This is a genomic window from Parasedimentitalea maritima, assembly GCF_005771405.1.
GTDB lineage: Bacteria > Pseudomonadota > Alphaproteobacteria > Rhodobacterales > Rhodobacteraceae > Parasedimentitalea > Parasedimentitalea maritima.
The window spans coordinates 168,100-282,159 of the sequence record NZ_VAUA01000003.1 but is presented as its reverse complement, the minus strand read 5'-3'; the positions used below and the strand labels follow the sequence as shown (position 1 = coordinate 282,159).

The 114,060-nt window shown below is 53.6% G+C and carries 113 protein-coding genes, 1 pseudogene and 1 riboswitch (2 of these 115 cut by a window edge); of the genes and pseudogenes, 73 read left to right on the top strand and 41 right to left on the bottom strand.

The genetic code is table 11. From position 1 onward, the window contains the following. Positions 1-752, bottom strand: partial view of a CTP synthase gene (locus FEE96_RS07625; protein ID WP_138162423.1) — the beginning only. Its footprint begins 892 nt before the window's first position; the window shows 752 of its 1,644 coding nt (coding positions 1-752); it begins with the start codon at positions 750-752; its stop codon lies beyond the left edge, outside the window. 172 nt (positions 753-924) lie between these two features. After that, positions 925-1,290, bottom strand: a complete 366-nt coding sequence (gene secG / locus FEE96_RS07620; protein ID WP_138162422.1) for a preprotein translocase subunit SecG — start codon at positions 1,288-1,290, stop codon at positions 925-927. 174 nt (positions 1,291-1,464) lie between these two features. Here secG and nthA point away from each other — a divergent pair, with 174 nt between their 5' ends. From nthA to FEE96_RS07595, 5 genes are all read left to right on the top strand, one after another. Next, positions 1,465-2,079, top strand: a complete 615-nt coding sequence (gene nthA / locus FEE96_RS07615) for a nitrile hydratase subunit alpha (RefSeq protein ID WP_138162421.1) — start codon at positions 1,465-1,467, stop codon at positions 2,077-2,079. After that, a complete protein-coding gene (gene nthB, locus FEE96_RS07610; protein ID WP_138162420.1) occupies positions 2,076-2,753 on the top strand; it encodes a nitrile hydratase subunit beta in 678 nt (225 codons plus the stop codon). The genes nthA and nthB overlap by 4 nt, the downstream gene beginning before the upstream one ends. Beyond that, a complete protein-coding gene (locus FEE96_RS07605) occupies positions 2,750-3,094 on the top strand; it encodes a nitrile hydratase accessory protein (protein ID WP_138162419.1) in 345 nt (114 codons plus the stop codon). Before nthB ends, FEE96_RS07605 begins: the two co-directional genes overlap by 4 nt. 144 nt (positions 3,095-3,238) lie before the next feature. After that, positions 3,239-4,534: an adenylosuccinate synthase gene (locus tag FEE96_RS07600; protein ID WP_138162418.1), complete on the top strand. Its 1,296-nt coding sequence runs from the start codon at positions 3,239-3,241 to the stop codon at positions 4,532-4,534. After that, positions 4,534-4,773: a DUF2842 domain-containing protein gene (locus FEE96_RS07595; protein ID WP_138162417.1), complete on the top strand. Its 240-nt coding sequence runs from the start codon at positions 4,534-4,536 to the stop codon at positions 4,771-4,773. The genes FEE96_RS07600 and FEE96_RS07595 overlap by 1 nt, the downstream gene beginning before the upstream one ends. A 66-nt stretch (positions 4,774-4,839) precedes the next feature. Here the strand turns inward: FEE96_RS07595 and FEE96_RS07590 are convergent, their stop codons facing one another. Further along, positions 4,840-6,960: a chemotaxis protein CheA gene (locus FEE96_RS07590; protein WP_138162416.1), complete on the bottom strand. Its 2,121-nt coding sequence runs from the start codon at positions 6,958-6,960 to the stop codon at positions 4,840-4,842. A 146-nt stretch (positions 6,961-7,106) separates the two neighbouring features. Here FEE96_RS07590 and FEE96_RS07585 point away from each other — a divergent pair, with 146 nt between their 5' ends. Beyond that, positions 7,107-7,790 (top strand): thiamine diphosphokinase, encoded by a 684-nt coding sequence (locus FEE96_RS07585; RefSeq protein WP_138162415.1) that lies wholly within the window; start codon positions 7,107-7,109, stop codon positions 7,788-7,790. Here FEE96_RS07585 and FEE96_RS07580 read toward each other — a convergent pair. The 3 genes from FEE96_RS07580 to FEE96_RS07570 all read right to left on the bottom strand — a co-directional run bounded on the left by FEE96_RS07580 (position 7,735) and on the right by FEE96_RS07570 (position 10,811). Further along, positions 7,735-8,667, bottom strand: a complete 933-nt coding sequence (locus FEE96_RS07580; protein ID WP_138162414.1) for a DMT family transporter — start codon at positions 8,665-8,667, stop codon at positions 7,735-7,737. The two genes, FEE96_RS07585 and FEE96_RS07580, sit on opposite strands and share 56 nt — an antisense overlap. A gap of 63 nt (positions 8,668-8,730) precedes the next feature. Then, positions 8,731-10,104, bottom strand: coding sequence for an L-serine ammonia-lyase (locus FEE96_RS07575; RefSeq protein WP_138162413.1), 1,374 nt, complete (start codon positions 10,102-10,104; stop codon positions 8,731-8,733). Further along, positions 10,104-10,811: a glutathione S-transferase family protein gene (locus FEE96_RS07570; protein ID WP_138162412.1), complete on the bottom strand. Its 708-nt coding sequence runs from the start codon at positions 10,809-10,811 to the stop codon at positions 10,104-10,106. Before FEE96_RS07570 ends, FEE96_RS07575 begins: the two co-directional genes overlap by 1 nt. 198 nt (positions 10,812-11,009) lie before the next feature. Between FEE96_RS07570 and rpiA the strand changes: the two genes are divergently transcribed. The 6 genes from rpiA to FEE96_RS07540 all read left to right on the top strand — a co-directional run bounded on the left by rpiA (position 11,010) and on the right by FEE96_RS07540 (position 17,228). Continuing rightward, positions 11,010-11,798, top strand: coding sequence for a ribose-5-phosphate isomerase RpiA (rpiA, locus tag FEE96_RS07565; RefSeq protein ID WP_138162411.1), 789 nt, complete (start codon positions 11,010-11,012; stop codon positions 11,796-11,798). Positions 11,799-11,811: 13 nt separating this feature from the next. Next, on the top strand, positions 11,812-13,170 hold the full coding sequence (gene gor, locus FEE96_RS07560) for a glutathione-disulfide reductase (protein WP_138162410.1): 1,359 nt from the start codon (positions 11,812-11,814) through the stop codon (positions 13,168-13,170). Positions 13,171-13,238: 68 nt separating this feature from the next. Beyond that, entirely contained in the window at positions 13,239-14,390 is a 1,152-nt protein-coding gene (hflK, locus tag FEE96_RS07555; protein WP_138162409.1) for an FtsH protease activity modulator HflK, read from the top strand. After that, positions 14,390-15,268, top strand: a complete 879-nt coding sequence (hflC, locus tag FEE96_RS07550; protein ID WP_138162408.1) for a protease modulator HflC — start codon at positions 14,390-14,392, stop codon at positions 15,266-15,268. The genes hflK and hflC overlap by 1 nt, the downstream gene beginning before the upstream one ends. Continuing rightward, the gene (locus FEE96_RS07545; RefSeq protein WP_138162407.1) at positions 15,268-15,462 is read left to right on the top strand and encodes a DUF2065 domain-containing protein; all 195 of its coding nucleotides are present in this window, start codon (positions 15,268-15,270) and stop codon (positions 15,460-15,462) included. Before hflC ends, FEE96_RS07545 begins: the two co-directional genes overlap by 1 nt. Positions 15,463-15,695: 233 nt before the next feature. Next, positions 15,696-17,228 (top strand): Do family serine endopeptidase, encoded by a 1,533-nt coding sequence (locus tag FEE96_RS07540; protein ID WP_138162406.1) that lies wholly within the window; start codon positions 15,696-15,698, stop codon positions 17,226-17,228. Positions 17,229-17,548: 320 nt separating this feature from the next. Here FEE96_RS07540 and FEE96_RS07535 read toward each other — a convergent pair whose 3' ends face one another. Continuing rightward, entirely contained in the window at positions 17,549-18,217 is a 669-nt protein-coding gene (locus FEE96_RS07535; protein WP_138162405.1) for a Crp/Fnr family transcriptional regulator, read from the bottom strand. 28 nt (positions 18,218-18,245) lie between these two features. Continuing rightward, the gene (locus tag FEE96_RS07530) at positions 18,246-18,761 is read right to left on the bottom strand and encodes a peptidoglycan-binding domain-containing protein (RefSeq protein WP_138162404.1); all 516 of its coding nucleotides are present in this window, start codon (positions 18,759-18,761) and stop codon (positions 18,246-18,248) included. A 24-nt stretch (positions 18,762-18,785) separates the two neighbouring features. Here FEE96_RS07530 and FEE96_RS23435 point away from each other — a divergent pair, with 24 nt between their 5' ends. The 3 genes from FEE96_RS23435 to FEE96_RS07520 all read left to right on the top strand — a co-directional run bounded on the left by FEE96_RS23435 (position 18,786) and on the right by FEE96_RS07520 (position 20,167). Continuing rightward, positions 18,786-18,929, top strand: a complete 144-nt coding sequence (locus FEE96_RS23435; RefSeq protein ID WP_171021645.1) for a hypothetical protein — start codon at positions 18,786-18,788, stop codon at positions 18,927-18,929. A gap of 117 nt (positions 18,930-19,046) precedes the next feature. Further along, entirely contained in the window at positions 19,047-19,370 is a 324-nt protein-coding gene (locus FEE96_RS07525) for a 2Fe-2S iron-sulfur cluster-binding protein (RefSeq protein WP_138162403.1), read from the top strand. A gap of 32 nt (positions 19,371-19,402) precedes the next feature. Further along, positions 19,403-20,167, top strand: coding sequence for a VCBS repeat-containing protein (locus FEE96_RS07520; protein WP_246079345.1), 765 nt, complete (start codon positions 19,403-19,405; stop codon positions 20,165-20,167). A 726-nt stretch (positions 20,168-20,893) separates the two neighbouring features. Here the strand turns inward: FEE96_RS07520 and purD are convergent. Continuing rightward, positions 20,894-22,159 (bottom strand): phosphoribosylamine--glycine ligase, encoded by a 1,266-nt coding sequence (gene purD, locus FEE96_RS07515; protein ID WP_138162401.1) that lies wholly within the window; start codon positions 22,157-22,159, stop codon positions 20,894-20,896. Positions 22,160-22,323: 164 nt separating this feature from the next. Here purD and FEE96_RS07510 point away from each other — a divergent pair, with 164 nt between their 5' ends. Continuing rightward, the gene (locus FEE96_RS07510) at positions 22,324-22,731 is read left to right on the top strand and encodes a glycine-rich domain-containing protein (protein WP_138162400.1); all 408 of its coding nucleotides are present in this window, start codon (positions 22,324-22,326) and stop codon (positions 22,729-22,731) included. A 216-nt stretch (positions 22,732-22,947) separates the two neighbouring features. Then, positions 22,948-24,381, top strand: a complete 1,434-nt coding sequence (gene xseA / locus FEE96_RS07505; RefSeq protein WP_138162612.1) for an exodeoxyribonuclease VII large subunit — start codon at positions 22,948-22,950, stop codon at positions 24,379-24,381. 53 nt (positions 24,382-24,434) lie between these two features. Here the strand turns inward: xseA and FEE96_RS07500 are convergent, their stop codons facing one another. Then, complete coding sequence (locus tag FEE96_RS07500; protein ID WP_425467302.1) at positions 24,435-24,812, bottom strand: hypothetical protein; 378 nt, start codon at positions 24,810-24,812, stop codon at positions 24,435-24,437. Positions 24,813-24,866: 54 nt separating this feature from the next. After that, entirely contained in the window at positions 24,867-25,883 is a 1,017-nt protein-coding gene (locus FEE96_RS07495) for an alkane 1-monooxygenase (protein WP_138162398.1), read from the bottom strand. A gap of 308 nt (positions 25,884-26,191) precedes the next feature. Here FEE96_RS07495 and ftsY point away from each other — a divergent pair, with 308 nt between their 5' ends. From ftsY to FEE96_RS07480, 3 genes are all read left to right on the top strand, one after another. Then, positions 26,192-27,256, top strand: a complete 1,065-nt coding sequence (gene ftsY / locus FEE96_RS07490) for a signal recognition particle-docking protein FtsY (protein ID WP_138162397.1) — start codon at positions 26,192-26,194, stop codon at positions 27,254-27,256. A 91-nt stretch (positions 27,257-27,347) separates the two neighbouring features. Then, complete coding sequence (locus FEE96_RS07485; protein WP_138162396.1) at positions 27,348-28,250, top strand: EamA family transporter; 903 nt, start codon at positions 27,348-27,350, stop codon at positions 28,248-28,250. 38 nt (positions 28,251-28,288) lie between these two features. Next, positions 28,289-28,906, top strand: coding sequence for an inner membrane-spanning protein YciB (locus FEE96_RS07480; protein ID WP_138162395.1), 618 nt, complete (start codon positions 28,289-28,291; stop codon positions 28,904-28,906). Positions 28,907-28,997: 91 nt separating this feature from the next. Here FEE96_RS07480 and FEE96_RS07475 read toward each other — a convergent pair whose 3' ends face one another. After that, positions 28,998-29,696: a glutathione S-transferase N-terminal domain-containing protein gene (locus FEE96_RS07475; RefSeq protein ID WP_138162394.1), complete on the bottom strand. Its 699-nt coding sequence runs from the start codon at positions 29,694-29,696 to the stop codon at positions 28,998-29,000. Positions 29,697-29,877: 181 nt separating this feature from the next. Further along, a riboswitch (SAM riboswitch) is annotated at positions 29,878-29,956 on the top strand. 61 nt (positions 29,957-30,017) lie between these two features. Here FEE96_RS07475 and metZ point away from each other — a divergent pair. The 3 genes from metZ (at position 30,018) to FEE96_RS07460 (ending at position 34,114) form a co-directional block, all read left to right on the top strand. Next, complete coding sequence (metZ, locus tag FEE96_RS07470; protein WP_138162393.1) at positions 30,018-31,208, top strand: O-succinylhomoserine sulfhydrylase; 1,191 nt, start codon at positions 30,018-30,020, stop codon at positions 31,206-31,208. A gap of 261 nt (positions 31,209-31,469) precedes the next feature. After that, positions 31,470-32,573: a GTP cyclohydrolase FolE2 gene (folE2, locus tag FEE96_RS07465; protein ID WP_138162392.1), complete on the top strand. Its 1,104-nt coding sequence runs from the start codon at positions 31,470-31,472 to the stop codon at positions 32,571-32,573. 92 nt (positions 32,574-32,665) lie between these two features. After that, positions 32,666-34,114, top strand: coding sequence for a TrkH family potassium uptake protein (locus FEE96_RS07460; protein WP_138162391.1), 1,449 nt, complete (start codon positions 32,666-32,668; stop codon positions 34,112-34,114). 93 nt (positions 34,115-34,207) lie between these two features. On the opposite strand, the gene FEE96_RS07455 is transcribed toward FEE96_RS07460, so the two are convergent. Then, complete coding sequence (locus FEE96_RS07455; RefSeq protein WP_138162390.1) at positions 34,208-34,570, bottom strand: hypothetical protein; 363 nt, start codon at positions 34,568-34,570, stop codon at positions 34,208-34,210. Between the two features lie 188 nt (positions 34,571-34,758). Between FEE96_RS07455 and FEE96_RS07450 the strand changes: the two genes are divergently transcribed. From FEE96_RS07450 to FEE96_RS07410, 9 genes are all read left to right on the top strand, one after another. After that, positions 34,759-35,997, top strand: coding sequence for an aspartate kinase (locus FEE96_RS07450; RefSeq protein WP_138162389.1), 1,239 nt, complete (start codon positions 34,759-34,761; stop codon positions 35,995-35,997). Between the two features lie 44 nt (positions 35,998-36,041). After that, complete coding sequence (gene ptsP / locus FEE96_RS07445; protein ID WP_138162388.1) at positions 36,042-38,282, top strand: phosphoenolpyruvate--protein phosphotransferase; 2,241 nt, start codon at positions 36,042-36,044, stop codon at positions 38,280-38,282. Positions 38,283-39,134: 852 nt separating this feature from the next. Further along, positions 39,135-41,429 carry a bifunctional salicylyl-CoA 5-hydroxylase/oxidoreductase gene (locus tag FEE96_RS07440; protein ID WP_138162387.1) on the top strand — a complete coding sequence of 765 codons (2,295 nt, stop codon included), beginning with the start codon at positions 39,135-39,137 and terminating at the stop codon, positions 41,427-41,429. Beyond that, entirely contained in the window at positions 41,426-42,181 is a 756-nt protein-coding gene (locus FEE96_RS07435; RefSeq protein ID WP_138162386.1) for an SDR family NAD(P)-dependent oxidoreductase, read from the top strand. Before FEE96_RS07440 ends, FEE96_RS07435 begins: the two co-directional genes overlap by 4 nt. Continuing rightward, positions 42,178-42,651, top strand: coding sequence for a MarR family winged helix-turn-helix transcriptional regulator (locus FEE96_RS07430; RefSeq protein WP_245227080.1), 474 nt, complete (start codon positions 42,178-42,180; stop codon positions 42,649-42,651). Before FEE96_RS07435 ends, FEE96_RS07430 begins: the two co-directional genes overlap by 4 nt. Continuing rightward, on the top strand, positions 42,648-43,451 hold the full coding sequence (locus FEE96_RS07425) for an enoyl-CoA hydratase family protein (RefSeq protein WP_138162385.1): 804 nt from the start codon (positions 42,648-42,650) through the stop codon (positions 43,449-43,451). Before FEE96_RS07430 ends, FEE96_RS07425 begins: the two co-directional genes overlap by 4 nt. 117 nt (positions 43,452-43,568) lie before the next feature. Continuing rightward, complete coding sequence (locus FEE96_RS07420; protein WP_138162384.1) at positions 43,569-44,729, top strand: acyl-CoA dehydrogenase family protein; 1,161 nt, start codon at positions 43,569-43,571, stop codon at positions 44,727-44,729. Next, complete coding sequence (locus FEE96_RS07415) at positions 44,729-46,348, top strand: AMP-binding protein (RefSeq protein ID WP_138162383.1); 1,620 nt, start codon at positions 44,729-44,731, stop codon at positions 46,346-46,348. Before FEE96_RS07420 ends, FEE96_RS07415 begins: the two co-directional genes overlap by 1 nt. 209 nt (positions 46,349-46,557) lie before the next feature. Next, on the top strand, positions 46,558-47,544 hold the full coding sequence (locus tag FEE96_RS07410; RefSeq protein WP_138162382.1) for a pyridoxal-phosphate dependent enzyme: 987 nt from the start codon (positions 46,558-46,560) through the stop codon (positions 47,542-47,544). Positions 47,545-47,709: 165 nt separating this feature from the next. Here the strand turns inward: FEE96_RS07410 and FEE96_RS07405 are convergent, their stop codons facing one another. From FEE96_RS07405 to FEE96_RS07395, 3 genes are all read right to left on the bottom strand, one after another. Further along, positions 47,710-48,321 carry a pyridoxamine 5'-phosphate oxidase family protein gene (locus FEE96_RS07405; protein ID WP_138162381.1) on the bottom strand — a complete coding sequence of 204 codons (612 nt, stop codon included), beginning with the start codon at positions 48,319-48,321 and terminating at the stop codon, positions 47,710-47,712. Between the two features lie 22 nt (positions 48,322-48,343). Continuing rightward, positions 48,344-48,808 carry a nuclear transport factor 2 family protein gene (locus FEE96_RS07400; protein WP_138162380.1) on the bottom strand — a complete coding sequence of 155 codons (465 nt, stop codon included), beginning with the start codon at positions 48,806-48,808 and terminating at the stop codon, positions 48,344-48,346. Between the two features lie 419 nt (positions 48,809-49,227). Further along, positions 49,228-50,163, bottom strand: a complete 936-nt coding sequence (locus tag FEE96_RS07395) for a MurR/RpiR family transcriptional regulator (RefSeq protein ID WP_138162379.1) — start codon at positions 50,161-50,163, stop codon at positions 49,228-49,230. Positions 50,164-50,350: 187 nt separating this feature from the next. Between FEE96_RS07395 and FEE96_RS07390 the strand changes: the two genes are divergently transcribed. The 12 genes from FEE96_RS07390 (at position 50,351) to FEE96_RS07335 (ending at position 62,072) form a co-directional block, all read left to right on the top strand. After that, positions 50,351-50,872 (top strand): TRAP transporter small permease, encoded by a 522-nt coding sequence (locus tag FEE96_RS07390; protein ID WP_246079343.1) that lies wholly within the window; start codon positions 50,351-50,353, stop codon positions 50,870-50,872. Beyond that, complete coding sequence (locus FEE96_RS07385) at positions 50,869-52,152, top strand: TRAP transporter large permease (protein ID WP_138162378.1); 1,284 nt, start codon at positions 50,869-50,871, stop codon at positions 52,150-52,152. Before FEE96_RS07390 ends, FEE96_RS07385 begins: the two co-directional genes overlap by 4 nt. 41 nt (positions 52,153-52,193) lie before the next feature. After that, positions 52,194-53,234 carry a TRAP transporter substrate-binding protein gene (locus tag FEE96_RS07380; RefSeq protein WP_138162377.1) on the top strand — a complete coding sequence of 347 codons (1,041 nt, stop codon included), beginning with the start codon at positions 52,194-52,196 and terminating at the stop codon, positions 53,232-53,234. Between the two features lie 92 nt (positions 53,235-53,326). Beyond that, positions 53,327-54,793: a M81 family metallopeptidase gene (locus FEE96_RS07375; RefSeq protein WP_138162376.1), complete on the top strand. Its 1,467-nt coding sequence runs from the start codon at positions 53,327-53,329 to the stop codon at positions 54,791-54,793. Next, positions 54,790-55,845 carry a D-TA family PLP-dependent enzyme gene (locus FEE96_RS07370; RefSeq protein ID WP_138162375.1) on the top strand — a complete coding sequence of 352 codons (1,056 nt, stop codon included), beginning with the start codon at positions 54,790-54,792 and terminating at the stop codon, positions 55,843-55,845. The genes FEE96_RS07375 and FEE96_RS07370 overlap by 4 nt, the downstream gene beginning before the upstream one ends. Positions 55,846-55,849: 4 nt before the next feature. Beyond that, on the top strand, positions 55,850-56,740 hold the full coding sequence (locus FEE96_RS07365) for a sugar kinase (RefSeq protein WP_138162374.1): 891 nt from the start codon (positions 55,850-55,852) through the stop codon (positions 56,738-56,740). A 21-nt stretch (positions 56,741-56,761) separates the two neighbouring features. Further along, a complete protein-coding gene (locus FEE96_RS07360; RefSeq protein WP_138162373.1) occupies positions 56,762-57,160 on the top strand; it encodes a RidA family protein in 399 nt (132 codons plus the stop codon). A gap of 173 nt (positions 57,161-57,333) precedes the next feature. Further along, positions 57,334-58,488, top strand: a complete 1,155-nt coding sequence (locus FEE96_RS07355) for an ABC transporter substrate-binding protein (RefSeq protein ID WP_138162372.1) — start codon at positions 57,334-57,336, stop codon at positions 58,486-58,488. Between the two features lie 62 nt (positions 58,489-58,550). Next, positions 58,551-59,612: a FecCD family ABC transporter permease gene (locus FEE96_RS07350; RefSeq protein ID WP_138162371.1), complete on the top strand. Its 1,062-nt coding sequence runs from the start codon at positions 58,551-58,553 to the stop codon at positions 59,610-59,612. Beyond that, positions 59,609-60,382, top strand: coding sequence for an ABC transporter ATP-binding protein (locus FEE96_RS07345; protein WP_138162370.1), 774 nt, complete (start codon positions 59,609-59,611; stop codon positions 60,380-60,382). Before FEE96_RS07350 ends, FEE96_RS07345 begins: the two co-directional genes overlap by 4 nt. Continuing rightward, positions 60,382-61,170: a class I SAM-dependent methyltransferase gene (locus tag FEE96_RS07340; RefSeq protein WP_246079361.1), complete on the top strand. Its 789-nt coding sequence runs from the start codon at positions 60,382-60,384 to the stop codon at positions 61,168-61,170. Before FEE96_RS07345 ends, FEE96_RS07340 begins: the two co-directional genes overlap by 1 nt. Before the next feature lie 191 nt (positions 61,171-61,361). Then, complete coding sequence (locus FEE96_RS07335; protein ID WP_138162368.1) at positions 61,362-62,072, top strand: copper homeostasis protein CutC; 711 nt, start codon at positions 61,362-61,364, stop codon at positions 62,070-62,072. 112 nt (positions 62,073-62,184) lie between these two features. Here FEE96_RS07335 and FEE96_RS07330 read toward each other — a convergent pair whose 3' ends face one another. Continuing rightward, complete coding sequence (locus tag FEE96_RS07330; RefSeq protein WP_171021643.1) at positions 62,185-64,128, bottom strand: hybrid sensor histidine kinase/response regulator; 1,944 nt, start codon at positions 64,126-64,128, stop codon at positions 62,185-62,187. Positions 64,129-64,421: 293 nt separating this feature from the next. On the opposite strand from FEE96_RS07330, the gene nadA reads away from it, so the two are divergent. Genes nadA through nadC form a run of 3 tightly spaced genes read left to right on the top strand, consistent with a single transcriptional unit; the run spans position 64,422 to position 67,898 of the window. Beyond that, positions 64,422-65,471, top strand: a complete 1,050-nt coding sequence (gene nadA, locus FEE96_RS07325) for a quinolinate synthase NadA (RefSeq protein WP_246079341.1) — start codon at positions 64,422-64,424, stop codon at positions 65,469-65,471. A gap of 7 nt (positions 65,472-65,478) precedes the next feature. Then, positions 65,479-67,044, top strand: a complete 1,566-nt coding sequence (locus FEE96_RS07320; RefSeq protein WP_138162365.1) for an L-aspartate oxidase — start codon at positions 65,479-65,481, stop codon at positions 67,042-67,044. Further along, entirely contained in the window at positions 67,041-67,898 is an 858-nt protein-coding gene (nadC, locus tag FEE96_RS07315) for a carboxylating nicotinate-nucleotide diphosphorylase (protein ID WP_138162364.1), read from the top strand. The genes FEE96_RS07320 and nadC overlap by 4 nt, the downstream gene beginning before the upstream one ends. A gap of 40 nt (positions 67,899-67,938) precedes the next feature. Here the strand turns inward: nadC and FEE96_RS07310 are convergent, their stop codons facing one another. After that, on the bottom strand, positions 67,939-68,601 hold the full coding sequence (locus FEE96_RS07310) for a helix-turn-helix transcriptional regulator (RefSeq protein WP_138162363.1): 663 nt from the start codon (positions 68,599-68,601) through the stop codon (positions 67,939-67,941). 115 nt (positions 68,602-68,716) lie between these two features. Here FEE96_RS07310 and FEE96_RS07305 point away from each other — a divergent pair, with 115 nt between their 5' ends. Then, positions 68,717-69,169 carry a YqfO family protein gene (locus FEE96_RS07305; RefSeq protein ID WP_212744751.1) on the top strand — a complete coding sequence of 151 codons (453 nt, stop codon included), beginning with the start codon at positions 68,717-68,719 and terminating at the stop codon, positions 69,167-69,169. Next, positions 69,141-70,046, top strand: a complete 906-nt coding sequence (locus tag FEE96_RS07300) for a DMT family transporter (RefSeq protein WP_171021642.1) — start codon at positions 69,141-69,143, stop codon at positions 70,044-70,046. Before FEE96_RS07305 ends, FEE96_RS07300 begins: the two co-directional genes overlap by 29 nt. A gap of 90 nt (positions 70,047-70,136) precedes the next feature. On the opposite strand, the gene FEE96_RS07295 is transcribed toward FEE96_RS07300, so the two are convergent. The 4 genes from FEE96_RS07295 to FEE96_RS07280 form a co-directional block, all read right to left on the bottom strand. After that, entirely contained in the window at positions 70,137-72,833 is a 2,697-nt protein-coding gene (locus FEE96_RS07295) for a hybrid sensor histidine kinase/response regulator (RefSeq protein ID WP_212744750.1), read from the bottom strand. Positions 72,834-72,852: 19 nt separating this feature from the next. Then, the gene (locus FEE96_RS07290; RefSeq protein WP_138162360.1) at positions 72,853-73,602 is read right to left on the bottom strand and encodes a substrate-binding periplasmic protein; all 750 of its coding nucleotides are present in this window, start codon (positions 73,600-73,602) and stop codon (positions 72,853-72,855) included. A gap of 220 nt (positions 73,603-73,822) precedes the next feature. Continuing rightward, positions 73,823-74,461, bottom strand: a complete 639-nt coding sequence (locus FEE96_RS07285) for a class I SAM-dependent methyltransferase (protein WP_138162359.1) — start codon at positions 74,459-74,461, stop codon at positions 73,823-73,825. Positions 74,462-74,726: 265 nt separating this feature from the next. Continuing rightward, positions 74,727-75,668, bottom strand: coding sequence for a LysR family transcriptional regulator (locus FEE96_RS07280; RefSeq protein WP_138162358.1), 942 nt, complete (start codon positions 75,666-75,668; stop codon positions 74,727-74,729). A gap of 48 nt (positions 75,669-75,716) precedes the next feature. Here FEE96_RS07280 and FEE96_RS07275 point away from each other — a divergent pair, with 48 nt between their 5' ends. Together FEE96_RS07275 and FEE96_RS07270 are read left to right on the top strand one after the other, a co-directional pair. Then, positions 75,717-76,100: a VOC family protein gene (locus FEE96_RS07275; RefSeq protein ID WP_138162357.1), complete on the top strand. Its 384-nt coding sequence runs from the start codon at positions 75,717-75,719 to the stop codon at positions 76,098-76,100. After that, the gene (locus FEE96_RS07270) at positions 76,100-76,771 is read left to right on the top strand and encodes a glutathione S-transferase family protein (protein ID WP_138162356.1); all 672 of its coding nucleotides are present in this window, start codon (positions 76,100-76,102) and stop codon (positions 76,769-76,771) included. Before FEE96_RS07275 ends, FEE96_RS07270 begins: the two co-directional genes overlap by 1 nt. A 152-nt stretch (positions 76,772-76,923) precedes the next feature. Here FEE96_RS07270 and FEE96_RS07265 read toward each other — a convergent pair whose 3' ends face one another. Continuing rightward, on the bottom strand, positions 76,924-78,969 hold the full coding sequence (locus FEE96_RS07265; RefSeq protein ID WP_138162355.1) for an NADH:flavin oxidoreductase: 2,046 nt from the start codon (positions 78,967-78,969) through the stop codon (positions 76,924-76,926). 101 nt (positions 78,970-79,070) lie between these two features. Between FEE96_RS07265 and FEE96_RS07260 the strand changes: the two genes are divergently transcribed. From FEE96_RS07260 to FEE96_RS24085, 3 genes are read left to right on the top strand one after another with little or no spacing between them, the layout of a single operon-like run. Next, positions 79,071-79,700, top strand: a complete 630-nt coding sequence (locus FEE96_RS07260) for a TetR/AcrR family transcriptional regulator (RefSeq protein WP_138162354.1) — start codon at positions 79,071-79,073, stop codon at positions 79,698-79,700. Positions 79,701-79,716: 16 nt separating this feature from the next. Further along, positions 79,717-80,136, top strand: coding sequence for a type 1 periplasmic-binding domain-containing protein (locus FEE96_RS07255; protein ID WP_171021640.1), 420 nt, complete (start codon positions 79,717-79,719; stop codon positions 80,134-80,136). Beyond that, positions 80,102-80,257, top strand: a complete 156-nt coding sequence (locus FEE96_RS24085) for a helix-turn-helix domain-containing protein (RefSeq protein WP_138162352.1) — start codon at positions 80,102-80,104, stop codon at positions 80,255-80,257. The genes FEE96_RS07255 and FEE96_RS24085 overlap by 35 nt, the downstream gene beginning before the upstream one ends. Positions 80,258-80,307: 50 nt before the next feature. Here FEE96_RS24085 and FEE96_RS07245 read toward each other — a convergent pair whose 3' ends face one another. Beyond that, the gene (locus tag FEE96_RS07245; protein WP_281278355.1) at positions 80,308-81,183 is read right to left on the bottom strand and encodes a LysR family transcriptional regulator; all 876 of its coding nucleotides are present in this window, start codon (positions 81,181-81,183) and stop codon (positions 80,308-80,310) included. A gap of 131 nt (positions 81,184-81,314) precedes the next feature. On the opposite strand from FEE96_RS07245, the pseudogene FEE96_RS24205 reads away from it, so the two are divergent. Continuing rightward, positions 81,315-82,226 (top strand): annotated as a pseudogene (locus FEE96_RS24205) (NmrA family NAD(P)-binding protein). A 193-nt stretch (positions 82,227-82,419) separates the two neighbouring features. On the opposite strand, the gene FEE96_RS07230 reads toward FEE96_RS24205, so the two are convergent. Next, positions 82,420-82,869: an RrF2 family transcriptional regulator gene (locus FEE96_RS07230; protein ID WP_138162348.1), complete on the bottom strand. Its 450-nt coding sequence runs from the start codon at positions 82,867-82,869 to the stop codon at positions 82,420-82,422. Between the two features lie 108 nt (positions 82,870-82,977). Between FEE96_RS07230 and FEE96_RS07225 the strand changes: the two genes are divergently transcribed. Genes FEE96_RS07225 through FEE96_RS07205 form a run of 5 tightly spaced genes read left to right on the top strand, consistent with a single transcriptional unit; the run spans position 82,978 to position 86,839 of the window. Next, on the top strand, positions 82,978-83,481 hold the full coding sequence (locus tag FEE96_RS07225) for a cupredoxin domain-containing protein (protein ID WP_138162347.1): 504 nt from the start codon (positions 82,978-82,980) through the stop codon (positions 83,479-83,481). After that, entirely contained in the window at positions 83,481-84,935 is a 1,455-nt protein-coding gene (locus FEE96_RS07220; protein WP_246079339.1) for a cbb3-type cytochrome c oxidase subunit I, read from the top strand. Before FEE96_RS07225 ends, FEE96_RS07220 begins: the two co-directional genes overlap by 1 nt. After that, complete coding sequence (locus tag FEE96_RS07215) at positions 84,932-85,522, top strand: SCO family protein (protein ID WP_171021638.1); 591 nt, start codon at positions 84,932-84,934, stop codon at positions 85,520-85,522. The genes FEE96_RS07220 and FEE96_RS07215 overlap by 4 nt, the downstream gene beginning before the upstream one ends. After that, positions 85,519-86,094: a hypothetical protein gene (locus tag FEE96_RS07210; protein ID WP_212744749.1), complete on the top strand. Its 576-nt coding sequence runs from the start codon at positions 85,519-85,521 to the stop codon at positions 86,092-86,094. Before FEE96_RS07215 ends, FEE96_RS07210 begins: the two co-directional genes overlap by 4 nt. Beyond that, on the top strand, positions 86,060-86,839 hold the full coding sequence (locus tag FEE96_RS07205) for a formate/nitrite transporter family protein (protein ID WP_138162345.1): 780 nt from the start codon (positions 86,060-86,062) through the stop codon (positions 86,837-86,839). Before FEE96_RS07210 ends, FEE96_RS07205 begins: the two co-directional genes overlap by 35 nt. On the opposite strand, the gene ccoS is transcribed toward FEE96_RS07205, so the two are convergent. From ccoS to FEE96_RS07150, 12 genes are all read right to left on the bottom strand, one after another. Continuing rightward, positions 86,836-87,015 (bottom strand): cbb3-type cytochrome oxidase assembly protein CcoS, encoded by a 180-nt coding sequence (ccoS, locus tag FEE96_RS07200; protein WP_138162344.1) that lies wholly within the window; start codon positions 87,013-87,015, stop codon positions 86,836-86,838. The two genes, FEE96_RS07205 and ccoS, sit on opposite strands and share 4 nt — an antisense overlap. After that, positions 87,012-89,102, bottom strand: coding sequence for a heavy metal translocating P-type ATPase (locus FEE96_RS07195; RefSeq protein ID WP_138162343.1), 2,091 nt, complete (start codon positions 89,100-89,102; stop codon positions 87,012-87,014). The genes ccoS and FEE96_RS07195 overlap by 4 nt, the downstream gene beginning before the upstream one ends. After that, positions 89,099-89,263: a hypothetical protein gene (locus tag FEE96_RS23430; protein ID WP_171021637.1), complete on the bottom strand. Its 165-nt coding sequence runs from the start codon at positions 89,261-89,263 to the stop codon at positions 89,099-89,101. Before FEE96_RS23430 ends, FEE96_RS07195 begins: the two co-directional genes overlap by 4 nt. Then, on the bottom strand, positions 89,250-90,122 hold the full coding sequence (gene ccoP / locus FEE96_RS07190) for a cytochrome-c oxidase, cbb3-type subunit III (protein ID WP_138162342.1): 873 nt from the start codon (positions 90,120-90,122) through the stop codon (positions 89,250-89,252). Before ccoP ends, FEE96_RS23430 begins: the two co-directional genes overlap by 14 nt. Continuing rightward, complete coding sequence (locus tag FEE96_RS07185) at positions 90,119-90,292, bottom strand: cbb3-type cytochrome c oxidase subunit 3 (protein WP_138162341.1); 174 nt, start codon at positions 90,290-90,292, stop codon at positions 90,119-90,121. Before FEE96_RS07185 ends, ccoP begins: the two co-directional genes overlap by 4 nt. Continuing rightward, positions 90,289-91,020, bottom strand: a complete 732-nt coding sequence (gene ccoO / locus FEE96_RS07180) for a cytochrome-c oxidase, cbb3-type subunit II (RefSeq protein ID WP_138162340.1) — start codon at positions 91,018-91,020, stop codon at positions 90,289-90,291. The genes FEE96_RS07185 and ccoO overlap by 4 nt, the downstream gene beginning before the upstream one ends. A 5-nt stretch (positions 91,021-91,025) precedes the next feature. Continuing rightward, on the bottom strand, positions 91,026-92,642 hold the full coding sequence (ccoN, locus tag FEE96_RS07175) for a cytochrome-c oxidase, cbb3-type subunit I (RefSeq protein ID WP_138162339.1): 1,617 nt from the start codon (positions 92,640-92,642) through the stop codon (positions 91,026-91,028). Further along, a complete protein-coding gene (locus FEE96_RS07170) occupies positions 92,639-92,938 on the bottom strand; it encodes a TehB family protein (RefSeq protein WP_138162338.1) in 300 nt (99 codons plus the stop codon). The genes ccoN and FEE96_RS07170 overlap by 4 nt, the downstream gene beginning before the upstream one ends. A 4-nt stretch (positions 92,939-92,942) precedes the next feature. Next, on the bottom strand, positions 92,943-93,704 hold the full coding sequence (locus FEE96_RS07165) for a DUF2189 domain-containing protein (protein ID WP_138162337.1): 762 nt from the start codon (positions 93,702-93,704) through the stop codon (positions 92,943-92,945). A gap of 75 nt (positions 93,705-93,779) precedes the next feature. Continuing rightward, positions 93,780-94,184 (bottom strand): group III truncated hemoglobin, encoded by a 405-nt coding sequence (locus FEE96_RS07160; RefSeq protein ID WP_138162336.1) that lies wholly within the window; start codon positions 94,182-94,184, stop codon positions 93,780-93,782. Beyond that, positions 94,171-94,662 (bottom strand): hypothetical protein, encoded by a 492-nt coding sequence (locus FEE96_RS07155; protein ID WP_138162335.1) that lies wholly within the window; start codon positions 94,660-94,662, stop codon positions 94,171-94,173. Before FEE96_RS07155 ends, FEE96_RS07160 begins: the two co-directional genes overlap by 14 nt. Continuing rightward, positions 94,659-95,114: a group III truncated hemoglobin gene (locus FEE96_RS07150; protein ID WP_138162334.1), complete on the bottom strand. Its 456-nt coding sequence runs from the start codon at positions 95,112-95,114 to the stop codon at positions 94,659-94,661. Before FEE96_RS07150 ends, FEE96_RS07155 begins: the two co-directional genes overlap by 4 nt. 113 nt (positions 95,115-95,227) lie before the next feature. Here FEE96_RS07150 and FEE96_RS07145 point away from each other — a divergent pair, with 113 nt between their 5' ends. The 5 genes from FEE96_RS07145 (at position 95,228) to FEE96_RS07125 (ending at position 102,598) form a co-directional block, all read left to right on the top strand. Beyond that, complete coding sequence (locus tag FEE96_RS07145) at positions 95,228-95,674, top strand: pseudoazurin (protein WP_138162333.1); 447 nt, start codon at positions 95,228-95,230, stop codon at positions 95,672-95,674. A 303-nt stretch (positions 95,675-95,977) separates the two neighbouring features. Further along, complete coding sequence (locus FEE96_RS07140) at positions 95,978-97,462, top strand: hypothetical protein (RefSeq protein WP_138162332.1); 1,485 nt, start codon at positions 95,978-95,980, stop codon at positions 97,460-97,462. Positions 97,463-98,044: 582 nt separating this feature from the next. Further along, entirely contained in the window at positions 98,045-99,730 is a 1,686-nt protein-coding gene (locus FEE96_RS07135; RefSeq protein ID WP_138162331.1) for a tryptophan halogenase family protein, read from the top strand. A 1,197-nt stretch (positions 99,731-100,927) separates the two neighbouring features. Then, the gene (locus FEE96_RS07130) at positions 100,928-101,437 is read left to right on the top strand and encodes a hypothetical protein (RefSeq protein ID WP_138162330.1); all 510 of its coding nucleotides are present in this window, start codon (positions 100,928-100,930) and stop codon (positions 101,435-101,437) included. Positions 101,438-101,761: 324 nt separating this feature from the next. After that, entirely contained in the window at positions 101,762-102,598 is an 837-nt protein-coding gene (locus FEE96_RS07125) for a hypothetical protein (RefSeq protein ID WP_138162329.1), read from the top strand. A gap of 220 nt (positions 102,599-102,818) precedes the next feature. On the opposite strand, the gene FEE96_RS07120 is transcribed toward FEE96_RS07125, so the two are convergent. Further along, positions 102,819-104,585 (bottom strand): hypothetical protein, encoded by a 1,767-nt coding sequence (locus FEE96_RS07120; RefSeq protein WP_138162328.1) that lies wholly within the window; start codon positions 104,583-104,585, stop codon positions 102,819-102,821. A gap of 559 nt (positions 104,586-105,144) precedes the next feature. Here FEE96_RS07120 and FEE96_RS07115 point away from each other — a divergent pair. Then, positions 105,145-106,107 (top strand): HNH endonuclease, encoded by a 963-nt coding sequence (locus tag FEE96_RS07115; RefSeq protein WP_138162327.1) that lies wholly within the window; start codon positions 105,145-105,147, stop codon positions 106,105-106,107. Positions 106,108-106,126: 19 nt separating this feature from the next. Here FEE96_RS07115 and FEE96_RS07110 read toward each other — a convergent pair whose 3' ends face one another. From FEE96_RS07110 to FEE96_RS07100, 3 genes are all read right to left on the bottom strand, one after another. After that, positions 106,127-107,107 carry a tyrosine-type recombinase/integrase gene (locus FEE96_RS07110; protein WP_138162326.1) on the bottom strand — a complete coding sequence of 327 codons (981 nt, stop codon included), beginning with the start codon at positions 107,105-107,107 and terminating at the stop codon, positions 106,127-106,129. Between the two features lie 313 nt (positions 107,108-107,420). Then, the gene (locus tag FEE96_RS07105; protein WP_138162325.1) at positions 107,421-107,702 is read right to left on the bottom strand and encodes a hypothetical protein; all 282 of its coding nucleotides are present in this window, start codon (positions 107,700-107,702) and stop codon (positions 107,421-107,423) included. A gap of 235 nt (positions 107,703-107,937) precedes the next feature. Continuing rightward, positions 107,938-108,234, bottom strand: coding sequence for a helix-turn-helix domain-containing protein (locus FEE96_RS07100; protein WP_138162324.1), 297 nt, complete (start codon positions 108,232-108,234; stop codon positions 107,938-107,940). Between the two features lie 87 nt (positions 108,235-108,321). Here FEE96_RS07100 and FEE96_RS24080 point away from each other — a divergent pair, with 87 nt between their 5' ends. The 7 genes from FEE96_RS24080 to FEE96_RS07065 form a co-directional block, all read left to right on the top strand. Further along, positions 108,322-108,555, top strand: coding sequence for a carph-isopro domain-containing protein (locus FEE96_RS24080; RefSeq protein WP_425467301.1), 234 nt, complete (start codon positions 108,322-108,324; stop codon positions 108,553-108,555). Then, entirely contained in the window at positions 108,552-108,875 is a 324-nt protein-coding gene (locus FEE96_RS07095; RefSeq protein ID WP_138162323.1) for a hypothetical protein, read from the top strand. The genes FEE96_RS24080 and FEE96_RS07095 overlap by 4 nt, the downstream gene beginning before the upstream one ends. Further along, positions 108,872-109,747, top strand: a complete 876-nt coding sequence (locus tag FEE96_RS07090) for a helix-turn-helix domain-containing protein (protein WP_138162322.1) — start codon at positions 108,872-108,874, stop codon at positions 109,745-109,747. The genes FEE96_RS07095 and FEE96_RS07090 overlap by 4 nt, the downstream gene beginning before the upstream one ends. Before the next feature lie 277 nt (positions 109,748-110,024). Beyond that, the gene (locus FEE96_RS07080) at positions 110,025-110,435 is read left to right on the top strand and encodes a DUF1064 domain-containing protein (protein WP_138162320.1); all 411 of its coding nucleotides are present in this window, start codon (positions 110,025-110,027) and stop codon (positions 110,433-110,435) included. 4 nt (positions 110,436-110,439) lie between these two features. Continuing rightward, on the top strand, positions 110,440-111,006 hold the full coding sequence (locus tag FEE96_RS07075; protein WP_138162319.1) for a hypothetical protein: 567 nt from the start codon (positions 110,440-110,442) through the stop codon (positions 111,004-111,006). A gap of 375 nt (positions 111,007-111,381) precedes the next feature. Then, positions 111,382-113,019, top strand: a complete 1,638-nt coding sequence (locus FEE96_RS07070; protein ID WP_138162318.1) for a site-specific DNA-methyltransferase — start codon at positions 111,382-111,384, stop codon at positions 113,017-113,019. Between the two features lies 1 nt (position 113,020). Then, positions 113,021-114,060 carry the beginning of a DEAD/DEAH box helicase gene (locus FEE96_RS07065; RefSeq protein ID WP_138162317.1) on the top strand. 1,618 nt of this gene lie beyond the right edge of the window, so the window shows 1,040 of its 2,658 coding nt (coding positions 1-1,040); its start codon is at positions 113,021-113,023; the stop codon falls past the right edge of the window.

The following is a 114,060-nucleotide window of genomic DNA, read 5'->3' as shown; positions in this document are numbered from 1 at the left end:
TGATAGGCCAGTGGCGCTTCGTAGATCGATTTCAGATCCTGAGCTGCAATCACGCTGTCAGGGCGTACGTTACAGAACAGCGCTAGTTTTTCGCGCTCTTTCTTGGGGATAGGTCCTTCAGAACGGCACACCAGAATATCCGGTGCCAGCCCGATTGAACGGAGTTCTTTCACCGAGTGCTGGGTTGGCTTTGTCTTCAGCTCGCCAGAGGCTTTGATGTAGGGCAGCAACGTCAGGTGCATGTAGATGCACTGGCCACGCGGTTTGTCCTGGCCATACTGGCGGATCGCTTCAAAGAACGGCAGGCCTTCGATGTCACCAACAGTACCACCGATTTCACACAACATGAAATCGACCTCATCAGCGCCAATATCAAGGAAGGTTTTGATCTCGTTGGTGACATGCGGGATCACCTGAATGGTTTTACCCAAATAATCGCCCCGGCGTTCCTTTTCCAAAACGTTGGAATAGACCCGGCCGGATGAAATCGAGTCGGTCTTGCGGGCCGCAACACCAGTAAACCGCTCATAGTGGCCCAGATCGAGGTCCGTCTCGGCACCATCATCGGTGACAAAGACTTCGCCGTGTTCATAGGGGCTCATGGTGCCCGGATCAACGTTCAGATAGGGATCCAGTTTGCGCAGACGTACCGAGTAGCCACGTGCTTGCAGCAGCGCGCCCAGAGCCGCTGATGCCAGACCTTTGCCAAGGGAGGAAACCACCCCACCAGTAATGAAGATATAACGCGCCATGAGTGTCGGCTGCTCCCGTGAGAAGTCATGAAGAAATCAGAATTCAGGTGCCCTGAAAGGTTCCGAAAAACCAAAGCATCACGGGACTTCACTAATAGAGGATTCGTGTCTTCAACGCAAGGGAGCCGCAAGATGCTGTTGCGGCTCAAAATCCCCGTCTAGGTATGGTAGTTCAATCGGCGCTTGGAACCAGTGGCGCATTGTCACCGGCGCTTGGTGGCAGCAGATCGCTACCAACTGGCGCTACCGGAGTATTTGCGTCACCTTCAGTTGCAACCGGCCCGTCGGTCCGGTCCAGAACTGAGGATCCCGCAGATTTCTGTGCGGCCAGAATAGTCAACGTGATCGAGGTCACGATGAAAGCAATGGCAAGGATCCAAGTGACCTTGCTCAGCGCTGTTGCGGCTGAGCGGCCGGACATGGCACCGCCACCGCCTCCGCTCATGCCAAGGCCGCCGCCTTCGGACCGTTGTAGGAGAACGACAGCGATCAGGCCAAGGGCCAGAAAAAGGTGGATGATAAGAACGACGTTTTCCATGGGCCCCTGCGGCAATTGGCTGAGTATCGAGCGGTATGTAGGCAAGTTTGCGGGGAGGGGCAAGACCCGAGTTCGCCCTTGTTGATCATGAATCTGTTCTGCTCCCAATTGTCAGCGCCATTAAGGCCGACAATTGGACTGGACAGGGCCGCAGCAAATTCGCAGTCTGGTTGTATGCCTCATGATCATCACGACCACCCGCATGCGCTATTACCGCCCGAACCTGCTTTGCGGGTCAAGGCGTTGGAAACGATTCTGACTCGCAAAGGGTTGATTGACCCCGGCGCTCTGGATCAGATTATTGACACCTATCAAAACAAGATTGGCCCCAAAAATGGTGCGCAGGTTGTTGCACGGGCCTGGAGTGATCCGGGTTTTCGGGACGCTTTGATGCAGGATGCCACTGCGGTGGTAGCAGATCTGGGCTATTTTGGCCGTCAGGGTGAACATATGGTGGCGGTAGAGAATACCCCGGACCTGCATAATATGGTCGTTTGTACCCTGTGCAGTTGTTACCCTTGGCCGTTGCTTGGAATACCGCCTGCTTGGTATAAATCTGACGCCTACCGAGCCCGAGTGGTGCGAGAGCCGCGTGCGGTTCTTGCTGACTTTGGTGTGACTTTGCCTAAAGAAACCGCGGTGAGAGTTTGGGATTCAACGGCCGAGATGCGCTATTTGGTGATACCAATGCGCCCGGAAGGCAGTGAGGGGCTGAGTGTCGACGAACTCGCGGCGCTAGTCAGCCGAGATAGTATGATTGGTACCGGGCTGGCCAAGGTGGCCAAATGACCCGCATTCATGACATGGGGGGGCGCTTTGGCGATGGCCCTGTGGTGCCAGATGCGCCAGATGCCCCTGTGTTCGCCACAGACTGGCATGCTCAGGCTCTGGCTGTGACGCTGGCCTGTGGAGCCCTGGGGCAGTGGAATATCGACATCTCGCGTCATGCCCGGGAACGCTTGTCGCCGCAGGACTACACGGGATTTTCCTACTACGAAATCTGGATTTCTGCGCTGACAGACTTGTTGGTGGAACGTGGCGTTCTGACATTAGACGATCTCAGGGGGCAGGGGGATGATACCTCTCACCCTCTGGCCTCGCGGATGCTCAAAGCCGATGCTGTGGCCGCGATGCTGGCAAAGGGAGGACCTGCGGACCGAGCGAGCGAAATCGCGCCAAAATTTTCCCCCGGACAGGCGGTTCGTTGTCGTCATCCGGGTGATAGCTGCCTAGTCGATGGCGGGCACACGCGTCTGCCTGCCTATGCTGCGGGCGCGCGCGGGTATGTCCTGCGGTTGCATGGCACCCATGTTTTGCCGGACAGCAACGCTCATGATCTGGGCGAAGCGCCGGAACCGCTCTATGCGGTGCGTTTTGCCGCAAGTGAGCTCTGGGCCAATCCCGAAAATGCCGATGATCAGGTGATCATTGACCTGTGGCAAAGCTATTTGGAGCCCCTATGACGGCCTGTCTTCCCGATTCCGCACCCGAGCCGGTTTTTCTGCACCCCTGGCACGCCCAGGTCTTTGCGCTCACGGTGTCACTGAATGAGGCTGGCCATTTCAGTTGGCCCAACTGGGTGGCACAGTTCTCGCAGGTGCTGGCACGCCATGGTCTGGATAAGGATCTGGATGGTGGCGACGATTATTTTACCGCCTGGCTGGAGACGCTAGAGATGATTCTGGCCAAGGACGGCGCTGCATCCGCACCTGATGTCGAACGCCTACGTGGCGACTGGGAACGCGCCTACCTGGAGACGCCACATGGTGATGTTGTTCGGCTTGCAGCCTCGCAAAATGCGTAGGGTGCGTGCTTGCACGCACCGCTAACGGCCCCGGTTACCGACGAATGTCGCTCTCCTAGCTCGCCTGCGACGAATTTGTGGTTCCACAATGCCCTCTGCACCGCTATAGGAGGGCCGGTTTCAGATAAATACAAAGGACCAGATATGGCCAATGTCGTCGTAGTCGGCGCCCAATGGGGTGACGAGGGAAAAGGCAAGATCGTAGACTGGCTCAGCGAGCGCGCCGATGTCATCGCGCGCTTTCAGGGTGGTCATAACGCAGGCCACACGCTGGTTATCGACGGCGAGGTGTTCAAGCTTGCCGCATTGCCATCGGGTATCGTGCGCGGCGGTAAGTTGAGTGTGATCGGCAATGGCGTCGTGCTGGATCCTTGGCATCTGGTCAAAGAGATCGAAAGCATCCGTTCGCAGGGTGTTACCGTCGACGCAGAATCGCTGATGATCGCCGAGAATACGCCGCTGATTCTGCCCATTCACGGCGAGCTGGATCGCGCCCGTGAAGAAGCTGCCAGCAAAGGCACCAAGATCGGGACCACTGGTCGCGGCATTGGCCCGGCCTATGAAGACAAGGTTGGCCGTCGCTCTATTCGGGTGGCCGACCTGGCCGATGATACGACCTTGGAAGCACGCGTTGACCGAGCCTTGCAGCACCATGATCCTTTGCGCAAAGGACTGGGGATTGCGCCTATCGACCGCGATGCTTTGATTGCACAACTCAAAGAAATTGCACCAAAAATCCTGCAATATGCTGCGCCTGTCTGGAAAGTCCTGAACGACAAACGCAAAGCCGGTAAACGGATCCTGTTCGAAGGCGCCCAAGGCGCGTTGCTGGATATCGATTTCGGTACCTATCCCTTTGTGACGTCGTCCAACGTGATTGCGGGGCAGGCCGCAACCGGTACTGGCATGGGGCCGGGCGCTATCGATTTTGTGTTGGGCATCGTCAAAGCCTATACCACACGCGTTGGCGAAGGTCCGTTCCCAGCAGAACTGAACGACGCCGACGGCCAACGTCTGGGTGAGCGCGGCCATGAGTTTGGCACCAATACCGGACGCCAGCGGCGCTGCGGCTGGTTTGATGCGGTTCTGGTGCGCCAGACCTGTGCCACCAGCGGCGTCAATGGTATTGCCTTCACCAAACTGGACGTGTTGGACGGGTTCGAAACCCTGAAGATCTGCACCGGCTACGAGCTGGACGGCAAACCACTGGACTATCTGCCCACAGCTGCTGATCAGCAGGCGCGGTGCACTCCTGTCTACGAAGAGATGCCAGGTTGGAGCGAATCGACCGAAGGTGCGCGCAGCTGGGCCGATCTGCCAGCCAATGCGATCAAATACGTGCGTCGTGTCGAAGAACTGATCGGTTGTCCGGTTGCGATGTTGTCGACCAGCCCGGAGCGGGAGGACACCATTCTGGTGACTGACCCGTTTGAAGACTGATGGCTGACAAAAAAGGTCTCAGCTACAAGGCCCGGCGTCGCTGGGCCCTGGTGGTTCTGCTGATTGGGCTGCCATTGTACATTATGGTGGCAACGACACTGGCAGGACGACTCTCCGAGTATTCTGTGCTGTTGCAACTTGTGGTTTTTGTTGTCCTTGGAATTATCTGGATTGTCCCGTTCAAACCGCTGTTTCGTGGTATTGGGCAGCCCGACCCAGACGCACCCAAAGATCAATAAAGGGTACTGATTAAACGCAAAAGGCAGGTCGAAAGACCTGCCTTTTTGCTAGAAAAACTATGACGTTTAGCCAGCGACACGCTCGTCTGGGCGAAACCCGATCTGACCAGAGGCGGTAAAGTGACCGCTGTTGGTTTTTTCAATCTTACCTTCGCGGAGCAACTGCCCAAAGGATCGCAACCCGTCTTCGCGATTGAACTCAGCGCTGTCCAGCAGCTTGACCTTGTTCATCAACTGCGGACGCGAGAAATGCTCCCGGCCTTCGACAAAACTCATGTAAGAGGCGGCGGCTTCAAGTAGTTCATACAATTCCACCGCGCCACTTTCCAAAGCATAGGCCGCAAATCCGCCTTCGTGCCCTTTGTCCGCAAAAGCTGCATCATCGGCCTGGGCCGACGCAACCCGACGCGGACGAACCGGTCCGTTTGATTTCTCCGGGGCCTCGTCGATGCGTTGCTCGGCCACCAGTTTAAGGGGGGCTGGACGTTGGGCCGGAGCCGGGCGTGGTGCGCCTCCCTTTGCAGCAGTTGGACGGCGTGGGCGAACCACGCTGGCCAGATCATTGCGGTAATCTTCATCACTATTGGTGACGCCAGTACTGCCGCCTGCGGCGCGGTCGGCCAAAGCTGCGGCCATGGCTGCGCGCAGGTGGTCGTAGGTTTCACGCGATGACGAAAGCTCGGGATCTTCCAATTTTTCATCCGCTGCATCCATCAACCGCGAGACATCGCTGTCCGGAGTTTCCGCCACAGGGGAGGGCGCAGGGGCCGGTGCAGGGTCTTCTGCAACCTCCTGCTTGGTCTCATCAATTGGTTCCGGGGTGTCATCATTGGCCAGCAGTTCCGCTTCGACAGCGGCCAGTTCCTGCAGCAATTCAGCCTCGTCAGCGTCGGACAAGGAGGTCTCAGGTGCTGGCTGAACGGGCTCTTCCGCAACTTCTTCCAATGTCCCAGATTTGACGGCATCGTCGATCACTGCACGCTTTACGCGCACGATTCTGGCGCGCCTTGGACGCTTTTGCGCAGGAGTTTCTGCTGCGGTTTCCGCCGGTTCGACGTGCTTGGACACTTCAGCGAGGATATTGGCGTCCTCGCTTTGGCTGTCAGATGTGCTGTCTTGCTTTTCAACGCCCTCAAACAGGCTGTTGTCCTCTTCGACGTCGGTTTCGGCTTCGACAGCTGACGTTGTGGCTGCGGCAATGTCGACTTCGGGTTCTGGATCGGTTTTGACCTCTGCAGCCTGTTCAATCTCTTCCGAGACTTCAGGCTCCACCGGGGATTCAAGATCCGGAGCAGGCTTGGTTTCCGCTTCGATCTTCGTCTCGACTTCAGCCGTGGGCTGATCTTCGCTGCTGTCTGCCTGGCGTTGATCAATCAGGTCCAATGCTTGAGCGATTTCAACCTGATCCTGACTTGCCTCATCAGCGGCAAGTTCGGCTTCGTCGTCCAGACGCATTGCAGCAGCGATATCCACGGCGGATTCTTGGATGAAATTCTCGGCGTGTTGATCTTCTGAGAATTCTTCGTCCCGTGGGGCCTGCGCAACGACGGCGCGAATGCGCTGCAGTTTGGCCGCGATGCTGTCTGCTGCTGGCGAAGAGTCTTCGCTTGCATCAGGTTGTTCTACTTCAGGTTCATCCGCAACCAAATCCTCAGCGGTAGGCAGACCTGCAGCTTCTGGGGCCGCAACTGCAGCAGCTACGGCTGTTAGATCTACCGGATCTTCAACAGCGGTTTCATCTTCGGATTTGGTGGCAACAGAATCTTCAGCTGGGGCCTCTTCGATGACCACTTCGGCAGTAGCCTTTGGTGCGGTCACTTCAGGGGTAGCCTCTGCAGGTTTTTCCGGTGCCTCAGCCGCCTGAGGCGCCGGTTCGACTGGTTCAACAGCAGGTGTCACTGGTGCAGTAGCTGGCTTGACAGGTTCCGTGGATTCGGCCGCCCGCAGGTGGATGGCTCCATCACTTGTACGGGCTTCAACCTGGCGGGAAACTTCGCGTTGAGCGATGCGCGTCAACATCTCGGCATCCGGCTGAGGGGGTTCGGCGCCAAAATAGCGATCGTCGGACGCAAGATCGCGGAAATATTCAGCGATTGCCTTCATGGTATCAAACGAATCTTCGAACCCTTCCAGCGTGCAGGAGAAAGTTCCATAAGAAACGGTTAAAACTTTGTTATTCTGTACCATAGGAATCTTGTCCTCGCCAAAGCTATTGCCGTTTACATAATGGGCGCAGAGCGTCAAATTCTGTCCGAATTCGTGCAATTGATCGTATCTTTTTGTGACCAGATTATGGCTTGTTTCGAAACTGACGCAAATTCCGGGGAAAAACGTTGATTGTAGAGCAAAACGAACCAGTAACTTTGATCGGAGGCGGTGCAGTTGCCGCCGGGGACCTGGATCTCGCCTTATCTCTGGCTCCCTTTCTGGTTGCTGCTGATGGAGGCGCCGACCTGGCCCTAAGTGAGGGGCGCATTCCTCAAGCAGTGATTGGAGACTTGGACTCTCTTTCAAATATAGTACGCAAGCAATTGGCGCCAAATACAATTTACGAAATTGCTGAACAGTCCAGTACGGACTTTCATAAGGCGTTGCGCCACATCAAAGCGCCAGTGGTGCTGGCGGTTGGTTTTTTGGGGGCACGAGTGGACCATCAACTGGCCTCTTTTAATACACTGGTTCAGGTATTGAGCAGCCCTTGCATACTATTGGGAGAGCATGAATTGGTCTTTCATGTTCCCCGTGAAATATCCCTGGCAACTGAAGCAGGGGAAACCGTGTCATTGTTTCCAATGGGCCCTGTCACGGCGGAATCAACTGGGCTGCAATGGCCATTGAGTGGCTTGAAGATGTCCCCAATGGGAAACATCGGAACCTCAAATCGAGCGGTAGGGCCAATGTCACTGACAATGGAGGGGCCAGGTTTGTTGGGGATTATCCCACGCCGTCATCTGCCACAGCTTATGCAGCAGATCGCTCAGGCTCCGCCTTGGTCGTCGAAAGTTGCTTTGCGGTAATTCTTTCTCGCAGAATTACATAAAGTCCTGCTGAGATTGTTAGTGCAATTCCAACCGACGCCAGGGTGTTGGGCAATTGATCAAAAATCATCCAGCCGAACAGGGTTGCCACTGGAATTTCAAGATACTGCATAGAGGCCAGAGTTGCGGCTGGCGCATACCGCAGGCTCCAGGTCATCAGAAGGTGCGCCACTGTGCCAAGCCCACCAATAGCAGCCAGCAACAGCCATGCCTGGCCATCCGGAGATTGTAACATCAGGGCAGGGACTTCCATTTGATTGCCGATGAGCAGCAGTGGCGTCAGCAGTGCGCAGGCCATTACCCCCGACACAGCTTGCAGGCTGACCGGGTCAGTTTCTTTGGCAATCTGTCTTGTCACCAGCATGAAAAGGGCAAAAATCACAGCCACAAGAAGTGGCCATAAAGCAGGCCAGCCGACCGCAACAAAGCTGGGTTGAACCACCAGCAAAGTGCCGCCAAAACCAACGATACATGCGCCGAGGCGGCGTATGCCGATCTCTTCGCCAAGCACGTATTTTCCCAGTAGCAACATGATGAAGGGCATTACAAATGCGATGGCAATGGCATCTGCCAGTGGCAGGTGTTTCAGCGCCGTGAACATGGCGCCAATGCCTATGATGTGCAGCAGGGTGCGTAGAAAAGTGAGTTGTAGCACACGGCCCTGCATACGCCATTGACGTCTGTTGACCCAGATCAGTGGCGTCAGAAGCACGACCTGTACCGCAAACCGTACAAACAACAGCATACCCAGTGATACGGTTTCGCCCAACAGCTTAGCGACGGCGTCACCCAGTGGGGCGACAACGCAAAATCCCAGCATCAGTAGGATTCCAAGAGTGGGATGGTCCCGTGTCATGGGTTCACACTAAATTTGGAGCGGTGAAAATGCAAGCTTTGGTTGAATTTTGCCAAGGGCGATTCAACAATTGGGCACATTAACCGCAAGACCGCCAAGTGATGTTTCCTTGTATTTCTCATGCATATCCTGGCCAGTCTGTCGCATAGTTTCGATCACCGAGTCCAGCGGTACAAAGTGCTGGCCGTCACCACGTAACGCCAGCGAAGCTGCGGACACGGCTTTGATCGCACCCAGTCCGTTGCGCTCGATACAGGGCACCTGTACCAGCCCCTTTACCGGATCGCAGGTCATACCAAGGTGATGCTCCAAGGCGATTTCCGCCGCGTTTTCAACCTGCTCTGGAGTGCCGCCCATGACAGCGCAAAGGCCCGCTGCTGACATGGCTGCAGCAGATCCGACCTCTGCCTGACAACCCGCTTCGGCGCCTGAAATAGAGGCATTGTATTTCACCAAGCCACCAATCGCGGCTGCTGTCAGCAGAAAATCCTCAACATGGCTGGGAGAGGCACCGGGAACATGGTCCAGATAGTAACGCAACGTGGCGGGCAGCACTCCGGCTGCGCCGTTGGTTGGTGCGGTCACCACTTGACCACCGGCGGCGTTTTCCTCGTTCACGGCCATGGCGTAGACGCTCATCCAATCATTGATGGTATGCGGTGCCGTCAGGTTTAGTCCTCGTTCGGCAACCAGAGCATCATGAATACCCTTGGCTCGGCGGCGCACCTTCAGCCCACCGGGCAGAATGCCATCCCGCACCAACCCGCGTTCAATACAGGCGTTCATCACTTGCCACAGACGCGCAGTTCCCTTGGCCAGGCTTTGCTCGCAGCCGCGCGATATCTCGTTGGCGCGTTTCATGCCCGCTATGGTCTTGCCGCTGGATTTGGCCATTTGCAGCATCTCGGCAGCAGAGTGGAACGGGAACGGGACTGGCGCGCCTTCGTCGGTATCTTTGCCATCAGCCAGCTCTTCTTCGGTCAGGACAAAGCCTCCACCAACAGAATAGTAGATCTGTTTCAGAGTCACATCACCCTGTGCATCCGTTGCCATCAGGATCATACCATTGGCATGCCCTTCCAAGGCATGGTCATAGTCAAACGCCATGTCGGACGTTGGATTGAACCGCAGCGACCCCAAACCTTCGGGACTTACGGTTTGGGTGGCGTGAATGTCGGCCAATGCAGCCTCGGCTTTGGCATCGTCATAAGTGTCGGGTAAGAACCCGGCCAGTCCAAGAATCGTAGCGCGGTCGGTGGCATGGCCGACGCCGGTGAAGGCCAGTGAGCCGTGCAGCGAAGCCTTTACCCCGTGGAAGTCAAACGGCGAGGCGCGCATCAGGTCCAGAAAGCGCGCTGCTGCCACCATGGGGCCCATAGTGTGCGAAGATGATGGGCCGATGCCCACTTTGAACATATCAAAAACAGAGAGGAACATCAGGTTGCAGAGCCTTCTGGGGGGGTGGCAGGTGTAGGGCTGGTGAACGGGGTCGCGCCAAGACCTTCGGCAGTCCGGGCAACAGTGACCGAGGCACGTAGCTCGAGCTCGGCGCAAAGGGAATACAGGTGCGGATACTGGGCCAACACAAACCAACTGCGGTCGCAGCCAGCCGGGTAGAGCGCCATCCAGCGCAGCTGGCAAGCCAGATAGAGATCTAACACGGATGGCTCTTTTGCTCCGAGCCAGTCCGGGCGTTGGGCTGCTGCGGCTTCCACATTGGTCAGATGTCTGTGCAGCCGCTGACGCAGTGTTTTGCGCAGGGCTTTCTGCTGGGTTGCGTCCGGACCGATGTAGGTTTCGGGATAAAACAACATGCGCAGATCAGCGTGCAGGGTGTTTGATGTGAAAAACATCCATTTCAGGAAGTCGCCACGCTGTTTACTGCCAACATCGGGGGCCAGTGCCTGGTGACGGTCCGACAGCCAAAGTAAAATTGCGGCAGTCTCGAATATCGGTCCCTCTGTAGTTTCCAGAACCGGGATCAAACCATTTGGGTTTAGAGCACGATATGCGTCGCTGCGCTGTTCGCTGATACTGCGATCGACCAGCACAGTTTTGTAGCGCAGGCCAAGCTCCTCCAGCGCCAGCCGAATGATCAGCGAGGCATTGTCAGGGGCGTAATGGAGGCGATAGCACGATGTCATAGCCATGGTCCTAGTTAACATAAGGGCAGAACAGGTGCCTGTTTCCGACGTTTCCAATAGGAAACACGTAATTCCTGCCTATTTAGCGGATCTGTGGGGGGCTGTCATCAACGCGTTAAACACTCTTGTGAATTGTCGCTCGCAACCTTGGCCTGCTTTGCTTATAACGCCTGCAAACGTCCCTACGGAGTCACCGTCATGACCGGAGAACTGTCGCCTATCGACAAGGCAAAGTTTGTTGCCGCAAAGCGTGCAGCTGATTTTGTCGAGGACGGAATGCGGGTTGGATTGGGCACTGGTTCAACCGCCGCATGGCTGGTCCGTTGTCTTGGCGAAATGGTCCGCGATGAGGGGCTGAAATTCAAAGGTGTACCAACATCAACCCGCACTGCTGAGCTGGCGCGTGAAGTTGGTATCGAGGTGATTTCGCTGGACGAGGCCAAATGGCTGGATCTGACCATTGATGGCGCGGATGAGTTTGACGGCGATTTGAACCTGATCAAGGGCGGCGGTGCGGCCCTGCTGCAAGAGAAGATTGTGGCGACAGCCTCTGATCAAATGGTGGTGATCGCTGATGTTGGCAAAGAGGTCGAAACGCTGGGTGCATTTCCTCTGCCGGTAGAGGTCATTCCCTTTGGATGGCAGACCACCCATGCGCTGATCGAAGAAACCCTTATTTCCATGGATGTTTTGGGCCGCTCGGCGACCCTGCGCATGAACGGGGACAGGCCTGCGATCACGGATGAAGGCAACCACATTCTGGACCTGCATTTGCAACGCATTGGCAACCCTAGACAGTTGGCTCTGGTGATGAACCAGATCCCGGGTGTGGTTGAAAATGGATTGTTCATTGATATCTGTGACACCGTCGTGATCGGCTATGGCGATGGTAAGGTCGAGGTTCGCGACATCAATGAAGGCACTGTTGAGCACGATCGGTTGGATTTTGTCGAGAGCGACAATCTGTTCACCGATCTGGCGGATTAAGGGATAGACGACCATGAGCTTTGATTACGATCTTTTTGTTATCGGTGGCGGGTCCGGCGGTGTTCGGGCTGCGCGGGTTGCTGCGGGTGACACCGGCGCCAAGGTGGCGCTGGCAGAGGAAGACCGGTATGGCGGCACCTGTGTGATCCGGGGCTGCGTGCCCAAGAAACTGATGGTGTTTGCAAGCGAATACGCTGACATGGTTGGCGATGCGCAGGCCTATGGATGGGACATCAAGGCCGGTGCCTTCAATTGGGGTCACTTTCGCGGCAAGATGCATGCTGAACTGGACCGGTTGGAAGGTATCTATCGCAACATCCTGAAGAATAATGGTGTCGAGAGCTTTGATGCGCGCGCCAAACTGGTGGATGCTCACACGGTTGAGCTGTCAGATGGGACACGCAAAACTGCCAAACACATCCTGATCGCGACAGGGGGGCATCCGGTCAAACCAGACATTCCTGGTGCCGAGCTGGCAATCACCTCGAACGAGATTTTCCATCTGGAAACCCTGCCCAAAACTATGCTGATTGTTGGCGGTGGCTACATCGCCAGTGAATTTGCCGGCATTATGAATGGCTTGGGCGTCAAGACCACGCAGTTTTACCGTGGGGCGCAAATTCTTCGCGGGTTCGACGACGAAGCGCGCGGGCTGGTCTGTGAAGAAATGTGCCAGGCAGGCATTGACGTTCATCTCGGCACCAATGTGCTGGAAATGCGCAAAGAAGGCGATCAGATCTGGGTCAAAGCGACGAATGGTGAAGAGCGTCTGTTTGATCATGTGATGTTTGCTACTGGGCGGGCACCCAATGCCGATGATCTGGGGCTAGAGGCGCTGGGCATAGAGCGTGGCCGCAAGGGTGAGATTCTGGTTGATGACTACAGTCAGACTGGGGTGCCATCAGTTTTTGCCATTGGGGATGTGACCGACCGGGTCAATCTGACACCAGTTGCGATCCGCGAAGGCATGGCCTTTGTTGAGACCGTGTTCAAAGGCAACCCCACGAAACCGGATCACGAGCTGATCCCAACGGCCATCTTTACCCAACCCGAAATGGGTACCGTTGGGTTAAGTGAAGAAGATGCAGCCGAGCAAGAACCGATCGATGTCTACTCGACCAGCTTTAAACCCATGCAACAGGCCTTTGCAGGCCGCGCGCAACGTGTTTTGATGAAACTGGTGGTTAGTAAGGCCAGTCGCAAGGTTCTGGGTTGTCACATTGTGGCACCAGGCGCGGGTGAAATGATCCAGCTGGCGGGCATTGCGGTCAAAATGGGCGCCACCAAGGAAGATTTCGACCGGACAGTGGCGGTGCATCCGACCATGTCCGAAGAATTGGTAACAATGAAAACACCTGTGCGCAGCGCTTGAAATTTAGCGCTCGGACCACAGGTTAGCACAAATGTCGCGTTTCGCGATGAGATAGGGATAGGACACAAATGTCGGGCAATAGTGGTGGCCCCTGGGGGGGCGGAGGCTCTTCCGGTGGCGGAGGCAATAAGGGTAATAATGACGGTGGCAACAACGGTGGCGGCAAACGTCCCGACGATGACGGCCCTCAGATCCCTGAGATCGACGAGCTGGTGAAAAAAGGCCAGGAACAGCTGCGTGTGCTTATGGGCGGCGGCGGTAACGGTGGCAAAGGCGGCGGTAATCGCGGCGGCGGCAGTAGTGGCCCACAGCTCACCAAAGGCACCGTAGGACTGGGCGCAGTTATTGCTGTTGGTGTGTGGCTTGCGACCAGTTTTTATACTGTCAAACCTGAAGAACAGTCGGTTGAGCTGTTTTTGGGTGAATATTATGCCACGGGTGAACCAGGCCTGAACTTCGCACCTTGGCCTTTGGTCAGTGCCGAGGTGATCCCGGTTAAGGTTGAACAAACAGAAACCATTGGCGCAGGCGCACGTGGCGGAGATGCTGGTTTGATGCTGACCGGTGATGAAAACATCATCGACGTGGATTTTCAGGTTGTCTGGAATATCAACGACCCGGCAAGCTTCCTGTTTAACCTGCGCGACCCAAAGCAGACAATTCAGGCGGTGTCTGAATCAGCCATGCGTGAAATTATCGCGCAGTCTGAACTGGCGCCAATCCTGAACCGTGACCGGGGCATCATCTCGGACCGACTGCAAGAGCTGATCCAATCAACACTCGACAGTTATGACAGTGGCGTCGATATTATCCGGGTTAACTTTGACGGTGCTGATCCACCTGAGCCAGTTAAGGATGCTTTCCGTGCTGTACAGTCAGCAGGTCAGGAACGTGACCGGTTGGAAAAACAAGCGGATGCCTATGCCAACCAGGTTCTGGCTGGAGCCCGTGGTTCGTCCGCTCAGACGCTGGAAGAAGCCGAAGGGTATCGCGCCCAGGTGGTGAACGAAGCTGAAGGTGAAGCCAGTCGTTTCACTGCCGTTTTGGAAGAATATGCCAAGGCTCCAGAAGTGACGCGAAAGCGACTGTATCTTGAGACCATGGAAGAGGTTCTGAGCCGCGTCGACAAGGTCATTCTTGATGATACCGCTGGTGGTGGTGGTCAGGGCGTAGTGCCTTATCTGCCGCTGAATGAATTACGCCGGACGGAGGGCAACTAATGCGGAAAACTACATTTCTCCTGCCTGTCATTGTACTTGCAGTTGTTGCAATGCTGTCGGCACTGTTCATCGTGGACGAGCGCGAAAAAGCGCTGGTACTTCAGTTTGGTCGGGTTGTTTCGGTCAAAGAAGATCCCGGTTTAGCGTTTAAAATTCCACTGATTCAGGAAGTTGTCACCTATGATGACCGCATCCTGAGCCGTGAAGTTGGCCCGCTGGAGATCACTCCATTGGATGATCGCCGTTTGGTGGTTGATGCCTTTGCCCGATACCGTATTGCCGATGTTCGTCAGTTCCGCCAAGCGGTGGGTGCTGGTGGTATCGCGGTCGCGGAAAACCGGCTTGATTCGATCTTGCGCGCAGAAATCCGTGAGGTTCTCGGTTCGGTTAGCTCCAACGACATCCTGTCATCTGATCGGGCTGTGTTGATGCTGCGCATCCGCAATAGCGCCATTACTCAAGCGCGTGGACTGGGTCTGGAAGTGATCGATGTGCGGCTAAAGCGCACCGATTTGCCACAGGCCAACCTTGAAGCGACCTTTGCCCGGATGCGGGCCGAGCGTGAGCGTGAAGCGGCAGATGAAATTGCCCGTGGTAAGGAAGCCGCGCAGCGGGTTCGGGCCCAAGCCGACCGTACACAGGTCGAACTGGTGTCTGAGGCTGAGCGTGAAGCAGAGATCATTCGCGGTCAGGCAGATGCCCGACGCAACGCGATTTTTGCTGAGGCTTATGGCAAGGACATCGAGTTCTTCGAGTTCTACCGGACGCTGTCTGCCTATCGCAGCTCGATGCTGGAAGGAAATTCCTCGATGGTGCTGTCGCCGGATTCTGAGTTCTTCAACTATCTGAAGTCCTCGACTGGTGCTGCAGCCAACTGATGGCAATGATCTTTCTGGCCCTTGGGCTGGTGTTAATAGTGGAGGGGCTGGCCTATGTGCTGGCCCCTTTGCTTGTTGAACGGTTGCTAGAAATGATGCGGCAACTGGCATTGGATGAACGCCGCCGGGTTGGGGCCTTGGCAATCGTTTTGGGAGTGATCCTGCTGTGGATCGCGCACCAATTGGGGGCGTAGCGCAGTGTAAAACGCCTCTGCGGTTTCATATATCTACGCGAGTTGCTGGTTATGGGCGGATTTTAGCGCATATTTCCAACTGAACCCCGGGATAAGCCGTAAAGAGTTCTCACTTCATTTTGAAAGCGTGCAACATTTATTGCGGCAAGCGTGGAAGTGACTACATTGTTGCTCATGCCTCCCCGGGTCGCAAAACTGGCCCTGTCGCTTTGATGCGTAGGAGGAAGGCAACAATGATAAGGAGTAGTTCCGTGCAGCCTCAGGCAAAATCAATTTCAATCAGCCAAGACAGATTGGCCGCTGCCCCCCGGCTGATGTGGCTGGCGCTGGTCACCACTGTGATGGTTCTGGCCCAGGCGCTGGTGGCCCAGGCACGACCCGAGAGCCTCGCGCCGTTGGCCCAGAAAATCAGCCCGGCAGTGGTCAACATCACCACAACCACGGTGATTGAAGGCAGAACTGGACCACAGGGCATTGTCCCCGAAGGGTCACCGTTTGAAGATTTTTTCCGTGAGTTTCAGGATCGCAATGGCGAAGGCAACGGCAATGGTGATGGCGAAAATCGCAGACCACGCCGCTCTTCGGCTTTGGGTTCAGGGTTTGTCATCTCCGAGGACGGCTACATTGTCACCAACAACCACGTGATTGCTGATGCCGATGAGATCGAGATCGAGTTCTTTCCAGGGGATGGCCAGCCGAAAGAGCTGCTGCCAGCCAAAGTAATTGGCACAGATGAGAAGACCGACATTGCGCTTCTCAAAGTTGAAGCTGAAATGCCTCTGGCTTTCGTTAGCTTTGGTGACAGTGACAGCGCATTGGTTGGCGACTGGGTGGTGGCCATGGGCAACCCGCTGGGACAGGGGTTTTCGGTTTCGGCCGGGATCGTTTCAGCGCGGAACCGCGAGCTGAGCGGGTCGTATGATGACTACATTCAGACCGATGCGGCGATCAACCGGGGCAATTCAGGTGGACCGCTGTTCAACATGGATGGTGAGGTCGTTGGTGTAAACACTGCAATTCTGTCGCCCAATGGTGGCTCGATCGGAATCGGGTTCTCGATGGCGTCGAATGTGGTGACCAAAGTTGTTGATCAGCTGAAGGAATTTGGAGAAACCCGTCGTGGTTGGCTGGGCGTTCGAATTCAGGACGTGGACGAAGATCTGGCAGATGCCATTGGTCTGGCCAGTGCTGCTGGCGCACTGATTACTGATGTGCCTGAAGGTCCTGCTAAGGAGGCCGGAATGTTGGCTGGAGATGTTATCCTGACATTTGATGGCGTCGAGGTTGAAGACACCCGCGCATTGGTCCGTCAGGTTGGCGCGACGCAGGTGGGCAAGGCCGTCCGGGTTGTTGTTCACCGTGAAGGCGGTACTGAAACTCTTTTGGTTACGCTGGGGCGGCGAGAGGATGCCGAACGCAGCGCCGGATTGACACCCCCTAAAGAAGATGCGGCACCAGAAGCTGCTGAAAAGGAGCTTTTGGGCCTTACCATCGGAACGTTGACTGATGAAATGCGTGGCGAACTAAGTGCTCCAGAAGGGTCAGATGGGGTGGTCATCCTGTCGGTAGATGAAGCTTCGGAAGCCTGGGAAAAAGGTTTGCGTGGTGGCGATATCATCACTGAGGCCGGCCAGCAGAAAGTGACTGCGCTTGATGATTTTGAGGACCGTATTGCCGAGGCAAAAGAGGCGGGGCGTAAGTCGCTGTTGCTATTGGTGCGTCGCGGTGGTCAGCCCCGGTTTGTTGCGCTGAACCTTGGCGACTAAGCCAGCCAAATTGATTGCGTGTAGGAGGCCGGGCCGGGTGCCCGGCCTTTTGCTGTTGCGTTGACCTGGCAAAACAAAGAGCCATGCGCGGGGGCACATGGCTCTTCTAAGGGTCGACGGATCAATGGGATGGAACTGGCATGACCCGCCGTGGTCTCTGTATGCAGCACCGCCCCCTTGGGATCTGTGACCCAGATCACAAGAGTTTCAAAAAACCTGGAAACAGTGACCTTTTTCGCAACTGCATCAGTGTTTAGGGCGTGATCACCAGTTGTGTGTCACTGATGAAAACGTGAGAGTAGGGAGTGGTTGAGGTCAATCTAAATCAGTTCAGGTTCCGCCAAACCATGCAGGGCAGCACGATCCAGGATGACCACCCCTCCACGGCTGATTTCGATCACTCCGCCACGCTTCCAGGCGGCCAGGGTCTTAGAGACTGCCTCGCGGGTGGCGCCGATGAATTCTGCGAGTTCGGCTTGCGATAACGCCAGCCTGCCGCCCCGGGTTTCCGATGTCAGGTGCAGCAATTTACGAGCCAACCGAACCGGCATCGCCAGAAAAACCTGCTCGTTGTATTGATTGCCCATCCAACGCATCCGCTGTCCAGCCAGTCGCAACAGGTCTCCTGCCAGCTCGGGGTGGCGCAAAATCTGCGAGAGCACGTCGCGATTTCGCAAGCGCAACACGCGGCTGGCTTCCATCGCAGTGGCGGTGGCGGTGCGCTCACCTGGATCAAACAGCGCGATCTCACCAAATACAGCGCCGGTTCGCATGATATCGAGGGACAGTTTGCGCCCTGCTGCGGAAAGAATGGAGAATTCCAACGCACCGCTGGTAATGGCAAACAGAGCGTCGCCCGCATCGCCCTGCTCGAACAAGACCTCGCCGGGCGCCAGCTTGACCTCAGTAGCCTGACTTTCCAGCATTTGTTTTAGGCCTTCGGAAATCCCAGACAGGAAACCGGTTTGCGGCAGTTGGTCACGTGGCATTCGTAAGTCTCCGTTTCGCGTCCTGTGGTTAGCTTTCGATAGCAACCAGGCCCAGTTTGCGCGCTGCTGCTAGGGACAACAGATTGCTATCTAGCCCCTGGCTTTCCTGATAGCGGCGTATTGCGGCACGGGTCATGCGATCCATGTCGCCGTTGATCGGGCCTCGGTACAGGTCGCGCGCTGTTAGGGCACGTTGTACCGAGGCGATGAATTCAGGCGTGAGCTCTTCGGGGCAGGGGGATTCAAACCAGATTTCACGGCGTGGGCGGACGATGTCCTGCCGGGTTTCGGTTTTGAATATGGCGGGTTGGATGACGGTGCCATCTGCCAGCACTTCGGCCGGTTGCAACATCACCTGGTGGGTGACGGTTTCAATAATAGCGGGGGTGACGTGTTTGCCCCAGCAACTACCCGGTGCAGCGCCTGGAGGGGAATTCTGCCCGGCGCGAGTGACGACGCCGTTGCCATCGCCAAGTGGCGTGCAAGCGCTGAGAAGACCCGACAGCAGAGCGGTCAGGAGAAAGGGGCTGGTCGTCGACGTCATGCTCGTTGGCCTCTGGCGGCGGATATGCCGGGCGATTTGGCGCAGACTAGCTTAGTTCTGGCGGCGGCGCAAAGGCGACCTGTTCTGGTGATTGCAGCAGATCCTCTTATGGGGGGCTGGTTGGTGGCACCAGATCATATGCGCCGCGAAAGATTGACCGGGACATAAGTGGAACACAGGCGATAAATATCCTGCTTCAACCAATCCGTGTCGTAAATGGGTCTGGCGCTGAATGGGGGGCTTGGCTACACAGGCGCTCGAGTACCGAAAGGGGAAGACCTGATTATGGCAAAAATTACCTATGTCGAGCACAACGGCACAGAACACATCGTCGAGGTGGCCAATGGGCTCACCGTGATGGAAGGTGCGCGCGACAATAATATCCCAGGCATCGAAGCAGATTGTGGCGGCGCCTGTGCCTGTTCCACCTGCCACGTCTATGTGGATCCAGCCTGGGTGGAGAAAGTCCCGGCCAAGGACGACATGGAAGAGGACATGCTTGATTTTGCCTTTGAGCCTGATCCCGCCCTCTCGCGTCTGACCTGTCAAATAAAGGTCACCGATGCGCTGGACGGTCTGGTTGTCAAAATGCCGGAAAAACAGATCTGATGTTTTGCTCGGGTCCAATGGCGCGGCGTTTGATGTCCCGCCTTTGGCCCGGTTCCTGCCGCCGCGCGGCGCCGACGTTGCGCCTGTGGCTAGGCGGGATCTGCGTCGCCGGTGCGGCGCAGGCCACGCCGCCGGATGTTATTGTCGATGCCTGGTTCAGTGAACCGACCACCCGGTATGATCACGCCATATTGGGTGATGATGTCGAATGGGGTGCGTTGTCACTTGAAGTCGACGCCAGCTGGCAATGTGAAAGCAGCCAGACTTACAGGCTGATCATTCGCCTGCCAGAAACCCATGTGTTCGAAGATCTGGAACCGCGTATCATCGCGGGCGATGATGGGCCAACACTGGTCATGGTGGTGGAGAGCAGTCTGAGCCAAGGCGCGCGGCTATCGCTATATGATGAGGCTGGGTTGTATGCGGCGACACCATTCATTGGCCGCTCACACCGCTGGCTTGCCCCAATTGGCTCGGCCGATCTGGATGGTGACGGCTGGCCCGAAGTGGCCTATATTGACCGACCCCATTTAGCCAAGACATTGCGGATCTGGAGCCTGCGGGATGGGGAACTGGTTGAGGTCGCCAGCAAGACCGGGCTGACCAACCATCGCATTGGCGAGGATTTCATCACATCCGGTATTCGTGATTGTGGCGATGGGCCTGAGGTGGTGACGGTGGATGCCGCTTGGTCGCGGATTGTGGCGTCGAAGCTGAAGGGTGGTGCGATCAGCAGCCTGGATGTTGGGGCGTTTTCAGGGCGGGCGAGCATGGATCGGGTGTTGGAGTGTCGGTGAGGACTAGCGGAGAATGCGTTTCTCGTCTTTTCAAATAGACTATTTTGCCTTGGGGTAAGATGATCTTGCTTAATTCGAATTTTATTTTGGTGATGCATGATTTTGAGCATTCAAAAATTCTGGTGTCGACTATGGGGCTGGACATGGAGTGAAACTCCCTTGCCTTCGGCTATAGTTGTTTGGTTGGTGGTAAACAGGAAACCAGAGCTAAAAGTCGTCTATTTACGCCAAGATACTGCGGTTTATCCGATTATCTCTTAGGCGGATGTAAGGCGGTCCATGTGGATTACATTGTCGCAAGAAACATGGCCAATGATTTGCAAGTTCTATAGTCGCGAAAAACAATCGGCACTGCCGTGTGATTGCTCATATGACGCGGATTACAAAGCGATTTTCTATTCGTTAGAAGGTGCGATTTGTTCTTTCCCTTTCAGTGGCATTCCGGAAATCGGTAGGCTTTTAACTGAATATCCAAAGCTGGAAGTTTGAGGGTGTTAGCCCATAACTCCTATGCCGCGCAGCGGCGCAGGGCCCAACGGGAGGCGGCATCGATAGATGCCAGCCGACGGGCGGGAGAGCTTGGAGTTGGGGTGACTCGTGGGTTACCGAGATCGGGTTGCTCATGACACATTCCTGAGAAAGCACGGATCCGAACATGTAATCACACCCAGCTTGCCGGTTATGTCGCCGCCCGCCAGATAGGGCAGGCGGCAACGCCTTTCAGCTTTACTTCAATGCGCGCCAGCCGATGTCGCGGCGCATAAATCCACCTGGCCAGTCAATCGCATCTGCAGCGGCATAGGCGCGGTCGCGGGCCTCTTGCAGGGTATCGCCACGGGCGGTGACGTTCAGCACCCGGCCGCCAGTGGCCAGCACTTTTCCATCTTGCGCTTTGGTGCCGGCGTGGAAGACCATATTGTGGCCATCCTCGATCTGGGCGTCGAGACCCTTGATCTCGGTGCCTTTTTCGTATGATCCGGGATAGCCCTTGGCAGCCATGACAACGGTGATGGCGTGGTCATCGGCCCAGTTCACCTGTGCCTGATGCAAACGGCCCTCAGCGGCGGCGTGCATCAGATCCATCGCCTGGGCGCCCAGACGCATCATCAGTACCTGACATTCCGGATCTCCAAAGCGCACGTTGTATTCCACCAGACGCGGTTGACCGTCTTTGATCATCAGACCAGCGTAGAGAATGCCCTGATAGGGCGCGCCACAGCGGGCCATCTCTTCCATGGTGGGCTTGATGATCTCTGCCATTGCCTTGGCTTCGATCGCGGCGCTGAGCACTGGGGCTGGAGAGTAGGCACCCATGCCGCCGGTGTTCAGACCGGTGTCGCCTTCGCCAACGCGCTTGTGGTCCTGGGCGGATCCCATCGACAGGATGTTGGTGCCATCAACCAGCACGAACAGCGAGGCTTCCTCGCCCTCCATGAATTCCTCGATCACCACCTCGGCGCCGGCCTCGCCAAAGGCCCCGCCGAACATATCGTCGATGGCCTCCAGTGCAGTGGCTTCGTCAAAGGCCATGATCACGCCTTTGCCAGCGGCCAGACCATCAGCCTTGACCACAATCGGTGCGCCTTGCTGGCGGATGTAGTTCTTGGCGGCCTCAGCATCAGTGAAATGGCCATAGCCTGCGGTTGGCGCCTTCACGGCGGCGCAGATTTCCTTGGTAAAGGCTTTGGAGGCCTCCAGCTTGGCAGCTGCCTCGGACGGGCCGAACACCAGCAGGCCTGCATCGCGCAGCCGGTCGGATACACCTGCGGCCAGTGGGGCCTCGGGGCCAACGATGACAAAGTCGATGGCGTTTTCTTCGACAAAGGTGACCACAGCGCCGCCGTGGTTGATGTCCAAATCGGCGCAGGTGGCGATCTGCGCGATGCCCGCATTGCCGGGTGCGACGATCAGCTTGTCACATTTGGGGTTCTGCATCACTGCCCAGGCCAGCGCATGTTCGCGCCCACCGCTGCCGAGGATAAGGATATTCATCGTGCTCTCCAAATGCTAAGCTTTGCGCGCGGTCTAGAGGCTGACGGCGAAACAGGCAAGAGTGGCATTATTTTATGGCGCATTTAACCAAGCCCAAATTATGGAAAAAAATTAGACGGTATGAATTTTCCGATCTTCAGGATGGGACGAGCTTTGAGAGCTACTTGAAGAACACTATCAAGGTCAGTCCCGAGACTGTGGCAGCGGCCATTACTGAATATCGCCGGTTTATCTATCTGTGTATGGTTGCACCCGGTGAAATGGTACCGTCCCAAAAGGTCGATGAAGTTTGGCATGCACATCTGATCCTGACCGAAGACTACTGGGAGCGATTTTGCCCCGATGTGCTGGGCCGAAAGCTACATCACATTCCCGGCTCGGTAGGTTTTCTTGAATCCGATGACTATGCAAAGACACTGATGCGTTACCAGCGTGAATTTGGCAAATTTCCACCTAAATCGTTTTGGCCCAGAAAGCGGCGAAATACCAAAAAATACTGGGAAAAATTGGTACGGTTGCAGTGGTTTCTGCAACTATTGGATTTTGGAAAGGGGTCTATCTGTTTGCTCTAATTATCACAGTTCCCTTGGCTTTTCCTTCGTTGCTTAGTTCAAAAGGGTCTCGCTCTTCAGGTTCTGAAGGGGGCGTTTGGACCGAAGATAGCAGTTGCAGCGGTGATTCCGGTTGCGGCGGAGATTGACTGCCTGATGGGGATTGGCCTTGCCCAAACCTGCCACTATGCTGCGCTGACCTGTAGAACAAGAATAACCGAACCGAGAACCATCCCAGTGTCAGATCTGTTTGACGACCCAACCCAGGGTCAGAACACCCCCGAATTCACAGTTTCCGAGCTGTCGGGTGAGGTGAAGCGCACGCTCGAAGGCACCTTTGGCCGGATTCGGGTGCGCGGCGAAGTAGGCCGGGTGTTCACAGCGCGCTCGGGCCATTTGTATTACGACGTCAAAGATGACCGTTCCGTTCTGGCTTGCACCACCTGGAAAGGTCAGGTGTCAAAACTGGCCGTGGTGCCTGAAGAAGGGCTGGAGGTGATTGTCACAGGTCGCCTGACCGCCTTTGGAGCCCAATCGAAATACAACATGAACGTCGAGGAAGTCTCGGTCGCCGGGCAGGGCGCGCTGATGGCACTGCTGGAGAAGCGCAAGAAACAGCTGGAGGCAGAGGGGTTGTTTGCGCCCGAACGCAAACAGCCGCTTCCATACCTGCCGCGCTTCATTGGCGTGGTAACATCGCCATCCGGCGCGGTGATCCGCGATATCCTGCACCGGCTGCGCGACCGTTTCCCGCGCAAGGTGCTGGTCTGGCCTGTGGCTGTCCAAGGTAAAAACTGCGCAGCAGAGGTCGCCAACGCCATCAACGGCTTCAACGCATTCACCCCCGGTGGGGCCTTGCCGCGTCCGGATCTGATCATTGTCGCCCGCGGTGGCGGCTCGGTTGAGGACCTTTGGGGATTCAACGAAGAAATCGTCGCCCGTGCGGTCGCGGCATCGGGAATTCCGTTGATTTCAGCAGTGGGCCATGAAACTGACACCACCCTGATCGATTTTGTGTCCGACCAACGCGCGCCAACCCCGACGGCGGCGGCGGAACTGGCGGTGCCGGTGCGGTTGGAACTACTGGCCTGGACTGGCGAGCAGGGCGCCCGCATGACGCACGCCGTTGGCCAATCAGTGCAGCAACGCAAACAACGGCTCAAAGATATGTCGCGCGCCTTGCCCAAGCCAGAGCGGCTATTGGATGACCCGCGCCAAAAGCTGGATATTCTGTCCGATAAATTGCCCAACGCCTTGATTCGCGGCGTCCAAAACCGTCGGGTGCAGCTCACTCAGAAATCCGCCGGGTTGCGCCCGCAGGCGTTGCAGCAACTGGTGGCCAGACGGCGCGACAAGTTGATCAGTCTGTCGTCACAACTAAACCTGCGCACGACTTCGCAGAAATTAGCCCTGCACAAAGAACGCCTGGAACATCTTTCCAAGCAACTCGATAGCATCCATCGACAACGGATTGAAAAAACCCGACAGCAGCTAGACGCCGCAGGCCGACAGTTGGAAATCCTTAGTTATCGGGCAACGCTGGATCGGGGATATGCGGTGGTACGGGACGCAGGCCAGTTGATCACAAGCAAAACAACAGCGGCCAGGGCTTCGGCGCTTGAGATTGAGTTTTCTGATGGAACGATCAAACTGGGCGGAGCCGGGGACTAACTATTTGAGCGCAATTTCTTTTTGCTAAAAATACTCAAATCCCGGCCTTGATCTCAGACGCCGACTTCTGGTCCGTAACACAGCATATCCTCATCCAGATCCTCTACTTCGTAGAGCTCCGTAGCACGTGGGTCACTTTCGAATTGCGCGATCAGGCCCTCTGGTTCCAGTGCAAATCTCCAGCATTGAGGCGTATTGTTGTCTTCATAGACAAAACAGATCTGATCGGCGTCTTCGTACCAGTGGCCTTTTTGGCATCGGCCATCGAGAAATGACCACAGCACCTGACGATCTGGCAGATAACGTTCCACGCCATAGATTGTGCCCTCAAACCCATAATACAAAGTGCGCCCAAGGGTGTAGCGATCAAAGGTCTCGCCGGTGAGCTGTTCGCCAGCAGTCAGCGGTGCTGGATGCAACAGGGAGAACATCAGGGGAATCATTAAAATAACGCGCATGGACCAATAGTGTCAGAAATTGCCTCTTCAGGCCACGGTGTCGGTTTTTTCCAACCGCGCCAAACGCCGTGCCATCACTCTGCGCCACAAGGGTGGCAACAGCGCGATGGCCGCCATCACCGGAAGGGCGTAGGGCAGCACCGGCATATCCCTGCGCAATTCTAGCTCCGGGTAGCGCCGTTGGGGGTGCAAGTGGTGGTCTGAATGGCGCGGCGCATTCAGCATCATTGCTGAGGAGTACCAGTGGGGAGCGTTCCAGGAATGCCCCGGCCCAACGGGTTCCACCCGCCCCGATTCTGTCATGGCACGCTGCAAGCCGTAGTGCTGGACGTAATCTGCCAGAAAAATTTGGACCTGAGCGTAGCCAGTCAGCAGCAGAAACAAAACCAACAGGGGCGCACCGCCAGCAACTGTGGCCAGTATCAGTGCAAAGGATGCGCCACCACAATATCCGACATAAGGGTGGCTCCATGCTGTAGGGGGCACTGATTTGCGTGTCCGGGCCCTATTGTCTGCGCGTAGTCCGGCGCGGAAGGACCCAAGCCAAGCACGCAGGAGAAAGCGGTAAAACCCTTCTCCACGGCGGGCGGTGTTTGGATCGTCACTCGTAGCCACTTGCGTATGGTGCACGCGCAGATGTGCGGACACATGATGGCCGATCAACATGGTCGTGTAGATTAGTGACCCAAGTCGCCGCATCCTGCGACGTGGGTGATGGATCAATTCGTGGGCATTGGGATGTGACACTTGTCCCATAAACAATCCCATTGCCAAGACCACAGGCAATGTTTCTTCCCACCCCATACGCAAGGCAGCAGGCATTCCGATCAGCAATAGTGCGAGATGCCCCAGCGCCAAGGCAATGGAGAGCAGGTCCGCTAGCGGACCAAGTTTGAAAGATGGTATCTGTCGCGCGATCCTGTCCAACAAGAAGACCAGCAGAGTCATGTATATTAACGCCAGTAGCGACCAATATCCGCCCCAAAAACAACCCGCTCCAATCAGGGCCAATGGCGACAGGCTGGCGATGCAAAACCATTTCATGACAGGGGGTTCACTCTCCGCGGGGATGGGGTTTGCGGAGACAACTTTGACCTAAGCCAGCAAACAGGGCAAGCATTGACACAGTTAACGGGAAAGCTCCATTGGTGGTTGCTCTGGCCCTTTTGATAACAGCGCGTAGCCGCAATCTGGCTCTGGCAACAGAAACTGAAGCTTTGCTTCGAAGTAAAAGTTCACGATTTTTGTTATTCGGCGACTTCGGTCGAGTTTTTTGCAACATTTGCCTGAGGCGCTTTGCATGTGGCACCAATCCGCATTAGGTGGGTGTGAAACCCTTTGCGGAGACTAAGATGGCGTTTTTCTCTAAGTTAAAAGACCGGTTGTTCAAGTCTTCTTCGAAGTTGGAACAGGGGTTGGACGCTATTGTCGAAGATGCGGCTGAAATTGCAGTGTCAACACCAGAACCAGAGTCGACATCCGGGCCGGTTACCACTCCAGATGTTGCCGCGGTGACTGCTCCTGAAACGAGCTCACCGAGCTTGGTTGGCCGCTTGCTCGGCCGAAAAATTGATGAGCCACGACGGGTGCTGGACGATGACATGCTTGAACAGCTCGAAGAGCTGCTGATTAGTTCAGACATGGGCGTGGATACCGCACTACGGGTCACCGCCAATATGGCCGAGGGCCGCTTTGGCAAACGCCTGTCATCCAGTGAGATTAAAAACCTTCTGGCGGCAGAAATTGCCCGCATTATGGAAAATGTTGCTAAACCGATGCCGATCTACTCCAAGCGTCCACAAGTGGTGCTGGTGGTTGGTGTAAACGGCTCGGGTAAAACCACTACAATTGGTAAGCTGGCCAGCCAGTTTAAGGCAGCCGGAAAATCGGTGGTGATTGCTGCAGGCGACACCTTTCGCGCTGCTGCTGTGGAACAGTTGCAGGTCTGGGGAGATCGTGCCGGTGTTCCGGTTCTTACGGCCCCCGAAGGCTCTGACCCGGCCTCTCTGGCCTTTGATGCCTTGACCAAGGCGCAAGACGACGGGGCTGATCTGCTGATGATCGACACGGCGGGAAGGCTACAAAACCGCTCTGATCTGATGGAGGAGCTGGCCAAGATTGTCCGGGTGATCCGTAAGGTTGATCCCACTGCTCCCCACAACACATTGCTGGTACTGGATGCAACCACGGGCCAAAATGCGTTGAATCAGGTCGATGTGTTCCAAAAAATTTCGGATGTTTCGGGTTTGGTGATGACCAAATTGGATGGCACGGCTCGTGGTGGTGTGCTGGTGGCTCTGGCAGATAAATTCGGCCTTCCAATCCACGCAATTGGTGTGGGTGAGCAGATTGACGATCTTGCCCCGTTTGATCCGCAGGACTTTGCGGCGGCGTTGACTGGCTTGGACAAAACCTGACCCGGCCTCTTCATCTAGCTGCAAATATCCTCGGGGGTCCGGGGGCAGACAGCCCCCGGCGATATCAACCTGACATAAGGCAAGTAATCACTTGAGCGATTGGCTGATCTCCCTGGAAGGCACACAAGCAGGCCATCAAGCGGCGTTGATGCTCGCCTTGATGGCCGCTGTGCTGCATGCGGTGTTTGGGGCGCTGCAAAAAGGCCGCCATGATCCATGGTTGTCACGCGGGGCGATTGATTTTTCCTATTGCTTGATGGCGGCGCCTTTTGCTTTGTTTGTGGTGCCTTGGCCCGAACCGCATATGTGGCCCATTTTTGCAGCGGTCTGGGTTATTCATATCCTGTATAAAACCTTGCAGGCGCTGGCTTATACCAAAGGCTCCTATACAGTGGTCTATCCGGTCGTGCGCGGAACTGGCCCATTGTTTACGGTGATCGGGGCCTATTTTCTGTTTAGTGAAACCTTCACTTTGACCCAGTGGTCGGGCGTTCTGGTGCTATTGGTAGGTATTTTCGGCCTCGCAGCGTATAACCTGCGCTATCTTGAAACCAATCGCGATACTCTGGTCATTGCTTTAACCCTCGCCGGGATTACCGGGTTGTTTGTAGCACTTTACACCACCTACGATGCATATGGTATTCGAGCCACGGCTGATCCGTTCACCTTTCTCGCCTGGTTTTTCATGATAGACGGCGCGGCGTTGCCGGTCTTTGCGTTCCTGCGGTGGCGCAGAATGGCTGATCGGCCAACACCAGGTCCGCTAATGCTGCGCGGGTTCTTCGGCGGAATAGTGGCCTTTATGTCTTTTGGTGCGGTGATGCTGGCAACACGTCTCGACAAGGTTGGTGAGGCTGCAGTGCTGCGTGAAACCTCAACAGTGTTTGCAGCGCTGATTGGCTGGCTGGTGCTAAAAGAGACCGTAGGGCCCCGCAGAATTGCGCTGATGGCTTTGATCGCGCTGGGCGCCGTGATAGTGGAAATGGGCGGATAAGGCGGCCCGCCCCGCTGAATGGAATAAAAGGACAGGCAATGGCCAAAGCAAAGATCAATCCAACTTTGAAGATGGTGCTGGAGATGGGGCCAATCGTGCTGTTCTTTATCGGCTACCTGAAGTTGCGAGATAGTAGTTTTACCATCGCAGGAAACGACTATCAGGGTTTTATCATTGTCACGGCGGCCTTCATTCCATTGATGGTTCTTTCGTCAGGCATCCTGTGGAAACTCACAGGCCATTTGTCAAAAATGCAAATCGCCACCTTGGTTCTGGTAATTGTATTTGGCAGCTTGTCGGTCTGGTTCAACGATGAACGATTTTTCAAAATGAAGCCGACAATTATCTACTTGTTGTTTGGCGGTATGTTGGGTTTTGGCCTGCTACGGGGCAAGAGCTATCTGAAGGTGGTGATGGAGGAGGTTCTGCCGATGCAGCAAGAAGGTTGGATGATCCTGACCCGTCGCCTGTGCGGGTTCTTTTTGGGGCTGGCCCTATTGAACGAGTTGATCTGGCGCACGCAGAGCACTGACAACTGGGTCTATTTCAAAACATTTGGCCTGACAGCCGGGGTCTTTATCTTCTTCATGTCCCAAAGTGCATTATTCCAAAAATACGGCGAAGAGAGCGAAGACACACCGGATGCCGCCGAATAGTCAAAAACTCCCGCGCTTTGGTGCCACATCACAGATGTGACCCATAAGCCTTGGGCCAAGCAGCGCACCTATGGTGCGCTGCAGGCTGCCGCTATCGTTTGAACAATAGATCTTGTGCCGTTTTGCTTTGCGAGCCAGTGCGCAATTCGAGGGCCAAAGCGTGACCTGCAACCACTGCCGGTCGTTTGCCAACCAAGTCTAGCCAGCGAGTAAGGTGGGGTTTGTCCTTCAGGGATTGCTGTTGCCCTTCCCAGAGTGATGCCCAGGGCCAAATCGCCATATCAGCAATGCTATAGTCGTCGCCTGCCACATATTCATTCCCGGCCAACTGTCGGTCTAGTACCCCATACAACCGGGCAACTTCTGCCCGATAGCGGTCCTTGGCATAAGGGATGTCCTGGGGGGGATCCATTTTGGGCGCATACTTCAAAAAATGGTGTGCCTGACCTGCCATTGGTCCAACTCCGCCCATTTGCCACATCAACCATTGATCTACCGACAGCTTGGTTCGTTCATCCTCACCATAGAACCGTCCGGTTTTTCGGGCCAAATACATCAGGATAGCGCCGCTCTCAAACAGTGAGATGGGGGCACCGTCCGGGCCATCAGGGTCGGTGATTGCTGGCATTCGGTTGTTTGGCGCAATTTTCAGAAAATCAGGAGCAAACTGATCTCCTTTGGAGATGTTGATCAGGTTCAGATCATAGGGCAGGCCCATTTCTTCGAGCGCGATGGAGATTTTCCATCCATTTGGTGTTGGCCAGTAATACAGCTGTATCGGCTGTTGCATGATTTCCCCCTAATTGGCTGATTGCGATCTTGATCTTTTGCGCGTTGACGGCAAGAGGGGAGCGGCAGCTGCTGCGCAAAAATGCGTGATGTGGGTCTCTACTGTTGCTTTCGTACAGTTCTTGTATGGTTACCGTTCTCCGAAAACTTGACGTGGGCACACTGGCGTCGTATGGGCGGGGGATAGAACTCGTGGCGATTTGTTACCGGATTGCGGGCCACGTTAAACACACCCGCTAAAGAGGTCAGGATGTAAGGGACCCCCTTTTCGCTTGGCCGAATTGGGGTTTTTTTATGCGCGACAGGCGCAGGAGGACATGTGATGAGTGAGAACTGGAACAAAGCTACCAAAATGGTACATGGTGGCACTCGGCGTAGCCAGTACAACGAAGTCAGCGAAGCAATTTTCCTGACCCAAGGGTTTGTCTACGACAGTGCAGAGCAAGCCGAAGCGCGGTTTATAGAAACTGGTCCGGATGAATTCATTTATGCACGGTATGGCAATCCAACGGTTGCGATGTTCGAAGATCGCATTGCCGAACTGGAAGGGGCCGAGGATGCCTTTGCCACCGCATCGGGGATGGCAGCGGTCAACGGCGCGTTGACATCAATGCTTAAGTCCGGCGACCATGTGGTATCAGCCAAGGCGTTGTTCGGGTCGTGTCTTTACATTCTTGAAAGTGTCTTGGGTCGTTTTGGCGTTGAGGTCACCTTTGTTGATGGCACCGATCTGGACCAATGGCGCGCCGCCATGCGACCGGATACCAAGGCCGTGTTTTTCGAGTCCATGTCAAACCCAACTCTCGAAGTGATTGACGTCGCAGCCGTGGCAGAGATCGCTCATGGGGTTGGTGCAACGGTAGTGGTCGACAATGTGTTTTCTACGCCTGTGTTTTCCAACGCCATTTCGCAGGGCGCAGATGTGGTGATTTACTCCGCGACCAAACACATAGACGGTCAGGGACGTGCACTCGGTGGGGTGGTGTTGGGGACCAAGGATTTTATCCGTGGCACGCTAGAACCCTACATGAAACATACCGGCGGCTCCCTCAGCCCATTTAACGCATGGGTGTTGCTGAAAGGGCTTGAGACCATTTCCCTACGGGTCAATGCGCAGGCGGAGAGTGCGTTGAAAATTGCAACTGCGCTGGAAGGGCACCCAGCACTGGTGCGTACCCTTTACCCTGGCTTGCCGGGTCATGCGCAGAACGCGCTGGTTCAGCGACAGCTTGGTGGCAAGGGAGGCACGGTTTTGTCGCTGGATCTGAAGGATGGCAAAGACGCGGCATTCAAGTTCCTGAATGCGATGACCATTGCGGTTATTTCCAACAATCTCGGCGATGCCAAGTCCATTGCTACGCACCCTGCAACGACAACACACCAACGCCTTCCGGATGAGCTGAAAGATGAGCTGGGCATTACGCCGGGACTGGTACGTTTCTCGGTTGGCCTTGAAGATGCGGATGATTTGATTGCGGATCTAAGACAGGCACTGGACACGACACTGAGCTGATGTTCCCGGCAGTCAAGTCAATGAATGTTCTATCTACCCTGGTCCTGGCTTCATCTAGCCAAAAATATCCTCGGGGGTGAATTGGCTGTCAGGCCAAGAGGGGGCAGACAGCCCCCTTTTTTTGTTTCCGAACATGCGGTACGGCAGCTTTGCCAACAAAACTGCCGCATTTGAGAGATCACTTTTGTATTTTCCTGGTTACATCGGTAAAATACTGGTCTGTAGCGTCTCTGCAGCTGCACAGCAAAGGAAGCCCGGCTGATGACTATACACCCTCGTGACACGGATGAGGCCCCGAACCGGGATGCTGCTGAAGCAGCACTGAAGGTTCTGCGAAATTGGGCGTCAAAGGCAAGCGTGACCGAAGTTGCCCAGCTCGATCCAGCCGTGGCGCGATTGCTGCCGGGACAAGAACTGGGGAACTATCCAGATCTGTCGCGCGACTATCCGGAAAACTTCAAATCAGACGAGCAATATCGTGCGACATTACCGGACCTGCAAAACGGCCCAGCCAGTCTGATCCGGGGCGCACGGCAGTTGATCCAACATGTTGGCATTTCTAACTTCCGACTGCCTATCCGATTTCGTACCCGCGACGGCGGCGATTTGACCTTGGAGGCTTCAATCACAGGTACAGTCAGCCTTGAAGGGGAAAAGAAGGGCATCAACATGTCGCGCATCATGCGGTCGTTTTATAAGCACGCGGATCGGACCTTTAGTTTTGAAGTCATGGCGACAGCGCTTGATGATTACCTCAGCGATCTGGACAGCCCAGACGCGCGTATCCAGATGCGTTTTTCATTTCCTGCCCGGGTCAATAGCCTACGTTCAGGCCTGTCGGGGTATCAATACTACGATATTGCGCTGGAACTGGTGGACCATGATGGGCGGCGCGAGGAAATCATCCATCTGGACTATGTCTATTCGTCGACTTGTCCCTGTTCGCTGGAGCTCAGCGAACATGCCCGCACCGCCCGAGGGCAACTGGCTACGCCACATTCACAACGCTCTGTGGCGCGAATCTCGGTGCAGGTCAAACCTGGTAGCAATTGCCTGTGGTATGAAGACCTGATTGATCACTGTCGGCGCGCGGTCCCAACCGAGACCCAGGTCATGGTGAAGCGCGAGGATGAGCAGGCCTTTGCGGAGCTCAATGCAGCCAATCCGATCTTCGTTGAGGATGCAGCGCGATTGTTTTGTGAAGCCTTGCAACAGGACCCTCGGATTGCCGATTTCAGGGTTGTCGCCAGCCACCAGGAAAGCCTCCATAGTCATGACGCGGTGAGTGTCCTGACGCAGGGACCCAGCTTTGTAACACGCAGTCTGGACCCCAAGTTGTTTTCAACATTGATCCATCGTGGATGATCGCATTCGACCACTTGTAACGAGTGCCAACCGCTGCAAATAGGGTGCCTTTTGCTTGACAGTTGGGGCGCTGGGCGCCAACCCTGCGCGCTATGTTGGATCTTCGCCCCGTTGGATATGTCATTGGTTTGCTGGTCGCCATTCTGGGCGCGACCATGCTGTTTCCTTTGTTGGTCGACCTGTACGACGACCATGGCCAATGGCCGGTTTTTCTACAGAGTGCTGTTTTCACGGTGCTCGCTGGCGGCTTGATTGCGTTGAGCTGCGCCAATGGGGTGCGCGAAGGGCTGACCATTCAGCAGACCTTTTTGCTTACCACGGGTGTTTGGCTGGCCCTGCCGCTGTTTGGTGCGCTTCCATTTGTCCTGGGGGCCACAGAAGCACGATTTGTGGATGCCTTTTTTGAGGCTATGTCTGGGATGACCACCACAGGATCAACCGTTCTGTCCGGCCTTGACGACCTACCTCGCGGCATTCTGTTATGGCGCGGCATTCTGCAATGGCTAGGAGGGATCGGCATCATTGTGGTGGCAATGGTCTTTTTACCGGAACTTCGGGTTGGGGGGATGCAAATTTTCCGATCCGAAGGATTTGAAACCATGGGTAAAATTCTGCCGCGCGCTCAGGAGATTGCTGGGCAGATATCAATGATCTACATTGCACTCACGTTGCTGTGCGGCTTGGTCTATGGGGCTTTGGGCATGGTATTCTTCGACGCATTGGTGCACGCGTTGACCACCGTCTCCACGGGTGGGTTTTCCAATTATGACGCGTCGTTTGGTGCCTTTTCCGGACCCGCTGAATATGCGGCAGTGTTTTTTATGATCCTCGCGGCGCTCCCTTTTGTGCGCTACGTGCAACTGCTGAACGGTCAGGGCAAGGCGCTGCTGCGGGACAGCCAAATCCATGTGTTTCTAGTGATCATTGCGGTACTGGTCGCTGTCACATCAGTGATCCTGACAACAGTTTTCCCGCATCACATTGAGCAAGCTGTCCGTGAGGCTCTGTTCAACATCACTTCAATCATATCAGGCACCGGATACGCCAGTGTTGACTATATGAAGTGGGGCAGTTTTCTAGTCATGATGTTCTTTTTCGTCGGTCTGGTTGGCGGATGCGCTGGATCGACGGCCTGTTCGATAAAGATATTTCGCTATCAGTTACTGTTTGCTTCGATCAAAGTTCAGATCCAAAGAATTCGTGCGCCTCATGGTGTTTTTATTCCACGCTATGAAGGTCGCAAAGTTGGCAACGATGTGCTTAGCTCGGTTATCTCATTCTTTGTATTTTTCGTTGTCACTATTGGCATTGTTGCTTGGGCGCTGGCGTTGACGGGGCTGGATTTCACTACAGCAGTATCAGGGGCGGCTACTGCGGTGGCCAATGTTGGACCGGGTCTGGGCGACCGTATTGGACCTGCGGGAAATTTTGGCGGCCTGAACGACGCAGCCAAATGGATCCTGATCGCCGCCATGTTGATTGGTCGGCTGGAATTGATGGCTGTTTATGTTCTTTTTACTGTCCGTTTCTGGAGAGCCTGACCGGCCCGCTGGACTATCGGGCACTATTGTCCGGCGCTGCCGACGAACAGAATGTAGGGTGCACCGGCCACACCCTACACATTGATTTAGCTTCTAATTTGCTTCCAGCAGGGCGTTGGGAATCTCAAACCGTTCTTCTGGGGTGATATGAACCACGGTGGTGTTTGCCAGTCGTTTTGAGGCCAGTGAACCTGTGCTGTCGGTGGAGGTGATCTTGCCATCAGTGACATAGAGATAGCGTACCTGGCCGCCAGGAAGCAGAACACGCAGGGTCACTGAGCCATCTTCCTTAGGCAGGATTTCAAGCGGACAGTCTGTTGAAGGCTGGCCATCCATTGCAGCGCAGGAAACATGGCCAATCGAGCGAGTACCGTCGGTGCCTGCGATGTTAGTCCCACTGGCGAGCACGGGCAGGGGCAACAGGGTGGTGAGGGCCAAGAGGGCAAAAAACCGCATGACTATTCCTTTCGTCGGTAATGTGTTGCGCGGACTCTTGCATTGGGACCCGGGGCTGTAAACCCGGATGTGAGGCAATGTTGGCCTGCGTCGCAATACCGCGACGGTGCCGTTGCTCTTGCTCTTATTTCACAGCTCGCTTAAGACGCGGGAGATCGAAAACAGCCAGCGCACGGAGAGTGTCCCCCATGCCGGTACTTGTGATGAAATTCGGCGGCACCTCGGTCGCCAACCTGGACCGGATCCGTCGGGCCGCCAAACGTGTTGGTGTGGAAGTCGCCAAAGGCTATGACGTTATCGTCATTGTCTCGGCGATGTCAGGTAAAACCAACGAAATGGTGGGTTGGGTTGAAGAAACCTCGCCACTGTTTGACGCCCGCGAATATGACGCCGTGGTGTCTTCGGGGGAGGCGGTTACAGCCGGGTTGATGGCGCTGACGTTGCAGGAAATGGATGTTCCGGCGCGGAGCTGGCAAGGTTGGCAGGTGCCATTGCAAACCACCAGTGCGCACAGTCAGGCGCGGATCGAAGAGATCGGCACCGACAATATCAACCAAAAGTTCGGCGAAGGTATGAAGGTGGCAGTCGTTGCCGGGTTCCAGGGGGTTAGCTCTGAGGGACGGATTACCACGTTGGGCCGTGGTGGATCTGACACCACTGCGGTAGCTTTTGCCGCTGCATTTGGTGCCGAGCGCTGCGATATCTACACCGATGTGGATGGGGTCTACACAACCGACCCGCGGATCTGCGACAAGGCACGTAAGCTGGATAAGATTTCTTTCGAAGAAATGTTGGAGCTGGCGTCGCTGGGCGCGAAGGTGTTGCAGACGCGATCTGTTGAGCTGGCAATGCGGTTTAAGGTTAAACTACGTGTTTTGAGCAGCTTTGAAGAACAATCTGATGAGGCTGGGACCTTAGTCTGTGCCGAGGAGGAAATCATGGAATCCAATGCAGTGGCCGGAGTGGCCTATTCCCGCGATGAAGCCAAGCTGACCCTGTTGTCGGTTGCTGACCGTCCAGGCATTGCGGCCATCATCTTTAACTCGTTGTCCGAGGGCGGCGTCAATGTCGACATGATCGTGCAGAACATCAGCGAAGATGGTCGCACCGATATGACGTTTTCCTGCCCAACGGATCAAGTGGCGCGCGCTGAACAGGCTTTGCTTGGTACAAAAAATGCGGGTGAATTGAACTATGCAGAGCTGGTCGCTGACAAAGATGTTGCCAAAGTTTCGGTTGTTGGAATCGGCATGCGCTCGCAGTCTGGTGTGGCCGCTAAGATGTTCAAAGTGCTGTCGGATGAAGGCGTCAACATCAAGGTGATTACGACCTCTGAGATAAAAATTTCCGTGCTGATTGATCGGAAATACATGGAACTTGCGGTCCAATCACTGCATGATGCCTTTGATCTGGACAAGGTTGCCTGACTCTATTTCGGCGACCTGACACCCGTATTGCGTGAACAGGGCCTATGGCAGACAGTACAGAATCTGAAAGCCGCAAGTTACTGGGGCGACTGAGAGAAGCGATGGCTGGCGACGACGCCGGCCAGACTAGGCTTGATAAAATCACCCATTTGATTGCCGACAGCATGAGAACCGAAGTGTGTTCGGTCTATCTGTTTCGCGATGACGAAACGCTGGAACTCTGCGCTACTGAGGGTTTGAACCTCGAATCCGTTCACAAAACCCGGATGAGGCTAGGCGAGGGGCTGGTCGGCCGAGTCGCAAAATACGGCAAAGTCGTAAACACACCGGATGCACCCAATGCCAAGGGTTTCCGCTATATGGCCGAGACCGGCGAAGAGCGGTTTTCATCCTTCTTAGGTATTCCGGTGCAACGTCTGGGTGAAAAACTGGGCGTTTTGGTTGTCCAGTCGCTCGATGCGCGTGAATTCTCTGCTGACGAGGTTTATGCGCTGGAAGTGGTGGCTATGGTCATCGCTGAGATGACCGAACTTGGTGCTTTTGTTGGTGAAGGCGCGGCTCTGTCACCGTTACACCAACAGCCAGTGCTTCTGCGCGGAACTTCGGCCCAAGAAGGCGCTGCTGAGGGGCATGTTTGGTTGCATGAACCGAGGGTTGTGATCACCAATCCCATTGCCGATGATCCGCACCGAGAACGTGAGCGCCTGCACGAGGCTGTGGACGAGCTGCGGGTTGGCGTCGATAAAATGCTGGAAATGTCACTGGATGGTGACAAAGAGCAAGTGCAAGTGCTTGAGGCTTATCGCATGTTCGCGAACTCCAAGGGCTGGATGCGGCGGATGGAAGAGGACATCGCATTGGGGCTAAGCGCCGAGGCTGCGGTTGAAAAAGAGCAATCTCAGGCAAGGGCGCGGATGAGCCAGGTGCAAGACGCCTACTTGCGCGAACGGTTGAGTGATCTGGACGACCTGTCGAACCGGCTATTACGGATTCTGACTGGACAGGGGGCGACATCAAGTGCCGATTTACCCGCCGATCCAATCTTGATTGCTCGCAATATTGGGCCTGGTGATTTGTTGGAGTATGGGCGCAGCTTGCGCGGGTTGGTGTTGGAAGAGGGCTCTGTTGGGTCACATGCGGCAATTGTTGCCCGTGCACTGGCCATTCCGCTGGTTGTCAATGCCAAACGCATCACGACCGAAGCGCTGAACGGTGATCACATTATGGTTGATGGTGACCAGGGGCTCGTTCATCTTCGCCCAGAGGACACTGTCTCCAGCGCGTTTCGTGACAAGATCGCAATGCAAGCCGATGCGCAGGAACGATATGGTTCGGTTCGTGATCTACCCGCGGTGACAGCAGATGGTAAGCGGGTTGACCTGCTGATGAACGCGGGGCTCATGGCGGATTTGCCGTCGTTAGAGAGTTCGGGCGCCGAAGGTGTTGGGTTGTTTCGTACTGAATTGCAGTTCTTGGTGCGCAACAAGATGCCCAAAAGATCCGAGTTGGTGGTTCTGTACAAGCGCGTTCTGGATGCTGGACATGGCAAACGGGTGGTCTTTCGCACACTGGATATCGGGTCAGATAAAGTGTTGCCCTATATGAAGCCCACCGACGAGCCAAATCCGGCCTTGGGTTGGCGTGCGATCCGGGTGGGGCTGGACAAGCCTGGGATCATGCGGATGCAGCTCCAGGCGCTGATACGGGCCGCAGACGGCCGCCCTCTGACCATCATGTTTCCATTTGTTGCGCAGTTCGAAGAGTATCGCGCCGCCCGCGCGGAGGTGGAGAAGACGCTTGAGCTCGAACGCAAGTTGGGCCACCCGCTGCCAGAGGTTTTGGATGTTGGGGCCATGTTGGAAACCCCATCATTGGCTTTTGCGCCGCAGAAGTTTTTCGAAGAGGTTGGGTTTCTGTCAATTGGTGGCAATGATCTGAAGCAGTTCTTTTTCGCAGCCGATCGTGAAAATGAACGGGTGCGCAAGCGCTACGATACACTGAATGTCAGCTTTTTGAGTTTGATCGAACGTATCGTTGAGCGTTGTAGTTCAACCAACACACCTCTCAGCTTTTGTGGCGAAGACGCGGGGCGCCCGATTGAAGCGGTGTGTCTTGCTGCGATCGGCATTCGCACATTGTCGATGCGTCCTGCATCAATTGGGCCGGTGAAGTCGCTGTTACTGCGGGTGGATTTAGGCGCGCTTCGTAAAATCATTGCTGATGCCCGCCATCGTGGCGACCAGTCAGTGCGCCCGGCAGTGATGGATTACCTTCGCGACCTTTGATTGCTTCAACAGTGTACTTGTAAGCAAAAGAAGTCCGATACGACTGTTCGGCCTTTTGGCGGGGAGAGTCGGGGTGAAGGGACATTTCTGCGTCGAAAGGGAGGTTGTAAAATTCAGCTTTCTCCACTTTTTGATTTAGAAATGTGCATAAATCAGAAGATTTGCATCCCTTTTTGTACAATTGAACACTTTCTATCTCGAGGTGTGTTTGAAGTCCTAGCATTCAGTTAAAGACAGAAATAAGTTTGCTCTGTGATACCTTTCTATGGCGCGATGTTTCTTTGTAGGGAACGTTCCGGTGCAAAATGGTGATCTTGAAGTTATCCGATGTTGTCCACAAGTTAATCACATTACGTCTGTCTCATTGCTAATTGAAAACAAACGTTAATATCAGGTTAACCCCTGACCAAGTGTTTGTTGGGCTGACAACTGGGTTCAGAGGGGAGGCCGCTTTTGCTAGCTGGTAAGTTTCTGCAAATGAATGCAGTGCGGCTAAAGGACGAACAAAGTCGCGGCCAATGAGCGAGGCCAATGGTTGTGAGCTAGCATGAAGGATGCACGGTTGAACTGAAGATCAAGAAGTTTAAGGCTTTCTGCGACTGAATTGAATAACAACAAGTAAACCCAAATCTAGTTTGGTCATCTAGGGCCTAGCGTAAGCATAGATGAGGGGTTTGCTTGCCTTACTTGGATAACATTCGATTACCAATTGTGACGGTTTAGCATAGCTTAGGCACCTCTTGCGGTGAAATTATGTGGAATAAATTTTAAGCATGAAACTTTAAGCTTGAAGTTTACTGCTGTCGGCCTATCCTGACATATAGTGATGACAGTTTGCAGGGAGTGTGAGTGATGAAAATCGCCTGTCTTGGAGGAGGCCCAGCCGGGCTGTATTTTGCGATTTCAATGAAGCTTCGCCAACCTGATACCGAAGTCACAGTGATCGAACGCAATAAGCCGAATGACACTTTTGGCTGGGGTGTCGTACTGTCCGATGATGCGTTGGACAATCTGACGGTAAATGATCCGGTTAGCGCCGAACAGATCCGGAAGAACTTTGCCTACTGGGACGATATTGCGGTTGTACACGACGGCCAGCGTACAGTGTCGGGTGGACATGGGTTTGCCGGGATTGGGCGTCACAAAATGCTGCTGATCCTTCAGCAACGAGCGCTAGAACTTGGGGTGGATCTGCAATTTGAAACCGCTGCCAAGCCTGCTGCAGAATATCAAAAAGAATATGATCTGGTGGTTGGGTGTGACGGGTTGAATTCAGCCGTTCGTACTGAGTTTACTGATCAGTTTAAGCCCAATATTGATGTCCGCCCTTGCAAGTTTATTTGGCTTGGGACACATCAAAAATTCGATGACGCCTTCACCTTTATTTTTGAAAAAACCGTCCATGGATGGGTTTGGATACACGCCTATCAATTTGATGATGATACCGCGACGGTAATTGTCGAATGCTCAGCTGAAACTTGGGAGGCTTGGGGATTTGAGACAATGTCCAAGGAAGAAACCATCCGTACCTGTGAACAGATCTTTGCAGGGCATTTGGATGGGCACTCACTGATTTCAAATGCGGACCATCTGCGCGGATCAGCGGTATGGATCAATTTCCCACGTGTGCTCTGTGAGACCTGGTATCATGAAAATGTCGTGCTGTTGGGCGATGCCTCTGCCACTGCGCACTTTTCAATCGGGTCAGGTTCGCGCCTCGCTTTTGATAGCGCAATTGCGCTGGCTGAGTTTGTTTGTACCGAACCGAGCTTGCCGCAAGCCTTTGAACGATATCAGGAAGAACGCAGGCTAGATGTGCTGCGTTTGCAATCCGCTGCGCGAAATTCATTGGAATGGTTCGAAGATGTGGAGCGTTATCTGGATATGGATCCGGTGACGTTCAACTACTCGCTGTTGACCCGGTCCCAACGGATCAGTCATGAAAATCTGCGTTTGCGCGACCCGGACTGGGTGGCTTCGGCCGAGAAGTGGTTTCAGACCCGCGCGGGGGCACCTGCGGATGCACCGGTTAGGCCGCCAATGTTTGCGCCGTTCAAGTTGCGTGAAATGGAATTGGAAAACCGTATCGTCGTGTCGCCAATGGCGCAGTACAAAGCGACGGATGGTTGCCCGAATGATTGGCACTTGATTCACTATGGTGAGCGGGCAAAAGGGGGGGCTGGATTGGTCTATACAGAGATGACCTGCGTTAGCTCTGCTGGGCGAATTACACCGGGGTGTACTGGGTTGTACGCCCCCGAGCATGAGGCCGGATGGAAGCGGTTGACCAATTTTGTTCACAGCGAAACCACCAGCAAAATCTGCTGTCAGATTGGCCACTCCGGGCGCAAGGGATCGACCCAGTTGGGGTGGCAGGAAATGGACGCCCCCTTGGCAGATGGAAACTGGGATCTCGTTTCAGCCTCGGCCATCCCGTGGTCGGAAAACAATGCCACCCCACAAGAGATTACGCGCGCAGAAATGGACGTGATCCGGGATGAATTTGTCGCCTCCACCGAGATGGCCAACCGCGCCGGGTTTGACATGATCGAGCTACATGCCGCCCATGGATATCTGATTTCATCCTTTATCTCGCCACTTTCGAACCAGCGGTCGGATGACTATGGCGGGGATTTGGAAAGCCGGATGCGATACCCACTGGAGGTGTTCGAAGCCATGCGGGCCGTTTGGCCTGGCGATAAGCCTATGTCAGTGCGGGTTTCTGCTAATGATTGGGCGGGTCAAGATGGTGTGATGCCAGCAGAGGCAGTGCAGATCGCTGCGATGTTCAGTGCCGCCGGTGCAGACATCATTGATGTGTCAGCCGGTCAGACTTCGGTCGAGGCGCAGCCGGTTTATGGTCGAATGTTCCAAACCCCGTTTTCCGACCAGATCCGTAATCAGGCTGGCATTGCCACCATGGCTGTCGGCAATATCTATGAGGCGGATCACGCCAATTCGATTCTGATGGCTGGGCGAGCTGATCTGGTCTGTGTTGGACGCCCACACTTGGCGGACCCCTATTGGATCCTACGCGAGGCTGCAAAGATTGGGGACCGGCACGCAAACTGGCCTCTGCCTTATCAGCCTGGACGCGATCAGATTTGGCGACTGGCAGATCGTGAAGCGGAGGTGATCCGAGCATGAGCGTGGCGGGTAAACACGTGGTGATCTCGGGCGGAGGCTCCGGTGTTGGTGCAGAAATGGCAGCTCGGTTTGCGCAGAACGACGCCAAAGTGACCATTCTGGGGCGCCGGGCGGATGCGCTTGATGAAGTTGCACAAAGCTGCGGGTCCTTGCCCATTGCCTCTGATGTGACCGATCGCGAGGGTCTGAACGCTGGGTTGGCCTTGGCTGTGGGGTTGAATGGGCCGATCCATATTGCCGTTGCAAATGCGGGATCGGCACCCAGCATGCCATTTGAAAAGATGAGCCAAGAGGATTTTCAGTCGGCCCTCTCGGTAAATTTGACTGGAGTATTCAACCTCTGGCAGGCGTGCCTCGAAGGAATGAAAACTCAAGGTTGGGGGCGGCTCATTGCTATTTCTTCAACTGCTGGACTGAAGGGGTACCCCTATGTCTCGGGGTACTGCGCGGCCAAACATGGGGTTGTTGGGCTGACCCGTGCATTAGCAGTTGAACTCGCGCGAAGCGGCGTGACGGTGAATGCGATCTGTCCGGGTTTTGTTGAAACACCATTGCTGCAAAGATCCATTGAGACCATCGTGGCTAAAACTGGGATGAGTGCGGATAAGGCAGCGAAATCACTTCGCGCCGGCAATCCACAGGGCCGGTTTATACAGCCCGGTGAAGTGGCTGATGCTGCGCTGTGGCTGGCAAGTGAAGCCGCTGCTTCGGTGAATGGGACCGCGTTGCCGATTACTGGAGGTGAGATTTGACCAAGACAATTGCAGCAGACACGCAGACGTCCAAAGATCGACTGAGGTTATGGTTGCGGGTGTTAAAGGCAACCCGAGCTGTTGAAAACGAAGTGCGTGAAAACCTGCGCCGTGAATTTTCATCCACACTCCCTCGATTTGATGTGATGGCGGCGCTAACACAACACAATGATGGGCTGAAGATGAGTGGCTTATCGACGGTTCTTAAAGTGTCGAATGGCAATGTCACCGGTATTGTTGAGCGGTTGGTCGAAGATGGTTTGGTGATCCGTGAAAAGGTGCCCGGCGACCGGCGCGCTAGTCTGGTCAAGATGACCGCGAAGGGGCGCGCCGAATTTGCCAAGCAGGCGGCAGCGCACGAGCAATGGATTGATACAATGTTTGCAGGTGTTGCAGCCGAGCAGGTGGTGCCGATTGCAGATGCACTGGATGCCGTTGCACGACAACTAGACGATAAGGACGAGCGATGATCAACATGGAACCAAAGCACTTTTTGTGCGCGGTCAACGATGGCGTTGCAACCATCTCGCTGGATCACCCAGAACGTAAAAATCCCCTGAGTTTTGACAGCTACGCCGAACTGCGGGATTGGTTCAGAGCATTGGTGTATTGTGAGGACGTTAAAGCTGTGGTGTTTGCACCAAACGGCGGCAATTTCAGTTCGGGTGGGGATGTGCATGATATCATCGGACCATTGACCCGGATGAGTATGAAAGAGCTGTTGGAATTTACCCGCATGACTGGCGATCTGGTTAAAGCCATAGTGAACTGTGGCAAGCCAGTCATCGCAGCTATTGATGGTGTTTGTGTTGGGGCTGGGGCTATCATCGCCATGGCTTCGGATCTGCGTATTGCAACACCTGAGGCAAAAACTGCATTTCTGTTTACGAGGGTCGGGTTGGCCGGATGTGATATGGGCGCTTGTGCGATTTTGCCGAGGATTATCGGCCAGGGCCGGGCAGCTGAACTGCTGTATACCGGCCGCTCGATGAGTGCCGAAGAAGGGGCCAACTGGGGGTTTCACAATAAGGTGGTGCCTGCGGATAAACTGCTTGAAGAAGCGCAGGCCTGGGCTGTGCGTATCGTGGCCGGACCAAACTTTGGACATATGATGACCAAGACTATGTTGGCGCAGGAGTGGTCGATGTCGATTGAACAGGCGATTGAGGCAGAGGCGCAAGCGCAGGCAATTTGTATGCAGACGGCGGATTTCACCCGCGCCTATGAGGCCTTTGTGAACAAAGAAAAGCCGTTGTTCGAGGGCGACTGATGGATGGTGCGTGCTAGCACGCACCCTACGCCTGAAGCGATAGGGGCCGAGAGTGGCACCTAAGAGACGCCTCCGGTGGAGGATGTTAAGATAAGACTACCCTGGGGGAGGCTTGATATGGCAGACCGGACATTTTTGAACTGGCCGTTTTTTGAGGATCGTCATAAGGCGCTGGCAGAAGAGCTCGAGCATTGGGCAAGTAAGAACCTGGCAGGAATTGATCATAGTAACGTAGATGAAAGTTGTCGTCGCTTGGTGGCGGAACTTGGGGCGGCAGGCTGGACCCAACATTCTGGCGCCGGAACAGGTGAGGTTCTGGATGTTCGTAGCCTGTGTCTGATCCGTGAAACATTGGCGCGTCATGATGGTTTGGCCGACTTTGCATTTGCTATGCAGGGACTTGGCACGGGTGCGATCTCTCTGTTCGGCACCCCGGATCAGCAAGAACAGTGGCTGCCTTTGACCCGGTCGGGACGGGCCATTGCCGGATTCGCGCTAACAGAGCCGCAGTCTGGATCGGATGTGGCCAATTCCACCATGACCGCGGTTAAGGATGGCAACGACTATGTGCTGAACGGCGAAAAGACCTGGATCTCTAACGGCGGCATCGCAGATGTCTACACTCTGATTGCGCGCACTGGCGAGGCACCGGGGGCCAAGGGGTTGAGTGCCTTCGTCGTTCCCGCAGATTTACCCGGACTAGAAGTAGTTGAACGCTTAACTACTATTGCACCGCACCCGTTGGCGCGCTTGCGGTTCAGTGATTGCCGCGTTCCCGCCACAGCTTTGTTAGGCCAACCCGGAGCGGGCTTCAAGATTGCGATGTCGGTGCTGGATGTGTTCCGCTCGACTGTTGCGGCAGCGGCGCTGGGGTTTGCCCGTCGCGCCTTGGATGAGGCACTGGCCCGAGTTTCAACGCGTCAAGTACAGGGGGCTCCACTGTTTGACCTGCAGATGGTACAGGGACACATTGCTGACATGGCGCTGGATGTGGATGCTGCGGCATTGCTGACCTACAGGGCTGCTTGGGCCAAGGATAGCGGCGCGGCGCGGGTCACGCGTGAGGCCGCAATGGCCAAGTTGTTTTCAACAGACCAGGCGCAGCAAGTGATTGACAAGGCAGTGCAATTGCATGGTGGTGATGGAGTGCGGCATGGTCAAAAGGTTGAAGAATTATACCGTGATATTCGCGCCTTACGTATCTACGAAGGTGCTTCGGACGTGCAACGCGTGGTGATCGCGCGGCAGGCTATGGCCGCCTATTTGGGAGGAGTGTGATGCTTGGAGTGAGTGCACATATCGATACATTTACCCGGGATAATCTACCACCAGTGGATCAGTGGCCTGAGTTCCTGCTGGAAGGATATGACTACCCGGAGCAGTTAAATGCAGCGGTTGAGCTGACAGACGCAATGGTCGCAAAGGGATTTGGTGATCATACCGCCCTGATCGGCAACGGGCGCCGGCGCACCTATAAAGAGCTTTCGGATTGGACCAACCGGTTGGCTCATGTGTTGAGCGAAGATCTGGGTGTTGAGCCCGGAAATCGGGTGCTGATCCGATCTGCCAATAATCCGGCGATGGTGGCCTGTTGGCTGGCGGCGACCAAAGTCGGCGCTGTGGTGGCCAATACCATGCCCATGCTGCGTTCAGGAGAACTGTCGGCAATTGTTGATAAGGCTGAGATCAGTCATGCGCTGTGCGATACGCGATTGATGGAAGAGCTTGAGATCTGCGCCAAGGGATCACAATTTCTGAAATCAGTTGTGGGTTTTGACGGCACCGAGAATCACAATGCCGAGCTGGATCACCTGGCGCTTGAAAAGCCGGTGAGCTATCAGGCCGTGGCTACGGGGCGTGATGATGTGGCGCTGTTGGGGTTCACATCTGGCACCACCGGTTCCCCCAAAGCAACCATGCATTTTCATCGTGATTTACTGATTATTGCGGACGGGTATGCCCGCGAAGTGTTGGACGTCAACCCGGAAGACGTGTTTGTCGGTTCCCCGCCTTTGGCCTTTACTTTTGGTCTGGGTGGACTGGCAATTTTTCCATTACGCTTTGGGGCAGCTGCTACATTACTTGAAGATGCCTCGCCTCCAAATCTGATCGAAATAATTGAGAAATATAAAGCGACTGTCTGCTTTACCGCCCCCACAGCCTACCGTGTTATGCTGCGGGCGATGGAGGAGGGGGCGGACCTTTCCAGTCTGCGTGCAGCAGTTTCAGCAGGAGAAACTCTTCCCGCGCCGGTCTATGACGATTGGATGGCGAAAACTGGCAAGCCGATGCTGGATGGCATCGGTGCCACTGAGATGCTTCATATCTTTGTGACCAATCGGTTCTCGGACCACCGCCCGGCCTGCACAGGTAAGCCCGTGTCTGGCTATCAAGTGAAAATTCTGGGCCAGGATGGTGTTGAAGTGCCGAGTGGTGAAGTTGGGCGACTGGCCGTCAAAGGGCCAACCGGTTGTCGCTATTTGGCGGACGACCGGCAGGGGGCCTATGTGAAGGATGGCTGGAACATTACCGGCGACAGTTTCAGAATGGACAAAGACGGGTATCTTCATTTTGCAGCGCGAAATGACGATATGATCATCTCATCTGGGTATAACATCGCCGGTCCTGAAGTTGAGGCGGCCTTGCTAAGTCATGCAGCTGTGGTGGAATGCGCAGTGGTTGGGGCACCGGACGAGGCGCGAGGTGAAATTGTGCAGGCCCATGTGGTGCTGGCACAGGATATGTTGGCTGACGAGGCCATGATTAAAGAGCTGCAAACCCATGTCAAAGCGGTGATCGCGCCCTACAAGTACCCACGATCGCTGGTCTTTACGCCTTCGTTGCCAAAAACTGCGACCGGAAAGATTCAGCGTTTTCTTCTGAAGGAGCAACCTTAACGGGTAGGACTATTTTGCCACAGTTCACCCTAGGGTCAATCAAATGCTTGTGATCGAGCAGAAAGGTTAATACTAGGTTAATAGTAGTTCGGCTATTTGCCGGATTTTGCGAGTTTGCCTGCGAATGCTTGTACAGGCCTGTGTACTGTTTCTTCTCGGAAATTTTGTGACTGAAACGTGCAACTTTCCTGAAGGATAGGGCTTGCCTCATGAACTTGGCTATTCGAACCAACATGGATGAAATGTGCGCTGAGCGTGCAATCAATTGGCCAGCCGGGGTCCTAATCCAAAACCCGTACTGGAGCGAGGATCCCGTCGCTGGCGTCCAAGGGAGCTGGATCAGCAGAGATTGGCTGCATCTTGCTCCGGTGCTTGGGGTCAATTTTTCTGATTTGGTGCTACAAACTCGGGTACCAGCCAATTTAGCCTCCACTGATTTTCTGACGGAAGCTGGTGCTCTATACACAACCGGAAATGAGGAGCAGCCGGTGGCGGGTGGAGTTCCAGCAATAGGTGGTGTTTTCCAAGTGTTCCAACATGCACGGGCTTTGGCCTGTGATCTTGGGGTGTTTCGCGAAGGTAGTGACCCAACGGAATTGACCTCGACACAGATCCGCCAAAAGTTTTCCCAACACACCATCAGTGTTGCGGCACCCAGCAATATAGGCTTGGCCGTCGGTGTGGCTGCACGCGCTCTGGGGTTCCAGGTGGAAGTGCATCTGGCTGCCTCTGCTCCACAATGGAAAATTGATGCACTGCGCGCACTTGGGGCTACGGTGGCCTGCCATTTGGGACATTTTCCCGACGCCGTCCGAGTTGTGCAAGCTCAGGCCGAAGCTGATCCGGCGGTGTTCTATGTAGGGGATATGAGCGAGCCTCTGCTGGCGGTTGGGTATGACGCGATGGCAGTTGGATTGCAGGCGCGACTTGTTCTCCACGGGGTATCGGTCAATCGCGACACACCGCTGTTTCTGTATTTCCCCAAGAAAAGTCTGTATGGGCAACTCGCTTCCGGAATGGATGCTGCCGCGAGCCGAATTTTCGGTGACAACCTGCGTTGCATCCATGATGTACCAAAACCCGACAATACTATGTCTGATACAGTAGCCAGTGACGATCAAATGCAACTCAATTGCTCGACAAGGGGTCTTGCTGGAGGCACAGATCGAGCAACCATTGTCGTTTGGACATTCTGATTGGCGGTTGTTGATCTTGGCGTTCATCGCTGAACCGCCGCTTGGAGCTTCCATTTTCAGATAACCCCTCAGTGCATCGCCATTTACCTCTGATGGGTCAGCCCACTGGGCTTTTGCCCGGTCTTCAAACTCGCGCAAGCTGTCTTTGTTGGCGGATAGTTGTGTTCATAGCGTGCGTTTGAGTTGTGCGTTTTCGGCTTCCAGCTCGGACAGGCGTTTGCGCAGCACGGCCAATTCCGGCTCCAACTCCTCCAGAGTGAAGCGGCGCGGGATATGGCGTGGGCAGTTCCAGTCAAACGCAGACAGGCGGATTTTGACGATGCGTTCAACGGTTTCTTTGCCAGTGTGCAGTTGCCCAAGAAGTTGCGGGTCGGTCTCTGGGTCGATTAGCTCAACCTCACCCCATAGTTTTAGGCGCCGCTGGTTTGGATAATCCATTGCAATGACCGACAGGCGGCTGGAGTGGGCCAGGTTACCTGCGCTGATGTATTGGCGGTTTCCGCGATAGTCAGCGTAGGCGATCGTCTGGTCATCCAGAATTTTGATGAAGCCAGGTGTGCCGCCCCGAAACTGTACGTAGGGCCAGCCGCTTTCCGAGACACTGGCCTGAAAAAAGCCGTCACGTTCGCTCAGGAACGCTGCTTCTTCCGGACCAAGACGGTCTCCGCCCCAACGCTCGTCCGACAGGAATTTACCGTATGCCTTGGAGGATCCGCGTCGTTCCTGTTCGGCGCGAACTTTTGGTGTGAAGGCAATATCTGCAAATGCGAGAGGCATCTTTCTTCTCCTTCTTTCAACTTTAAAGACCAAGGTCACTCAGGCTGGGGTGATCCTCAGGTCGGGGGCCTTGAGGCCAAAAAAATAGCCGTTGTTCTGGAGTGATTGTCAGATCGTTGATGCTGGCGATGCGACGGGCCATGCGGCCATCTGCTGCGAACTCCCAGTTTTCGTTACCGTAGGAGCGGGTCCAGTTGCCTGCCAGGTCGCAGCTCTCATATGCAAAGCGGACGGCAATGCGGTTCCCAGCTGTGGCCCAAGGCTCTTTGATAAGCCGGTATTGATGTTCACTGGCCCACTTGCGGGTCAGAAAAGCGTGAATTTCGGAGTGACCTGACAAAATTTCAGACCGGTTCCGCCATTGGCTGGTTTCCGTATAGGCTGCAGTTACAACATCCGGGTTCCTGCTGTTCCAGGCGTTTTCAGCCATCCGAACCTTACTCTCGGCAGACGACGTGTCAAATGGAGGGAGAGGCGGGCGGGTCATTTGCGTTTTCCAATGCAGATAGTGGTGTACAGATCGGTAATCTTACGGTTTGAGCTAGATGTACCAATCTGTACTTGAAGTCAATTGGTTTCACTGGATTTTGCGTAATCACGATCGGTCCATGTGGAAGTTGCTTGCAAAAACACGAAAAAAGGCCGGAAAATCTTACATATTTATGTAATATTGTGTACTGATCGGTCAGTAAACTTGGCTGTGGGGGGAGCTGGTCGCAATTAGGCGAGCGGTTGATCATGACGGGGTGGTCGGTGATCTGATCAATTGGGCAATAGAGGGAGTTGCCGGAACAGAGGTGTTCGACTGGATGCTGGGAGCGCTAGAGCTGGCTATTGTCCAGAATAATGGGGTCTTGTCGTCTCTAGCTAGGAGGCGGCACAATGGGGCGGCCTGAGTGGCGCGGGTCAATCCCCCAGGGGTTGGGGCCCGGTTCTGCCATGGTATGCGGTGAGGGAAGCCCGGATTCGGCGCAGGTTTTCCGTTGTTTCGTGCGCCATCTCTTGGGCAACAGACATAGCAAGCGCGTCGACGATGATCATGTGAATGTAGCGCGAAGATGTTGGTTTGTGGATGTCTCGGTCTTCGGGAAGGTCCACCAGGATCGGGACCGAACAGACATCAGCCAGTTTGGTTCCAGGCTTGGTAATGCAGATGGTCGTAGCGCCGTAATTGTTTGCGATTTTGGCGGCACCAATAATGGCGTCTGCTTCGCCGCTGGCAGAGACCAGGAATAAAACATCGCCTTCCTTTAGTGTGGCTGCGCGCATTTGCAGGGTGTAGCTGTCGCTGGTCGACATGGATGGAATACCCAACCGGAAAAATCGATTGGCCGCTTCCTGTGCTACGGTCGAGGATCCTCCGCCAATCCCGGCAAATAGCAGGTGGCGGGTGTCCAAGAGGGCGGCTTTGGCGCAATCTAGAACAAGCGGGTCGATCTGGCGGCGCATGACGTTTGCTGTCGCGTTAATAGCGTTGAGGATTTGGTCAATGGCGCTGTCACCCGCTGTCGGACCAGCTTTCGGATCCGCCGACAAATATTGCATGCTCACCGCAAGGTTTTGCGCCAATCTCAGCTTGAATTCACGGTACCCGTCGCAGCCAAGCGTCCGGCAGAACCGGATCACCGTTGGGGTGCTGACATTGCACTGACCTGCCAGCTCGGCAATTGTCATCGCGCTGATGTCTTCCAGATGGTCCTTGACGTAATTCGCTACTCTTTGCTCTTGGGTCGCCAGTTTGCCATCGTGGTGATACAGCGCCGAGATAACGTCCGCGACACCAGGCTGGCCTTTTTGTGGCGGTAGATCAACGCCGTTCGTTTCAGTGGAATCAGCGGGCACTGTGCTCTCCTAAACTACATGCGGGCTGTAACTAAGATACATATCAACTCTAATTACACAAGTAAAAGCCAAGTTTTCCCGTGGTTTGAGCGAAATATGTAACTCCGTAACGAAACAGGCTTGATTTATGATGTGAGTCGCGACTTAATGTAATTAAATTACACGTTCGTTTCAGGGGGAGAAGCAGGTGCGTAACTGGGCAGAGGTAACCAGTGCAAGGATCAACACTGTCGTCGAAGCTATTGTCGCAGCTTTGATGCTTGCTTTGGTTCTTGACGTCTGGCTGGGGGTGATGGACCGCTATTATTTCCATTGGCAATTGCCCTGGCCCGAGGTTCTGGCCCGCTATCTGATGATCTGGGCTGCGATGCTGGCGGTGTCATCGGGTGTGGCCCGGCGGGACCATATTGGTCTGACAGCGTTTATTATGGCCATACCATTCAAGCTTCGCCGCGCCCTCCTGATCTGTATGGATCTGCTCGCTCTTGCGCTGTTTCTATACGTGGCCTGGTTTGGCATTGGGTTTGCACAAAGCGGGGCCCCACGCCATGCGATGATTTTTGGGGCTAGCCTTGCCCCATTCTACGCAGCAATCCCAGCAGCGGCTTTCCTGTCCTCCTTACAGCTCGTTCTCGTTCTATTACGCGATCTGGGATCACACATTGACGAACCGCCATTTGCCGATCACTTGGAGGAGGAGCTGTCATGATTGTTGCTGTCTGTTTTGTCACTCTCGTCCTGTTTGGTACGCCAATTGGTTTTGCTATCGGCCTGGCTGGGGTTGTTGGCCTGATCGATATGGGAGGAACCCAGTTCCTGCAGATCGGTCCCAGCAAGATCTTCAACGGGCTGAATATTTTTCCGTTCCTGGCCATGCCGTTCTTCATCCTGGCTGGTGAAATTATGAATGACATTGGCATCACGAGCCGTTTGGTCAAGCTGGCGCAAGTGTTGGTGGGACGGTTTCGAGGTGGGCTGGCACATACCAATATGCTGGCGTCGGTGTTCTTTGCTGGGTTAACTGGATCCGCTACCGCAGATGCTGCTGCCTTTGGTCGTACATTGGTCCCGGCGATGGTCAAAGAAGGTTATGATCGCGACTATGCCTGTGCGGTCACAGCGGCAGGGTCGATCATTGGGCCAACCATTCCGCCTTCGGGGTTGATGGTTGTCTATGGTTCGCTGATGGGCGTTTCGATTGCAGGACTGTTTGCTGCAGGGGTGTTGCCCGGACTGGTGATTTGTCTGGTCTGTATGGCGGTGATTGCCATTGGCGGTAAACGCGAAAACCTGCCGAAAGCTATTCGTGGTGCCAGCCCGCGTGAGATATGGGATACATTCGTGTCGTCCTTAACTGCGCTGGCCATGCCGGTGATCATTCTGGGCGGTATCCTGGGTGGCATCGTGACGCCAACCGAAGCAGCATCCATTGCCGTGGCTTACGCACTGTTCATTGGTATCTTTGTCTACCGCACACTGACGTTCAAAGGGTTCTACGGCATGCTGGTACGCACGGCGCGTATCATGGGTGTGATCTTTGTTATCATTGCGTTTGCTGGAATTCTTGGCTGGTGGATGAGCTTTGAGCGTATCCCGCAGTTGATCGCCGAAACAGTGTTGGGCCTGTCCGACAATCGCTATGCAGTGATCGCGATTATTATTTGTCTGCTACTTGTTGTTGGCATGGTGATGGATATCACCGCGATCCTGATCATTCTGGCTCCGGTCCTGGTGCCTCTGACCGAACAGGTCGGGCTCGAGCCGATCCATGCGGGTATCATCTTTGTCTTGGCGCTCAATATCTCGCTGATGACGCCACCGGTTGGGGCCTGCCTGTTTGTTCTGTCGTCAGTCACCGGTGAAAAACTGGAACGCATTTCGATCAAGCTGATGCCGTTCCTGATCGCTGAAATTGCCATCCTGTTTGCCTTTGCCTTTTGGGAGGATGCCGCCCTTTGGCTGCCTCGCCTGCTTGGCTACGCACAATAACGACCAACCAAAATCAAAACCAAAACCAACTGGAGGAAACTATGAAAACGATTATCAAAGGTCTGGCCATTGCCGCGACGATGACAGCCGGCAGTGCCTATGCTGAAGGTGGCGTGATCAAATTCGGCCATGACAACAAAACCGACCCGTTTGAAAACCCGGCACACGCCTGTACCGCTGTGTTCTCGAACATTGTCACCGCTGACACCAACGGCTCTGTTTCAGTCGAAGTCTTTGGCTCCAACCAATTGGGGTCCGCGTCTGAGCACGTTCAGCAGGTCCGCGATGGTATCATTCAGGCAACCTTGACATCCACAGGTGCGCTGGCCAGCTACTACCCGCGTATTGACGTGCTGAATCTGCCGTTTGCTTTCGACGGCAATGCATCGACCTACGAGGTTTTTGACGGTGCATTTGGCAAAGAACTGGCAGCCGATATTGAAGCCGAACTGGGTGATGTGGTTGTGCTTGGCTTCCCGGACACAGGTGGCTTCTTTGCAGTGACCAACTCCAAACACGCCATTGCCGATTTGAAGGACTTTGACGGTATCCGCATTCGTACAATGACCCTACCGTCGCACCAGAAAATCATGCAGTCGCTGGGTGCCGAAGCCTATCCTTTGTCCTGGGGTGAAGTATATTCGGGTCTGCAAACTGGTGTGATCGACGGTCAGATGAATCCGGTTCCAATCATCTCTTTTGCAAACTTCGCCGAAGTACAAAAGTACATGACACTGACCAACCACCTGTTCTCGCCTTATACTTTCATGATCAACCGCGCGTTTTATGAAGGTCTGAGTGACAGTGAGCAGGCGACGTTGCATACCGCAGCTGAAAACTGTGTTGCTGCAAGTCGTGGGTTGTCGCGCATCATCGAAGCTTCTGATCGTGGTCTCGCAGGCCTGATGGATCAGATCGAAGTGACGGCTTTGTCCGCTGACCAGCGTGCCGCCATGGCCGGAGCTGCTCAGCCCGCCTTTGAGGCCCACGTTGCCGAAAACATGGATGCCCGCGCAGGCGAGCTGTTGGACATGTTCAAGTCTGAAGTTGCTGCTGCAAACGCTGCTGCTTACCTCAATTAACTCACTCCCACCCCACCTGCGGCAACGTGGGTGGGGAGCGGGCAGGTATCCACTGGATACCTGCCTACCTATTCAGACTAAAGGATCGAAACATGCGGGTCTTCTGCGCCTCGATTGCTACCGAAACCAACACGTTTTCGCCTCTACGCACCGATTTTACCGATTTCGAACAAAGCTTCTATGCGGCTCCGGGGGACCATCCGGAAACGCCGACCCTCTGTAGCGCCGTGTTTCCGGCCCTCCGTAAACGCGCGCGAGCCGGAGATATTGAGTTGGTTGAGGGCACTGCCACATGGGCTGAACCCGGTGGCTTGGTCAACGCGCGAACCTGGGCGCGACTGCGCGATGAAGTGCTGGACCAGCTGCGCGCTGCGCTTCCGGTTGACGCTGTCGTACTGGGTTTACATGGCGCGATGATTGCCGATGGCTGCGTCGATTGCGAAGGTGTTCTGATTGAAGCCGTACGTCAGATTACGGGTCCCAAGACCAAGATCGGGGTTACCTTCGATCCGCACAGTCACCTTAGCGCACGTCGGGTCGAAAACGCTGATGTTATTACTGTATTTAAAGAATTTCCGCACACCGACTTTGCCGAAACCGGTGAAAACTGTGTTGATCTGACCCTACGAGCCGCGCGTTCAGAAATCACGCCAACCTTGTCGGTGTTTGATGTGCGTATGATTGATGTGCTGCCGACTAGCCGCGCCCCAATGCGCGGGTTCGTGGATAAAATGCTAGCCCTAGAGGCGGATGGATCTGCGCTTTCCATATCCACCATTCACGGCTTCATGGCCGGGGACTCGCCGGATTTGGGGGCCAAAATTATCGTGATTTCGGACGGCAACCAAAATGCTGGCGATAAGCTTGCCCATGATCTGGGGATGGAGTTGTTTTCATTTCGTGGAACAACCAAGCCGGAATTTTTGACTGTCGAGGATGCGCTCACGGCTGCCAATGATGCAAAAACAGGCCCGGTTGTGATCGCGGATGTCTGGGATAATCCAGGAGGCGGCGTTGCCGGGGATTCCACAATCCTGCTCCGCGCCGCGCTTGACATGAAGTTGAAATCTCTGGCGCTGGCGACAATCTGGGACCCGATGGCGGTGCGACTGTGTCATGCCGCAGGAGAAGGTGCACAACTCGACCTGCGCTTTGGTGGCAAAACCTCGGCCTTTGCCGGTGCTCCTATAGATGCCACTGTAACCGTGATGAAGATCGCCAACGACGCAGTGCAGAGCTTTGGAGCGTCTGTTGTGCCGTTGGGTGACTGTGCGGTCATCCACATTGACGGTATTGACGTGGTACTGAACTCCAATCGGTCACAGGCTTTTTCACCAGATTTGTTCACCAACCTTGGGATCGATATCCGGTCCCGAAAAATACTGGTTGTGAAATCGACCAATCATTTTCACGGGGCTTTTGCCTCGGTCGCCTCTGAAATTCTATACGCCGCGGTCAACGGGCCGTATCCCAATGACCCGACACAAACCAAATACACCCGACTAACGCGGCCTTTGTGGCCGATCGCTGCAAATCCATTCGAGGTTGAGAACGCATGACCTTTCCCGATATTGACACGCCTGCGGTGCTGGTTGATCTGGACATTGCCGAGGCAAACATCGACCGATTTCAAGCCCATTGTGATGAATATGGCCTGAAGCTGCGCCCACATATTAAAACTCACAAATTGCCGAGATTGGCGCAACGGCAGATACAGGCCGGGGCGATTGGCATCACATGCCAAAAGGTCAGCGAAGCCGAAGCAATGATTTCTGAAGGTGGCATCGATGATGTGCTGATCACTTTCAACATTTTTGGCGCAGACAAACTGTCCCGGCTGAAAAAGCTGGCTCAAAAGGTTCGTCTCAGTGTTGTGGCCGACAACGTCGCCACAATTGACGGGCTGGCTGGGACCTTTTGTGACGCGGATGTACCGCTTACTGTTCTTGTCGAATGTGACACGGGAGGTGCGCGTTGCGGGGTGACCACTTGTGAGGCTGCCGCTGAATTGGCCACCTACATTGATGGCCAAACCGGACTGATGTTTGGCGGGTTAATGACCTACCCGCCGACGGGCCAAGAACCTGAAGTTCAGGACTGGCTGACCAAAGCGAAAAAGATGATTGAGGCTTCGGGGGTACCGGTTCCGATAATTTCAAACGGTGGGTCTCCCGGCATGTGGCAAGCACAAGAAGTACCGGTAGCCACCGAATACCGGATTGGGACCTATGTTTATAACGATCGTTCACTGCAGGATCGTGGCGTTTGTACTTGGGATGATTGCGCCCTTAGTGTCTTGGTCACTGTTATTTCCGTCCCATCTGCAGGGCGCGCCGTTGTGGACGCTGGAACCAAGGTTTTGACTTCGGATCTGTTAGGGCTGGATGGGCATGGTCATGTCTTAGGTCGCCCCGACATCAAAGTGGCTGGCCTGTCCGAAGAACATGGCGTGCTGACAGCGGATGATATCAACTTAAACGTCGGCGACCGCCTTCGCATTGTTCCAAACCACGTCTGTGTGGTCAGCAACATGCTGGATGAGGTTCAGTTGATCCGAGGAGAAACAGCTCTGGGTGCAAGTCCAGTGGTCGCTCGGGGCAAGGTGTGGTGATTAGATGAGTGCGCTCATATGTCTTGGCGAACCACTTTGTGAATTGAATGCTCAGCCTGATGGCTCTTTTCGGGCGGGCTTTGGCGGGGATGTGTCCAACGTTGCCATTGCAGCCGCAAGACAGGGTGTGGACGTTGGTCTGATTTCGCGGGTCGGTGATGATCCATTTGGTCGTGACCTTTGTCAGCTATGGCAGCGTGAAGGAGTTTCGACAGATCATGTTGAGGTGGTGCCGGGGCAGGAAACTGGGATCTACTTCGTGTTTCATGACGCGGAGGGGCATCACTTTGTCTACCGGCGTAAGGGCTCTGCCGCCAGCGAGATGACCACAGATATTCTGCCTGACGCCGCGATTGCAAAGGCTCGTATGTTCTATTCGTCAGGCATAGGTCTTGGGGTTAGTAGCAGCCTTCGTGACGCGACCTTTCAGGCGGTGGGAATTGCGCGGAAGAACAACGTGGCGGTGGCATTCGATCCGAACTTGCGCACCGCGCTGTGGTCACTGGAACAGGCACGTTCGGTGACACATAATCTAATGCAATGCTGCGATATTGCCTTGCCAGGGTTGGATGACGCGCGCCAGTTGACCGGCTTGCACAGCCCCGAGGACATCATCGCATTCTACCATAATCTGGGGGCCAAAATTGTTGCCCTGACACTGGGTGCGGATGGTGTGTCCGTTTCTGACGGCGCTGATGTTGTTACCATTCCCGGAACCCAAATGCAGGCCAAAGACGCAACCGGAGCAGGCGACTGTTTCAATGGGCTCTTTCTGGCGAATTATCTGCGTGACGGCGATATCCTGAACGCTGCAAAAATCGCCAACAGCGGAGCAGCCTTGTCCACTACTGGCTATGGCGCGGTTGATCCAATCCCCTTCAATCACACTCTCTAAACTTTAAAAGGACTATCTGAAATGAGTAGCAAGAAAATCGTGCGTTTAGGCGATGATCGTACCGGGGCAGGTGGCCAGGCCCTGCCATTTGCACCAGCGGTTCGTGCCGGTGATTTTGTCTTTATTTCCGGTCAGGTGGCCATGAAGGAAAACGGCGAAATCGAAGCCGGTGGCATCGAAAGCCAGACCCGCAAAACGATGGAGAACCTGATCGCTGCTTTGGCGCTGGCTGATTGCACATTGGAGGACATCGCCAAGGTTGGCGTTTGGTTGGATGATCCGCGTGACTTCTGGACCTTCAACCGGGTCTACGCGAGTTATTTCCCCAATGGTGGCCCAGCCCGATCCACAGTGCGCTCGCAGATCATGGTTGATGCCAAAGTTGAGATCGACGCGATGGTTTATAAACCGTTGGACTAAAAGATGGTGAGCTAAAGCCTGAAGACCGGACCCTGACAATGCGAGTGTTTGGGTTCGGTTGCAGGTCAAAGCCTTGTAATTTGGTTGAATAAATATCTTGACAATTTAACTGGGTTAATAGCATTCCTCTGGTTAACGGATGCATCCGTTAGCCTAATAATTTGGAGAGACCCATGACAGTCAGTCTTCTGACACGGGGTCTTTGCTCCGCTGCCGCAGCTACTGCGATTTCTTTCGCATCCGCCACGTTCGCTTTGGCCGAGACCGTAACTATAACTGATATCGCCGGCCGTACGGTCGAAGTCGAAAAGAACCCACAAAAAGTTGTTCTGGGCGAAGGTCGAATGATTTATTCGATCGCGCTGTTGGACAGTGACAACCCATTCCAGCGTATCGTCGGTTGGAAAGACGACATGGTCAAATATGACCCGGATGCTTACCGCAAGTATCAGGCCGTCTTCCCAGAAGCCGCTGACATTCCGAGTTTTGGCAGCCCATATGCTGACGAATGGAACCTCGAGTCGGTGATTTCACTGGGCACCGAAGTGGTGTTGATGAACCTTGGCAACCTGATGAAGGCCCAGGAAAGCGGTATCATTGAAAAGCTGGAAGAGGCTGGTGTTGCCACTGTTTTTGTGGATTTCCGGCAGGACCCTACTCAGAATACAGTGCCCAGTATCCAGTTGTTAGGACGGATCTTTGATAAGCGGGACGAGGCAGATACCTTTACCGACTATTATCAGGCGCAGATGAAGAAGATCTACAGCCGCGTTGAATCCATCCCCGCAGAAGATCGCCCAATTGTGTTTATCGAGCGCGCCGCTGGCTATAATCCGGCCAAGTGTTGCGGTACATTTGGGGCTGCAAATTTGGGACGTCTGGTTGATCTGGCCGGGGGGCGCAACTGGGGTTCGCTTAAATTCCCTGGGTTCAAAACCGCTGTGAGCCTGGAAGCTATTTTTGCCGACGACCCTGAAGTGATCATTGGAACTGGTGCAAACTGGGCAGAGGCAAACCCGGCAACCGCCGCGGTTTTGTTCGGCTATGAAGCCAGCGAAGACATGGTTCAAGAGCGTCTTGGCGCACTGGCTGCCCGTGAAGGCTGGTCAGATCTGTCGGCGGTCAAGAATGGTAATTTCCACTCAATCTATCACCAGTTCTACAACAGTCCTTACCACTTTGTAGCGATGCAGGCTTTTGCCAAATGGTTGCATCCTGATCTGTTCGCGGATCTGGATCCAGAAGCCACGATGATTGAACTGCATGAGAAGTTCCTGCCAATCGATTACTCCGGCGTTTTCTGGGGCAGCCTATCAGCTGGCGGTTGAGCCCTTAGGTCTTTTGGTTCCGCCTTTGGGCGGGACCATTCATCCAATTAGAGATCTTCAATATGTCAATTAATGTGAGCCCCGCAGAGATGCGGCAGGCCTATGCATCCCAAGTGATGCGGCGCTATGTGATGATTGCCTGCGTGGCAGGCCTTCTCCTTCTCAGCTTCGTCCTCGACGTAGCTACAGGCCCTGGTCACTACCAGTTGTCTACCGTCCTCGAAGTCTTTGCAGACCCAATGTCGCACGGCGTGCGTCTCAAGGTGATTGTATGGGACTATCGTTTGCCAGTGGCTGTGACTGCTGTGCTGGTCGGCGCGTTGCTGGCTGTGGCCGGTGCGCAGATGCAGACGATCCTGAACAACCCCTTGGCTGAACCCTTTACCCTTGGTGTGTCAGCTGCGGCCAGTTTTGGCGCATCGCTGGCCATCGTTCTGGGATTTAGCATCGTCCCTGCGGTGGGCGGGCTTTTGGTCACCACAAATGCCTTTTTCTTTGCGCTGTTGACCTGCGGGTTCATCCTGTTTGCGACCCGCCTAAAAGGTGTCGGATCAGAAACCATGATCCTGTTTGGGATTGCGATCTTTTTTACGTTTTCTGCCTTGTTGGCCCTGATGCAGTACATGGCGTCGGAGGACCAGATCGCGCGGATCGTGTTCTGGATGATGGGCTCATTAAGCCGGGCAAGTTGGGAAAAAATCTCACTTGGCACGTTGCTGCTTGGGGTCGCGATCCCCTTCAGCTTACTAAGAACCTGGCCAATGACGGCGCTGCGCATGGGCGAGGCAACGGCAGAAAGTCTGGGTGTTGATGTAGCGCGTCTTCGGGTCGAGATGCTGATTTGCATTTCGCTGCTGGCAGCAACGGCAGTGTCTTTTGTCGGAACCGTTGGTTTCATTGGTCTTGTTGGGCCTCATATTGCGCGCCTGTTGGTGGGCGAGGATCAACGGTTCTTTGTCCCACTTTCAGCGCTGGTCGGGGCATTGGTGCTCTCGCTGACCTCGTTGATTTCGAAATCCATCACACCCGGGATCATTTACCCGATCGGCATTATTACGTCGCTGATTGGTGTTCCGGTCTTCATTTCCATCATCCTCAGTTCACGACGGGAGAAGTTATCATGACCCTAACGATCAAGCATTTGGCGGCCGGGTATGGCAACCGTACCGTTCTGAGCGATATCTCAGTACCAGAAATTGAAGACGGGGCATTTGTGGGACTCATCGGGCCCAATGCGTCGGGTAAATCCACTTTGTTCAAAACTTTGGCGGGGCTTATCCCGGCACGTGGAGGGATGATCCGCCTGAATGATGATGATGTTACGCATATGCGTCGCAGGGATCGGGCACAGCGGGTTGGCTACATGCCACAGGCCTTTGGTTGCAATGCGTTGCTGACGGTGTTCGAAAGTGTGCTATTGGCGTTGAAACAGACCTCCGGTTGGCGGGTTGAGGAAGAAAACCTTGATCAAGTCTCTGATATCCTGGCAGCCTTAGATTTGGCGCATCTATCCAACCGTGGCATTGCCGATCTTAGCGGCGGGCAGGCGCAGATGGTGGCAGTGGCCCAAACGCTGGTCCGCGCCCCCGATGTGATTTTGCTGGATGAACCTACCAGTGCCCTGGACTTGCACCACCAGTTGTCGATCATGACATCGATTAAAACCGAGGTCAGACGGCATAGGCCGGTGGTCATTGCGGCCCTGCATGATTTGAACCTAGCGGCCAAGTTTTGCGACCGGCTGATCCTGTTGCGAGACGGGAAAATTCTGGCGGATGGGACGCCCGAGACCATTCTTGCACTGTCAGAAATTGGCGAAACCTATAAGGTGGAAACGGATTTGGAACGAACCACACGAGGTGCGCTCTACGTTGATGCACGTCTTTCAGCGTGATGGATCTTCGTGGGCAGAATTTTGACCTGAAAGAAGAAATCAGGAGTTATTGGTCGGATCGTGCAGCCACGTTTGATGACAGCCCTTCGCATCTTATTGAAAACCAATACGGATTATCCGCATGGCAGGATTTCATATGTCGGTCATTTGAGCTTGGTCCGGACCAAATGCTGATCGGAAAACAGGTGCTTGATATTGCATGCGGCACAGGTGAGATCAGCCGGGTGTTGTGCAGTCTTGGTGCTGAGGTTGTGGGGCTGGATTTCTCGGAAAAAATGCACGCCAGAGCAAAAGAAAAGCTCATGGGGAAGTCGTGGAGCCCGTTGCTGTGTGACGCAGAAAATCTGTTGGGTGTTGTCGACGATGCGTTTGACTTTGCTGTAACACGACACCTCGCTTGGACACTCACCAAGCCAGAGAAAGCATATGCGGAATGGCGTCGTGTTTTAAAGCCAGGAGGGCGTCTGTTGCTCGTTGATGGCAACTGGGAACAGGGCCATTCGTTTTTGTATCGGTTGCGGCGCCAGTTTGCTGACTTCCTTTCTCCGCTCCCGGCAAAGTCTCCCAAAGAGACGGCCAAAGATCAATGGATCCGCAAGCAACTGCCATACCGAAACGGGCTCACTCTGGAACACCTTCGCCATGATTTGGTTCAAGCGGGGTTTGTATCCGTGCAGAAGGTTAGTGTATCCGCACTTTATGGGCAGGGAATGAAAGCCTGGCCTCTTCCTGTGCGACTGCGACAAAGCAGTGAAAACCGGTTTGCGCTGGTCTGCACCGCGCCTTGAATGGTTGAAAATGCGTTCCAGCCATGTGCAACCGCCGAGACCGAAAAGCCACACAGGTTCTGCATGCCATATCAGCACTCTTGGTGAGATAGTCCGGTCACTTCAAAGGAGTGTTCAAGTGACTTAAAGTCTGACAATCATGGGCGCATCTGGTGGGTTGTTGGCCCCGAAAATATACGAAGGGACGCAACATGCTGGAAGTCTGTGTTGATACGATCGACGGCGTGATTGCTGCAATGAATGGTGGGGCAGGACGGGTAGAGCTGTGTTCATCGCTCTCTGAGGGCGGGCTGACGCCATCTGCGGGTCTAATGCATGCCGCAGCCGCGCTCCCCGTGCCGTGTTATGCAATGATCCGCCCGCGCAGTGGCTTGTTTGAGTTTTCTGATGCTGAGGCCAGTGTCATGTTGGCTGATATCGCGATGGCACGTGAGGCCGGGCTATCAGGCGTGGTGTTGGGTGCGCAGAATGCTGCCCGCGGTCTAAATGTACCAATGTTGGCAACATTGATGGCAGCTGCCGGCGAGTTGGGGAAAACCCTGCACAGGGTCATCGACGTTGTACCAGAGCCACTTGTCGCGCTTAGTCAGGCGATTGATCTAGGGTTTGAGCGGGTTCTGACCTCTGGAGCTGAACCATTTGCGCAAGACGGCACAAAGTTGATTGCGCAGATGGTAACGCAAGCTGCTGGGCGTATTTCAATTATGCCAGGCTGCGGGCTGACGGCTGACAATGTTGCTGAAGTGATTGCAGCCACGGGTGTGGAAGAGGTTCACGCCTCTTGCAATGTCCGGGTGGCAGGCGATTTGGCATTTTCGGATTTCGATCCGTCCAGTGGACGCTTCGAAACGTCAGAAGCGACGGTGCGAGAGATGGTTAATCAGATGTCAGGCAAAAATTGATTCCGAGGTTTTGCAGCGAACTTGAGGCTAGCAGTTAGTGGTCTGGTTACAGTAGGAACCAGTTATTTAAGCCATATACTGTTCCTCAGTTTCGCGCTGATCAGAATGACTTCTACAGTTTTGGTTCGACCCTTGAGGCTAGCGTTTTTTCCAATGCTTCCAGCAATTCTATGCGCCGGACAGGTTTTGTTAGGCGAATGTCTTCAGATCTTACTTCATTTCTGCGGACGGTTGCTTCGCTGGCGTAACCTGACAAAAAGACTACCGGGAGATCCTTTGCTTGTTTCCGCAACAGCTGTGCGAGCGTGGTGCCTTGGAGAGAGCCAGGCATCACGATGTCAGTTAACAACAGATCAAAAGACGGGTCTGCTTCAAATATCTCCCGTGCTTCATCGCCCGACCGTGCTGCGGTGACCGCATACCCAGCCTGACGGAGTGTTGCGAGTAAGATCTCCAAAACTTCCTTTTCGTCTTCTGCAACAAGAATCTTGAAACCCGCGCCATTTGCAGTTTTTGTTTTCGCCGCCTCGATAGTGGGCGTCTCAATTTTTCTGCTCAGAGCTTTGAAGTATAATTTGAATGTGGTACCGACACCGGGTTCAGAATACACCTGCACGGTGCCACCCGATTGGTGCATGAACCCCTGCACCATAGACAGGCCCAATCCAGATCCTGCACCTGGTGCTTTTGTTGTGAAAAAGGGTTCATAGATTTCTTTTAGGATGTTCGCGGGTATACCTTCGCCAGTGTCACTAATGGCCAACATCACATATTGACCGGGTGAAACTTCATCATTCCGCTGAAAACTAAAGTCGCTATCAATTATGACGTTAGCGGCCTCTATGGTCAGCTCGCCCCCTTTAGCCATCGCATCCCGCGCATTTAGGATCAAATTGAGCAGGGCATTTTCAGTTGAGCCCGGATCTGCGGAAATTGGCCATAGATCAGTCGGCAGCGAGGTTTCAATACTGATATTCTCGGGCAGAGTACGGGCAATCCAGCTATTGGTCTGTTCGACAACGGAGTGAAGATCAAGAATTTGAGGTTTCAATTTTGCCTGTCGGGCGAAACTCAGCATGCTTCCGGTCAGCTCAACCCCTCGCATCGTTGCCTGAATTGCCATCTGTATCAACTCGTTGACGCCGCTGTCTTCTATGTCGTCCTGAGCAAGCTCAAGGCTACCAAGGATCACCGCAAGCAAGTTGTTGAAATCATGCGCAACGCCGCCTGTCAGTTTGCCAATGGTTTCCAGCTTCTGAGATTGCCTAATTTGTTCATCACGCTGGATTTCGGCTGTGATGTTCTGCATCGTTCCATAGTAAGAAACCGGGGCACCGGTTATGCCAGTTTCGATTGCGCCATTCACCTTAATATGGACTTCTTTGCCGCTGGTATGGGGAACACGCGTCCGGTATTCGAAAGCGCCACTTTTCTTTACAGCTTCGTCGATCAGACCTTCGATCATGGCACGATCTTCTTCTGCTCGAAGCTTGCGGGCAAATTCCAAAGTGGGTTGGAAGCTAAATGGCTCATACCCAAGGATCTTATAGACTCCTTGCGACCAAATGAGCTCGTCCGTGGCTAGATCAACAGTCCAATTTCCAAGGCGTGCCATTTCTTCAGCATGTAGCAGGTCACGTTTTGTCCGTGTCAATTCGTCCATGACCCGGACGATGCCGATCATTTTCTGGGGTTCACCATTTTCATCGCGGACCAATGATCCATAGGTATTGGCCCACACGAAGTGACCTGAGCTATGTCGCATCCGGCAGAGAGTTTCATAAGGGAGGCCATCCTCAAAAAGACGGCGAGTAGAGGCTTGGATTGTCTCGACGTCTTCAGGGTGGATTAGGTCACGCAGCACATCAAGACGACTACCTCTGTAAAGCTGCTTCAGGCCAGTCAACTGTACCATCCCGCGGCTGACGTCTAGCTGGTCTGCTTTCACATCCCATAACCATAACCCGATCCCGGCGTCAGTCAGAGCTTTCGTAAACTCTTGTGGCACCAATTCAGTTATCTTTTGAAATACTGGATCATCTTGGTTTTGGTCCACGGCGTCGCATCTCCGCAATACGTGAAGTTGTTCACTCATTACACATTAGAACAGGGCCAACAGTTATTGATGGTAAGGAAATACTGCCGGATTTCAAGGCATCTTGGCATACTATTGGTTTGTTTGGATTGGAGTTGGAACAATTTCATCATCGAAAGAGTTGAGTGAGAACAGTCTGACGGGGTGGTCTCTTTCAGCTCATCTTCCCGGGCTATCTGCCATAAGATATGATGTGGGCATCCGGTCAGAGGGCGTGTATCAGCAAGGCCTCAGAGAAAATGGAGACAAGCCCGTTGCTAGATCTTTCACATGTTCACACTGTCCTTTCCGAATTCTATGACCTGACCCCTTCGGCTGAGCTTGCTGCGTCGATGTCGGACACTTACGCTAAGATGGAACGTGTCGTTACACCGCCCGACTGGGCTGTATATGCGCCTTACGTGAGGGCAATCAATGCGCTGAAGAAAGAGCGTAATGCGGTGATTTTAGGTCATAATTATATGACCCCGGAAATTTTCCATGGTGTGTCTGACTTCGTTGGCGACAGCTTGCAGCTGGCCATAAAGGCGGGTGAAGTTGAAGCGGATGTCATTGTACAAGCAGGCGTTCATTTCATGGCTGAGACTTCGAAAATCCTTAGCCCGGAAAAGACAGTATTGATGCCGGACATGGGTGCGGGTTGTTCGCTGGCTGAGTCGATTACCGCAGAAGGTGTTGAGGAAATGCGCGCCAAGTACCCAGGCGCGCCGGTTGTTTCCTATGTGAACACCACGGCAGAGGTGAAGGCCGCATCAGATATTTGCTGTACGTCTTCCAATGCAGTCCAGATTGTGAACGCGATGGAGAGCGACACGGTCATCATGACGCCGGACCAATACCTGGCACAGAACGTGGCAAATGAAAGCCACAAGAATGTGGTGTTCTGGCCTGGCTCTTGCATCGTGCACGAGCAATATACTCCACAAGATCTGCGAGATTTTCGCCAGTGGAACCCTGATGTTCGCCTGATCGCTCACCCGGAATGCCCGCCCAATGTCGTGGCAGAGGCCGATTTTAGTGGTTCTACCAGTGGTATCCTCAAATATGTCCACGAGGAAAAACCAAAACAGGCAATGCTGATCACCGAGTGTTCGATGGCGTCGAACATTGCTGATGAATTGCCCGAAGTAGATTTCATCGGCCCTTGCAACATGTGTCCTTACATGAAGAAAATCACGCTCGAGAAAATCCTATATGTCTTGCACACGATGGAGGGGCAGGTTGAGGTGGATGTTCAGGTTGCAGACAAGGCGCGCCAGTCCGTACAGGCGATGATCGACCTCTCTCGTAAACTGGGCCTGTGACGCTTCGATGAACGAGGTTTTCACTGACCGCATCGTGATTGTTGGTGCTGGACTGGGTGCATTATATGCTGCGCTAAAGTTGGCTCCGCATCCGGTGGTCGTCGTTTCACCCGAAAGTTTGGGCAAAGGGGCAAGTTCATCTTGGGCTCAGGGTGGTGTGGCTGCGGCCATGGACCCGGCAGACAGCCCTAAGGACCATGCCCGTGACACGGTTAACGCCGGGGCAGGTGTGGTAGATGCCAAAGTGGCTGAGTTGGTGACTCAAGAGGCTCGGGACTATATCCTTGATCTGACCTCTATGGGCACGCCTTTTGATCGCACCACAGATGGCGGATATGTCTTGTCGCGTGAAGCCGCGCATGGGTTTGCTCGGGTTGTACGCGTCAAGGGTGATCAGGCCGGGGCAGGGATCATGGCCGCGCTGATTGAACAGGTTAGGGCAACGCCTTCGATCCAAGTTCTTGAAGGTATAATGGCGGTGGCGCTGGACGTCGATGATGGCCGTGTGACTGGGATCGAGATCCAGGATGCAGATGAAGGCTCGGCACCTGTTATGCTGCGCGGAACCGGGGTTCTTTTGGCCGGAGGTGGTTCAGGCGGGTTGTATGCGCTTACCACGAATCCGCCTCGTATACGCGGGCAGGTGATTGGGCTGGCAGCGCGCGCTGGTGCGCTGATCGCGGATGCCGAATTCGTACAGTTTCACCCAACCGCTATGGACGTTGGTGAAGACCCGGCGCCACTTGCAACAGAAGCACTGCGCGGTGAGGGAGCAATCCTGGTCAATCGCCATAGTGAACGCTTCATGCAAGCAGTTCACCCTGATGCCGAGCTTGCCCCACGGGATGTAGTGGCTCGTGAGATATTTGCTCAAGTGCAAGTGGGGAACTGCCCGGTTCTTGATACCCGCAAAGATATCGGCGCGCATATCACCGCGCTGTTCCCTTCGGTTGTTGAACACTGCATTCGAAATGGGATCGATCCGGTGAATGATCCGATCCCTGTCGCCCCGGCGGCGCACTACCACATGGGTGGTGTCAAAACAGGTACAGATGGTCGCGCCAGCTTGCAAGGCTTGTGGGTCTGTGGGGAAGCGTCCTCGACCGGCCTGCATGGGGCCAATCGGCTTGCGTCAAACGGGCTATTAGAGGCGTTGGTCTACGCACGTATTTGTGCGCTGAGCATTGCCGCCTATTTGGGCGAAGTGAAAATTGCCAATCCAATTGACATCCAGTTCGAAGCCTGCGGCGCTCCGGCTGATCCCAAGGCCGTGGCTGAACTGCGCCAGACGATGACCCAATGTGTTGGTGTGGTACGCGATGCCGAGGGATTAACAACAGCCCTTCGCAAGATCGCTACGCTAGAAGCGAGCCAGCGCGATAGCGCGTCATTTCTAAACATGTGCGCGACCGCCACACTGATCGCTGCGTCTGCTTTTGTGCGACAGGAAAGTCGCGGCGCGCATGAACGTTCCGACTTCCCTGACACCTCAGAGAAGCTTGCACAACGATCACAAATGTTATTCGCCGAAGCGCTCGCCATTCGGGCGCAGGCATGTGAGGAAAAAGCATGAGTTTTGCCACTGTTCACGACCTAGTTTTGGAACCTATGATCCGCAATGCCTTGATGGAGGATCTTGGCAGTTATGGGGACATTACCACCCGAACCGTTATCGCAGCCGATACAGTCTATGAAGCTGCAATTAATGCCCGCGAAGAGGCCGTGGTTTCTGGTATGCAGGTGGCTGCCATCGCGTTTCGATTGGTGGACCCGTCACTGGAAGTTGCAATCCAAATTCCTGATGGGCAATGCTGCCAGAAAGGGGATACGCTGATGACGATTAAAGGGTCAGCAGCGTCGATCTTGTCGGGCGAGCGTGTGGCACTGAATTTTGCTGGACGTCTCACTGGAATTGCGACCTTGACGGCTGCTTTTGTGGCCGAAACTAAGGGCTCTAAGACACGTGTGACCTGTACGCGCAAAACCACGCCGGGTCTGCGGCTGGTCGAAAAACTCGCCGTACTGCATGGCGGCGGGTTTAATCATCGGTTTTCCCTGTCAGACGCCATCATGATCAAAGATAACCATATCGCGGCGGCAGGGGGTATCCGGCAAGTTCTGGAAGCAACCAAGGCAACCGCCAGTCACATGGTCGCTGTCGAGATTGAGGTAGACAGGTTGGACCAACTGGCAGAGGTTCTTGATGTCGGCGGGGCCTCGGTGGTGTTGCTTGATAACATGGATGACGCCATGTTGGGCGAGGCCGTGAAGCTGGTGGCTGGACGAATGAAGACCGAAGCCAGCGGTAACGTGAAACTCGATCGCATTGCTTCGATTGCCTCAACCGGAGTGGACTACATCTCGTCAGGCGCCCTGACGCACTCTGCCCCTACAATTGATCTGGGTCTGGATTTTGATCGGGTCTGATCGAGTCCGGGCACGGCAATGCTGTATTGCCTCTCCAAGGCTAAAAATCGGTATCCTGCACCTCAGCCCATTTGCGCCTCAGTTCAACTCCTTCTCCCTCAAACCCCTCGGTCATCAGGTCACATGAGAGTATGCGATCGGATCTGAAGTGGCGAAAATCATTGCGCAGCTCGCACCAGGCGGCGATCACAACGGCCTCAGCATAGTAGACCAATGCAATGGGTCGTATTTTGCGTTTGGTCGATTTGTGTTCAACATCTTGGTAGAGCAGGCCAAGTTTGGTCTCTTGCCGGATAGCATTTCGAATTTCAGCAAGGTCAATATGGCCGGGAATTTTTGCGCCCCAACTGGATGAGAATAGGTTCTCACTGAGTTGGGTGGCTTCGGAAAGTTTCCTCATCGCGCGCAGCGCGGCTTTCTCCAGGCTCTTGTCGCCAGTTCTGGAGATCATGCTAAGCCCAACTGAAATGGCCTCTGCTTCTTCTATGTCAAAATTCACAGGCGGTAGATTGTACCCGGGTCGCATGACATATCCGATGCCTGCCTCGCCTTCGATTGGGACCCTCATCGACTGAAGCGATGCGATGTCGCGGTAGATTGTACGCTTTGTCACCTCCAGAATGTCAGCAATGTTCTGGGCGGTACGTGGACCATTGGCGCTTCGAAGCAGTTGAATAATCTCGAACATACGAGCAGACCGCATCCCGTTTCCCCTTGGTTAGAACATTCCTGCAGATAGCACATCACTGCTGACAGATACATGTCAGCAGTGATCCGATAGCAAACTGATAACGCAATTCAGAAACGGGAAATCACACGTGACACAAAGCATTATTCAGGCCGGTTTTGACACCAGACCAATCACCATGGAACCGCTTTGGCTGGTTCAGTATCAGGCCCCATCAGCAGATGTTGATCGAGTATTCGATGAGGTTTTAAAAATCGTTTCGTTGCAACAGGGTAAGACGGATTGCAACGGATACCTCGCGCCGGGCGGGGTGGAATACTATCGCCCGCTAGAAGGAACACCAACTGGCGCGGAAGATGAAGTACGGCGCCGTCCTGACGTAGGTGAAATGCGGTTTTTCATCCCACGTGAGACTGACGCGCTCGATCAGATCATCGAGGCGATCTATGAGGTGCACAGCTATTACGAACCAGTCATTACCGTTCAGGAGGTCCTGCGGAGCACCTGCAAAGGACTAGACGACCAAGCCAATCCTCATCGCTGGTGGAACAAAGGTGGCGATTGGAAAACAGCAAGTGAGTGAGGCTCTTTTTGCCCAACGAAACGGTCACCAGTTGGGTTTACTCCTCGTGGCCGTTTCTGCAGTAGCCTGGAGCACAGCCGGCTTGTTTACACGTCTGATACCGCTTGATACCGGGACCATTCTGGTGTGGCGGGGCGTGTTTGGAACGATTGGAATTCTTGCACTGGCATTCGCGATGCAAGGGCGCACGGCAATCCGTGAGTTCCGTAAAATGGGATGGCCGGGATGGTCGTTTGCAATGATTTCAGCCGTTGGAATGCTGTGCTTTATCACATCGTTGCGCATGACAACCGTAGCACATGTTTCAATTATTTATGCGACGGTGCCATTGGTTGCTGCTGCGCTGGCCTGGCTTCTAATTGGTGAAAAGCCTGCGCGCAGCGCTGTTGTAGCAAGTGTCTTTTCGCTTTTTGGTGTCAGTATTATTGTTGGGCTTGGTGCCGAAGGAAATCTTGCCGGCAATGTTTTGGCATTTGGAATGACCTTTTCACTTGCGGTGATGATGGTAATTTCGCGCCGCTATCAAGATATCCCAATCCTGCCCGCCGCCTGTGTTTCCGCGCTTTTGAGTAGCGTTGCGGCTTTCCCATTCAGCAATGGTCTTTTTGTTAGTGGCTATGAAATGAGCCTTCTTGCTTTGTTTGGCCTTGTAAACTCTGCAATTGGCCTTGCGCTTTTTACCGTTGGATCGAGGATGATCCCTGCTATCGAAACTGCTCTGATTGGTGCACTAGACGCACCTCTCGCTCCCATTTGGGTGTGGCTGTGCTTTGCCGAAATTCCAAGTGCAGAAACACTGACTGGCGGCGCCATTGTTTTCATTGCAGTGGTTTTACACATCGTTCAGCAAAGTAGGCAGTCTACGAAAACTCACTAACTCGTTGCGGCTTTGGGATGTGGGTTGCCTTCGTCGTGGTATCAAAAGACAAGAGAACTTTGGTCCACATCGCAAAAATGGCTTCAATAATCAGGCCGAGTGTTGAAGAGCGGCTTCGATCACTAAAAGAAGTTCGTTACGTCGGATTGGCTTAGTCAGTTGAAACGATTGAGGTCCCAGTTGTTGGGTTTGGTTATCTTGTGGAGCGTCATTTCCAACATAGCCGGACATGATGACAACTGGTAAACCGGGGCATATTTGGGAAACGTAGCGCGCCAATTCAGCCCCCTGGGTCTCTCCGGGCATAACAAGATCGGTGATAAGCAAATCAAATTCAGGACCATCGTCAAACAGAGCCTTGGCTGCATCACCCGAGTTGGCGGATGACACAATATAGCCAGCACGTGTCAAGATCAATTTGATGATGTCCAGGACGTCTTGTTGATCTTCAACTACTAGAATTCGCGCCCCCGTAGTTGTTGCGATAGCTGCAAGTTCCAGTTCTTTTTTTGGTCTGACAGGCGTACCTGATCCTGCATCGAAATAGAGCGTGAATGTCGTTCCTACGCCGAGTTCAGTAGTGACGCGGACAGTGCCTCTGGATTGCCGCATGAACCCTTGAATCATCGATAGGCCAAGCCCTGAACCTGATCCAATTGGTTTCGTGGTGAAAAAGGGTTCGAAAATTTTGGCAATAATCTCTTGCGAAATCCCGTGCCCGCTGTCGCTGACTGCAACAGTTACATACCGCCCCGCCTTTAGTTCATTAGCCTGGTAGGGTTTTGATGTTTCATCAATTGTGACATTCGCTGTTGCGATGGACAACTCGCCTCCATCAGGCATGGCGTCTCGGGCGTTTACGATCAAATTTAGCACTGCACTTTCCGCAGCGCTCCGGTCTATTTCAACGGCCCACAAATTGGACTCGAGCACCGTTACAAAATCGATGTATTCTGGGAGGGCTCGGTGGATCCAATTTTTGGTATCCAGAACAAGTGCATTCAAGTCGGTGCTTTCTGGGGCCAATTGTGAACGGCGTGCAAAGGCCAGCATGCTTTTGGTCAAATCTGCACCACGTCGGGTCGCGCCAATGCTGGCATCAATGAATTTCAAGTTCTCGGGATCGGTGATTTCATCGCGAAGCAGTTCTTGGTTTCCCATGATAACCGCAAGAAGATTGTTGAAATCGTGGGCTACACCACCTGTTAGCTGGCCGACGGCCTCTAACCGTTGGGATTGTCTGAGTTTTTCTTCCGTTATCTTTTTCTCTGTTACGTCGGATTGGACGGCAATTGATAAACTGCCATGCAACGGATGCTCAAATTTGGTCGCTGAGACTTCACACCAGAAGACAGTTCCATCCTTTTTGATACTTCGAATTTCTCCTACCCAACTTCCATTGGCTTCAATTTCACCATGTATATGTGCGGTGGTCTGCTCGGGTGTCTTGTCTGTTTCAGCACTGGTTGTTCCAACAAACTCACCTATGAGTTCACCTTCTTCATAGCCAAACATGGTATCGTGCATCGCATTTGTGTAGATAATAATCCCGTCCGAGATACGAGAAGCCTGAACACCTTCGCTCATTCCTTCAATGATTTCGCCACGAAATGTGAGTTCGGTTTCTGCTTTTTTAAATTCGGTTATGTCCAAAATGCTGACGGGAATGCTTCGGAACCCATCTTCTGTCTCAGGAAGGGGAAGTGAAATTATACCAACAATCTCGACTCCATCGAGAGTTTTGAAGGTGGTCTCCGCCCTGAATGTGCTGTGCTTAGCCCAGATTGCGCAAAGCTGATCCTTAAACATTTCCAACGTTAATTGGTTGAAAGTCTTGTTGCTATGTTCAAGCAGATCGGCTTCTGAAGAGGCATTAAATATTCTAAGTGTTGCAAGGTTTGCGCTGAGAATGTTGATCGTCGTAAAAATATCCCAGGTAGCATTCTCATTGTTGTCGAGGTACTGGCGTAAGTCAGTTACTCCTTCCTCTCGTAACTGATTTAGAGTTTTGTAGACATTAGAATAGTCGGCGTTTGAAAGAGAGACTTCACTGTTTTCGAAGAGCCGTCGAAAACGAACTTCTTCCTGTAGAAGACGTGCAATTGCCTCAGATCGATCGCGCGAAAGCTGATTGTACTCAAGGGCGATTGCGCCCAGTTCGTCGTTTTTGTGAGAGGCAGAGACAGGCAGTTCTTGTGCCCCATCATGGATCAAGCCCGCGAGTTTTCGAAGTGGTCTGGTTAACATGTTGTGGAATAGAACAGTGAGTATAATTGCCAGTATAACATTCCTCAAAATTCCAAAACTGAGGATCAAACCCGAGCGTTGAAAAAATGCTTGTGCGATTACATTTGTGTCTACGCTGATACTTAGATCGCCAGCATGAAAACCTGTCTGCTTGTCTGTTAGTCGGGTCGAAAATGACTTTGCTTCGCCAAATATGCCTTCGGCCAACCAGGAAAATGAGTTCTTTAGGTGAGGTCGACTCTTAAAGTACATGGTGTCGTTGTAGCTATCGATGATCTTCGCTTCCACGACAGCAGGCTGTTGAAAAAGGCCGTTGACCACCGTCTGCGCCAACTCTTTATCCAGACCATAGGCGGCTTGAAACGCAGTCTGCTCAAATGCTCTAAGGGATTGCTTGAATGTCTTATTAGTTTGGTCAATTTCACTCCGCAAATCTGCGGCAATCTGAAGGGCACCAAACCCAATTCCCAACACAAACCCAGTGGTGACGGCTGCACGCGCTTGTTTGAAAGATAGGCTTTTCGTGAACTTTTTGGGCAACGAAGTTTCCATCCTCGACTTAGCTGAAATCGTCTGGAATATAGCGTTTGAGAAGCCTGGTGAATACGCCTTCTGCTCGGAGTTCGTTTGTAGTCTCTTGCAGCCGTAGTATTACATCATCCGGCACCTGACCTTTGGCGCAATGTAACCATAACGATGCGTGAATGATTGGTAAGATACCCCCAATATCTTTGCGACTAATTTGCTCGGCGGCAAAATAGTAGAAGATGCTGAGTTCAGACCCGGCAACGGCGTCAACCCGGCCCGCTTTGAACAGGCGCACACTTTGCTCATACCCATTTGTTGGAACCTGCGTGATATTGGGGTCTGACGATATCGGGGAATCTGCGAAGCTACCTCGTGTTATTGCCAGACGCAGGCCATGTATATCTTCAATCCGCGTGATTGGGACACCTTCACGCGTAATAATAGCTGCATCAAATCGATTGAGAATTTTGGCTACTGGCTGGAACTTACTTTCGCTCCAGGGGGTAAGCGCAATGACAACGCAATCTGTGAGACCACGCTCCAGGTTTTTAATGGCCCGCGCCATAGGAAGTACTTCATCTGCAACAGGAATGCCCATCCGTTCGGCAATAGCGGTGTCTATATCGACCATTAAGCCGAGGCGACCGCCGGGGTCATCATGGAGGACATAGGGAACGAGATCCACAGTTGCAAAGCTTAAGCCCTCTGCAAAAACGGGTTTGGCGAAAAGGGCCAGACTGAGCATACTAAGGCATGTTGCCATCGATTTAGCGACGTTCATTTGCCCTCACTTTTCTTACGTCTGTGCAATTTGTAGTTCGCCGAGCAATTATTGTTCCTTACATGTTGTGACCATTTGATATTGGAATCAAGTCTGCGCCTCATAGATTGAGTTCTCAGCTTGCGATCTGGTCGCCAAACAGCTGATGACGGTGTGTCGCCACGGCTGCTAAAGCTGAATTGCGTAATTGAGAGGGCCTTCGCTCCAGAACACTGAATAATTATGCAGTAATTGGTGCTTCTTTGGACTTCTGGGCAAGAAGAATTGTCATGCCATAACATTCAGGGTCTTCAGGTACGAATTGCCGTATTTGGATGTTTAGGCTTGAAAGGATGCTGTCGTATTCGTCTGGAGACAAACTTGCATGATAGATTGGATCATCCCCAACACATCCTGCGACCTCACCATCAAGCGGGCCGACTGTAAGCAATAAAACACCATCCGGGTGAAGGTGGTTGGCGATACAGGGAAGCACACTTCGTTGTTCGTCACGTGTTAAGTGGAAAAAGCTGTTCCAACCGATGATACCGTGAAACCGTTCGGAGAACTCAAACGAGCGCATGTCCCCAAGTCTCCAATCTCCGCTTGGGATGTTTGCACGGGCCATGTCAATCATGTTTGATGATGCATCCAGCCCGACAATCGTATGACCATGCCCTATGAGATACGAGGCGATCGGCTCTCCAGCGCCACAACCCAAATCCAGAATTTTACCACCTTCTGGTATCCATTTCAGAAACCGGTCAAGCCATGATTTCTCAACCAACGACTTTGGGCGTTCATCGGCAAATCTGCGAGCGTTGCGCTGATAAGTCACCTGTGTCTGCAACGCCAGATCTGTAATGTCTCTATCGCTCAACTGGCAGCCCTCCAAAATGCTTCTCCATTGTAGTTGTGACAGTCCAAGCATCAACCACAGGTTTGTCAGCGCTGTTAATTTCGACAAACGTTCCTGAGGGCAGCAATAAAGTCGGCGTTGCGAAATGACAGGAACAATCAGTTGTACCCAAAGTTGTTTGGGTTTTTCCTTCGGTGCTGGTTGCTATCTTCGCGTAACAAGACCAATTGACCTAGGCCCTTTCGAGGTATTGCGTCCCGTAGGTGTTCGAGGACAACTTGTGTGGTCAATCACATCCTCGCTGATGCAGGCGCGGCTCAGTTTTGAATTTTTCGCCTAAGAACCGCATGACGATATTTATGCGCTCGACACGTCTCAGGTCAGGATGTGTCAGGATCCAAAGGCTGTTTTTGCCAGCCAGCTCAAGCGTGAAACATCGCTCTAGGTCATCACGGGACAGGTCGTCCGGTAACAGAGCAAGACCATGACCCGCTGCCGCAAGGGATGACATGGTGGACAGATCGTCCGTATGCGTGCGCGACAGAAGATCATTTTGCCGCTCGAGCCAAGTGTAGCCCTCAAGTGTCGTCAAGCGCCCGCTTGCGCCAATGAAGGTGTGACCTGCTAGGTCCTGACTGGATTCGGGTTTTCCAAGTCGCTCAAAATAGCTGGGCGCACCATACATCCCCCACCTGATTGACATCAGCTTGCGGCCCACCAGATGATCAGGCGGAGATTTCGCGACGCGCAGGGCTACGTCCGCCTGCCGGGTCGACATGTTCAACTCATCGTTGGTCACCAGGAGCGTGACAGCAATGTCCGGGTAGAGCGTTGAAAGCTCCAGTAAATAACTTGGCAAAAAATGCTGAGCAAAGCTACTGGGAGCAGTCACGATGACATCGCCCCCGGGGGTTCGGTCGTCACCAACGATTTCACGTGCCGCGTCTTCGGCGATACCGGACATGATACGTACTTTGCCAAGCAGGCGCAGGCCTGTTTCTGTTAGCTCGTAGCGCCCCTGAATGCGGTCAAAAAGCCGGGAGCCGATACTGCTTTCAAATACCTTTAAACGGCGAAACACCGTTGTGTGGCTCATCCCAAGGACATCCGCCGCGGTTGTGAGATTTCGTTGTTCGGCGACAGTGTGGAAAATTTTGAGGTCGTTCCAGTCCATTTGTGCCATTTCAAATTTGAAAAATAAAAGTTCAAAATCGCTCATTTCGTGCATCTGCGCAATCTCTTAATCAGAGAGGCAATCTAAAATAAGGACTAATCAATGATTGGCTACATCTCAGTTGGAACCAATGACCTCGCGCGCAGCTCGGCCTATTACGATACCGTTTTGGGGATGCTGGGCGCGTCTCGCATCATGGAAATGGACGACTTCATTGTTTGGGGCACCAAGAACGGGACGACGAATTTCTCTGTCCACGTTCCAGAAAACAAAGCCGCAGCAACCGCGGGCAATGGAATGATGATCGCGCTGCATGCTGAAAATCCAGAAACGGTGACCGCAGTCCATGCCAAGGCAATCGAACTTGGCAGTGAGGACTGTGGCGCACCGGGACCGCGCCATGGTGACAGCGGATTTTTTGCAGCCTATTTCCGAGATCCGGATGGCAACAAGCTCAACCTTCATTGCATGACGGGCACAACCTGATGACGACATCACAGTTTCACATCATAGGTCATAAACTTTGCCCATATGTCCAGCGTGCAGTTATCACCATGCTGGAGCTGGACATTCCCTTTGACCGGACCGACATCGAACTGAACAAAAAGCCTGCCTGGCTTTCCGAGCTTTCTCCAACAGGAAAAGTTCCCGTCTTGATCGTGGATCAAACCACCACGATGTTCGAATCCACTGTGATTTCTGAGTACTTGCAGGAGATCAGTGCACAGGCCTTTCATCCGAGCGATGCATTAGACCGCGGATTGCATAGGGCGTGGATTGCATATGGTGACCAAATTCTGGATGTCATCGCCAACATTATCTACCTCACACAGACTGAAACTGAACAGGTCGAGGCTTTTGGCAAGATTGCTGGAATGTTTGCAATACTCGACAAACAAGTGAGTGAAGGCCCCTATTTTGCGGGAAGCCAATTCCAACTCATAGATGCGGTCTACGCAACGGTGTTCCGTTTCCTTCCTGCTTTGAGTCTCCTTGCACCGATGGACTTGCTCGTAGCCTGTCCAAGGCTGAGACGGTGGAGCCATGTGTTGGCAAATCGTTCGTCGGTTGTCAGTGCTGTGCCAGACCAATTCGACGTGATGCTACGGCAATTCATCGCGGACCAGAGCAGCTTTGCAGCGGTGCAGTTGCGCTAATATTTTTTTGCATTGTGAAACGATCATGGAAAGGCACGCGGCGTGCGGCGTCGCGTGCCAATGTGTGTCTGTCAGTTCAAGGCAGGCGGGCAGGGGCCGCGTCATACTGCATTTGATGACCTGTCAAAAAGGGTATTTTGCAGCTTTGCGGTTCAGATATCCTTCATCAGACGCAACGCGTCATAGATCGCAGCATGTGTATTGCGGGCGGAAACGGCATCGCCAATGCGGAACAGCTGGAACTGCCCAGTTGTGTTACGGGTGACGGTCTGGGAATTGCCCGCGATGAGCGCTTCGTGATCCACAGCCCCCTGATTTGAAGACAAAGGTTTGAGATCAAAGTAGAGGTCGTCTAACGGCAAGGTGCCGCAATTGACGATAACCTGTTCATACTCAGCCTTGTAGGTGTGATCACTGTAGTCTGTGCCAACTGTTGCAGTCAGTTTATTGCCTTCGCGTTTCACGCCGAGCAGGCGGCGGGCGAGGGTGAAACTCACGTCCTTGTCTTGGAGTGATCGCATGTAGGGCACGAGGTTCATTGCCATTACGTCAGGTGCAAAGGTGCGATCAGGTGTCATAATTTCAACGGCGGCCCCAGCCTTTGCCGCTACCTCCGCTGCCTGCAATGCCGGGTGGTCACCGCTTTCGTCATAGATCAGGACGGTACCTGCAGGTTTCACATCGCCCGAAATGATATCCCAGGTTGTCACCACATTGGGCTGTTCGTCGGATTGTTCAAACAGTGCGATGTTGGGCATCCCCCCCGTCGCTACAATCACTACATCGGGATCAAGCGAAGTGACGTCTTCAAGTTCGGCCCAGGTGTTAAACTGAAATGTAACATCGCGGGCGGCACACTGTGACATGCGCCAGTCGATGATCGACATCATTTCACGCCGCCGTGGGTTTTGCGCAGTCAGACGAATTTGTCCTCCAGGGTCAGCAGCGGCCTCAAACACCGTAACATCATGCCCACGTTCTGATGCGACGCGTGCCGCCTCCAATCCGGCTGGACCCGCACCAACAATCACAACCTTTTTCTTTTTATCGGCCTGCGCGATCTCATGCGGCATGGATAGCTCGCGACCGGTGGCTGCGTTGTGGATGCAAAGAGCGTCGCCAGCCTGATAGATCCGATCAAGACAATAAGTGGCGCCAACACAGGGTCGGATGTCGTCCTCACGGCCCTCAGTAATTTTATGCACGATATGAGGGTCGGCCATATGTGCGCGGGTCATTCCAACCATATCCAACAGCCCGGCCTGCACCGCATGACGGGCAGTGGCAACATCGGGGATCTTGGCAGCATGAAACGTTGGCATACCAGTTGCCTTCTTCACGTCGCCGGCAAAATCCAGATGGGGCGCGTTTTTCATACCTTGCACCGGGATCACATCGGTCATTGCGGGATCGGTGTGGATGCGGCCCCGGATCACATTGAGAAAGTCAATCTTACCGGTGGCGGCCAGCCGTTTGGAAATCTCCAATCCTTCTTCAGGGGAAATGCCGCCCTTTTGCGCTTCATCGGCCGTGTAGCGCAGGCCCACGATGAACTCAGCTCCCACGCGCTTGCGAATTGCGTCTAAAACATCCATCGGGAACCGCATGCGGTTTTCCAGAGTGTCGGCGCCATAGGGACCTGTCAAGTCGTTGGTCAGAGGCGACCAGAACTGATCCAGCAGGTGACCGTAGACCTGCAATTCAATGCCGTCCATTCCGCCTGCCTGCATGCGCTCTGCTGCATCAGCAAAGTCAGAAATGATCCGTTCGATATCCCAGTCTTCGATGAGCTTTGGAAAGGCACGATGGGCAGGTTCACGATGTTTGGAGGAGGATACAGAGGGCAGCCAGTGCCCTTTGTTCCAGGTTGTGCGTCGTCCAAGATGGGTCAGTTGTATCATTGCGGCGCAGCCGTGTTCATGCACCGCATCCGTCAGGTTTTGGATCCATGGAACGACATCGTCGCGATAGGCAAGGATATTGTTAAATACCGGTGGGCTGTCTTTGCTTACCGCAGCTGATCCTGCAGTCATCACCATAGCCACACCAGCTTTGGCGCGTTCCGCATGATAGGCCGCATAGCGTTCTTTGGGCATTCCATCTTCTGGGTAAGCAGGTTCATGGCTGGTTGTCATGATCCGGTTGCGTAGCGTTAGGTGCTTGAGTTGGAATGGCTGAAGCAAAGGGTCATTTGACATAGGGCATCCTTGGGACGTTATCAGAAACACAGAACCTGACATATGTGTCAGTTCATGTTTTCTGGAATTGACACTTGTGTCAAGTGCAATAGAGTCACGCTATGGAAACCGCACCACAGCCCCGCGCACGCGCAACCCGAAGCATTTGGCTTGACGCTGCATATGACCTGTTTGTGCAGGACGGTATCGAAGCCGTCAAAATCATGCCACTTGCGAAGAAGTTGAATCTAACCAGGACCGGATTTTACTGGCATTTCAAAGATCTGGCCGAGTTGCACGACGCGCTTGTCGATATTTGGCAAGCTCGCAACACCGGCATCATACTTGAACGCTGCGCTGCTCCTGCGGATAGTCTGTGTTCCGCTTTATTCAACCTAACTGATTGTTGGATTGATCCTGATCTTTTTGATGCGCCACTTGACTTGGCAATCCACAATTGGGCCCGCAACGATAGTAAATTGCAAAAATTAGTGGAGGCCTCGGATGCAGCCCGATTGGAGGCGGTTCGGGCAGTGTTTCTACGATTTGGTGTGACGCCGGACGCAGCTCACTATCGGGCATTGACGACGATCCTGACGCAAAGCGGGTATTATTCGAAGCCTGTCATCGAGGCTCGATTGGATCGTGCACTTGCTGGGTGCCATTACGTAGAGGTGTTTGCTGGCGAACCGCCCACCCAGCAGGAGATCGACGACTTTTTAAGTCGTCATCGTGAGGGGGCACCCGGATGATTGGCCTGATACCGCAGTGTCCGATCTCGTGGCCTCCGTTATTGTGGACAGTTACATTGCGACGGGCAGTACCCAAGTCATGGGTACCCGAAACCGGATGCCGAAAGTTGTCAGTCTCAATGGTCTTAGATGGGTTATGCCGGACTTCAATCACTTGGGTCTCATCTACGAACCTCAGGCAGACAACTCGTTGAGAAAATTCGAGGAAGTCCGAGCGTTGTCAGAAGAGGAAAACTTCCAGCTTAGCACAGTGCCTGTGCACGGCGACGATCCGGACAAACTGGAGCAGATGGCAATGGGCATCGCCCAGACGAAGGTCGACGGTGTAAAGCTGATATATCTCGGGTCATCCCCTTTTTTGGAGACCCGATCTGACACATTCACTCAAATGGCAACATCGCATGGCCTGCCAGCTGCAGTATACTCCCATCGCTGATATAGCTGCGCAGATCGGGTATTTTGAACCTGCTAATTTCACGCGATTTTTCAAGTCGCAATTTGGGATGACACCCAACCAATTTCGGAAAACAAAACGGCAGGAAAACTACGACAAGTGAACATGCTGTTTTTTGAGGTACGTTACGACTGCATCGGCGGTCGTGCTTCGTCAGAGCGAGTTAGTTGCGGTTCCTTGGATCTGATGTTTACGTGTGAAAATTGTATCCACCAAAAAACGAACACAGATCCGCACCCGTTCGGTTGCGACCAGATCTGGATGTGTCAGTGCCCAAGTCGGCAGGGCGTGTGCGCTTTTTGGGGGGGCCAGGCGGACCAATGCAGGGTCGGGATCTGCGGCAAAGCAGTTTAGGTATCCAAACCCCATTCCCGACCTAATCGCACTTTGCTGTGCCCGCATGTCAGAGACGACATGGGCCACTTTGCAGCCTGAATACGGTGAAGCATCGCGCCAGTGCGCCAGAACACCTTTGCCGCCTAGGGCAACCCATTTGGCAGTTGGAGCGCCTCCGGTAAAGCTGTGCCCGTCGATATAGTCCTGCGTGGCATAGACCGTATTGGCAAAATCAGGTAGTCGATGTGAGACCAGACCGTCGTCGGGCTGTACTTGAAACCGAATGGCAATATCGGCATTGCGTCGTCGCAGATCGGCCACGTCAAAGGTGGCATCCACCTCGATCTCAATCTGTGGGTAGCTCTTTGTAAACTCTGCTAGAATAGGCATCAGTAAGTCCTGCGCCAAGAGCGGGGGCGTTGATATGCGCACCAACCCTGCCAGGCGGGCATCACGGCCAAACACCTCGCGTTCCATACTCAGGATCTCGCTTTCTACCCGTTCGGCGCGCTCAACTAGGGCCTCTCCGACATCAGTCAAAACAAACCCATCGGGCTGACGTATAAACAACTTGATACCCAGCTGATCTTCCATCGCCTGCAACCTACGCGACACCGTCGAATGGCTGACATTTAGCTGCTTGGCTGCGGCACGCACTGACCGCCCACGAAGGATGGCCAGAAAAAATCGCAGGTCATCCCATTCAAAACCTTCATCGAGATCTTTCTAATTGGTGGCGGTGAACTGGTCGATCGGTGCAAAGACGGAACGACACATCCTGATTATAGCTAGTTCTTCACCGTATTTGCACCTGCTATCTCCAAGTGCAAACGCAACATCGCCCCACTAGCGGGCACACAGGAGATCAGAAGGTGGAAAATCAAATTCTTATCATAGGCGGCACTGGCAACATCGGCACCCCGTTGGTCGAGCTTCTGAAAGGTAGCGATCAAAGCTATCGCGTTATGGTGCGCAGCGACGAAAACGAGGCCAAGATGACGTCGGAGGGTATTCCTACTGTCCGCGCTGAGTTGGGAGATTGGCGAAGTGTTGAGGCCGCCCTGGAAGGCGTGGATACCATATTTCTTCTTAGCGCCCCGTCGCCAGTCATGTCCGACTTGCATACGGGGCTGATTGATCGCGCCAAATCAGCAGATGTCCGCAAAATTGTGCGGCTTTCAGCGGAGCCTGCCAAGTATAGTAAAGGCCTTCCGATGTATGAGCAGCATGCTGAGGTTGATGACTATCTGGTGGCGAGTGGGCTGGACTAAGTCATTCTGAGACCCCATTACTTCATGCAGAACATCCCACAGATGCACGCGTCTTTCATGAAAGACAGCCAGATGTTTGCACAATACATGGGTGACACGCGCATTCCGATGGTCGACGCGCGCGATATTGCTAAGGCCGCCTTGGCTGGGCTGACCTCGGATGCATTCAATGGCAAAATTCATTACATAACCGGCCCGCAGTCGATCAGCTTTGACGATGTTGCCAAGGCATTTTCAAAGCCACTTGGTAAAGATATCATCTACGTGAACTTAACTTATGAGGATCAGAAAGCCGGGCTCGAGGCCTATGGAACCCCTGACATGATTGTTCAAACGGTCATGAGTCTGTTCAAGCGCTGGTCGGAAGGTGAGGACCAACCGACTACCAGTGATTATGAGAAAATCACAGGAGAACGGGCAACTGACATCAACACCTTCGCAGCAGAGGTTGCAGGGTCGTTTTGACCAACGCTTGACCGAAGATGGTGCTTTCAGGTCGCCAGAGGTGTGGTCTTCACGTGCATCATGGCGTTTATCCAAGCTCGAGCTGAATTTGTCGGTATCGCCATTCGCCATGCCACACTAGGGACTACAGGGGCCGGTGTATCCAGCAGCGGATAGCACCGGCCTTAAGGCAGTGCGACGCGGCTAGAGTAATCTAAGCGATTTCAGAGTTCACCATGTCTAGCAATTTGTTCATCCCGGGGGACATCCGGGGAAGATCAGACAGGGTAAACTGTTCTAAACTTTGAAAAAAAGCTTCTTGTGCGGTGTCGAGAATAACCGACAATCCGCACGCAGGTGAGAACCTACAGTTGCCGCCGTCAGACGACATACATTCGACCAAAGGTTTGTCTGCTTCGAGGGCGCGAAAAACTTTGCCGAGGTTTATCTCGTCAGGATGCTTTGCCAGTTTCAGCCCGCCGCCACGGCCACGAGATGAGATGGCATAGCCTTCGTTGACCAACCAGCCAGTGATCTTGGCGAGGTGATTGTATTTTGCATCATGCAACTCAGCAATTTGCCGGGTTGACAGCAACTGGTCAGGCGAAGCTGCCAGATGGATCAATATGCGAAGGGCGTAGTCTGAAAATTTCGATAACTGCATAGGACACTGGTAGCATCCTATATCTGGTATTCAAAGTGCAAATTAAAATTGACATTTGAAATACCAATTTGTACCCAGAACGAGAAGCACAACTAAAGTGAGGCCAATATGCAGCTTTCGATTCTTCTTATAACTCTGGGTTTGATGGGCGTGGCAGGGTGGCTGATCCTGCGTGCGGTCTGGGCCACAGAGGGTCCCTCGGCACCCAAAACCATTAACCGAACCCGATCCTGCTTTCTGTGGGGGATGATAGCCGTTGGGGTTGTCATTTCGGTTGGATCACTACGGGAATGGCCGCACACATCCGCTGCTGACGATGCACTGATCGTGAATATTACCAGCGGTCAGTGGTGGTGGGAAACCGACACCACGGAAATTCCTCTTGGGCAGCAAGTGGAGTTCCGGGTCACAACCGAGGACGTCAACCACGGATTGGGCATCTATGACCCGGACATGAACCTGGTGGTGCAGGTTCAGGCAATGCCGACCTATACAAACAAGGTTGTCCACACCTTTGACAAGGCCGGGCAATACCAGATCCTTTGTATGGAATTATGCGGCATCGCGCACCACGACATGACTTATGACTTTGAAGTACTGGAGCAAAACTGATGTCTGCAACTGATGTGCATTCCGCTGAGAGCGGACCAAACCCACAAGAGGCCTTGGTGAAATTCACCATGCTTTTGGGAGGTGTGGTGTTCCTGCTCATGATGGTTTTTGGGTTGATTATGCGGGTCGCGCAGGGGGATCTGATTTCTCTGGATCCCGAGATATTCTATCTGTTGCTGACGGCTCATGGAGCGGGGATGGTCGGATCCGCCGCATTGTCCGGTGCAGCGATCCTTTGGTTCTTCTCTGCGCGCCATTTGAACCTGAGATCCAGCATCTACATCGCGTTTTTGGGCCTGTTTCTGGCGGGGGTGGTGTTGATCCTTGGGTCTATCTTTATCGGCGGATATGGTGGGGCATGGACGTTCTTGTTCCCACTGCCAGCCATGTCTGGTGGTTTATGGGAGGCCTGGGCCGGTGTTATGTTCTGCGTTGGCTATTTGCTGATTGGCGTTGGATTCCTGTTGTATTACCTTGAACTGGGGTTGAAAATTGCCAGTCGTTACAACGGTCTTCTGGGTGGTTTGGGCTGGCGTTACCTTTTTGCCAACAACAGCACTGATGTTCCGCCTCCAACCATTGTGGCCGCATCCAGTGTGTTGGTTTTCAATACGATTGGGATTGTATTTGGGGCAGCCGTATTGGCAGCGAGCATCGTTAATCTGCTGCTCCCCAGTTTTGAGGTTGATCCGCTGTTGGCTAAGAATGCGATTTACTTCTTTGGGCATGTTTTCATCAATGCGACGATCTACATGGCAATCACAGCGGTTTACGAGATCCTGCCGGACTATACCGGGCGCCCTTGGAAATCGACCAAGCTGTTTATCGGGGCCTGGGCCGCTGTCGTGGTGTTTGTTCAGGCGGTGTACTTCCACCACCTGCTGCAAGACGTAAACATGCCGGCTTGGACTATGGCAGTGGGCCAGATCGTCTCATACGCCTCAGGCGTGCCATTGATTGGTGTCACGGTGTTTTCCCTAGCGGTTTACATCAAGGGGTCAGGGCTGAAGTGGGATCTCCCCATCAGTTTGCTGACATTGGGTGTTGTCGGCTGGGGGCTGGGATCCATTCCGGCGATGGTTGATGGCATGGTCTCGGTGAACAAGCTAATGCATAATACACAATGGGTCCCCGGCCATTTTCATACCTACCTGTTGCTGGGTGAAGTCGCCATGGCTTTTGGTTTTGCAGCTTGGCTGGTTCGGGACAAAGCCGTCACCATACTATCCAACCTGGATCGTCTGGTGTTTCGCGCCTACGTGTTTGGCGGAGCAGGATTTGTTTTGATCTTCCTGTGGTCTGGAGCCAGTTCCATTCCACGTCGCTGGGCGGTGCATTATGAACAATGGCAGTTGCAAAGCCAGTTGGCGAGCGGCTTTGCCCTGATAGTGGTGTTGGCAACCTTGGTATTGGTTGTGCGGTATGTGGCGGGTCTGGCGAGGCGGTCACAATGAAACAGGTGACTTTCACCCTTAGCGCAGCCCTGTTGGGCTGTGCTGCGATCTGGCAAGCTACAGACGGGGGGCGGGCGGTGACCGCCGAGGGGGCACGGCGTGTCCAGATAGCTGAAAATCCAGTACATGTTCCGCCCGTTTCGCTGGAGACAATGGATGGCAGTCTGCAAATGTGGCCCGCGCAGGGGCAACCCATCCTGCTGGAGTTCATTTACACCACCTGTCCAACAATCTGTCAGACATCAGGCGGTGACTTTGCTGAGTTGCGGGATCATTTGACGGACGAGGGGCTGGATGTGCCGATGTATTCTGTCAGCTTTGATCCAGTCGCAGATGGCTTGCCGGAACTGCAGTCATATGGCGAAGCTCATGGCGCATCTGGTCACCCCTGGACCATCGCGAGACCGGAAATAGACGTAGTGGCAGGGCTGTTAGATTTGTTCCGCGTCACTGTCATACCGGACGGTTGGGGTGGCTATAAGCACAACATCGCAGTTTTGGTCATAAATCCAAACGGAGAGTTCGCAGGCGCATACGATACACGGGCGTTCGAAGACATCCGTTCAGCAGTTGAGGCAATGCTGTGATCCGAATTGTCATGGCTGGTACTGCTTTTTCAATTGCTTGTAGCCTGCAGCCTTTGGTTGGACAGGACCCTGTGATCCATGTTTTGGCGCAGTTTCCTGCCTTGATCCTTGCGGGGGCCCTGTTGGGGGGGCGGTTTCGATTGCCACAACACTTCTCGGGCCCCGCATTGGTTTTGGCACTTGTGTCTCTGGCGATCTGGATGCTGCCCCGTTCCTTGGATGCCGCTTTGTTGGATCCGGTTTGGATGGCGGCCAAATTTGTAACGCTCCCACTTTGCGTTGGTCTGCCACTTGCTGCCGCCTTGTCTCACGTTGGTTCTGTACTGCGCGGGTTCCTGAAAGCACAGGCCATTTCAATGCTGCTGTTCCTTGGCTTCCTCTACACACATGCTCCGATGCGACTTTGCAATTCGTACCTGGTGGATGACCAGCAACGTCTGGGGCTCGGATTTGTTTACGTCGCCTGCGCGTTGATCCTCTGGTGGATCATCCCGGTGCTCTTTGGACATATCTCATCAAATAAGAAAGACGACGACAATGACGTTTCACGACACGGTATCGAACTTCGCTGATCTCGCGGTGAAAAAGCGCAAACACCTGCGGAAGGACCCATTGGGTTTCTTTGTTCTGTCGATGATGGCTGGCGCTTATGTTGGGCTGGGTATCTTGCTGATTTTCTCAGTCGGTCAGGGGGTTGATCCGGGTATTCGCCCGGTAGTGATGGGGGCAAGTTTTGGCATTGCGCTGATGTTGGTGATCTACGCAGGTTCAGAACTCTTCACCGGCCATACAATGTACATGACACTGGGGCTGTTAACTGGACGCACGGGCTTAGGTGACCTGATCCGGTGTTGGTTGGCAAGCTGGTCAGGTAACTTGCTCGGCGCGAGCTTACTTGCAGTGGTGTTCGTTTACGGAGGTGGTGGTCTGATATTGGGAGCCGAAGAAAATAGCCTGTTACATCAGATCGCCGAGAAGAAAATAAAAGGCGATGGCCTTGGGTTGTTTTTGAAAGGGATGCTCTGCAATTGGCTGGTTTGCCTGGCAATCTGGACTGGCGCGCGCACGTCGAATGACATGGCCAAAATCGCCCTCATCTGGTTCTGCCTCTACGCCTTTATCGCTGCAGGGTTTGAGCACTCGGTTGCCAATATGACGGTCTTTGCAATTGCCCTGCTGTCTAAACATTCAGAACATGTGTCGCTGGCAGGCGCGTTGAGAAATCTAGCCTTTGTTAGTGCAGGAAATGCGGTGGCTGGGGCTATTTTTATGGGCGGCGGTTATTGGGTCGCTGCAGGTCGACCCAAAAGCGCCTAACCGCGCAGGTTGTCCCGTTCTTGTGATGAGAGCGGGACATCTTCGGTCTCGAGCATTCGGGCTGCATCGCCTTCGGGATCAGCATATTGATCGGTACGAACCGTCCACAGAAACCCTGCAAACGTTATAACTGCCAAGACAATAGAGAGCGGGATGAGATAGGTGATTGCTATCATTTTTGACCTTTCAGACGCAGCCCGTTGGCGAGTACAATCAGCGACGAAGAGGACATTAGCAAAGCCGCGATCAAGGGATTGAGCATTCCACACAGAGCCAGTGGAACGGTGATGATATTATAGACCGTTGCAAACCAAAGGTTCTGTTTGATCAGGTGACGGGCCTGACGCGCCAGCATTATGGCGTCGGTGATCAGGCAAAGACGGGTTTGCAGTAACAGGATATCTGCGGCGACCTGCGCAATTTGAGTGGCACCCGAGAATGATGCCGAGACAGAGGCCCCAGCCAAGGCTGCGCTATCGTTGATACCATCGCCCACCATCAGAGTTGCGATACCTTTGGATTGCATGGCTCGAATAACCTGCAGCTTGTCTTTTGGTTTTTGTTCACCCAGCCAGTCCGAGAATCCCTGTTCTTGGGCGAAACGTTTTACAGCCAGATTGGTATCACCTGACAATAGTGTAACGGGCAAGGATCGCTTGTTGGTCTGTGCTAGGAATGCTCCAAGATCTGCGCGCGGGGCTTCGTCAAAGATGATTTGATGAATGTCCCCCAAAGGAGTGCGGTACCAAAGAGATGGTTTGTCTTGTTCTTTAGTTAGCGCTCCGACAAATTCTGCGGAACCAAGACGGGCACCGTTTGGCGCCTCGACGCCCCGCCCCTGAAATTCAACTGCGCCAGTGACCGAAGATATAGTGCGTTGGCCTACCAGAGCCTGGGCCAAGGGATGTCGGCTAGTGGCAGCCAGGCTGCGCGCATTGTCTAGAACTGCCCGGTCCATGGCTGAAGTAACTGTCAGGGTTGGTTCCGACGCAGTCCCGGTTTTGTCGAGGAAAATATGATCAATTGAACCAAGGGTTTCCAGCGCCTCGCCTGATTTCACCACAACACCCGCCCGCAACAGCAAATTGACAGCACGGGTTGTTACCGCCGGGGTTGCCAGTCCTGCGGCACATGGGCATGTCACAACCAATACGGCGACAGCAATCATTAGCGCATCGGCAAAGCTGGCACCCAGCACAAAATACCACAGTAGAAAACCAATCCCGCCGCCACCCAACACAAGTGGAATGTATCCGGCGGCGAAACGGTCCGACAGATTTTGCATGGCACCCTTGTGTGCCACAACATCATCAACCAGCTGCGCCATCTGCCCGATATGGGCCGCGTCACCGACTCGGGTCACCTGTATTTCGGCGGGTCCGGTGTGCAGCACTGCACCGGCTGCTATTTCAGATCCTTTGATGGCGCAGCGCGGCAGAGTCTCACCGGTAAGGATGCTTTCATCCAACTCTACTTGTTGACTTAAAAGGATACCGTCAGCGGGCACGCGTTCCCCGGACGCAACAAGAACTCTGTCGCCAGAGCGTAATGAGTCTGCGGGAATGTCGACAGTGGTGTTGTCTGGTTCCATGCGATGGGCAGTGATCTCCATCAGTGTTCGTAAGTTTCCAGCAGCATCCCCTGAACGCCGCCGCAACGATTGTTCCAACACTCGGCCAATCAACAAGAAAAAGATCAGCGATACGACAGCATCATAGTAGACGTGATCAGAACCGCGCCAGGTTTCAAACAGACTGGCAGCAAAAGTAATCCAGATGGCCAGGGTAATAGGGGTGTCCATGGTCATGCGTCCCACCCGCAATGCCCGCAGGGCAGGGGTATGAAAAACGGACCCCGAATAAAGTACAACAGGCAGGGCCACCGCAGCAGACAGCCAGTGCATGAACTGCATTGTCCCGGCAGCCATATCAGTCACCAACCCGGACCAGACCGAGATAGAGAAAGCCATGATGTTCATCATGCCAATCGCTGCTGCGGCAAGCCTGGGCAATAATGAAGGTTCCTGATGGCCTTTTGTATCGCCAGATAAAACGCTGGCCTCGTACCCCAGATCCTGGATGGATTTGGTCAGCCCATCCAAACTATGTTCGTCCTCGTCCCAGATAAGACGCAAACGCTTTTGTGTGGCATTGCCGCGTGCGAATTGAACTCCGGGCAGGGCTTGCAGGCTGCGTTCAATTTTCAGGACACAGCCGGCGCAGCGAACCCCTTGTAATGCGAAGGTTTGGGTTGCGGTGCTCATTTTGCGGCTCCGGATGTATTGGATTTCAAAACCTGACCTTCGTAGGCGGTAAACGCGAGCGAGATGTGCCGGTATTTCAAACCGGCGTAGGCCACCAGCAGTCCCAAGATCAGTGCATAGAACAGGCGTTGGGTTTTGCGTTCCCGATCACTGTTTCGCATCACCCTCTCCTGCCCAGAGCACATAAAGTGTCAGCAACTTGATCTCAGCAGGACTAAGCCGTGTGGACCACGATGGCATAACCCCGGCGCGACCATTTTTTAGTGTCTCCAGTATGGCGTCAGGACCTTTCCCATAAATCCAGGCCTCATCGGTCAGGCTTGGGGCACCGCTTTCCAGCCCCCCAACGCCACCATCGTTGTGGCACCCGGAACAATTCTCTGCAAAGAGGTCCTCGCCACGTGCGGCGGCAGTGGCGTCGTGGGGTTGGCCTGAGATCTGGAGAACATAGTCGGTGACATCTGAAATTTCCGCAGCAGCCAGCATTTCATCCCGACCAAAGGCGGGCATCTCGGCATAACGGGTGTCTTGGTGCGTTGTGTTGATGCCAACTTGCAGGGTGTATTCAATCTCCTCCGGGGTGCTTGACCAAAGCCAGTGCCCATCGGTCAGGTTTGGAAAACTCTCTTGCCCTTGCAAATCCCGACCGTGGCAAACAGAACAATTGTCACGGTAGAGAACCTGCGCTGCGGGTTCATAACGCGCCTGCAGATCCGGGTCCTCAGATAGGGTTGTGACATCAGTTGTTTCGAATGGAGCAAAGGATTCAGCGCGGAATGCCCGCCCATCAGCGACTTTTTCCTGTACGTCTAGCCGGGACGAATAGCCCAACACGCCCTTGGTATAATCTGACACAAAGGGCCAGGCGGGATACAACAACCAATATACTACGCAGATTGCAATGGATCCCCATAGCCAAATGCGAAAGACCTTGGGAATGGGGGTGTTCAGCTCCTTGATGCCATTCCATTCATGGCCAGTGGTCAATTCGCCGCTGACCTCATCGCGTTCCGGAGTCATTGTTTGATTTCCTCATCAGTAAGCGGGCTTTGTGCTGCCGCCTCGTAGATTGATTTTCGACCCGGCCAATAGGTCCAGAGCGCGGCCAAGAGGAAAACAACCAGCAGATAAATTGCCCCCCAGGTTTTTGAAAAAACAAGAACGGCGTCATGTACAGCATCACCAGTCATCGTGCGATCTCCTCGTGGTTCAGGGTGTCGAAATCCACCAAGGTGCCGAGCATCTGAAGATATGCGACCAATGCGTCCATTTCGGTTAGACGGTCTGGATTGCCATCAAAATCGCGCACCTGAACGTTTGGGCCGTAGCGTTCGATCAGATCGTCTTCATAATCGGCGTCCTGATCTCCCTGATAGCTAGCGTCTAGCTGAGCATTCTCGATCTGAATGTCAGTATAGGGAACACCAGTGCGCGACAGTGCGATAAGAGAAGAGGGCAGGCGTGCAGTGTCCAGAGACACATCCGACAGGAAAGCATATCCGGGCATCACGGACCCTTCGACAACTGCGCGCGGGGCCGAGAGGTGGGCAACATGCCAGTCGTCTGAGTATTTGCCTCCAATCCGCGCCAAATCTGGTCCTGTGCGTTTGGACCCCCATTGGTGAGGGTGGTCATACATCGATTCCGCCGCCAGGCTATAGGGGCCATAACGATCGACATCTGACTTCAAGGTGCGGATCATCTGGCTATGACATGCATAGCATCCCTCGCGCACGTAGATGTCGAACCCGGCCAGCTCAAGCGGGGTGTAGGGGCGAATGCCGTCAACCTTTTCCACGGTGTTTTCGATGGTGAACAAAGGCGCGATTTCAAAGAGACCGCCCAAAGAGGCCACAAAAAGAATAGCCGTGGCAAAGGCCATGCTGTGGCGTTCAAGTTTTGCGTGTTTGGTGTCCATTGAATTCACTCCGCAGGTCGCGCCAAGGGCAACGCAAGTTTGTCAGCACCGCGAAGCCGGGGGCCAGCGACGGTCATGTAGATATTGTAAGACCCAATCAACGCCCCGATCAGATAGAGAAGCCCACCAATCGCGCGAGCTATGTAATAGGGGCGCATCGCATCCACAGTGTCGATAAAGGCATAGGTGAAGGCCCCGTTTGGATCGTAAGTCTGCCACATCAGGGACTGGGTGATGCCACTGTTCCACATGGCGCCCACGTAGATCAGGGTCCCAGTCAGCGCGAGCCAGAAGTGCCAGGCTTCGAGCCGCAGCGAGTACATGCTCTCGCGTTTCCAGAGCCATGGAACCATTTTGTACATTGCCCCAAATGTGATGAAGGCAACCCAGCCGAGGGCCCCAGCGTGAACATGACCAACGGTCCAGTCGGTATAGTGGCTCAACGTATTGACGGGACGAATAGCCATAAACGAACCTTCAAACGTGGTGAGCCCGTAGAACAGAACTGCCACCATCATGAAGCGTACCGCAGGGTCGGTGCGTACTTTGTCCCAGGCCCCATTGAGGGTGAGAATTCCGTTGAACACAGATCCCCAGCTGGGCACCAGCAGAATGATCGACATGGTCATTCCCAGATACTGAACCCAATCTGGCAGGGCGGTGTAATGCAGGTGATGTGATCCGGCCCAGAGGTACAGGAAAGTAATCCCCCAGAACCCCAGAATTGACATGCGATAGCTGTAAATTGGTCGGCCAACTGCCTTGGGCAGGAAATAGTACATCATCCCAAGGAAGCCCGCAGTCAGAAGAAACCCAACCGCATTATGGCCATACCACCACTGTGTCATTGCGTCCTGAACGCCCGCAAACAGGGGATAGCTTTTGGCGTAGGAAATCGAGACCGGCACCGACAAATTGTTGACCACATGCAACATTGCAATCACCACAATGAACCCAAGGTAGTACCAGTTGGCTACATAGATATGCGGTTCGGCTCTGCGGGCAAGCGTCCGCATATAGAGCAGCAGATAAGCCACCCATGTGAACAGCAGGATCAGGTCTGCGTACCACTCTGGTTCGGCATATTCTTTGGATTGGGTAATCCCCAGCGGATAGCCAGTGACAGCAAGCACAACAAAGAGGTTGTAGCCTCCAAACACTAACCAAGGCAGTGTTTCACTGGACAGTCGAGCCCGCGAGGTGCGTTGAACAACATAAAACGAAGTGGCGAGCAATGCATTACCACCAAATCCAAAGATCACCGAAGTTGTGTGAATTGGTCGAATGCGGCCAAAGTTACTCCAGGACATGTCACCGTTCAGTGACGGGAATGCGAGTTGCCAGGCTAGAAGGTCTCCGATTGTAAACCCGATTACACCCCAGACGAAGCAGGCCAGAACACCCCACTTAATTACGTCGTCCTTGTATTCTAGCGGGATATCCGGAGAGGGATCGGTCAGGCGGTTTATGAGATACATCGCACCCCAGCCGGCTGCGATGGCGATGATCCAGCCATGTAGGACATAGCCGGTGTCGACCCCCCATCCCAAGATGGCAATGCCCAGCACTAGAACGCACAACACAGCGGTCAGAGTGAGCAGAATCTCAGATTGTCGTGTCATGTCTGGTCCTCCCCCGCATCCGGGATGCGATAGAATTCGACTTTGAAAGCAACCGAACCTATTGGTGCAACCTTGTGCAGTTCCTGAGGCCAGATTACGGCGGTTTCCCCAGCTGGGATTTGTTGGGCCGGCAGGTTTTCACGCAGGTAATTCAAAGTACCTTCAGTGACGACGATCTGCCCCCAGACACCGGGCTTTGTGTTGTGATCTCGGCGTAACGCTTCCGGAATGGTGTCTTGGGTAAACAGTGGAGTTTCCGAATACTTTACGGCATTTTCTGGTAGGGTTTGGGTCATGGTTTTAGTCCTGAAAGAGGTCGGCGTAGGCATGCCAGGTGGCAAAGCCGAGGATTGGAAAGAGAGGGATCAAGGCCAACAGGCCAGTTAGGACAGCGATGGCTGACAAGGCAGTCACGCAGGTGGCCCAGGTCAGCATCAGTCGAAAATTTTGGGTGGTTGCATTAAAGCTGAGACCCATCGCAGAAAACCCGTCGATGTCGCGCTGAACCAGCATTGGAAAAGAAAACACAGAGATTGCAAAACCAAGCGCTGCAAACAGGCCACCGGTGATTGATCCGGTCACAAACAGCAGAATGCCCTGAGGTGTGGTGAACAATGTTTGCAGTGTTTCCCAAAAGCCGACAAATGGACGAAGGCCGAAGAAAACCGCAAACAACAGCACAGCTGCCCGCACCCACGACAAGATCAAGACCATCATGACAACGCTGACCAGAAAGATCTGGCCGGGTGCGGCGACACCTTGCCCCCCCAATCCCTGAGCCCGGCGACTGATGCGGTATAGCCCTACCGTTGTCAGCGGACCCAATAGCATAGCACCCGAAATCATCGGCAGGATCATCCAGCCCAACCTGAAGTAGCCAAGCGCTAGTAGGGTTAGCCAGATTACACTCACCAGGCCGAGGCCATACAGAATTGAATGTCCAAGGTGATTGCGAAAGTCAGCTGCTCCCAAGGCAAGCCAGAGCTTTACGGTTGGCCAAACAGGTTGGTCGAGAATGCGTGCCTTGCGTCTAGAGGTGACCGTTTGGTTTGAATGATGCATCTCATTTACTCATTTTAAGTGTCGCTTGCCTTGCAACTAGCCCCGTGAAATTCAAAGGGTAGTTGGTTGCTTCGTTTAGAAAAGCGGTGGAGAATCCGCGCGTTGGCGGTATTGCAGGATGCCAAAAGACAGACTTCGGCCAATTTTGTCGGCCAAGTTGGCCAACCCATCCGCAGTTGCAGGAGGCAGGACCTCTAATGCTGTCTGCCGGAACAGGGTCAGCCAATGTGCAAAATGCCGGGGTTCAATGTCCATGTTTTCCACATGAACCATCATCGGGCTCCCAGTGTAACTTCGATCCAAACCTACCGCGTTGCGCCAAAAACTTGCGATTTTGGTCTCGTGGTGCCGCCAGTGCTCGTGCGAAGTGCCGACCGCTGCGGCAAAGATTGGTCCGAGCTGTGGATCCTTGCGTACGCGCGCATAAAAGGCAGCCACTACAAGGTCGATTTGATCACCGGAAATATCAAAGTTTTTCAACGGAACAGCCTTTCAAGTTGAGAGGGTGACGGGGCAACTGCCATGTCAGACGCTGTGCCTTTCTTTGAGTGTCAGGTTGCAAAAGCCCGGCGAACATCAGGAGGGTAAGTTTTGCGACTTCGGCCCCGACGAAAAGAAAATGCAATGCAGGGCCATCGGGCACGTTGCCGGCGATGATCATATCGGTGCGGAGTTGCAGCAAAGGGGTCAACCAATGTTGCTGTAACACCAGTAGAAGTATGATCAGACAGTGAGCGGGCGTTGGACGTTGCCGTCCTGCTGCCAAAAGCAAAAGAACTGTCGCACAGAGGATCCATTCCGCGTTCCCCAACCAAGCGAACTGAGCACGGCCCACCAACAACAGCTCCGCCGTGGTGAGTGTTGAAACCTGAAATTTTGCGGCTGCGGCAAGGATGTTGCCACCTACAGACAGACCAGCCCAAATAAAGAAAACCGCAGATGTAAATTTGGGTGTCATGACGTCACCTCAGTTGAAGCCGCGCCGTTGCCAGTGCCACCCAGCCCCCGAACAAGACTGACGGCAATGTTTTCCGCGCGCCGCATCATGTGTACTGTAAAGTCTGGATTCGGGCTGACTTCGGATAGCGTTTGGGAGAAAAGTGCAAGCCAGATCGGAAAATGATCGGGTTCCAGGGTGGGTAAGCCTGCGTGTATCTGCACCGGTTTGCCTGAATATTCGCCGCTGTTTAACAGGACCCCACGCCAGAACCGCTCCATTTTTGTAAGGTGTTCGCCCCAGTCTGCAACCGAGGCATGGAAGAGGGGGCCCAGAACCTGATGTTGGCGCACCTTGCTGTAGAAGACAGTTATGACCAGCCGAATGGACTCGGTGTTGAAGCCCATCTCAGCGGCGCGCCTTTGAACCTCAGTGCGCCTTAGTAGGGCAGTTCTATGTGCAGTTTTCGTCATCAGCCAACCCCGATTTTGTTCAAGGCTGGTGTAGTTTTTTAAATTGGCATTGTAAATACCTATTTAAGATCGTAAGTGATGGTGCGGCAAAAATGCTCAGATTGGAGAATGATATGGCAAAGTTTGTTACCACAGCGATTGCAGTTGTATTGGCTGGACTTGCGACGGTTTCGAGTGCGGAAATCCATGAGGTTCGCATGATGAACCGATCAGAAGAAGGGCGCATGGTTTTTGAACCTTCGTTCTTAAGGGTAGATGCGGGTGACACCGTTCGCTTTCTCGTGACGGACAAGGGACATAATGCGGAAACAGTGAAGACGATGGTCCCCGCGGGCGTGGAGGGCTTCAAAGGTGCCATTAACGAAGAGGTTGAATTCGTTTTTCAGGCAGAAGGTTTTTACGGCGTAAAATGCAAACCGCATTACAACATGGGCATGGTGATGACTGTCGCGGTTGGGGCCGAAACCCTGCAAGCCCCCGAAGGATTTCTGGAAGGTCGCATTCCCAAAAAGGCCGTTCAACGCTTTACTGAACAACTGTCAAAGCTTGCGATTGACTAGTCTGAGCGAAAGAGCTTGTACACCAAGTTAAGCAAGGGCTGCCCCCTCCGTCGGTAGGCACGTCGATGGGGGCAGCAACCGCGGCGCTTAGATATGCATCTTCTCATGGGTGAGAAGATAACCATTCACAGCTCAACAAAGTCGCTCAATGGACGTTGTATTCTTTGCAGGGTGGTCAAACAAAACTTGATCGGGACGTAAAACCTCTGCAACGTAACCTTGTTAAGGAAGCTGAGGAGCATTGTCCGTCAGTTTCGGATTTTCTAAGGATATCTCGCAATACGGTAGGAAGAGAGTTTTAAATTGCCCAAAACTGATTTTCAAAAACAATGGGTGCGGGCGCTGACCGGCTATGACAACTGCATCAAACAAATTTTGGATAACGATGCGTTTGGGCTAAAGGCCAAGGATGTCTCCATAAGTTCGAAAATCGGAAATCACCTGAAGGGCTTAGATGATGCAAGCGGCATGGTGGACTGGTTCGACAAGGAAACAGCCTTTAGTAAGAGCAACGAAATTCCCGCTCTTATGCGTCGGATCGGGGTTATTCAGGGGGAGCTGAAGAAATCCGCAAAAAAGGCCAAGCTCGCTTGGTACGAAGGCGGCGAAGCTCCCGGAGACTTAGCAGATTCCATTTCGGACATTCTTGTGAGCATCGAAGCCAGACGCAAACGCTTGATCAAGGCGCAGACCACGCAAGAGACCGTAGCTAATGTTGCGCTACTAACCAAAGCGGAGGTCCGCCAATACTCAAACGTCAATCCAGCGAAGGTTAGCAGCTTCGTTGTTGAGGTTGAGATGAAACTGCCATCCGATCTTCTGGACGATCTCGTCAAGGGTGTGGAGGGAGTGAGCCTGGCCACGATGCAGCGCGTTGCAGAGGCTGAGATTTCCAAAAAGTACAAGAAAAAGGCGCTGGACGAAGTTGAATTTGTACATCTGAACGTTCTGGAATGGGATGGCTTGGAAACTTTGGCGAACAAAAACCTACAACAATTCACGTCGAAAGCCGGGGATGACTGTGTAAAGGCTATAGAGAACCACTGGAAGAACCTTTTGAAAGGGCGGGATGCCCTAAAGGCGATGCGGATTAAGTGCGCTAAAAAAATCGCTTTTGGGGTTCTGAGTCTCAGCGCCGGGGCAGTGGCCTGTGTGGCATCCTTTGGCACAGCCGTTATTGTTTACGGCAAGATGATCAAGGATCTGGTGGGTATCGCGCTGACGATAAAGAAGCTGGCGCAAAGTGCAGATGCGGCAGCGGCAGACGTGCAAAAGAAAGTTGCAGCCATTTCCAAGGCGCTGGAAGCTAAAACTGCTGCGAGCCCTTCTGCAAATGCTAAGGAGCTATTGTCAATTTTGGGTGTTCCATTTTTAAAGAGCTGTAAAGCTGCCGAAGATGACATGACCAAGCTTTTGGCTAAAACCCATCAGGTGCGTGACAAGGCCAAAGAGTTGTTGGGTGGTGCTGAAAGTGGGATGAACCAACTCACTCATATGGAGCATTTGATTACCAAAAAGTTGGGCGTGGAGAAGAGTGACAAACTCAAAACCCTGCAAAAGTTGAGGATCGCGAATGCTGAACTCATCGAAAAAGCGGTTTCTGTGCTGAGCGCACATGAGCTACATATGGAGCTTTACAATGCAGCTGAAACTGCCGTCGACGCTTATAAAGAAGCGCAAAGTTCCAGTTTTCCAATCATCCGTGGTGCTGTGAATTCGGCCAATGAAGCAAATGCCCTGAAAGGTGCAGTTGATAATCTAGCCAAAATTGCCGGTGCTTTGGCCTAAGAGTGGGGAACAATCTGGCAGTGACAAATTAGCGTTCCTAGCGAGACCAATTTGGAACTACCTTCGAATTTTCAGTGGGAACACTATTCGAGTATCGGACAACCGTATCAGGGTCGTTCACAGTTGCATGAAAATAGCACCAAATGCAGGTCAAGTTACTCCAGTGCAGAAAGGGGTCTTTTGGCGTATGCATGATGCGTTAATGTCTCACCGCAAGACTGGTGGCCACTCTCCACCGGGGCCAGTCTATGGGCTAGCTTTGTTCAGGGGCAGGTTGTTTCTTGTACGTTAGTTTTGTTCCTACGGTGTGAGCTCTTCGAGGCCCAAATGTGGGTAGATGCCGTAGAGAAGCAGCGTCTTAACCGGTGATCACTTTGGGCCGCAACACCCAGTGAGCAACCCCTTTGGCTACACAACTTCGCTAGCGCAATGATGGCTTTAGCCGCGTTGAAAAAGACCGATAGCTTCATGTTGGCGGTCGAAAAGCGGCCTTCAAATTTACTTATTTAGCAAATTTCCTTGCTTATGTAGAAAATCACATGATTGTGTTCGAAAGGGTATTGAAATCGGGGAACAAAATACATGGACAATCGTTTGCGAAAAATCACCATTGTGGGCGGCGGCACGGCAGGTTGGATGACCGCGCTGAACCTGGATATGATGTTTTCCCGCACTTCGGCGCCTAAAGATCGTCCCCACATCTGCCTGATTGAGAGCCCCAATATCGCCACCGTAGGGGTCGGCGAGGCCACAGTTCCGCGCATGCCACGCATGATCCGTGAGGCGGGCATTTCAGAGCGGGACTTTTTCCGCGAGACCAATGCGTCGTTCAAACTTGGGGTGAAGTTTTGCAACTGGAACAAGGACGCCAAGGGTAATCGCATCGATTATGTCAATCCCTTTGCTCACGGTCAGATGATGCATGGGCTAGAGGCCGCCGAATATTTCTTGCGCTTTGGCAATGGGGATCGAGATTTTACTCAGTCCATTTCGCCACACGATCATTTGGGCCGCCTATGCAAAGGCGCGCGTCAATTGGGGCAGCCCGAATTTGAGCAGCGGTTTGGGTATGCGTATCACCTGGACGCAGTTAAATTTGCAGGCATGCTTACCAAGATCTGCACCAAGCGCGGTGTCGAGCATATCCAAGATGAAGTGCAATCGGTTGAGTTGGATGAGCAGGGCAACGTCAGCCATCTGATGCTAGAGCGCAAGGGCCGTCATGACATCGAAATGGTCGTAGATTGTACCGGGTTTCGCGGGTTGATAATCAATAAAGCACTTGGCGAGCCGTTTGTGGAGTACTCGGACTATCTGCCCAACGATCGTGCCCTCGCTTTGCAAATTGGACACCCCGATCCAGAGAAAATCGAAAGCCTCACGCGATCGACTGCACTTGGTGCAGGATGGACGTGGCGGGTGCCGCTCTACAACCGTGTGGGAACGGGGTATGTGTTCTCTTCCGCGCATCGTACAGATGATCAGGCAGCAGATGAATATCTCGAATGGCTGGGCGACAGCGGCAAAGGGGCGACGCCGCGCGTGATCCCGTTGCGCATCGGGCGTGTGCGCAATGCTTGGGTCAAGAACTGTGTGGCGATCGGTCTTTCCGGCGGGTTTATTGAGCCGTTAGAGAGTACTGCGATTCATATGATTGATCATGCGGTGCGTTGGTTCGCTGAGCACTTGCCCACGCGAGACATCGATCCGTCCCTGCGGGCAAGATATAATCGGCAGGTGAATAAGCTTAATGAAGAGGTTCTGGATTTCATCTGCCTGCACTATAGATTGGGCAACCGCACGGATGACCAATATTGGATCGATGCGCGCACAGAGATGAAGATATCGGATCGGTTGGCCGAGAACCTGGATCTGTGGCAGCACCGCCTGCCGATGGACCACGATATCGAGTTCGCCACGCTATTTGACTATCGTGTTTATCAGACGGTTCTTTTGGGCAAACAGGTCTATGACACGGGCTATGGTGCTGGTATCCGCGATCGTCTGCGGCCGTTGAAGAAACCGATTTGGTTCCAATGGAAGAAGGGCGCACAAGCTGACCTTGCGCAGATAATCAAAACGATGCCGGATCATAAAACGCTACTGCGCGATATCCGAGGGGAGCTGAAGCAACCCGCCTTTGGAATGGGAGCGGCTATGAAGCCGACAGTTGCGATGCCGGGCGAGTCACCAGCACCCCTGGCAATCCTGAACATGCCGAACCTCGCCGAGATCCAAAGCGGTGAGAAAGATTTGCAACTGTTCTAGGATTCTTTTGTGTTCCGCGCTGAGAGCACTTTGACATAATAATGAGGGGCGGGGCGTTAACTCCCGGCCTTCATGCGGGCCATTGGTGTGGAATGTGGCGGGGATCACCGGGGGGCGGTCTTACCTGTTTGGAGTTTGCACCATATGGAGGATGGCCCTCCCTCTAACATCTCCTACCAGATGTGCTGCTGACTGCCCTGGGATCTGCCGCTGGACCGTCTCAATTGATTTGGTCGAATAGTGTCGGTGTGCGTCACGTCTGTCAGACCGGACCAGAGGGTGCCAAGTTTGCGGAGCCCCACTGTCGCAGTACCAAAAGGCCTTGTTGCACAAATCGGCTTTGGGCCGGGCCACCATTTGCCCAAGCGGATTTTTCCTACGGCTTCGGTGTCAGGTATGACAAGAGCGTTGTAGTGGTTGAGGATCGTGATGCGGATTTTGGGTTTACCACGCCGCACGCTGATCCGGTTCAGGTTGCGCACAACCCGCTCTGCGCGCAGTGAAAAGTCAACTCGATGCCTGAACCCTCGCGATTGAAGTCATCCAGCACCTTCAACGTCCTGATCACCGCCCGTCGGGTAGTTTCGTGCAACTCGCTAAGCGTCGCGGAGCCCATGTCACAGCGTTAACCAGTCTGTCAAAGGCCAAGGCACAGGAGGCGTTAGGTGCCGACGTCACACCTTCTGAAACAAGCAAAAGGGGCTGAACAGTGAACAAATCTGAAAAACGCTGTGTAAAATATGCGATCCTTGCATTGGAGGATATCCGTAAGTCATTGAAAATATTTGGAGGCGAGTACGAGAATCGAACTCGTGTACACGGATTTGCAATCCGTAGCCAAGTAGCTGATTTTTATGCAGTATGCGTTGCGGAATAGGCGGAATGAAGTGGAAACAAAACAGGAAAGTTGCGAAGCAATAGTGCAAGGTTATTGGTTCAATAAGGCGAGTACTGGACATCCACTGCGGCTAACTCCAACAGCAACATTACGCAGAAAGGGTACTTTGAAAATCACGGGGACGGTCCAAAGCCGCTGCTCAACTCACTCTCGCGATGCTGCAATGCGGCCCGTCGAAGCAGATATTTATGGTAGTATATCAAGCACCGAGAATCCGTAGTCGGCGCAGATTGGGAGTTGTTTGCCAACAATTACTAGAGCATGTTGCCTTCACATTTCTCAAAAGTTGCAGGCATTAGATGACAAGCCCAGAATTCCTTGCGATCCTAGAGCAATTCCAAACAACGCTCGTGGGTGTTGTTGGTTTTGTTGGTGTAATCTGGACGCTACGCGCCAATTCCAAAAATGCGCGAGAGGAACATAGAAGGCAGCTCGGCTCTAGGCGCACAGCACTGCGACGGATACTGGCTGCAGAGCTCCGAAACTATGCACGTGCGCTAAAGAAAAATATTGAAGCTCAGCGCCCAAACGATGAGTTCTTATCTGTTGGTCGAATACATAGGTTGTTTTCTGAGCAGCTTACAGCCGATCTTGGCCTGCTCGAACTGGATGAAATCGATATCGTGGTGAATGCCCTAATCAGTTTGGACGGCATGGAACATTTTCTTGAAAATATTTCCTCACAAACTTCTGAGACCCGATTTTTATTGCCTTCGGCATCATGGGAAGAATTCAAAAAAGTAAACTCTACGACAGCTGATGCTCTAAACTATGCAGTTCAGGCACTTGAGTTTTCTGGCGAGGCGTGAACCGTTCTGGACGGCCCTTAGTGCCGGATGCGGTGCCGGGCACCAAGGTCGTAAAAGGGCTGGGAGCAGCTATTAGACGCATTCTGCATCAACGTCAGAAATGCGCAGATAGGAACCTTTGCAAAGTCTTGTCGTGGCCGACGGATCAGCGGACCAATCCTGACTTTGGTGGGGTTTCATCAAACAGCATCTTACCGTAAGTTCTGCCTCCTACTTTCATCTTTTGTTAGCGAAGCTGACGTGAGAGCCTCTGGTTTAGCAAAGGTGGAGCGGCAAGAGACCGAGACATGATAGTGCAAAACTAGTTACAAAAAGGGCTTTGGATTGTTCACCTTAAACTCACTTGCAGATTACCAGATATTTGATGAATTCGTTTGTCGGGCCACCGCCAAAAAAGTTGGCCCATCCAGTGCATACGGAACCTTCATGGCCAATGCATTTCAAACCTTGGAGCATCGGGACAATGGCGCAAAGCTACTCGCGGCCCTCACGGACTTGCGTCTGACCTATGCGTTCATAGCGCAGGAAAACGGCGTTGTTGCAGGCAATTGGAATAGCAAGATCAGCGGGATCGCTCATAACGAGCTTTCTGATAGCCTGCCGGACACACTTGAGGATTTTTGGATGTTTGAAACAAAGCTCGATATGCTCAAGTCAGCGATTTCTGTGATTACCTTAGCTCGGTCATTCTGGGACAAGTATCTTGGTTTTCTTATTCTTCTCAATGAACCCGACAAATATGAGCGTTACCACAGTGCAAACAGTAAAAAGAAGGCATTTAGAAAGATCGTTGCAAAGTGGAGTGATCTGCCCAAAGGCTTACAGCACTCGCTTGTGATGGATTTTCAAAGTATTCCCCCACTATACCGAGACTTTGTTGATCGATTTTACGCTAGCGAGTTTTTCCCTGATCCGGCGGTGGACATCTTGATGAAGAAGATTGAACGGTTAGACAAAGCTAGAACGCCTGAAATCCATGGTACGGGCAGTCTTCGAAAGCACGCGCTTGCCGTCTTACCTATCGAGAAATCGCTTGAAGTCACCGTGGCGCTCAATACATGGAACGATGTGAACAGTGCGATGAACAGTCTTCGACATGAATTGTGTAATGTGCCGCTTATCGACTTGAAGGCAACGCCGATATACCTAGGGACAGCCTAAGCTGATTGCCGCCTGCCAAAAGGCCCGCGCTGTTTTTGCCCGTATCGTAAAGCGGTTGTTCGTACCGTAAACATCGACGGCAGGTTTGCAACATCCCACTAGCGAGCATTGGCCAGGAGGTCTTGTCCAGCGGTGCAGACCTTATTGTTGCAGCAGTAAGCTAGTTTTACGCTTTCATTTTGCATATCGATCTCCAATCCCCGCGTGCCGCGAGGTAACCCTAAGAACTTCGTTTTCGTAAGGCGCTGACCTCCGCAGCTACATGGGTGAAGGAAGTAATATTTTGATCAAAGACGTAGTCTAATGCTCTTCCATAGCCTGAATTCGTTTGAGACATATCGAACCCCAGATCGCTAAGTGTCTGCGATACTGATCCACCGTTGTGAGCATCTGCATTTCGAAGGTCAGCTGTCAGGAAAAGTGATGCCAGTTTAGGATTGCGATCAATCACTTCTGCATCTTGATGATCTGCACTGAAGTTGGCCGTTGTCTCGTGGTTACGGTTAAGCCGCTCGAGAACATTTGTCATAATCTGCAAGAGTTTCAGGCTGCCGAAGCCTTTGTATGTCTTCACGTCGTGGCCTCCTTGATCAACTATCCTCCTGACGACACCATTGGGAAGCTTTTGCCATAGTTCATGGATTTCTTTGCACCGTGAGAGAAATTGTTGCTCTGTCATGTCAAGGGGAGCAACCTGAGCAAGGCGGCTAAGCTTGGGATAAGGTAGCCACCGCTCAGCGCTTAGCTCTTCGCGCGATATACCAATCAACTCTTCGCAGGATACACTCGCGGTTCCCAATTCTTCCGCTAACCATGCTAGCCCATCCGCAAGGTCCAGAAGCGCCTCAAGAAAACGTTGAACCTTGGCAACGATATGCTCCTCGCTCAAGTCAGTTTGATCAACCACACCTTGAGCAACAACATGCGAGTGCGCCCAAACTATTTCTCTGTCTGGCTTGCCTTTATACAATTCTCGGAGGCCCACCTTTATCAAGTTTCGACCTATGCGACGGCAGTCAGTGAAGGACCATTGCCCAGAGTACGATGGATTGCATGTCCAACTGCCATACCCGTAAAAAGGTGTGGTGTCGTAAAAGCTATTTTGCTCGTAGCGATCCAGAAAACTGTCACAAAGATACATGACTGAAGTATTCATAAGGGCGTTGGCGCGCTGATGATTCATCACTCCGCTCACCCCAGGCCAAGTCAAGTTATCCGCTGATTGTAATTGACATTTTTCGGGAGAGATTGCGCAAACCACAGCCCAAAGCTGTACCCGGACTTCACTGTTGATGCGCTGGACGCATAGGTCATACCACCCGCCTTCAGGCTTCAAGGTGACGTGTGTTTCTGTACCCAGCATTGCAGTAATATCGGGAGTTTCAGTAATATTTGCCTCGTAAAAGAAAACCCTCGTCCCGTATTTTCCACGCATCCAAAGGTAATTTCTAAGGTACTCATTGGACATTCGCCAACTGACGTTTCGGCTGGATTCAAAATGATACGAACTAGAAATTTCGCCCTCAGCCACACCAAACTCAGGAAGAGATAAATCATCAAATATGATTTTTTGATCACTTCCGCCGATACATCGAGGTGACAAGCCTAGTGTCATCCATACTTTCTCAGCTAAATGATAAGTATAGAAAGAACCGTTCCCGGAAGACGCCACGACATAGTCATGGCCTGATATGTTAGGGGCTGGGTCAGTCAGCCCACCTAATTTGTCAACAATAGGAGTTGAAAAGCTCACGACGCCGTCAGACGTTTCTTCAAAATCGTCCACTGAAATTGTCTCAGGCCCATCTGTTAAGGCCATAATCATGTGGATGGCTTCGTATTGCGAGCCGTACTGATCATGCTCATAGCGCGATGATATTTCTGGGCGCTCGAAGGGGTCTAAACCGATTGGTGTGAGCAGCGACTTCAGCTTCGGTGAAATACTGTCGTTTGGGAGCGGTAGATCGCGAATATAATTTGGGAACATACTTTTTCCGAACTTTAAATGATATCGTCTTATCGATTGTATCGAGAGAATGCATAACCAATTGAATAGTCGTTGAAAAGCGCAGGTGTAACGGAACATTTAGACAAGCTACGGTACTTCAGTCGGTATGCAAAGTCTGTTTAGAGACTCTGTTTGAGTTTGGTTCGCACTTGCAGGGAACGTTCGCTTCCCGTCGGAGGTTCGGATCAGCCATGTCCATTATGGGCTGGGAACTGGCGTTGGACGTGTTTTGCACGAACGGCAGGTTACGGCGCAAACGCCTCAAGTGGGGCGACAGCAGGAAAAAGGGCTACTCAGACCAATTTGTCATCTCTCCCGACGCACCAGGCCAGAGCATACGCTCCTGCATGGCGTGAACCCAATTGAACGGGAGACCGCTGGTTCGTTGGCACAGGTCCAGCGCTTCTGTCTCAGAGACTGCAAGTACATGTCCCCACTTGCTAGGTTGCCTGTCTTCTGTTTTTGATGCTTCAGCTTTCCATACACGCATAGCGTGATTTTCAAGAAATTTGGTGAACGAATTGTTAAGAGGGGCGTGATGCTAACATTAAATGATGCACTGCAAGGCTTGGAGGGTCCGCATTTAAGTGCCTTGCTTTGGTTCAATGAAAACCGCGGACGCCGTGTTTCTTGGGCCGAGATGAAGGACCGCGCTGACCAGGGTGTTCGATTATCGTCGGCCCCAAAGGGCATATACAAGCCTAGTTATACAGATCATGCGTTGAGTGTTCGTACACTGCAGGATGGACCATATCCGGATAAAGATGTGGAGTATCGCCCGGATGGTAGTTGGACATGTCAATATTTTCAGGAGCGGCACGATCCGTCCGAACGAGATAAGTCTGCAGGCAACCGTGGGCTGATGCTCTGCATGGAACAGCGCATTCCGGTGGGCTTCCTCATAAAGCGGCAGGATAAGCCCAGAGCGGAATATGACGTGCTAGGGCTCGGCTTCGTTACGAATTGGGAAAAAGGGTATTTTACGATTAGTGGGCTTGCTGACAACGGCGAGCTGGATTTGGAAGTAATTGAACAAGACGCAACGGCCGCTCGAGCGAAAATTCTTAGCGTATCGGAACCCCAGACGCCGGAAGGGGAATTGTCAGATCAGGATTTGCGCGAGTTTGCACTGTCCTTTGTGGCCAAGCGGCGCGGCCAGGCAGGTTTTCGAAATGCTCTTATCGGAGCTTATGATGCTCGCTGCTGCATAACCGGTTGTGATGTTCTTGCAGGGCTCGAGGCGGCCCACATCTCCCCTTACAAAGGCGAGCATTCAAATGGGATCCCTAACGGGATGCTGTTGCGCGCTGATATCCATTCGCTTTTCGATCAAGGCTTCCTCGCGATCGACGGAGAATACAGAGTGCTGCTCGCGCCTGAGATTGGCGGATCCGAGCATTATGGTATGTTGAATGGTAGTTTCATTGCTTTTCCGGAAAAGGAAAACCTGCGCCCGAGCTTGGAGGCTCTAAATGCACATAGGATTTGGGCTGGCCTCTGAGGCCATTAAAGCGGGCCCGTCATTTTCGGAGCTTTTGGGCTTCCTTGGCCCTTGATACTTGCCGGGCAGACCCAGCGTAGCGCGCAACCATTGCTCGTGTCTGGTGGCCAGTTACGGCCATGATAAGCTCATCTGAGCAACCGAGTGATGCGAGCTCCGCCGCTGCAGAATAGCGTAGCCCGTGTAGGTCGTAGTCAACCCCATCAATCTGCTTGCGGACATTCATGACCAGTTCATGGGCGCTGCGGTAACTTGACGGCTTGCCACGCCCCCAGGCGCATATTGTCGGCCCGACTTTAGGTGTTTCGGAAATTAGCGTTCTTAGCGGCGCAGTGAAGGGCACCCATAGCACCGTACCGGTCTTTCCTTGGGTGACGTTAATGCCGTCGCTCTCAATGTCACTCCATCGCATTTTGAGCACATCCCCGATGCGTTGACCTGTCCCAAGGCACAGTTCGAATATCAGCAGCGCGCGCCCGCTGGCGTGTTTTCTGAATGCGTCGATCTTTTCAGGTGGCCAGGGTTGCCGAGCTGGAGTTTCAGATTTCAGTAGCGATACGCCTTTGGCAGGATTGTCATCACGCCAGCCAATATCGATGGCATGCTCGAGCAGGATGCGCACGACCTGCACGATGTAGTTGGCAAACCGAACGGTTTCAGCGTTGGCGTCACGTGCCCGGATCAAATCCTTGCGACGCATACTGTCGACTGGCAGTGGACCGAGCTTCTTTCGTACCCATGCCAGCACCTTGTCGTAGTCCCGTGCAGTGCGAGGGGCCAGGTTCTGATATCGCTGGCTGCGCTCATAGCTCGTCACCAGCGACGAGAAAGTCTTCCCCGACGGTGGGGCAGGTTGTGCGCCATTCAGCAGCGCGGCGTACTCCAGGGCAAACTCTTTGCTGCCGGGTCGTGAGGCAATGCGTGCAGACTTGTAGCCTCTTCGCTGGAAATACAGGATGCCGTACTTGTCATAGACGTGTGCTGGAAGGTCTCGCCTCATCGTTTCATATCTACCAGGTCAAAGGGATCTTGGGATGGCTGCGCAGTAGGTGGAGTGATTAAAACACTTCCGTCGGGTTCTATTCGCACAGAAAACCCTTGTGCCGCCCATTCCGTTACGGCGCGTCTCAGGTCAGCAGGCTTAAATACCGGTCGCTCACCCATCGATCACTCTCCTTTGTCTGTTGTTGGGTGTGTTCTTAGGGGCGCGGCTTGTTCACGTGAGTGGCGGCTGAGCCGCGCCCCTGCAGCAGCAGAGTTCATGCTGCTGGTGTCGGTGAAGGTGATATTACTGGGCAGCATCGCGAAAGTCTTCAAGCGGCTGGCGGCAGATTGGATCGTCGGGCTTGAATGAGTTCGCGGGTCTTTTCAGCCACCCGTTGCAAACACTTCTCGACCTCAGTTGGCTCAGAGGCGGGCAGGGGGCGCTCAATCAGGTGGGCAGCGCGCAGACGGCTGGTGTCGATGCTCTGACCACGGGCGGCCTTCAGCGCGACCCAGGCCGTCGTGAACTGGCTTGGATCGTCAATGTATTCTTCTGGCCGCAGGGCTATTTTGCGGGCCAAATGAATGTTCTGTGTTTGTTTTTCAGACATTTAATTCTCCATCGTTTTGTAACTCCGTTTGATACGAAATTCTCGTATCGGTCAAGGGTATAATGCGAAAATTTCGTACACTTCCCCATTATTGGGGGCTTGCCGGAGTTCGCAAAAAGAGAATAAAACGTGAACATTAGGGGGAATCGAATGGTATCCAGGCATGTAGCCAGGTTTTTGTTGCTGTTAGGCGTGAATTTGAATTGGGTTTTCGCGCCCTTAGTTTGGTGGCGTGTCAGTCGAGGTGCTTCAGTATCTCTTGAAGAACGTCGGAAGGCAGTCGGGCGGGGTCTCCGCCAAGAATGAAATTAAAGTCGACTTGGAATGCAGAGAGAAAGTAGGTCATTAGCTGCACCGAAGGAGCTCCGGCTTGCTCTTGTGACCGAAAGGTCGTGTATTTAATGCCCGCACTTGCTGCGAGCTCCTTTTGGCTGAAGCTCGACATCATGCGAGCTGCAATGAGGCGTTTGTGAATGGCCTCAGGGGAGGTGTCTCCGCGGCGGCAGCGTTTTTCGATCTCTAAATAGTCCATGGTGATGTATCCGCCAAAATACGATTTATTCGCACTAATTTTAGATCGCACTGTTGAAAATGCGAAAATATCGTATTAACAGCATGTATGACCACTCGAAATTTGATCCAAACGCTGGGCGGATACCGTGCCGTAGCCACGCGTCTTAACAAAAAACCGACCACCGTGCACACGCACATGCAGGAGGGGACAATCCCTGCTTCCTGGTATGACGCGCTGTGCCGGATGGCTCGGGAAAAGGGAATAGATGAGCCACCGCGCTCGATGTTCTCTTTTCTCCAAGTAGCGCCAGACGGAGAAAAGGGGAGGGACGCAGCATGAGCCGTCCCCGCCTGACCCTGGTTGTGAACAATGAAAATCCATGTCCGCAGAATACCGCGGGCGCTGGGCAAAGATCTTGGTCAAATCAGTTTGACCCGTATGAGCTGAAAGCAAGCGCACCAGACCTTTGGTCAGCGTATTTCCGCGCTCGTTTCCACAGCCCGCGTGAAGTGGCGCTGTATTGCGACGTGAGCTTTCAAACAGCGCTGAACTGGTGGGGAGCGGTAACCTCACCAGCCAGCCACATTGCCTTGTTGGTGATCCTCACTGATCCGGATGCACCTGCGTTTTTTGAGCAAGCGAGGGAGAGAGCGGCATGAGTATTGAACTCTACTCACTGATCAGGCGCCGGTCGGTTGGTTCGCCGACGAAGAAGTCGATCCTGCTGTATATGGCTGACGCCGCCAGCGACGACGGATCCGGCATCTGGGTCAGCAAGGGCAACATGGCCGCCGATCTGGAGATGAAGAGTAAGCGCACCGTGCAGACGCATATCTCTGAACTGGTTTCGGCTGGGATTGTCTTTGAGGTGGGGCAGAGGAAGTGCAAAAACGGCTTCACTGTCGAGTACCGGATCGACCTAGGCGCCGTATTGTCGCTCCCTTCGACCCGTGCAGGAAATGCACCCGTCCCACAACATCTAGCGGGCGCAGGAAATGCACCCGTGCAGGAGATGCACCCGACAGGTGCAGGAAATGCACCCCTACCGGTGCAGGAGATGCACCCAAACCATCCTTTTAACCATTATAGAACCTTATGTCCGGCTGACGCCGACCACACACAAGACTTGGAATTTGATTTTCAGGATTTCATTTCGAAGTTCTCGAGTGCCTATCCCCGAATGGGCGATGCAGAGAAAACCGAGGATGAGTTGCGCACCGCGCTGGGCGAGGGGGCTGACCCACAGGTGGTGCTGGCAGGGGCAAAGGCCTATGCGGTTGAGCAGGAAGGCAACAAGCCCCGGTACATCCTCTATTCTGAAAACTGGCTGAAACAGAAACGCTGGCGCCAGCTTGTCACGAAACCCAAAGAGCCAGTGGATCCAAAGAAGATCCTCAAGGCTCGGGCCAAAACCATCCTGGAAGGCAAGCCGTTCATCTGTCGTCACATCACCGCAGCCTCTGCAGGCGAATGCATCACGGCTCAGCTGGTGACCGTCGAGCAATGCCGGACAGCAGGGATAAACCTATGACGTCTCCCCACTCAGATCCTGAAAGAAATGGCATCGTGTTTGGTGTTGCCGTGGTGACCATTGATCCAGTCGCAGGGGACTGCGTTCTACAGGCTCCAGTGAAAGGAATAATCACCACCTCGGTAAGGCGCATCCATTTTCATAGCCTCGACGAAATATGCGGGGCCCACCAGGCACAGGCAACGCGAGCCAAGACAGACCCAATAGCCCGAGACATTGCAGCAGCCCTGAAATTCGCAGGCAACAAAATCAGAGCGTACGAGCAGAGGAAAAGAAAATGACAAAGCGCATGACAGCTGCTGAGTTCAATCAGGCACAGCAAGCGGCACCCAAAGAGGACCGGCGCCGTGTGCGGGGCACCAAGCGCACAGTGGTCGATGGCGTTAGCTTTGACAGCAAGACAGAAGCCCAGCGCTGGCATGAATTGCTGATACTGCAGGAGGTGGGTGACATCTGCGGTCTGCGCCGACAAGTCGATATCGCTTTAGAGGGCCGTGACGGACCCATCATGACCGACAGCGGCCGACAGCCGCGGATGTACCGGGCTGATTTTGTTTATGTCGACAATGCGCTGGGCGTCATGGTCATTGAGGATCGCAAGGGCCACGAGACGGAAGTGTTCAAAATGAAGAAGGCCATTCTGGCGGCTCAAGGGATGGAGATCCTGGTCACAAAGGCCAAAGGCTAACCTGATGGGCGAGCATCACGATCTCGAAGCGGAGAACCGACAGCTGCGCAAGCTGTTGAAAGCGGCGCAGAGCGCTGGGCGGGCAAGACAGCAACCCAGCGCCCGTAATGCACCTGCGCTACAGCTCGAATTACCAAAAGTAGTCCGCTACCCACTGGCAGAGTTCGCAAGCGCTCGTGGGCAGAATGTGCCGCTGCCTGACACTGTTGCTGAGATTGCAGAGGTGATCGGCCGTGGCAATGCTGTGCGCTTGGTTGAAGGCACTCGGGCAACGGGCAAGAGAAAATGGCGGCGCCAGCTCTATGTGCCGGGCGACATGCACGACGAACACCGGATCGCTAAAATGATTGGGCTCGAGGCCGCCGCGCAGCTGAGCCATAGCCACGCCAATTGCATCATAGAGCTACCCAGCTGCTTTGCGCTGCGCAAAGCCTACATGGCCGACCATGCCTTGCGCCTGGCAGACAGTGGCGCGGTGTTGTCCGAGATCGCGCGAGAAATGGGCGTTGAGCAGAAAACGGCTAGAGGATTGCTCGCTGATGCCGACTATTGGCGGGCGCGTTTGTGCTGAAACAGAGGGGAGTCAAAAAGGCATTCGATTCTTAAATGGGCCACTCAAGATGGTGATCTCCGTCCCGAGCCACCATTACCTTCTCGTAACAACGCTGGACACAGCTTTCACTTTGCGGGCATTCGTACATCATGCAGCTTTTTGTCGAGGATAACGGTGGTGGACTCGGGCAGTCGTGCGCCAGGGCTTGTCTCCCGTAACAAGAGTTTGGTTTTCTTTGCGGGTGGGACCAAAGAAAAACCGCGAGTATTCAGAACTTTCCGCTACCTCCGAGGCCCGCTGCGTCTTGTGCCTTTGCCTATGTCCTGCGCAATATATGGCAATGATTGCCGACTCTGCCCCGAAGCCGAGCGGATGTGCGAGAGGGAACGAGCCATGCCAACATTGAACTGGATTGGAAAAGACGCGGTGGAGCATCACCACGCCGAGGTTCCTTATCGGCTTGTCCATTGCGATGGGGAGTTGTCATCTGGTGATCCGGACGCAGGCAACCTTCTCGTTCAAGGCGACAACTTGGAGGCTTTGAAGGCTTTGCTGCCCTATTACGGCGGGCAGGTGAAATGTATCTATATCGACCCTCCTTACAATACGGGAAACGAGGGCTGGGTTTACAACGACAACGTCGCATCGCCTGAGATTAAAGCTTGGCTTGGCAAGGTTGTAGGTAAAGAAGCAGAAGACCTGTCCCGCCATGATAAATGGCTTTGCATGATGTATCCAAGGTTACGGTTGCTTCGTGATTTCCTTAAGCCAGACGGGGCTATTTTTGTTAGCATTGATGACGATGAAAATCATAGGTTGAGGATGCTATTGGATGAAATATTCGGGCATCAAAATTTCGTAGCGACGATGGTTTGGCAGAAGAAATATGCACCAGCGAACGATGCAAAGTATTTCAGCGATGACCACGATTACATTCTCGCTTATGCGCGCAACAAGTCGCAATGGTCACCCAACAAGATTGCTCGATCTGCGGAACAAGATGACAAATACAAGAATCCCGATGATGACCCGCGTGGGAGATGGCAGTCAGACAATTATACTTCGAACAAGAACAAGCAGGAGCGCCCAAACGGCTGGTATCCTGTCGTAAACCCCAATACGGGCGAAGAAATTTGGCCCTCCCCAACTGCGGTTTGGAGGTATCCCGAAGTGACGAATAAGAAGCATATTGAAGACGACAGGTTGTACTGGGGAGTGAATGGCAACAACTCTACACCCCGATATAAGAGATTCCTGTTTGAAGTTGGTGGCATCGTTCCGAGAACCGTTCTGCTACATGGCGACGTTGGGCATAACCAAGCCGCGAAGCGGCAGATTCTCGACATTTTTCATGGTCAATCGGAAGTATTTGCGACGCCAAAACCGTCTTCACTGATAAAACGTGTTCTAGAAATTGGCTCTCAGCCAGGCGATTTGATTTTAGACTCGTTTGCTGGATCAGGAACCACAGGCCACGCGGTTTTAGAACTCAACAAACAATCCGAAGAAGATCGCCAATTTATCCTCGTGGAGATGGATGAAAAGATTGCGCCTGAAATTACTGCCGAGCGTATGCGCAGGGTAATTGTTGGCTATGACAAAGGCGGCGACAATGAGAAACCGGTAGAAGGGCTTGGCGGAGGTTTTCGCTATTGTCGCCTTGGAGTACCACTTTTCAATGAGTTTGGCGACATCGACACCTCCGTCAGCTTCCCTGACCTTGCCGCCCACATTTTCTTTTCTGAAACCGGTGCGCCGATCCCAGCCAAAGCCGATGGCACCTCTTCCTATGTAGGCAAGCACGGCGAAAAAGCGGTCTACCTCCTGTTTGCCTCAGGGCAGGAAGGCATGCCGCGCGAGGCTATGGGCAATGTCTTGACGCCCGACGCATTAACAGCTCTTCCAACTCCCCCAGACGGCTTTGAGGGCACCCGCGTGGTCTTTGCCGAAGGTACAACCGTTTCGCCTGACCGATTGAAGGCCGAAGGCGTTGTGTTCAAGCAAATCCCTTATCAGATTGAGGGAGTTTGACATGGCAGCTACCAATTTTGAACTGAAAGAATACCAGAAGATCACGCTGGACCGGTTCGCCAGCTACCTGCGCGGAACAACCGACGACGGGGCAAACGTGGCCTTCTACAAAGCCACTAACATGCCATTCAGAAGTGCACCCGCCGTGGCAGAGGGCACACCCTACGTTTGCTTGCGTGTGCCCACGGGCGGCGGTAAAACACTACTGGCCGCATACTCCATTGGTATTGCGGCTCGGGAGTATCTGACGGCAGCTAACCCGATGGTTTTGTGGCTTGTCCCGTCCACCGCCATTCTTGATCAAACTGTTGACGCCCTAAAGACTGAAGGCCACCCGTATCGCGCGGCACTGGCCAAGGACTTTAACCGCAACTTCACCGTCATGACCAAGACTGAGGCCTTGGCGATGTCACGCGCCGACGCCACGGGCGGGGCCGTTGTGATCGTGTCCACCATACAATCTTTCCGCCGCGAAGATGATAGCGGCAAAGAGAATCCCGAGGGCTTGAAAGTCTATGATGACGCGGGCGCGTTAATGGACCATTTTGCCAACCTGACCGAAGAGCAAGCAGGCCCACTGGAAACGGTTGAAGGCACCAATCGCCCCATCGCGTCTATGGCAAACTTGCTACGCCTACACCGTCCGATGGTTATCGTGGACGAGGCCCATAACAGCCGCAGCGATCTGTCGTTTCGTACATTGGCGCGATTCACGCCGTCGCTGATTTTGGAGCTGACCGCTACACCGCAGACGGATCATGTCCCCGCAAGGGGCAAGCACGCTTCCAATATCCTCTATTCTGTTTCAGCCGCAGAACTTAAAGCGGAAGAGATGATCAAGATGCCCATCCGCCTAACGACGGACGGCGATTGGGTCAAAACGGTTGGCGCAGCGTTGGACAGCCAGAGAATGCTCGAAGAAGCCGCAAAAGCCGAAGAGCAGGAGACCGGCGAATACATCCGTCCCATAGTGTTGTTTCAAGCGCAGAGTGCCTTGGCCACCGACCCGCACCGCCTGACGTGGCAGAAAATTGAAAAACA

Excerpts from the sequence above, each read along its gene's own strand:
- hflC (WP_138162408.1), top strand. The coding sequence starts at position 14,390 with ATGCGGAAAACTACATTTCTCCTGCCTGTCATTGTACTTGCAGTTGTT.
- FEE96_RS07455 (WP_138162390.1), bottom strand. The coding sequence starts at position 34,570 with ATGCGGTTTTTTGCCCTCTTGGCCCTCACCACCCTGTTGCCCCTGCCC.
- FEE96_RS07205 (WP_138162345.1), top strand. The coding sequence starts at position 86,060 with ATGACGTTTCACGACACGGTATCGAACTTCGCTGATCTCGCGGTGAAA.
- FEE96_RS07095 (WP_138162323.1), top strand. The coding sequence starts at position 108,552 with ATGAGCCGTCCCCGCCTGACCCTGGTTGTGAACAATGAAAATCCATGT.
- FEE96_RS07500 (WP_425467302.1), bottom strand. The coding sequence starts at position 24,812 with ATGTTCTCCCTGTTGCATCCAGCACCGCTGACTGCTGGCGAACAGCTC.
- folE2 (WP_138162392.1), top strand. The coding sequence starts at position 31,470 with ATGACTATACACCCTCGTGACACGGATGAGGCCCCGAACCGGGATGCT.
- FEE96_RS07105 (WP_138162325.1), bottom strand. The coding sequence starts at position 107,702 with ATGTCTGAAAAACAAACACAGAACATTCATTTGGCCCGCAAAATAGCC.
- FEE96_RS07410 (WP_138162382.1), top strand. The coding sequence starts at position 46,558 with ATGAACTTGGCTATTCGAACCAACATGGATGAAATGTGCGCTGAGCGT.
- FEE96_RS07280 (WP_138162358.1), bottom strand. The coding sequence starts at position 75,668 with ATGCACGAAATGAGCGATTTTGAACTTTTATTTTTCAAATTTGAAATG.
- FEE96_RS07530 (WP_138162404.1), bottom strand. The coding sequence starts at position 18,761 with ATGACGTCGACGACCAGCCCCTTTCTCCTGACCGCTCTGCTGTCGGGT.
- ccoN (WP_138162339.1), bottom strand. The coding sequence starts at position 92,642 with ATGACACGACAATCTGAGATTCTGCTCACTCTGACCGCTGTGTTGTGC.
- FEE96_RS07215 (WP_171021638.1), top strand. The coding sequence starts at position 84,932 with ATGAAACAGGTGACTTTCACCCTTAGCGCAGCCCTGTTGGGCTGTGCT.
- FEE96_RS24085 (WP_138162352.1), top strand. The coding sequence starts at position 80,102 with ATGGCCTGCCAGCTGCAGTATACTCCCATCGCTGATATAGCTGCGCAG.
- FEE96_RS07090 (WP_138162322.1), top strand. The coding sequence starts at position 108,872 with ATGAGTATTGAACTCTACTCACTGATCAGGCGCCGGTCGGTTGGTTCG.
- FEE96_RS07590 (WP_138162416.1), bottom strand. The coding sequence starts at position 6,960 with ATGGTACAGAATAACAAAGTTTTAACCGTTTCTTATGGAACTTTCTCC.
- nthB (WP_138162420.1), top strand. The coding sequence starts at position 2,076 with ATGACCCGCATTCATGACATGGGGGGGCGCTTTGGCGATGGCCCTGTG.
- FEE96_RS07320 (WP_138162365.1), top strand. The coding sequence starts at position 65,479 with ATGAACGAGGTTTTCACTGACCGCATCGTGATTGTTGGTGCTGGACTG.
- FEE96_RS07435 (WP_138162386.1), top strand. The coding sequence starts at position 41,426 with ATGAGCGTGGCGGGTAAACACGTGGTGATCTCGGGCGGAGGCTCCGGT.
- FEE96_RS24080 (WP_425467301.1), top strand. The coding sequence starts at position 108,322 with ATGACCACTCGAAATTTGATCCAAACGCTGGGCGGATACCGTGCCGTA.
- FEE96_RS07425 (WP_138162385.1), top strand. The coding sequence starts at position 42,648 with ATGATCAACATGGAACCAAAGCACTTTTTGTGCGCGGTCAACGATGGC.
- FEE96_RS07570 (WP_138162412.1), bottom strand. The coding sequence starts at position 10,811 with ATGACATCGTGCTATCGCCTCCATTACGCCCCTGACAATGCCTCGCTG.
- ccoO (WP_138162340.1), bottom strand. The coding sequence starts at position 91,020 with ATGGACACCAAACACGCAAAACTTGAACGCCACAGCATGGCCTTTGCC.
- FEE96_RS07110 (WP_138162326.1), bottom strand. The coding sequence starts at position 107,107 with ATGAGGCGAGACCTTCCAGCACACGTCTATGACAAGTACGGCATCCTG.
- FEE96_RS07150 (WP_138162334.1), bottom strand. The coding sequence starts at position 95,114 with ATGACGAAAACTGCACATAGAACTGCCCTACTAAGGCGCACTGAGGTT.
- FEE96_RS07310 (WP_138162363.1), bottom strand. The coding sequence starts at position 68,601 with ATGCGGTCTGCTCGTATGTTCGAGATTATTCAACTGCTTCGAAGCGCC.
- FEE96_RS07185 (WP_138162341.1), bottom strand. The coding sequence starts at position 90,292 with ATGACTGGTGATGCTGTACATGACGCCGTTCTTGTTTTTTCAAAAACC.
- FEE96_RS07420 (WP_138162384.1), top strand. The coding sequence starts at position 43,569 with ATGGCAGACCGGACATTTTTGAACTGGCCGTTTTTTGAGGATCGTCAT.
- FEE96_RS07380 (WP_138162377.1), top strand. The coding sequence starts at position 52,194 with ATGAAAACGATTATCAAAGGTCTGGCCATTGCCGCGACGATGACAGCC.
- metZ (WP_138162393.1), top strand. The coding sequence starts at position 30,018 with ATGAGTGAGAACTGGAACAAAGCTACCAAAATGGTACATGGTGGCACT.
- FEE96_RS07340 (WP_246079361.1), top strand. The coding sequence starts at position 60,382 with ATGGATCTTCGTGGGCAGAATTTTGACCTGAAAGAAGAAATCAGGAGT.
- FEE96_RS07260 (WP_138162354.1), top strand. The coding sequence starts at position 79,071 with ATGGAAACCGCACCACAGCCCCGCGCACGCGCAACCCGAAGCATTTGG.
- FEE96_RS07360 (WP_138162373.1), top strand. The coding sequence starts at position 56,762 with ATGAGTAGCAAGAAAATCGTGCGTTTAGGCGATGATCGTACCGGGGCA.
- nthA (WP_138162421.1), top strand. The coding sequence starts at position 1,465 with ATGCCTCATGATCATCACGACCACCCGCATGCGCTATTACCGCCCGAA.
- FEE96_RS07605 (WP_138162419.1), top strand. The coding sequence starts at position 2,750 with ATGACGGCCTGTCTTCCCGATTCCGCACCCGAGCCGGTTTTTCTGCAC.
- FEE96_RS07230 (WP_138162348.1), bottom strand. The coding sequence starts at position 82,869 with ATGCAGTTATCGAAATTTTCAGACTACGCCCTTCGCATATTGATCCAT.
- FEE96_RS07535 (WP_138162405.1), bottom strand. The coding sequence starts at position 18,217 with ATGCCACGTGACCAACTGCCGCAAACCGGTTTCCTGTCTGGGATTTCC.
- ccoP (WP_138162342.1), bottom strand. The coding sequence starts at position 90,122 with ATGACTCCGGAACGCGATGAGGTCAGCGGCGAATTGACCACTGGCCAT.
- FEE96_RS07170 (WP_138162338.1), bottom strand. The coding sequence starts at position 92,938 with ATGACCCAAACCCTACCAGAAAATGCCGTAAAGTATTCGGAAACTCCA.
- rpiA (WP_138162411.1), top strand. The coding sequence starts at position 11,010 with ATGACCGGAGAACTGTCGCCTATCGACAAGGCAAAGTTTGTTGCCGCA.
- FEE96_RS07540 (WP_138162406.1), top strand. The coding sequence starts at position 15,696 with ATGATAAGGAGTAGTTCCGTGCAGCCTCAGGCAAAATCAATTTCAATC.
- FEE96_RS07520 (WP_246079345.1), top strand. The coding sequence starts at position 19,403 with ATGTCCCGCCTTTGGCCCGGTTCCTGCCGCCGCGCGGCGCCGACGTTG.
- FEE96_RS07545 (WP_138162407.1), top strand. The coding sequence starts at position 15,268 with ATGGCAATGATCTTTCTGGCCCTTGGGCTGGTGTTAATAGTGGAGGGG.
- FEE96_RS07115 (WP_138162327.1), top strand. The coding sequence starts at position 105,145 with ATGCTAACATTAAATGATGCACTGCAAGGCTTGGAGGGTCCGCATTTA.
- FEE96_RS07120 (WP_138162328.1), bottom strand. The coding sequence starts at position 104,585 with ATGTTCCCAAATTATATTCGCGATCTACCGCTCCCAAACGACAGTATT.
- ccoS (WP_138162344.1), bottom strand. The coding sequence starts at position 87,015 with ATGATAGCAATCACCTATCTCATCCCGCTCTCTATTGTCTTGGCAGTT.
- FEE96_RS07335 (WP_138162368.1), top strand. The coding sequence starts at position 61,362 with ATGCTGGAAGTCTGTGTTGATACGATCGACGGCGTGATTGCTGCAATG.
- FEE96_RS07580 (WP_138162414.1), bottom strand. The coding sequence starts at position 8,667 with ATGACACGGGACCATCCCACTCTTGGAATCCTACTGATGCTGGGATTT.
- ptsP (WP_138162388.1), top strand. The coding sequence starts at position 36,042 with ATGGCAGACAGTACAGAATCTGAAAGCCGCAAGTTACTGGGGCGACTG.
- FEE96_RS07165 (WP_138162337.1), bottom strand. The coding sequence starts at position 93,704 with ATGCATCATTCAAACCAAACGGTCACCTCTAGACGCAAGGCACGCATT.
- ftsY (WP_138162397.1), top strand. The coding sequence starts at position 26,192 with ATGGCGTTTTTCTCTAAGTTAAAAGACCGGTTGTTCAAGTCTTCTTCG.
- FEE96_RS23430 (WP_171021637.1), bottom strand. The coding sequence starts at position 89,263 with ATGCGAAACAGTGATCGGGAACGCAAAACCCAACGCCTGTTCTATGCA.
- FEE96_RS07220 (WP_246079339.1), top strand. The coding sequence starts at position 83,481 with ATGTCTGCAACTGATGTGCATTCCGCTGAGAGCGGACCAAACCCACAA.
- FEE96_RS07080 (WP_138162320.1), top strand. The coding sequence starts at position 110,025 with ATGACAAAGCGCATGACAGCTGCTGAGTTCAATCAGGCACAGCAAGCG.
- FEE96_RS07075 (WP_138162319.1), top strand. The coding sequence starts at position 110,440 with ATGGGCGAGCATCACGATCTCGAAGCGGAGAACCGACAGCTGCGCAAG.
- FEE96_RS07385 (WP_138162378.1), top strand. The coding sequence starts at position 50,869 with ATGATTGTTGCTGTCTGTTTTGTCACTCTCGTCCTGTTTGGTACGCCA.
- purD (WP_138162401.1), bottom strand. The coding sequence starts at position 22,159 with ATGAATATCCTTATCCTCGGCAGCGGTGGGCGCGAACATGCGCTGGCC.
- FEE96_RS07345 (WP_138162370.1), top strand. The coding sequence starts at position 59,609 with ATGACCCTAACGATCAAGCATTTGGCGGCCGGGTATGGCAACCGTACC.
- FEE96_RS07405 (WP_138162381.1), bottom strand. The coding sequence starts at position 48,321 with ATGCCTCTCGCATTTGCAGATATTGCCTTCACACCAAAAGTTCGCGCC.
- FEE96_RS07275 (WP_138162357.1), top strand. The coding sequence starts at position 75,717 with ATGATTGGCTACATCTCAGTTGGAACCAATGACCTCGCGCGCAGCTCG.
- FEE96_RS07595 (WP_138162417.1), top strand. The coding sequence starts at position 4,534 with ATGGCTGACAAAAAAGGTCTCAGCTACAAGGCCCGGCGTCGCTGGGCC.
- FEE96_RS07195 (WP_138162343.1), bottom strand. The coding sequence starts at position 89,102 with ATGAGCACCGCAACCCAAACCTTCGCATTACAAGGGGTTCGCTGCGCC.
- FEE96_RS07290 (WP_138162360.1), bottom strand. The coding sequence starts at position 73,602 with ATGAACGTCGCTAAATCGATGGCAACATGCCTTAGTATGCTCAGTCTG.
- secG (WP_138162422.1), bottom strand. The coding sequence starts at position 1,290 with ATGGAAAACGTCGTTCTTATCATCCACCTTTTTCTGGCCCTTGGCCTG.
- FEE96_RS07265 (WP_138162355.1), bottom strand. The coding sequence starts at position 78,969 with ATGTCAAATGACCCTTTGCTTCAGCCATTCCAACTCAAGCACCTAACG.
- FEE96_RS07495 (WP_138162398.1), bottom strand. The coding sequence starts at position 25,883 with ATGAAATGGTTTTGCATCGCCAGCCTGTCGCCATTGGCCCTGATTGGA.
- FEE96_RS07100 (WP_138162324.1), bottom strand. The coding sequence starts at position 108,234 with ATGGACTATTTAGAGATCGAAAAACGCTGCCGCCGCGGAGACACCTCC.
- FEE96_RS07400 (WP_138162380.1), bottom strand. The coding sequence starts at position 48,808 with ATGACCCGCCCGCCTCTCCCTCCATTTGACACGTCGTCTGCCGAGAGT.
- FEE96_RS07460 (WP_138162391.1), top strand. The coding sequence starts at position 32,666 with ATGTTGGATCTTCGCCCCGTTGGATATGTCATTGGTTTGCTGGTCGCC.
- FEE96_RS07130 (WP_138162330.1), top strand. The coding sequence starts at position 100,928 with ATGACAAGCCCAGAATTCCTTGCGATCCTAGAGCAATTCCAAACAACG.
- FEE96_RS07350 (WP_138162371.1), top strand. The coding sequence starts at position 58,551 with ATGTCAATTAATGTGAGCCCCGCAGAGATGCGGCAGGCCTATGCATCC.
- FEE96_RS07135 (WP_138162331.1), top strand. The coding sequence starts at position 98,045 with ATGGACAATCGTTTGCGAAAAATCACCATTGTGGGCGGCGGCACGGCA.
- FEE96_RS07440 (WP_138162387.1), top strand. The coding sequence starts at position 39,135 with ATGAAAATCGCCTGTCTTGGAGGAGGCCCAGCCGGGCTGTATTTTGCG.
- FEE96_RS07475 (WP_138162394.1), bottom strand. The coding sequence starts at position 29,696 with ATGCAACAGCCGATACAGCTGTATTACTGGCCAACACCAAATGGATGG.
- FEE96_RS07575 (WP_138162413.1), bottom strand. The coding sequence starts at position 10,104 with ATGTTCCTCTCTGTTTTTGATATGTTCAAAGTGGGCATCGGCCCATCA.
- FEE96_RS07480 (WP_138162395.1), top strand. The coding sequence starts at position 28,289 with ATGGCCAAAGCAAAGATCAATCCAACTTTGAAGATGGTGCTGGAGATG.
- FEE96_RS07525 (WP_138162403.1), top strand. The coding sequence starts at position 19,047 with ATGGCAAAAATTACCTATGTCGAGCACAACGGCACAGAACACATCGTC.
- gor (WP_138162410.1), top strand. The coding sequence starts at position 11,812 with ATGAGCTTTGATTACGATCTTTTTGTTATCGGTGGCGGGTCCGGCGGT.
- FEE96_RS07375 (WP_138162376.1), top strand. The coding sequence starts at position 53,327 with ATGCGGGTCTTCTGCGCCTCGATTGCTACCGAAACCAACACGTTTTCG.
- FEE96_RS07270 (WP_138162356.1), top strand. The coding sequence starts at position 76,100 with ATGACGACATCACAGTTTCACATCATAGGTCATAAACTTTGCCCATAT.
- FEE96_RS07225 (WP_138162347.1), top strand. The coding sequence starts at position 82,978 with ATGCAGCTTTCGATTCTTCTTATAACTCTGGGTTTGATGGGCGTGGCA.
- FEE96_RS07450 (WP_138162389.1), top strand. The coding sequence starts at position 34,759 with ATGCCGGTACTTGTGATGAAATTCGGCGGCACCTCGGTCGCCAACCTG.
- hflK (WP_138162409.1), top strand. The coding sequence starts at position 13,239 with ATGTCGGGCAATAGTGGTGGCCCCTGGGGGGGCGGAGGCTCTTCCGGT.
- FEE96_RS07355 (WP_138162372.1), top strand. The coding sequence starts at position 57,334 with ATGACAGTCAGTCTTCTGACACGGGGTCTTTGCTCCGCTGCCGCAGCT.
- FEE96_RS07365 (WP_138162374.1), top strand. The coding sequence starts at position 55,850 with ATGAGTGCGCTCATATGTCTTGGCGAACCACTTTGTGAATTGAATGCT.
- FEE96_RS07415 (WP_138162383.1), top strand. The coding sequence starts at position 44,729 with ATGCTTGGAGTGAGTGCACATATCGATACATTTACCCGGGATAATCTA.
- FEE96_RS07070 (WP_138162318.1), top strand. The coding sequence starts at position 111,382 with ATGCCAACATTGAACTGGATTGGAAAAGACGCGGTGGAGCATCACCAC.
- FEE96_RS07145 (WP_138162333.1), top strand. The coding sequence starts at position 95,228 with ATGGCAAAGTTTGTTACCACAGCGATTGCAGTTGTATTGGCTGGACTT.
- FEE96_RS07155 (WP_138162335.1), bottom strand. The coding sequence starts at position 94,662 with ATGACACCCAAATTTACATCTGCGGTTTTCTTTATTTGGGCTGGTCTG.
- FEE96_RS23435 (WP_171021645.1), top strand. The coding sequence starts at position 18,786 with ATGCCGGGCGATTTGGCGCAGACTAGCTTAGTTCTGGCGGCGGCGCAA.
- FEE96_RS07370 (WP_138162375.1), top strand. The coding sequence starts at position 54,790 with ATGACCTTTCCCGATATTGACACGCCTGCGGTGCTGGTTGATCTGGAC.
- FEE96_RS07600 (WP_138162418.1), top strand. The coding sequence starts at position 3,239 with ATGGCCAATGTCGTCGTAGTCGGCGCCCAATGGGGTGACGAGGGAAAA.
- nadC (WP_138162364.1), top strand. The coding sequence starts at position 67,041 with ATGAGTTTTGCCACTGTTCACGACCTAGTTTTGGAACCTATGATCCGC.